This window comes from Brevundimonas sp. GW821-FHT02A10, assembly GCF_059422025.1.
In genome coordinates this window covers 385,622-494,438 of record NZ_JBWKWC010000002.1, presented here as the reverse complement: position 1 = coordinate 494,438, position 108,817 = coordinate 385,622, and the positions used below count along the sequence as shown (strand labels likewise).

The following is a 108,817-nucleotide window of genomic DNA, read 5'->3' as shown; positions in this document are numbered from 1 at the left end:
TGCCCGGCGGCGTCCCCGGCCCGAACACCGTCTGGTCCCTGACCAACGGCTCGACCCTGACGCCCGCGACCCCGGTCACCCTGACCTGGGACAACGGCCAGGGCCTGCGCTTCGTCCGCGTCGTCTCGATCGACGACCAGTATATGTTCGCGGTCAAGGACACGGTCACCAATCTGGGAACCCAGGCCGTGACCCTCGCTCCCTATGGCCGGGTCGAGCGCCAGGGCGTGCCCCCGGCGCTGGGCAAGACCCAGATTCTGCACGAGGGCGCCATCGGCACCTTCAGCACCGACGGCGGCAAGGGCTATTCGACCGAACAGCTCAAGTACAAGGCCTGGGAGAAGAAGCCGCTCGAGGAACGTGATTCAAAGGGCGGCTGGCTCGGCATCACCGACAAATACTGGATGGCGGCCCTGATCCCGGCCCAGACCGAGACGGTCAAGGCCCAGTTCAAGGTCGAGGACGCGACCCACGTCGACATCCACATCGCCCAGATGCTGGGCGCTTCGCACACCATCCAGCCGGGCCAGACCATCGTCGAGCAGCAGCACCTGTTCGCCGGGGCCAAGCGCAACGAGATCCTCGCCGGCTATGAGAAGTCGCTGGGCCTGCCCCGCTTCATCTACGCCATCGACTGGGGCTTCCTGTTCTTCCTGACGCGCCCGATCTTCCTGCTGGTCGAGTTCTTCTACGGCCTGGTCCACAATTTCGGCGTGGCCATCCTGCTGCTGACGCTGACGATCAAGCTCATCATGTTCCCGCTGGCGAACAAGAGCTACGAGAGCCTGTCGAAGATGCGCAAGCTCCAGCCCAAGATGGAGGCCATCAAGGCGGCGCATAAGGACGATCCGGCGGCCCAGCAGCGCGAGACCATGGCGCTATACCAGTCCGAAAAGATCAATCCGCTGGCGGGCTGCCTGCCCATCATCGTCCAGATTCCGGTCTTCTACGCCCTGTACAAGGTGCTCTACGTCACCATCGAGATGCGGCACGCGCCCTTCTTCGGCTGGATCCGCGACCTGTCGGACCGCGACCCGACCAACATCTGGAACCTGTTCGGCCTGATCCCGTGGGACCCGGCGACGGCGCCCCTGATCGGCCAGTTCATCTCGCCCCACCTCGGCGGCGGCTTCAGCCTGGCGCTCAGCGTCCTGGCCATCCTCTATGGCCTGACCATGTGGTTGCAGCAGGCCATGAACCCGCCCGCGCCCGATCCGGTCCAGCGCCAGATCTTCATGTTCATGCCGCTGATCTTCACCTTCATCATGGCCAATTTCCCGGCCGGCCTGCTGGTGTACTGGGCGTGGAACAACATCCTCTCGATCGTGCAGCAGTATTTCATCATGCACCGCTTCAAGGCCGAGAACCCGATCGACACCTTCTTCGCCAAGCTCAAGAAGGCGACCTGAGTTGGAATACGACGACGAAGAGATCGAGGCCGCGCGGGTTCTGTTCCAGCGCCCGGCGACCTTCGTCATGGGGGCGGCCAAGATCGAGCAGTTGCCCGAGCCGAACCTGCCCGAGATCGCCTTCGCCGGCCGCTCGAACGTGGGCAAGTCCAGCCTGATCAACGGGCTGGTGGGGATGCACAAGCTGGCCCGCGCCTCCAACGAGCCGGGCCGGACGCGTGAGGTCAATTTCTTCGACCTGGACGGCCAGCTGCGTCTGGTCGACCTGCCCGGCTACGGCTGGGCCAAGGCGTCGAAGACGACGGTCAAGAAATTCCAGGATCTGGGCCGCGACTATCTGCGCGGCCGGGTGACGCTGAAGCGTGTCTATCTGCTGATCGACAGCCGCCACGGGCTGAAGTCGGTGGACACCGAGGCGCTCGACGCCCTGGACCTCGCCGCCGTCAGCTACCAGATCGTCCTCACCAAGGCCGACAAGCTCAAGAAGGGCGAGGGCGAGGCCATGCGGGAGAAGACCCTCAAGGCCATCGCCAAACGCCCGGCCGCCTTCCCCGACGTGGCCCTGACCTCGGCGGAGAAGGAGTTGGGTATGCCCGAGCTGCGCGCCGAGATCATGCGCACGACCGGAACCGCACCCTAGCTCGAGCCCCTTCGGGCGGCGCTAACGCTCGCCGCGCGGCAGCTCGCTGCTTGAGCGCAACGGGGCGCTAGTGTGCGGCCTCTGCATCCGGAACGTCCGGACCATATTCGGCGAAGCGGACCCAGCGGCTGAACTGGCCTTGCATGACCCCGTCGACCCCCTCGGCGAAGGCGCCCAGGCCCGGGCCGCGCACCACGTAGGTCATCACCATTTCCCAGCCACCGGCGACGCCGGACCAGCCGAGGCTCCATTGGGCCGTCGTCGCGTTGCCCTTGAGCGGTCCGAGGGGCGCGTCGAGCAGGACTCCCGTCTCGGGATCGGCCGCTACGACCCGTCCGTGCTCGAAGGTCTTGCCGTCCGCCAGCGCCTCGCAGAAGCAGGCGCCGACTTCCAGCGGCAGGGTCAGGTTGCGGGCGTCGCCGCTGTAGGTGTGGGCTGAATCCCACCACTGACCGACGTCGCCTATCGCTCCGTAGATGTCCTCGGGTGTCGTCTCCAGAGCCATGGAATAGCGCAGGACGAAGTGGTCGGCGTCCTTCTCGATAACCTCGGCCGGGGCGGCGGTGGCGAATGCGGACAGGGCCAGCACGGCGACGGTGGCGAAGGCGGCGGCTTTCACGGACATGGTGGTTCCTCCCCGGATGGGCCTGCGACACGACGCGCCGCCCGGCGGTGCTCGTCAAGCCCGGGATCGATGTTACAACCGTCCCAAACCCTGGAGGCGCCCATGCCTGATACCGCCCATCCCGAAGGCCCCGGCGTCTGGACCCTGCTTCAGGATCACGGCAGCCACGCCCTGTGGCAGCAGGATGAGGGCGATGCGGGCGGACAAATGATCAGCCGCTTCTGGGTGATCAATCCGCCCGAGCAGCTGATGTTTGACACCTTCGACGAGGCCGAGGCGATGTTCGAACAGCTCGGCGAGTTCGAGGACTGAGGTTCAGGCGGCCGCGAAGGTCAGGGGTGCGCCCCAGAACTGGCTGACCAGTTCGGACTGAGGCCCGGGCGTCCCGCTGGTCAGGAAGTCGCGGCGGGCTGACGATCCCAGTTCATATTCCGGGTGTTGGGCGAAGTAGCGCTCAAGCGCGTCGGCGACGGCGGTCGGCTGATGGATCAGGCCAGTGCTCGGCGGCAGGGCCTGGGCGAACAGGTCGGCGATGATCTCATAGTGGGTGCAGCCCAGGATGGCCGTGTCCGGATGGCGGCCGATGCGGCGGCGCAGGGCGTCGACATGCTCCTGAACCACCACCTTCAGCTCCTCGGTGGTGGCGCCCAGTTCGATCAATCCGGCCAGACCCGGGCAGGGCTCGGAGAAGACCGCCAGGTCCTCGCGCCGCTTGTCGATCTCGATCTCATAGACCCGGCTCAGCGCGGTCGCCGCGGTCGAGAAAACGCCGAGGATGTCGATGGCCTCGATCTTGTCGTCCCTGGCGGACTTGTCAGATTCGTAGGTCCAGGGCAGGCCGGTCGCGGCCTCGATGGTCGGGACGATGATGCCCAGGACGTTCACCGGCCGGCCGTAATGCGCCTTCAGTCCCGGAATCCAGGTTTGCTGCAGGCGACGCAGGGCGACCGCCGAAGCGGTGTTGCAAGCCAGAACGACCACGCTGGCGCCTGCGTCGAACAGGGTCGTGCAGCCCTCGCGGGTCAGTTCGACGATCTCCTCGCCGGTCTTGCCGCCGATCGCGCCACGCGCCTGATCGGCGAAATAAACGAAGTCCCGCTCCGGGAACCGGGCCACGAGTTCACGGTGGACCGTCAGTCCGCCCACGCCGGAGTCAAATACGCCTATCGCCATGCGCCGGGCTTTAGCCGGGATCGCGGGCGCTGGGAATGCGCGACATGGCCCTGACGTCCAACAGCTCCGTGATCGGGCGACCCAGGTTACACGACCTTCAGGTGACCGACGCGGTTCTTGCGCCTAAGGTTCAAAATCATGTCCCTATCCGACCGGAGATTTTCATGCACAGACGCCAGCTTCTCATCGCGGGCGGCAGCCTGATGGCCCTCTCGGCCTGCGCTTCCGTGCCCGGCACGGCCGACAGCATGGCCGGCGAATACGCCGCCGGCTCCAACCCGACGACCGTCGCCGAAGAGGCCCGCATCGCCCGCGCCGTCATGCCCCAGACCGCGCCGAGGGCCGAGCTGCTGCAGCCCTGGACCGGCCCCTATGACGGCGTGCCGCCGTGGGACAAGGTGACGCCCGCCAAGCTGCGTGAGGCCCTGCTGGAAGGGATTGAGCTGAACCGCGCCGACGTCGCCGCCATCGCCGACAATCCCGAGGCGCCGACCTTCGCCAACACCCTGGTGGCCATGGAACTGATGGGCGCGCCGCTGGACCGCGTCTCGAACATCTACAGCGTCATGACGGGCAACATCGGCGGCGACGCCTATGACGCCCTCGACACCGAGATGTCGCCGATCCTGTCGGCCTTCTTCGACGAAATCAGCTTCAACGACAAACTGTTCCAGCGCGTGAAGGCCGTCGCCGACACCGCCGACGCCATGGGGCTGAACGCCCAGCAGAAGCGTCTGGCCGTGCGCAGCCGCGACGGCTTCATCCGTTCGGGCGCCAATCTGGACGCCGCCGGCAAGACCGAGCTGGGCCGGATCAACACCGCCCTGTCCGGCGCCTTCACCAGCTTCGGCCAGAAGGTCGTCGCCGACGAGAACGCCTGGACGGTGATCCCGACCGAGGCGGGGGTCGCGGGGCTCCCCGCGTCCAACAAGGCTGCCGCCGCCGCCGCCGCGCGCGCCAAGTCGGTCCCGGGCTGGATCATCATGAACACCCGTTCCAGCGTCGATCCCTTCCTGACCTTCGCCGACAGCCGTCCGATGCGTGAGACGGTCTGGAAGAAGTTCGTGAACCGCGGCGACAACGGCGACGCCAACGACACCAATGCGACCATCGCCACTATCGTCGCCCTGCGCGACCAGCGCGCCAAGCTGCTGGGCTACAGGAACCACGCCGAACTGCGCATGCAGGACACCATGGCCAAGACCCCGGCGGCCGCGCAGTCGCTGATGGACCGCGTCTGGGCCCCGGCCAAGGAGCGGGTCGTGGAAGAGGTCGCCGACATGAAGGCGATCGCCGGTTACGACATCGAGCCCTGGGACTACCTCTACTTCGCCGAGAAGGTCCGCAAGGCCAAGTACGACCTCGATCAGAACGAGCTGAAGCCCTACTTCGAGCTCAACGCGGTCCGCGCCGGCTCCTTCTACATGGCGGAGCGGCTGTACGGCTTCCAGTTCAAGAAACTGCCGGCCGGATCCGTGCCGGTGTTCGAGGAAAACGTCGTCACCTACGAGGTCCACGACAAGGCCACCGGCCGCCTCCTGGGCCTCTACTACACCGACGACTACGCCCGTCCGGGCAAGCGTTCCGGCGCCTGGATGACCACCTACCGGTCGTTCTCGCAGCTCGACGGCTCCAAGGTCATCCTGGCCTCGAACAACAACAACTTCACCAAGCCGGAACCAGGCCAGCCCGTCCTGCTCTCGCTCGACGACGCCGAGACCATGTTCCACGAGTTCGGCCACGCCCTGCACTATTTCAGCTCGGTGGTGACCTATCCCTCGTTCGGCAACACGCCGCGCGACTTCGTGGAATATCCGTCCCAGGTGCATGAGCACTGGGTCCTGACCCGCCCGATCCTCGACGGCTTCATGAAGCATGTGGAGACGGGCCAGCCCATGCCCCAGGCCCTGGTCGACAAGATCGACGCCTCGGAGACCTTCAACCAGGGCTATGCGACGGTCAGCTATCTGTCCTCGGCCATCGTCGACATGGACCTGCACACGCAAGCCACGCCGCCGACCGACATCGACGCCTTCGAGAAGGCTTCGCTGGCGCGCATCGGCATGCCGAAGGAGATCGTGATGCGGCACCGCCTGCCGCAGTTCAATCACCTCTTCACCTCGGATGCCTATTCGGCGGGCTATTACAGCTACCTCTGGTCGGAGACGATGGACGCCGACACCTGGGCCTATTTCGAGGAGTCGGGCGACGTCTTCAATCCGGACATCTCGGGCCGGTTCAAGTCGATCATGCTGGCGCCGGGCAACACGACCGACCGCGCCGACGCGTATCGTCAGTTCCGGGGCCGCGACGTCGATGTCTCGGCCCTGCTGAAGGTGCGCGGTTTCCCCGTCAGCTAGGCGCGGGTTCCGCAACACGACAAAGGGCCGGCGAGGCGACTCGCCGGCCCTTTTCATTTCGGGCGCCAATATGCCCGGTCAGGCGGGGTCTCAGAGGGTGACCGCACGGCGGCTGGCGGCGGCGGCATACTGTGCGCGGGCGTCGGCCGGCATCTGGGCCAGGACCTCGGCGCGGAAGGCGGCGGTGCACTGGGCGCCGCCGGAAATGCGGCTGCCCGTCTGGGCGGTGCGGCACAGGGCGCGGGCGCCGGCCGCGATGCGCGCATCCAGGGTGGCGACGCCGGCGGGCGTGGACAGGTCCAGATCGCCGAAGGAGACGCGGGCGTTCGCGGCGGAACTCTGGGCGGAGGCTGCCCCGGCGCCGATGGCGAGGGCGGCGGTGAGGGCGCAGGCAAGAAGGGTTTTCATGACGGGCGTTCCTGAGAGGCGTCGCTCGTGTCGGCGACGGACCGACCTTCTGCGCCCCATCCGGAGCGGATCGCGGACCCTTCGAGGGCGGCTGTGTGGCCAAGCTTTAAATCGAGGTCATGACATTGAAGTCATGACCTTTTTGTCAGATTTCGAAAGCCGTCCGCAAACGGAAAACGGCGGCCCCGAAGGACCGCCGTCTTGTCGTTTTGAACTGCCGTTCAAGCTGTTGTTTCAGGTGACCTTCTTGGCCACGGTGAAGCCCAGCACCAGGAAGACGGCGAAGACGATCAGAGCCAGAACCGCCAGGAATTTGGCGATGCCCGCTGCGGCGCCGGCGATGCCGCCGAAACCGAGCAGACCCGCCACGATGGCGATGACGGCGAAGATGAGAGCCCATTTCAACATGACGTGTTTCCCTTGCAGGTCTTTTCCTTGCAGGTCTGGGAAACGGGACAGAATGTCGCGGGTTCCTGCCGTCACCCGCTGTTTCTCAACCCCGCCGCCACCCCGTTGATGGCCAGCAGAATGCCTTCGCGCACCAGAGGATCGTCATCGCCCGCCCGCCGCCGCCGGATCAGCTCGATCTGGACGTGGTTCAGCGGCTCGACATAGGGCATGCGCAGGCGGATCAGCCGGTCGAGCTCGGGCTGTCCGCCCAGAAGATCGGACTGGCCGGTGATGCTCAGGACGGCGTCCTTCGTCCTGTCCCACTCGTCCTTGATCGCGCCATAGATAGTCGCGCCGAGGTTGGCGTCGGGGACCAGTCGTGCATAGCGGCGGGCGATGGTCATGTCGGCCTTGGCCATGATCATCTCCATGTTCTGGATCAGGGTGCGGAAGAAGGGCCACTCCTTCCCCATCGCCTGCAGCTCGGCCATGTCCATGCCCTGTACCGCGCTGCCGAAGCCGAACCAGCCCGGCAGCATCACCCGTGACTGCGACCAGCTGAACACCCACGGGATCGCCCGCAGGTCCTCGATCGCGGTCGATGCCGTCCGCGAGGCCGGGCGCGAACCGATCTTCAGCTCGGCCAGTTCGGCGATGGGGGTGGCGGCGCGGAAATAGTCGACGAAGCCCGGGGTCTCATAAACCAGCGACCGGTAGGCGGTCATTGAGGCCTGGGACAGCTTCGACGCCGTCGGTCCGTGGCGCGCGGTCAGTTCATCATCCGGCGGCGGCGCCAGCGAGGCGATCAGCACCCCGGCGGTAAGGGCGTCCAGGTTGCGGCGCGCCACATCGGGCTCGCCGTATTTGTTGGCGATGACCTCGCCCTGTTCGGTGATGCGGATGCGGCCGTGGACCGTACCCTGAGGCTGGCTGACGACCCCGGCGAAGCTCGACCCACCGCCGCGTCCGACCGCCCCGCCCCGGCCGTGGAACAGCTGCAGCTTCAGCCCCGCTGCATCGGTGACATCCAGCAAGGCCCGCGACGCCTCGTGCAGCTCCCAGGTCGAGGTCAGGTAGGAGCCGTCCTTGTTGGAGTCGGAATAGCCGATCATGACCTCCTGAACCCCGCGCGCCTTCGCCACGGCCAGCGCCGAGGGCTCCTTGAGCAGGCGCGACAGGGTGGGCTTGGCGGCCCTCAGGTCGTCGATGGTCTCGAACAGGGGCGCCGCCTGGATCGGGCAGGCGCCGGGATCCTCAGGCCGGTAGAGGCCGACCTCCTTGAGCAGCAGATAGACCTCCAGAAGGTCCGAGGCCGCGTCGGTCTTGGAGACGATATGGGTGCGGATCGCCTGGGGCCCGTAGACGGACAACGCCTTCGCCGCCGCCTCCAGAATGGCCCGCTCCTTCAGCGTCTCGTCCGTATAGGCGGAGTAGGGGCTGAACAGCAGCCGGCCCGAGGCCAGTTCGGCGGACAGCAGGGCGATGCGCCCTTCCTCGTCCAGCGCGGAATAGTCGGTCTCGACCCCCGCCACCTTGAACAGGTCGGCGACCACCCGTTCGTGCACGTCGGAGTTCTGGCGCAGGTCCAGAGTCGCCATATGGAAGCCGAAGATGTCCACCGCCGTGATCAGCTGCGTCAGGCTGTCGTCGGCGAACACCTGGCCGTGGTTAGCCACCAGACTGTCGCGCAACACCGCCAGCTCGGCGCGGAAGGCGTCGGGGCCGGGATAGGGATCGGCGTCGAACCGGGCGGCGCGCGGGGCCGGGGTCCCGGTGATGCTCTGGTGGGTCGCCGCCAGCCGGGCGTAGATCTCGGTCAGGGCCCGGCGATAGGGTTCGTCGGCGCGGTGCGGACTGTCGTCCTCCGACGCCCCCGACAGGGCCGCCATCTCGGGCGAGACATGGGCGAGGCTGCCCGACAGGCTGAGCTCGGCCCCCAGCGCATTCACCTCTTCGAGGTAGTAGCGCAGCACCGCCCGCGACGCGGTCGCCAGCGCCGCCGTCAGGGTCTTGCCGTCGACATTGGGATTGCCGTCCCGGTCGCCGCCGACCCAGGCGCCGATGCGGATGAAGGGATTGAGGTCGGGCGCATCCAGCGCCTTGCGCCACTCCTGCAACTGCTCCGGCGCGACCCTCAGGAAGATGCGGTCAAGGAAGGAGACGACGGTGTCGATCTCATCCTGCACCACCAGGCCGGTGGTCCGCACCAGCCGGGTCGCCCACAGGATCACCGTCTGACGCCGCAGCCCGCGATCCAGCACGTCCGGCGCGCAGCTCAGATCGTCCTTGTCGCAGGCGTCCAGCAGGTCCGACACGGATGCGATCCGGTCGATGACGCTCTTGCGCCGCACCTCCGACGGGTGAGCCGTCAGAACCGGAGAGATCAGGCCGTCGTTCAGCAGATCACGCGCATCGGCCGCCGTCTTGCCCGCTGCCGCCAGTCGGGCCATGGCCCCTTCCAGCGTATCGGGCCGCGCCCCTTCCGCCGTCTGGGTCCGCGCCCGGCGCTTGCCGGCCCGGTCCTCGGCGACATTGGCCAGCAGGGAGAAGACCGCGAAGCCGTGCGCCAGCCCCACCGCCTGTTCCAGCGACAGTTCCGACAGCAACCGTTCCAGCCGCCCGGCCGGATGAGAGCCCGGGTCGCGATGATAGGCGACCGAGGCCTGCCGCACCGCCTCGATCCGGTCGTAGAGCTCCTGCCCGCCCTCATCGCGAATGACCTCGCCGAGCACCGCGCCGAGTTTGCGAACCTCCTCGCGCAGACGGTCGTCGGCGACAGGAGCGGAGGAAGTCGGCATGGGCGTGTCTCTGGGGCAGGGGAGGCTGCAGGTGGAAGCGGGACCGTATCAGGGGTTTCCCGTCTGACCATCCCGCAACCCTAACGCTGAAACGGATTGTGCGGTCCATGACGATGTTTGAAGCGTCGTCGATCCGTGCTGACATGCCTTGGCTCTGGAGGGGGATCATGATTTCACGTGTGGTGGTTCTGTCCGCCCTGCTGGGTGCCCTGTGCGGCTGCGCGTCGATGACGGAGGAGGCGCGGGTTCAGGGCATGGCTCGCGATGCCCTGTCCGACTACGCCAGCCGCTTCCGGCAGGTGGACACCGGGATCGGGGTTCCCGGGCTGACCTATTTCGGGCAGGCGCGATGGAGCCAGATGCCGGGGCTCTGCGTCGCGGACGTCATGCTCGTCGTCCCACGTCGCGCGAAAAACGGGGGCGGGGTGCATTCCATCCTGTTGTCAAAGATCTACGGCGCCGTCGGTGGGCTGCGGCGGGCCGATGTGTCGGACATGACGGAAGCGGAAGTCGCGCGCGAGGAGGCGGCCTGCGCCGCCGTCACCGACGTCATGCCGTTCTTCCATGCCGAAGATGAGGACACCGCGTTCGTTGGCGCCTTGGCTTTTCAGGCCCTGAACGTTCCCGACCGTGGCTTGACCTCGGTCCGATGGTGCGAGGACAAGCAGGAGAACTGTCTTATCCTTCAGTCAGGCCAGGGCGCAGTCCATACGACCAGGGTGATCTTTCAGGAGGGACCGCCCGTCTCGATCGCCACCGTCGAGGACGAGGTCACCTATCCGGTGGACTGAGCTTCGGCCCTCCCGCCTTGTCTTCGCCGCCCTTTTCCGCCATAAGCCGCCGCTTCCGACGCAATTGAACCTGCGTCTCCACCTGCACGTCCCCATCTTCGCGATGGACGAGGCAGGCGAGAAACCTCTGCCGACGTGATCGTCGCCAGAGGCCGTTTCGCTATGGGGGCCGGTTCAGGCGTGGAAATCACGGCTCCCGCCAATCCCGGCGAGGCTGACGAGGTAGTGAATGTTCGAGGCTCTGAACGAGCGGCTGACAGGCGTTTTCGACCGGATCACCGGCCGCGGCGCCCTGTCCGAAAAGGATGTCGCCGAGGCGATGCGCGAAGTGCGCGTGGCCCTGCTGGAGGCCGACGTCGCCCTGCCGGTGGTCAAGGACTTCATCGCCTTCGCCACCGAACGCGCCACGGGCGAAGAGGTCATCCGTTCGGTCAAGCCGGCCGACCAGGTGGTCAAGATCGTCTATGACGGCCTGATCGAGATGCTGGGCGGCGAGGAGCCGGTCGGCCTCAACACCAACGCCACGCCCCCCGCCGTCATCCTGATGGCCGGCCTGCAGGGCTCCGGCAAGACCACGACCTCCGCCAAGCTGGCGCTGCGACTGACCAAGTTCGATCGCAAGAAGGTCATGATGGCCTCGCTGGACACCCGTCGCCCGGCGGCGATGGAACAGCTGGCCACCCTCGGCAAACAGATCGAGGTCGCCACCCTGCCGATCGTGGCGGGCGAGAGCGCCGTCCAGATCACCAAACGAGCCCTGACGTCGGCGAAGCTTCAGGGCTTCGATGTCCTGATCCTCGATACCGCCGGCCGCATCACCCTCGACGAGGGTCTGATGGCCGAGGTCGCCGAGGTCGCGGCCATCGCCAATCCCGTCGAGACCCTGCTGGTCGCCGACAGCCTGACCGGTCAGGACGCCGTCCGCACCGCCAAGGCCTTCCACGAACGCCTGCCCCTGACGGGTCTGGTCCTGACCCGCGCCGACGGCGACGGCCGCGGCGGCGCCATGCTGTCGATGCGCGCCGTCACCGGCCTGCCGATCAAATACATGGGCTCGGGCGAGAAGGTCGACGCGCTCGACGTCTTCGACGCCCGTCGCGTCGCCGGCCGCATCCTGGGTCAGGGCGACATCGTCGCCTTGGTCGAAAAGGCGTCGCAGGAACTCGACCAGTCCAAGGCCGAGGCCATGGCCCGCAAACTGGCCAAGGGCCAGTTCGACCTGAACGACCTCGCCGCCCAGTTCCAGCAGATGAAGAAGATGGGCGGTCTTCAGGGCATCATGGGCATGCTGCCCGGCGTGGCCAAGATGAAGAACCAGATGGCCGACGCCAACATCGACGACAAGTCGATCGCGCGTCAGGAAGCCATCATCTCCTCCATGACCAAGGCCGAGCGCAAAAAGCCCGACCTGCTCAACGCCAGCCGCAAGAAGCGCGTCGCCGCCGGCGCCGGCGTTGAGGTCCAGGACATCAACCGCCTGCTCAAACAGCACCGCCAGATGGCCGACATGGTCAAGTCGATGGCCAAGGGCGGCCCGCGCAAGATGCAGCAGATGGCCGCCATGCTGGGCGGTCTCGGCGGCGGCGCTGGCGGCGGCATGCCCGGGATGGGCGGCCCCGATCTCAACCGTTTGAAGGCCATGGGCGGGGGCAAGATGCCCGAACCCTCGGCCGACGAAATGAAAGCCATCCAGGACCGCCTCGCGGGTCTGGGCGGCGGACAACTTCCGGGAGGCCTGCCCGGCCTGCCGGGCTTCCCACCCAAGAAATAAGACTACAGATTAAAGAAAGAGACTGAAAATGCTGAAGATTCGTCTGGCCCGCGGTGGCGCCAAGAAGCGCCCCTACTACTACATCGTCGTCGCTGACTCGCACGCTCCCCGGGACGGCAAGTTCCTGGAACGCGTCGGCACCTACAACCCGATGCTGCCCAAGGACGGCGCCACGCCGCGCGTCACCCTGAAGGCCGACCGCGTCTCGGAATGGCTCGGCAAGGGCGCCCAGCCGACCGACCGCGTCGCGCGCTTCATCTCGCAGAGCACCGACGAAGCCCTGGTCGGCAAGGTCAAGTGGACCCAGTCGAACAACCCGAACAAGGGCACCCCGGGCAAGAAGGCCCAGGAACGTTCGGCCGAACGCGCCCAGCGCGAAGCCGACCGCGCCGAGGCCGAAGCCGCCGCCAAGATCGAGGCTGCTGAAGCCGCCGTCCGCGCCAAGGAAGAAGCCGCCGCCGCCGCCGAAGCCGCCAAGAACGCTCCGGCCGTCGAAGAAGCTCCGGCTGAAGAAGCCGCTGCTGAAGCGCCTGCCGCTGACACCGACGGCTCCGCCGAAGTCAGCGTCGAAGAGGCTCCGGCCGAAGGCGCCGCTGAAGAAGACAAGACCGAAGCCTAAGGCTTCTTGCCCGCGTCTCCGGTTCACGCCGGAACGAGGGTGGCGGAGGGCAGTGTTCGAGCGATCGAACACTGCCTTTCTGCTATCTGGCGACACACGGATCGAACGGAGCGGCCACGATGGCGCAGAACGACGGCAAACTCATCCTCGTCGGCCACGTCGCCGGCGGCTTCGGGGTGCGCGGCGAGGTCAAGATCACGGCCTATACCGCAGACCCCCTGGCCCTGACGGCCTATGGTCCCCTGCTGCGCGCCGACGGCTCCCACGCCCTGACCGTCACCTCGGCCCGCCCGTCCAAGGACGGCATCGTCGGGCGGGTGAAGGAGGTCGACACCAAGGAGCAGGCCGACGCCCTGCGGAATCTGAAACTCTTCGTCCCGCGCGACCGCTTCCCCGAACCGGACGAGGACGAATTCTACCTCGCCGACCTCGTGGGTCTGGAAGCCCGCGATCCGGAAGGCGTCGTCCTCGGCACCGTCCGCGCGGTGCAGAATTTCGGCGCCGACGACATGCTGGAGATCAGCCCGGCGGCGGGCGGCCAGACCTGGTATCTGCCCTTCACGAAAGAGGCGACGCCCGAGCTGCATATCGCCGACGGCTGGCTGCTGGCCGTCCGTCCGGTCGAGACCGGCGAACGCGAGCCGGACTGACTTGCGGTCAAGCTGACCGCTCCCGACATAGGGGCTCGCCACGAGAGGGAGCCCCATGGCCGATCTGTCCGCCTTTGCAATCACGAACCAGTACCCGGCGAAGGACCCGACGGTCCTGCAGTACTACGGCCTGCCGACGCCCAACGGCGTGAAAGTCTCCATCATGCTGGAGGAGATCGGCATCCCCTATGAGGTCCATCTGGTGGACATCATGAAGAACGAGAGCTGGACGCCCGATTATCTGTCGCTCAATCCGAACGGCAAGATCCCGGCCATCCTCGATCCCGACGGCCCCGGCGGCAAGCCGCTGGCCCTGTGGGAATCCGGCGCCATCCTCATCTATCTGGCCGAGAAGACCGGCCGGTTCCTGCCCACCGATCCGGCCCTGCGTTACCAGACCATCCAGTGGCTGATGTGGCAGATGGGCGGCCTGGGCCCGATGTTCGGCCAGCTCGGCTTCTTCCACAAGTTCGCGGGCAAGGACTATGAGGACAAGCGTCCGCGCGACCGCTACGCCGCCGAGTCGAAGCGCCTGCTGGGCGTGCTGGAAGGCCGCCTTGAAGGCCGCGACTGGATCATGGGCGACGACTACACCATCGCCGACATCTCCATGATCGGCTGGGTCCGCAACCTGATCGGCTTCTATGAGGCCGGCGAGATCGTCGACTACGCCAGCCTGAAGAACGTCCCCGCCTGGCTGGAACGGGCGCTGGCCCGTCCCGCCGTGCAGCGCGGGATCAACATCCCCTCGCGGGGCTGATCACCACCACATGGCCGGGGTGGCATTCCGCCTCGGCCATGGCGTGCCGCAGGGCGGTCCGTCGGTCGGTGAAGACGCCGCTGAACAGCCGGTCGCTGGACTGCAGCCGCCAACGCGGGCCGTCGGGAATGACCTCGATCACGGCGGGCGGCGTCTGAAGGGCGAGGGCCATCAGTGGGGCCTCTCGTTGTTCAGGGCGTCGGCCTGTTTCTGCAGCGACCTCGCGATCCGCTCGGCTGCCCGACGGCTGCGGAAGGGGCGGGTGCAGGCGCCGTTCAGAACCACGCTCCAGCCACCCGCCCGGGCCACGACCTCATAGTGACGCGGCTTCACGGCGCGCGGCCGGGTCTCGGAAATGACCCCCGACATCATCTGGCGGCCCTCCGGCTGACCGGCTCGGCTGACGCTGATCCAGAGCGTGGCGCGGCCCCAAAGGCGGCGCCCAGAACGGTCAGGGCCGCTCGCCAGCTGCTCCATGGGGAAGGCTCCGGCGAGGTGGATTTCTTGCGCGACATGGGAAGATGTCCTTTCGCGCGGATATCACTCCCGACCCCCGTAAGCGCGCCATTGCGAAAGCGGCCCGGCGCATAAGGCGGGCGTAATGAAAAAGGCCCCGCGGACGAACCGCGGGGCCTCTGTCGGTCACGCCGTGCCGGCGGACTATTCGATCTCGACGGTTTCCGCGTCGGGCACGTGCTTCTTGATCGACTCGATCGCCCGCTTGGCGCCCGACTTGTCGGAATAGCCCTCGGTCGAGAAGATGACCTCGGAGTTGAACTTGAACCGGACGCGGAACTCGCCGGCCTTGTCCTTGTAGACTTCGAACTTGTGCGCCACGGGGCGTCTCCCTGATTTCACGGCCCTGTCGGGCCTTGCCAAGCTGGAGCGGGTCAGCCCCGAGCGTCAATCGCGAACTGTCAGCCGCCGGACACAGGCGCGTGAGTTACAATTGGCTAGAGGATGTACCGGCTCAGGTCGGCGTTCTTCGCCAGGTCGCCGACCTTCTCGCGTACCTGATCCCCGTCGAAGGTGAGGGTCTGGCCGGACAGGTCCGAGGCCTTGAACGACGTCTCTTCCAGCACCCGTTCGATCACCGTGACCAGACGCCGCGCGCCGATGTTCTCGACCTGGCCGTTGGCCGCCACCGCCGCATCGGCCATGGCCTCGATGGCGTCGGGGGTGAAGTTGAGCGTCACCTCTTCGGTCGCCAGCAGGGCCTGGTTCTGACGGATCAGATTGGCCTCTGGCTCTGTCAGGATGCGCACGAAATCGTCGCGCGTCAGGGCCTTCAGCTCGACCCGGATCGGCAGCCGCCCCTGTAACTCGGGCAGCAGGTCCGAGGGCTTGGCGACATGGAAGGCGCCCGAGGCGATGAACAGCACATGGTCGGTCTTCACCGGCCCGTATTTGGTCGAGACGGTGGTGCCCTCGATCAGGGGCAGAAGGTCGCGCTGCACGCCTTCGCGGCTGACGTCGGCGCCGCCGCGATCCTGACGGCCCGCCACCTTGTCGATCTCGTCGAGGAAGACGATCCCCTCCTGTTCAGCCAGGGTGACGGCGTCGCGGGTCAGGCTGTCCTGATCCAGCAGCTTGTCGCTCTCCTCGGTGATCAGGGGTGTCAGGGCCTCCTTCACCGTGGTGTGGACCGATTTCGTCCGCGGCCCGCCCATCTTGCCGAGCATCTCGGACAGATTGATCATCCCGATGCCGCCTGCGCCCCCGGAGTCCGGAAAGCCCATGCCCTGCATCGGCGAGGCCGTGTCGGCAAGATCGAGGGTGATCTCCTTGTCGTCCATCTCGCCGGCGCGGAGCTTCTTGCGGAAGCTGTCGCGCGTCGCCGGGCCCGAGCCGGGACCGACCAGGGCGTCGAGAATCCGCTCCTCGGCCGCCGCCTCGGCCTTGGCGCGTACGCCCGCGCGGCGCGTGTCGCGCACCATGATCAGGGCCGCCTCGACCAGGTCGCGCATGATCTGGTCGACGTCGCGGCCGACATAGCCGACCTCGGTGAATTTGGTCGCCTCGACCTTCAGGAAGGGGCTGCCTGCCAGCCGGGCCAGACGCCGGGCGATCTCGGTCTTGCCGACCCCGGTCGGGCCGATCATCAGGATGTTCTTGGGCGTCACCTCGTCGCGCAGGTCGGCGGGCACGCGCTTGCGCCGCCAGCGGTTGCGCAGGGCCACGGCGACGGCGCGCTTGGCGTCGTGCTGTCCGACGATGAAGCGGTCGAGTTCGGAAACGATTTCGCGGGGGGACAGATCGGTCATGCCGCTCAGATAGGGCGTCGGTTCAGCTTGCGGGAGGGGGCGCCGGAGTCGCGGGCGGCGTCGCAGGGGCGACAGGGGCGGGGATCAGCTGCGCCAGAACGATGGCCCAGCCTCCCGCCTGCTTCTGCCAGAGGTGCACATACCAGCCGTGACGGTCCTGGCCGTCGCGGGTCCAGTCGGCCGTGCCATAGGTCCAGGCCATGTCTCCGGCGTCGGACCATCCTCCGTTGTCAGGCGGACCGAAGATGAAGGTCTCGGGCCAGGCGTCCAGCGCCTCGGCGAAGGCCGCGCGGCCGATGGCGGGCGGACGGGGCGCGACATAGAGGCGGGCGTTGTCGGCGAGGAAAAACAGATGCGCGCGCTTCTGATCCTTCCTGGCGCCGCGGGCCAGGAAGGATTCCAGCATCGCGACGTTGAGCATGGCGCGGCCAGCCGGTTCCGTGCCCTCCGTCATCGTGGGCAGGATGGCCGGCTCGGTGTCGGGGCCCGGGACATCGGCGGCCGTCGCGCCCGAACCGCCGTCATAGACCCACTTCCACGAGCCGTCGGCCTGCTTCTTCCAGATCGTGAAATAGTGACCCGTGCGGCGGCCGCCGACCTCGACCCCTCCAGTGGTGAAGCCCAGATCGCCTGACATCGAGATTCCGGCCCAGTTGGGCCACCAGACCAGCGACGGCGCCGCCGGATCGAAGACGGCGTTCGGATCGAGGATCTCATGAGCGAGCTTCGGCCCCTCGCCACTGATCATCACCGCCTCGGGCGCGGACCATTTGAGGAAGGAGGCGTCGACGCCGGTGGCCAGTCCGTCCGCCGCGAAGGCCCGCTCGGCGGCGATGACAGGGGCGGGATCAGCGGTCTGCGCAAGGGCAGGCGCAGCGAGCGCGACGGCGGCAAGGAAGGCAAATGTTCGGATCATGCGCGGTCTCCAGACCCGCATTGATCCTTGGTCGGGGCTCCCCGACCAGTGAATTCCGCGACAGGTTCTAGAGCAGGGCCGCGAAGATCAGGGCGACGACGATCACGTCGAAGGCGCGGAAGGCGGAGCTGACAGCGAGGGACATGGGCGCGGACCGCAGGATCGGGACAGATGTCCGTCCTCACTGCAAACCGCGCGCCAGATTGGGGTTCCGCGCCTCAGATGTCGGTGCGCTTGGTCGTCCCGACCGGCGGGCGGCGATCCTTCCCGCCCGCATATTCCGCGCCGAGGTAGGCGGAGCGGGCCTTGTCCATGACCGGCGGGCCGCCCTTGATGCCGTTTCTCTGGCCGCCCTGGCCCAGCATCTGGGCGGCGAAGCCGGCCGCGGCGGCCTGGGCTTCGGTCATCGCCGCTTTTGAGGCGGCAGGGCCTGCCGGGTCATGGTGAACGGCCTTGCCGACCGGGACCAGATCGCGCGAGGCGCTTTCCTTCTTCGCCCGCCGGTCGGCCGAGCGGCGCTCCTGTCCGCGTCGGTCCTCGTTGCTGGTCCGGGTGACGGCGGGGGTCACCGCGCCGCCCCCGACGCCGCTGACCGGCCCGACAGGAGGGACGCGGCTGCTCATTCGCCCTTGGCACCCTTGGACGCCTTCGGAGGCGTGGAGATACGTTCGATCTGGGCGCGCATCTCGTCCATCTGGCGGCGCATCTCGGCCAGGGGGTCGTTGGCGGCTTCCGGAGCGGCCTCGGACGCGGCTTCCGGCGCCGCCTTCGGCGCTTCCGGCTCGGCCCGCGCGCCATAGGCGCCGCTGAAGGCCGGGAACATCTTCATGGCGTTCTGGAAGATGGCCATGTTCTGCTTGACCGCCTCCTCCATCAGGTTGCCGGTCGGGCCGCCGGAGAAGGCCTTGGCCACCTGGGCGCGGTACTGCTCCTGCTGGCGCGAGAAGTTCTCGAGCGACATCTCCAGGTACGAGGGCAGGACGCCCTGCATCTGGCCGCCGTAGAAACCGATCAGCTGGCGCAGGAACTGGACGGGCAGCAGGGCCTCGCCGCGGCTCTCTTCCTCGAAGATGATCTGGGTGAGGATCTGACGCGTCAGCTCCTCATTGGTCTTGGCGTCGAACACCACAAACTCGACCCCGTCCCGGACCATCTTGGCCAGGTCCTCGAGCGTCACATAGGCGCTGGTTGAGGTGTTGTAGAGACGGCGGTTCGCATATTTTTTGATGACGACCACGTCGCCTGCCCTGGTCTTCCCCGACTGGGGTTTATCGTCGGCCACGCCAATCAACTCCCTTTATCTTTTCGTCAGTATCCCGCAGTGCGAAGACGGACGCCAGTGCAATATTTGGCGCTGCACAAGACCGGAATACTCAGGCCTGACAGTCGGTTAGGCCATCTGGGGTGCGAGGACGACGCCCAGCAGCACCGCGACCCAGTGCACACCGGCCCCGGCGACGACGAAGCCGTGCCAGATCGCACGGCGGTATTTCAGGCGGGGGCTGATGAAGACGAAGACCCCGGCGGTATAGATCAGCCCGCCCAGCACCAGCAGGCCCAGGGCGACCGGATGCACTGTCTCCAGCATCGGCTTGAGGGCCAGGACCGCCAGCCAGCCGAACAGGACATAGACCCCGCTCCAGAAGGCGTCGGAGATGCGGGGCGCGACCAGCTTGGTCGCGACACCGGCGCCGGCGATCAGCCAGACCGCCAGGGTGAATCCGATCGACCACATCCCCTCGAACCTCTGGGTCGTGAAGGGGGTGTAGGAGCCGGCGATCATCAGGAAGATGGCCGCCTCGTCCATCCGCCGCAGCACGGGCCGGGCGGCGCAGGGATTGGTCCAGTTGTAGATGGTCGAGACCGACAGCATGGCGATCAGACAGACGGCGTAGACAGCCGTGGCGATGATCGTTCCCGGCCCGCCGTAGATCGCCGCGAGACCCGCCAGAACGATGCCGCCGACGCCGGCCAGAGACAGGCCCGTCACATGGACCCAGAGGTCCGCCAGACGCTCGGCGCGCGTCTGGTAGTGGTCGATCATGTCCAGCGCGTCAGGCGTGCAGACATGGGTAAACACGGATCGCAAACGCATCTTCATGGCCCCATCAAGCCCACGACCGTTCGGTTCGTTCCCTCCATCTGGACGCGACACGATGACCATCCGCTGAATCCGGCGTATGGGGCGTGACGAAAGCCCCGGGATGCGGCAGAAACGCCACGCAATATTTCCGCAGTGAGTGAATAAACATGGCCTCCGCTGTTTCCGACGTCGTCATCGTCTCCGCCGCCCGCACCCCCGTCGGGTCCTTCCTCGGCGGCCTGTCGAGCCTGCCGGCCTCGAAGCTGGGCGAGATCGCCATCAAGGCGGCGCTGGAGCGGGCGGCCGTCTCGGGCGCCGAGGTCGACGAGGTCATCCTCGGCCATGTGCTTCAGGCCGCCGCCGGTCAGGGCCCGGCCCGTCAGGCCTCGATGGGCGCGGGCGTGCCGAAGGAGACCCCGGCCTGGAGCCTGAACCAGATCTGCGGCTCGGGCCTGCGCGCTGTCGCCATCGGCGCCCAGCAGATCGCCCTCGGCGATGCGAAGATCATCGTCGCCGGCGGTCAGGAGAGCATGAGCCAGGCGCCGCACGCCCAGCACCTGCGCACCGGCCAGAAGATGGGCGACATCGCCCTGGTCGACACCATGATCAAGGACGGCCTGTGGGACGCCTTCAACGGCTATCACATGGGCCAGACAGCCGAGAACATCGCCGCCGAGGCCCACATCAGCCGCCTCGCGCAGGACGAGTTCGCCGTCGCCTCCCAGAACAAGGCCGAGGCGGCCCAGAAGGCCGGCCGGTTCGCCGAAGAGATCGTCCCGGTCGTGATCCCGGGCCGCAAGGGCGACACCGTCGTCGATCAGGACGAGTACATCCGCCACGGCGCGACGCTGGAGGCCATGGAGAAGCTGAAGCCCGCCTTCACCAAGGATGGGACCGTCACCGCCGCCAACGCCTCGGGCCTGAACGACGGCGCCGCCGCCCTGGTGCTGATGTCGGCCGAGGATGCGAAGGCGCGGGGCCTCGAGCCTCTGGCCCGTATCGCGTCCTGGGCTACGGCCGGCGTCGATCCGGCGGTCATGGGCACGGGTCCGATCCCCGCCTCGAAGAAGGCGCTGGAGAAGGCCGGCTGGACCGTCGCCGACCTCGATCTGGTCGAGTCCAACGAGGCCTTCGCGGCCCAAAGCCTGTGCGTGCTCAAGGAGCTCGGCCTCGATGCGTCGAAGGTCAACGTCAACGGCGGCGCCATCGCCATCGGCCACCCGATCGGGGCTTCCGGCGCCCGCATCCTGACCACCCTGCTGTTTGAGATGAAACGCTCGGGCGCCAGGAAGGGCCTCGCCACCCTCTGCATCGGCGGCGGCATGGGCGTGGCCATGTGCGTGGAACGCGCCTGATCCCTGAGATCCGTCCTCCTCGCGGGGACGGATCGCCGGGCCTCAGAAGTCGAGGTCGGCGTAGTGCGGGGCGGGGGCCAGGCCCTGGAACCGGTCCGCCAGCAGGGGCCGGAAGCAGGGGCGGGACTTGAGCCGCACGTACCAGGTCTTGAGCAGCGGATAGGACTTCCAGGCCACCTCGCCGAAGTAGTCCAGCACCGAAACGTGGGCGGCGGCGACCAGATCGGCCTGGCTCATGCGGCGGCCGGCCAGCCAGTCGCGCTCGCCCAGCAGACCTTCCAGCATGACCAGATGCTCGCGCAGGGCCGCGCGGCCTTCGCGCAGACCCTGCGCCTCGGGCGGGCCGAGGCGGAGCAGGGGCTTCTCCATCCGCTCGTGCAGCAGGATGGCGTTGACCTCGTCGGTGAAGCGGCGGTCGAACCATGTAGTCAGGCGGCGGACTTCGGCGCGCTCGCCTGCGTCGGCGGGCATCAGGAGCGGCGTCTTCTGCTGGTCCTCGACCCAGCCCATGATGGCGTTGGCCTCGCACAGGGTGAGCGGCCGGCCCTGATGGGTGGTCTGCAGCACCGGGGGCATGCCGGACGGATTGAGGTCGCGCACCGGGCAATCGGCCTCCCACGGGCGCACCGCGGTCTCCTCGACTTCGATCCGGGCCTCGCCCAGCGCCAGCCGGGCTGAACGCGAGCCGGGGTCGAAGGGGAAATGGAACAGTACGGCCGTCATGCGCGACTCCATGCCCCCCTCGCTCTTAACGGGCCGTTTACCGCGCCCGGTTCAGCCGCCCTCTATGACCAAGGTCCGGTGTGCGGGACGGTCTGGCCGCCCTCGACCGGCGTCTCAACCTCCGGCCGCTCCGGAGGTTCCACCGGGCGGATTCCGGCCGGGTCGGCGTGGATCAGGATGTCGCTGTCGGGCAGGTCGGCGCGGATGCGGGCCTCGGCGGCCTCGACGATGGCGTGGGCGGCTTCCAGCGTCAGGCCGGGGTCCATGTCGACGTGCATCTGGACCATCAGGGTCGAACCGGCCATGCGGGTGCGCAGGGCATGGACGCCGGTGATGCGCGGATCGGCGAGGACGGCGGCGGTCACTGCCTGCTGTTCGGCCTCGCCCGCCGACCGGTCGAGCAGATGGTCCGAGGCGTCCTTGAGCAGGCCGAAGGCGCCCCAGAACAGCCAGATCGCGACCACCAGACCGGCGGCGGCGTCGAGGCCCGGTGCATTCAACCAGGTCCCGGAGACGACGCCGATCAGGACCACGACATTGGCGGCGAGGTCGGCGGCGTAGTGGCTGCGGTCGCCGGCGACGGCGAGGGACCCGGTCTCCTTCAGCGCCCTGCCCTGGAGCCAGACGAGGCCCGCCGTCAGGGCGATGGAGACGATCATGACGGCGATGGCCCAGCCTCCGGCGCCGACCGGGCGCGGGTCCACGATCCGCTGCAGGGCCTCCCAGCCGATGAAGACGGCGGAGGCGAAGATCAGACCGGCCTGGACCAGGGCGGCCATGGCCTCGCCCTTGCCGTGGCCGTAGCGGTGCTCCTCGTCGGGCGGGGCTGCGGCCCAGCGCACGGCGTAGAAGGTGGCGAGCGACGCGATCAGGTCCAGCGTCGAGTCAGTCAGGGAGGCCAGAATGGACACCGATCCCGAGGCGCCGAGGGCGAAGGCCTTGAGCGCGATCAGGGCGATGGCGACCCCGACCGAGAGGCGGGTGATCCGGCGCGTGATCGCCGCCTTGTCCACAGTTGACTGGAGCGTTTCGCCGGACGGGTCGGTCATCCCGCCTTGTCGCCGATCAGACGGCGCAAATCCAGAGCGGGCTTATGTTTCAGCAAGCTTGGCCTTATTGCCCCGGTCACGAAATGGCCGCATGGTGAGCGCTGCATTCATCCACAGGCAGGACGTGGATCGCGTATGGCGTCGGTTGGGGAAGCGACAGGTCAGGCGGCGGGCCGATGGATCGGTCGCAGCGAGGCCCTGGAGCGGCTGGGGGTCAAGACCCAGACGCTGTACGCCTATGTCAGCCGCGGCCGGATCGCCGCCCGGCCCGACCCCGACAACCCGCGCCGCAGCCAGTACGACGCCGGGGACATCGCCCGACTGAGCGCGCCGCTGGCGCCCGGCGAGACGCCGCCGCCCTTCGTGCCCTTCGAGCATGCCCCGGCGCGGGGCGAGGCTCTCATCCGGTCGTCCCTGAGCCTGGTGTCCGACGGGCGGCTCTTCTACCGCGGCCAGGACGCCATCACCCTGTCGCAGACGGCGACCGTGGAGGATGCGGCCCGGCTGCTGTGGGACGCGCGCGAGCACAACCCGTTCGCGGGACTCGGTCCCCGGCTGGACAGCGCCGGCGGGGTCACGGCCCGGACCCGGCTGTTCGCCTCCCTGGCCCGCCGCGCCGAGGAGGACGCCTCCACGGCCGGCAAGACGCCCGAGCAGGTCAAGGCCCAGGCCGCCTCGGTGCTCAATGAGGTGGTCGACGCCATCGCCGGGCCCGGGCCGCGCCTGTTCTTCCACCAGCGGCTGGGCCGGGGCTGGAAGGTGCTGGAGCGCGACAGCGTCATCATCCGGCAGGCCCTGGTCCTGATCATGGACCACGCCATGAACCCGGCCGTCATCGCCACCCGGGCGGCGGCGGGCGGCGGGGCCTCTCCGGCGGGGGCGGCCCTTGCGGGTCTGGCCACCTTCACCGCCTCGCCCAAGGCCTTCGAACTGGCCCGGACCATCGCCTGGGTCATCGAGGCCCGGCGCGATCCGCGCGGCGCGGCCGAGCGGCGTATGGCGACCGATGGTCGCGTCCCCGGCTTCGGCGACGCCGCCTGGCCCGAGGGCGATCCCCGCGCCGAGGCCCTGCTGGCGGCCGCCCAGCTGCCCGCCGATCTGGCCGCCATCGTCCGCGAAGGCGAGGCGGCATCGGGCGTAAAGGCCAATGTGGGTCTGGCCCTGGCCCTGGTCGCGCGCCGTCTGGACCTGCCCCGCGACGGCGCCTCGGACATGCTGCTGATCGGCCGTCTGGTCGGGCTTCTGGGTCATGCGCTGGATCAGGCCACGGACGGCTCGCCTATCGCCGCCCGACTGCGCTATGTGGGTCCCAGACCCGGCGCCTGATCAGGCTCTCCCACCGGGACCATGGGGATACATATGGCGGACTGGATTGCGGCGATCATCCTTGGGCTCGTGGAGGGACTGACCGAGTTCCTGCCCGTCTCCTCGACCGGCCACCTCTTGCTGACCCAGCACCTGCTGGGCCTGACCGACCTGCGCTGGAACGCCTTCGTGGTGCTGATCCAGCTGGGGGCGATCCTGGCGGTGGTGGCGCTGTACTTCCAGCGGCTGTGGGGCGTGCTGATCCGGCTGCCTACCGACCCGGCGGCGCGGCGCTTCGCCATCAGCGTGCTGATCGCCTTCATTCCCTCGGCCATCGCCGGCCTGTTCCTGCACGACTTCATCACCAAGGTCCTGTTCGAGGACCTGCGCACGATCTGCTGGGCCCTGATCATCGGCGGGGTGATCCTGCTGGTGCTGGAGCGCTGGGCGCCCAAGCCGCACACCGGCGACGCCATGGCCCTGACCTGGCGCCAGTCCTTCCTGATCGGCCTGTTCCAGTGTCTGGCGCTTGTTCCCGGCGTGTCCCGCTCGGGCGCGACCATCTCGGGCGGTCTGGTGCTGGGACTGGAGAAGCCGGCGGCGGCGGAGTTCTCCTTCTTCCTGGCCATTCCGACCATGGTCGCGGCCTTCGGTCTGGACCTGCTCAAGTCCAAGGACTCGATCGATCTTCACTTCGCCTGGATCATCGCCATCGGCTTCGTGGTGTCCTTCGTCAGCGGCCTGATCGTGATCAAATGGATGCTGAGCTTCGTGTCGAAACACGGCTTCGCCCCCTTCGCCTGGTGGCGGATCGCCATCGGCGCGACCGGCCTGTTCCTGCTGACCATGGGGATGGTGGTCTAAGGGGTTTTGCACTCGAAAAAAGGTGGGTGCAAAAAGTGCAAGGCTGAAGGTCGGGTAGCAGGTTTCGCGCCCAGGGCGCGGAGTCTGAACGGCTTTTTTCGAGGCTGAACATTGCACTCGGTTTGCACTCGAGTGCAAAGCCGTGCGCCCGGGCGGGTGTCTGGGTTTGTGATGTCAAAGACCGGCGGACGCCCAGTGTAAGGTCGCGCGAAGGCGTGCGCGGTCGATTGGGGCTGTGAGCCCGCAAGGCGTTAGTTTCGAGCAGGTTTTCCGGCATGGGCATGCTGGCCTGAGAGGCCTGTCCGACCCCTCATCCGTCGCGCTTCGCGCGCCACCTTCTCCCGCAAGGGGAGAAGGACTTTAAGCGGTGACCAGGGTCTCGGCGGCCGGGGCTTCGGCGAACTGGCCGCCCTTGCGGTAGCGCCAGAGGTAGGCCGGGGCGATGGCTTCCAGGCCGGTAGGCTCGATGCCCAGGGCGGCGAGGCCTTCGGCGCCGGGGGCGACGAGGTTGTCGCTCTCCAGCGAGACGACCTGATCCCTGGTGAGGACGGGCGTGATCCCGAAGCCGGCGGTGATCTGGGCCAGCGAACCGATGATCCGGGCGATGCCGAAGGGCAGGGGGATCAGGGCGCGTTCGCGCTTGGTCTCGCGCACGATATATTTGAACACATCACCGAGGGTCCAGACGGCCGGGCCGCCCAGTTCGAAGGTGCGGCCGGCGGCGTCGGCGCGGGTCGTGGCGCGGGCGATGGCCTCGGCGACATCGCCGACATAGACGGGCTGCAGCTTCGTCTCACCGCCGCCGATCAGGGGCAGGGCGGGGGCCATGACGGCCAGGGAGGCGAAGCGGTTCAGGAAGCCGTCGCCGGCGCCGAAGACGATCGACGGGCGAATGATGACGGCGCCGGGCAGGACGCCGCGCACGGCGGCCTCGCCCTTCGCCTTGGTGCGGGCGTAGTCGCTGGCGCTGTTCGCATCGGCGCCGATGGCCGAAACCTGGACCAGACGGGTGACGCCGGCGGCGACGCAGGCCTCGGCGACGTTTTTGGCGCCCTCGACGTGCAGGGCCTCGAAGGTGCGTTTGCCGCTCTCGTGCAGGACCCCGACCAGATTGACCGCCGCGCTGGCGCCCTTGAGGGCCGCCGCCACGTCCGCGGGCGAGGTGATGTCGCAGCGCACCGGCTGGATCTGGCCCACGTCGCCGAGCGGGCGCAGGTCATAGGAGATGTTGGGGGCGCGCACGGCGACCCGCACCCGCCAGCCGGCTTTCGCCAGGGCGCGGACGGTCTGGGCGCCGACGAAGCCGGAGCCTCCGAACACAGTGACCAGACCCGGGCTGAACGCGGACATGGGAAGCTCCAATCGAAATCTCAGACTGGCGGGATAGACCAGGTCTCGCTGCATCGCAACGCGCCGGACAAAGGGTTTGAACGCGATGTGCAAAACTTGTCGCAAAAGCATATTGACCCGCCCGCCCGGCTCCCGTAGAGGTCCGCGCCTTCCCGACGGAAACGCCTTCGCGGCGCGGACGTAAGGGGGCCCAGGTGGCGGAATTGGTAGACGCGCTGGCTTCAGGTGCCAGTGATCGAAAGGTCGTGGAGGTTCGAGTCCTCTCCTGGGCACCAATTCTCGAAACGGCGTCGCATCGACAGATGCGGCGCCGTTTTTGATTCAGGCCCGACTTCAGGCATCGACGTAGCGCTGAAGGATGCCGGGGCTCAGGGCGTTGATCTTCGCCGCCTCGGCCTTGGTGACGAAGAACAGGACCGAAGCCTGGCCGTTGTCGGCGGCCCAGAAGCGCGAGGCGCCCTTCGCCGCAGCTTCCAGATCCCTGAAAAAGGCCCCCACCGCCTCGGGATCGGCCCAGTCGTTGTCGACCCGCGCCTTCAGGGTGCGGGCCTGGCCCATCACTGTGTATCGGATCACGGCGGTTTCGGCGTCGGGGCTGAAATCATCCGACAGGTCGGTGACCAGACCGGGCTGCCCCGTGATGCGGACGATCTGCTGGAACGCCCGGGCGTAGTCGCCGGCCTGTTCGAGACACTCCATGTCGAAATTCCAGCCCCGCTCGCAGAAGGCGCGGCCCCAAGGTTCGGCCTCCACCTCGCTGCCGTACATGAAGAGCAGCAGATTCCAGGGATCGGCTTCGTAGTCTTCACGCGCCCAGGACTGAAGAAGCTCCTCGATCGTCCGCCCGGGCGCCAGGACCAGCCCGGCGTCGGCCAGGGCCGCGATCTGGTCCTCGAGGCCAACGGCTTCGGCGAGTGGCTCGACGGCCCGCGAGGGCGCCGGTCGCGGAGCCGGGGCCAGGCTTCGGTCGTCCGGCGCATTCCAGTCCTTCCAGGCGCTCCGGACAAAGAAGGCGGCCACGCCCGCGAAGACCAGCACCAGCACCCAGCCGCCCGGATCCGTCACCTTGGCCGCGATGGACAGGGCCAAGCCGCCGATGAACAGCGCGCCCGCGCCGTACAGCACCGCCATGATACGGTTCATGCGACTTGTCCCCCTAAACTCCGGATGAAGGGTTGCGACGGCCTGTGCGGCGGGTCAAGCAAAGCTGCGGGGCAGACGTGGCGGCTTCGGCATCGCCAGTGTAAGGAACCCCGCATGACCGTTTATTTCCATGAAGGCGACCTGCCCGACGACCTCGACCTCGGCCCCTCGGTGGCGGTCGATTCGGAGACGATGGGCCTGCGCTATCACCGCGATCCGCTGTGCGTGGTCCAGCTGTCGGCCGGGGACGGCGACGCCCATGTCGTGCGCCTGCGTCGCCCCGCCTATGATTGTCCGAACCTGAAGGCCCTGATGGCCGACCGGGGCGTGCTCAAGATCTTCCACTTCGGCCGTTTCGACATCGCCATGATGCAGCTCTATCTCGGCGTCGAGACGGGGCCGGTCTATTGCACGAAAATCGCCTCCAAGCTGGCCCGCACCTATACGGACCGGCATGGCCTCAAGGACGTCACCCGCGAACTGGCGGGCGTGGATCTGTCCAAGGCCCAGCAGTCGTCCGACTGGGGCGCCGATGTCCTGACCCAGGCCCAGCTCGACTATGCGGCCTCGGACGTCCTCTATCTGCACGCGGTCAAGGACAAGCTGGACATGATGCTGGCCCGCGAAGGCCGCGCCGAACTGGCGAAGGCCTGTTTCGACTTCCTACCGACCCGGTCGCGCCTCGATCTCGAGGGCTGGGAAGAGATGGACATCTTCGCCCATGCCTGAGGGGACGCCCCCGGATCAGGTGGCCGTCGAGGCGCGGCGCGCCGAGGACGAGGCGCGTCTGGCCCAGGCCGCGGCCAAATGGCGCGCGCGCTCGCGTCGGGTTCAGCTGTATCGCCGGCTCCTGCCGATCCTGATCGTGATCCTGGCCGGCGGCGCCTTTACCTGGACGGTGTTCCGCACGGTGATCTCGGGCGTCGAGCGCAAGGCCGCCCAGAGCCGCGAGGTCCGGCTCGACAACCCCATGTTCCATGGCCAGGACGCGCAGGGCCGCTCGTTCCTGATTGGCGCCGCGGGCGCGGTGCGCGACCCGAACACCGGCCATTTCCGCCTGAACGGCCCGGTGCTGAGGCTCAATCTCGGCGGCCGCAAGGTGACCCAGATGACCGCCGACGCGGGCATTTATGACGAGGTCAAGCGCACCGTCATCATCGGCCCGAATGTGAAAATCACCGACGGCGGTTCGGGCTTCACCCTGGTCACGCCGGAGGCCGTGGTCGATACGGCGACCGGCGTCGTGACCGGGGACAAGGGTGTTCAGGGGAACGGGCCTCTTGGAACCATTTCCGCTTCGTCCTATGCCATCTATGATCAGGGCGAGCGGGTGACCTTCAACGGCTCCGGCGAAAACAAGGTTCGCGGGACCCTCATGCCCTCCCGGTCGGCTGGATGACACGATGACCAAGACGAAAATCACCTGGATCGCCGGCGCGATCGCCGCGGCCGGTCTGGCCCTCGCCTCCCAGGCGGTCCATGCCCAGGCCGCCAGAGGCAATTCAGCCGACGCGCCGATCAGCTACGGGGCGGACGGGATCAGCCGCACGCCGGAGGGTTTGAGCCTGCGCGGCCGGGCCGAACTGACCCAGGGCGGCAACCGGATGCGCGCCGATACGGTCACGGCGACGACGCCGAACAACCAGCTGACCCGCGTCGAGGCGACCGGCAATGTCTATTATGTCACCCCGACCGAGACGATCCGCGCTGACCACGCCATCTATACGGTGTCGAACGACACCATCGTCCTGACCGGCGACGTGATCCTGACCCAGGGCAAGAGCGTCATGACCGGTTCGCGCCTGACCTATAATGTGCGCACCCAGTCGGCCGAAATGGGCGGCGGCCGCATCCAGGGCGTCTTCTATCCGCAAGGATCGAACTGAGCCTTCGGCTCCGTTCCGACTGAAAGGCCCGGTTTGGCGCGCAAGGAACTCTCCGCTCTCAACGTCAACGATCCCGCCTCCGGGATCGCGCAGACGCTCGCCCCCGAGGCGGAGCCGACGCGCGGCCTGAGGGTCAAGAACATCGCCCGGGCCTTCGGCGCGCGGCAGGTGGTGCGCGACGTCTCCCTGACAGTGCAGCGTGGCGAGGTCGCGGGCCTGCTGGGCCCCAACGGCGCCGGCAAGACCACCTGCTTCTATATGATCACCGGCCTGATCCCGGCCGACAGCGGTTCGATCTGGCTGGACGGCGAGGACATCACCAAACAGCCGATGTACCAGCGCGCACGGATGGGGCTGGGCTATCTGGCGCAGGAAGCCTCGATCTTCCGCGGCATGACGGTCGAGCAGAACATCAAGGCCGTGGTCGAGCTGCGCGAGAGCGGCAAGGGCATTGAGGTCGAGACGACCCGGCTGCTGGAAGAGCTACATATCGACCATCTGCGTCACGCCCCGGCCTCGGGCCTGTCGGGCGGCGAGCGGCGCCGGGTCGAGATCGCGCGGTCGCTGGCGGGCCGTCCGTCCTTCATGCTGCTGGACGAACCTTTCGCCGGCATCGACCCCCTGGCCATCGCCGACATCCGTCAGGTGATCCGCTATCTGGCGGGCGAGGGCATCGGGGTGCTGATCACCGACCACAACGTCCGCGAGACCCTGGACATCATCGACCGCGCCTCGATCATGTCGGGCGGCGAGGTCCTGTTCGAAGGCACCGCCGACCAGGTGATCCACGATCCGGAAGTACGCCGCGTCTATCTGGGCGACCTGTACGGCTGATCCTTCAGGATCCTCTGCGGCCGAACGGTCGTGAGGGGGCGACGCCGGGATCCCAGGCGGGGTTGGACCATCCCTGTGGCTGGGCCGGGAAGGGCGCGGGCTCCGGAACCGACGGGCTGGTGACCGGGCCGGGGCCGAAATCGAAAACAGGCTTGTAGGGAACGTCTGGATCGCCGCGTTTGGCCTCGGCGATCAGGGCGTCCCAACGGTCCTCGTCGAAACGGTCGGGACCGGAGGCGGTCGCATCGGGATCCTTCGGGTCCGGACCGAAGCGGTTGGGGCCTCTCTGGCCGGGCCAGACCGTCATGACGAACAGGACGAAACTGCAGATCGAGGCGACGATGGCGATCAGCCCGACCTGGCCGAAGCCGGCCGCCAGGGCCTGCTCGACCGGACCGTAACCGGCGGCGCCCGCTTCCAGACCCCCGGCCCGTGCGGTTCGGACCATGCTTCCCATGGCGCTGAAGGTCGCGAACTGGGTGGCGATATTGGGCAGCAGCAGGGCTATCCAGAAGGCCGAGAAGCCCGCGTCGTGCAGCCTGCGGGCCAGAAGCGCATAGTTGGGCAGGGCGAAGGCCAGCATACCGATCAGGGCCACCGCCAGCCAGCCGAACAGGCCGAGCACGCCGTTCAGCCCCTTCGACAGGGAGGTCGCGGCCAGGACGACGCAGGTCAGATAGAAGACCGCCTGCAGCGTCATGAACAGCCAGTATTCGGTCCGGCTCGCCCGACCCTTGAAGTCGGCGTAGCGCTGGAGCGGGCGGAACATCAGCATGGTTGGAGGGACCTGTGACGGGGGTTCTCCACGCCATCCTGCCGTCGAACGATGAAATCCGGAGAAACGGACACGGTAAACAGCACGGCGTTCGCGCGTTCGCGCGCCGTTAACCCCTTGCCTGCATTCTGGCCCCAGCAAGTTCCGGGCCAGACGCCCGAATGGGGAGACGAACGGCGGTGGTCGGTCAGAGGCTGGAGATCAGACAGGGGCAGGGGCTCGTCATCACGCCCCAGCTGCAGCAGGCGATCAAGCTGCTGCAACTGTCGAACCAGGAGCTGGACGAATACGTCGAGACCGAGCTCGAGAAGAACCCGCTGCTGCAGCGCGACGAAACCGAGGCCGGGCCGGCGCGCGAGAGCGGCGACGAGATCCCCGCGGCCGCGTCCTCCGCCGACACCTCTGAATTGAGCTTCTCCGACGCCGGGGTCTCCGAGCGCAGCGCGACGGTCGATGCGGGCGACAATGACGTCTATGGCGATGCGACGCCGGGCGAACGCACCGTCGACCGCCTGTCGGACGAGGCGGCCCAGCCGGGACTGTCGGACTGGTCGAACGCGGGCAAGGGCGGATCGGCCTTCTCCGACGGCGAGGCCGGCGAGCGGCCGGACCAGCGCGCCGCGACCCTGTGGGAGCATCTGCAGGCCCAGGCCTCGTCCGCCGGTTTCGACGCCACCGACCACGCCATCGCGCTGAGCCTGATCGATGCGGTTGACGAGGGCGGCTATCTGCGTGGCGAACTGGCCGAGATCGCCGACCGTCTGGGTTGCGGCCTGGAGCGGGTCGAGGCGGTCCTGACCGTCTGCCACGGGTTCGAGCCGACCGGGATCATGGCCCGTTCGGTGCCGGAGTGCCTGAAGCTGCAGCTGATCGAGCGCAACCGCTTCGATCCGGCCATGGCCGCCCTGCTCGACAATCTGGAACTGCTGGCGCGGCGCGACCTGCAAGGGTTGCGTCAGGCCTGCGGTGTCGATTCCGAAGACCTGTCCGAGATGATCTCGGAGCTCAAGGCCCTGACGCCGCGTCCGGGCGCGGGCTTCGGCGGCGAGACGGCCCAGACGGTGATCCCCGACGTCCATGTCCGCCCCGATCCGGCCGGCGGCTGGAAGGTTGAGCTGAACACCGACACCCTGCCCAAGCTGCTGGTCGACAAACGCTATCACGCCTCGGTCTCGGCCGGGGCCCGCACCGAGACGGAGAAGGCCTTCGTCGCCGACTGCGCGGCCCAGGCCAACTGGCTGGTCAAGTCGCTGGACCAGCGGGCCAAGACCATTCTGAAGGTCGCCTCGGAGATCGTGCGCCAGCAGGACGCCTTCCTCGCCTTCGGCGTCGAATTCCTGCGGCCGCTCAATCTGAAGACCGTCGCCGACGCGATCAGCATGCATGAATCGACGGTCAGCCGGGTCACCTCGAACAAATATGTCTCGACCCCGCGCGGCGTGTTCGAGCTGAAATTCTTCTTCACCGCCTCCATCGCCTCCACCGGCGACGGCGCCGCCCACTCGGCCGAGGCCGTCCGGCACCGGATCAAATCCATGATCGACCACGAGGCACGGGAGGGCGACGTTTTGTCCGACGACCGCATCGTGGAGCTGCTGAACGAGGCCGGCATCGACATCGCCCGCCGCACGGTCGCCAAGTATCGGGAAGCCTTGAGGATTCCGTCCTCGGTCCAGCGTCGCCGGATGCTCAAGTTCGCCTGACGGGCGTCTGAAAACCCGACCACAAAACGGTGATCCCGATTGACACCAAAATCAGTCGGGAGCGTTCTACTGGCATGCAAGTCCAAGTCAGCGGCAAGCAAGTGGATGTCGGCGAAGCGTTAGGCTCGCGCATCTCCCAGGAACTCGAAGAGGGAGTCGGTAAATACTTCGAACGCGGCGGTCAGGACGCCGAGGTCGTGGTTTCCAAGGATGGCTATGGGTTCAAGGTGGACTGTTGGGTCCGCCTCGCGTCCGGCCAGTCTCTGGTGACCACCGGTCACGGCGGGGACGCGCATTCGGCCTTCACCGACAGTCTCGACAAGCTTGAGAAGCGGGTCCGCCGCTACAAGCGCCGTCTCAAGGACCACCATATCGGGCCCAAGGGCCTGTCGCCCGAAAAGACCGAAATGGCCGCGGCCTCGGTCGCCCGCTCGATCGTGCTGCGCAATCCGGATTCCGTCGAGGATGAGGTGTTCGGTGATACGGGAACCTCGGACGAACCGCCGCCCGTCGGCATGGTCATCGCCGAGACCGAGGCCGAAATCCGCACCATCACGGTCGGACGCGCGGTGCTGGAGCTCGACATGACCGGCTATCCGGTCGTGCTGTTCCGCAATGCGGCCCATGGCGGTCTGTCGGTGGTCTATCGCCGGCCGGACGGCAATGTGGGCTGGATCGACCCCGAACGGACCTCTCCCGGCCTGAACGGTGGATCGAACGGCAAGGCCAACGGGGCCAAGACCAATGGGCACGCTTCCGTAAGCCCTTAGTGTTAGCTGTCAGTTGAAGGCTTTCCTTGATGCGGCGGAGCGGCTAAAGCCCGCCCGCCCCATCGGGGACGAGAGAGTATCGAGTCGGGGATAGTCATGGACATCGGTGAATTGCTGGCGGAGGACGGAATCGTCCTGCGCAGCGGTGCGTCGTCGAAACGGCAGGCCCTTCAGGTCGTCGCCGAAACCGCCGCCTCGGCCATGGGCCTGGATGCGGCCCGCGTCATGGACGCGCTGCTGGAGCGTGAAGCTCTGGGCTCGACCGGCCTCGGCTCGGGCGTCGCGGTTCCGCACGCCCGGATTGAAGGCCTGCAACGCGTGTTCGGCGTCTTCGTGCGTCTGGATACGCCGGTCGCCTATGGATCGGTCGACGATCGTCCGGTCGATCTGATGTTCGCCCTGTTCGCCCCGCCGCGCGACGGCGCCGACCACCTGCGCGCCTTGGCCGCGGTGTCGCGCGCCGTGCGTTCGCCGGAACTGCGCGAAAGCCTGCGTCAGGCCCGCACCGTCGACGCCGCCCACGCCCTGTTCGTCACCGACCACGCGCCCGCCACCGCCGCCTGAGGCGGCAAGGCGAAATGGCCGCCTGAGGCGTCAGGCCGCACGGGGCTGCGTCAGGCCCTTGCCGATGTTAGAACTCCGTTCCGCACGGAGATCGTCATGGCGAAGCTTGTCTATGGGTTGAACCAGTCGCTCGACGGCTATGTGGACCATGACCGGTTCGCGCCCGATCCCGTGGTGTTCCGGCATTTCATCGAGCACATGCGCGGGATGGCGGCCAGCCTCTACGGCCGCAAGATCTACGACCTCATGCGCTACTGGGAAGAGGACCAGCCCGACTGGGGCGCTGACGAGCGCGCCTATGCGGCGGCCTGGCGGGACACGCCGAAATGGGTGGCGTCGCGCACGCTGACGACCGTGGGGCCGAACGCCACCCTGATCGAGGGTGACCTCGGAACGGCAGTCCGGGATCTGAAGGAACGGCTGGACGGCGAAATCGAGGTCGCGGGACCCGATCTGGCGGGACAGCTGACCGCCATGGGGCTCATCAACGAATACCAGATCTATGTGCACCCGGTGGTTCTGGGCGAGGGACGGCCGTTCTTCACAGGGCCTGTGCCGGCGCTGGATCTGGTGGCCAGCGATCATGTGGGCGGAGACGTGGTCCGGTTGACCTATGCGCCCGCCTGAAGGGGCGCCGGAAAGGGCGATGGGGCTGCGTCAACCCGGATAACCGCAGCCCCGCCCCGAGCCCGCGCTGACTGGGGAGCCATGCGCGGGGTGGAGTGTGTCCGCCGAAAACGTCAGGCGGAAGCATCCCGTAAAGAGACGGCGGCTCGCTGCGCTCAAGCAGCGAGCCGCCGCGCGGCGAGCGTTAGCGCGCCCCTCTTAGATATAGCGACGCAGCGAGCGGGTCAGTTCGCTGGTGCCGTTCTTCTTGACCTGGGGCTGGTAGGCGACGCGGGCGTGTTCGCCGCAATAGACGCCTTCCGAGGCGCGACGGCCGCAGAAGCTGAACTCACGCGACGACGGGTCGCCGATCGGCCATTTGCACATATGGGCGCCGAGCGTCAGGACGGTGGCGGTGCCGGGCTGTTCGACGACGACGGGCAGCGGGGTCGGCGGGACCGGGGCGGTCGGGCGCGGCTGGACGGCCTCGATACGGCGCGGGGCCGAAGGCTGGCCGTAGTCCTGCTTGGGCGGGGTCGTCCGGGTCTTGGCCGGACGGAAGGCGGTCGTGGTGGTGCGCGCCGGCTGCGACGGGGTCGCGCGGCCCGACAGGCCCAGACGGTGCACCTTGCCGATCACGGCGTTGCGGGTGACGCCGCCGCCCAGTTGTTTGGCGATCTGGCTGGCCGACTGGCCTTCCAGCCAGAGCTTCTTCAGCGCGCCAACGCGGTCTTCGGTCCAGCCTGCGGTCATCTCGCCCTCCGGGGGGATCAGGATTCAATATGTAGTGGCGAACCCTTCCTCCAGGGCCCGCGACCTACCACCAATCGTAAACGAGCGGTTAACAGACGCAAGATGTGCGAATCAGTCCGTCCACAGAAACCAGATGTTGAATCATCGTTATCTGGGGCTAACGGCCTTGCGGCCTGCTTGAGCCCGGGGCTCGCGGAGCGCCCGCTCGCTCGCTGAAAATCATCGACGGAGTGCGGGCGACAGGTTGCGAAGCGCCGCCGTCAGGCGCATTTCCCGCTCCATGACCGATCTCGCCTCTACCCGCCCGTCCGGGCTGCCTACGCCGCGCCGTTACAATGGGGTCAACTGGGTGGGGGTGCAGACGCTCTACCTGCGCGAGGTCCGGCGGTTCTGGAAGGTCGGGACCCAGACGGTGGCGGCGCCGGTGGTGACGACGCTTCTGTACATGCTGGTCTTCGTGGTGGCCCTGAAGGGGTCACGGCCGCCGATCGACGGCACGCCCTTCGCCGAGTTCGTGGCCCCGGGCCTGATCATGATGGCGATCCTGAGCAACGCCTTCGCCAACGCCTCGTCCAGCCTGATCCAGGCCAAGATCATGGGCACTTCGACCGACTTCCTGACCCCGCCGCTGAGCCCGCTGGAGCTGACGATCGGCTTTTCCATGGGGGCCGCGACGCGCGGCATCGCCGTGGGTCTGGTGACGGCGGTCTGCGTCCTGCCGTTCGCGAAGCTGGGCGTCGCCAATCTTGCGACCATCCTCTATTTCGGCCTGATCGCCTCACTGCTGATGGGGATGGTCGGGGTGCTGGCGGGCCTGTGGTCCGAGAAGTTCGACCAGCTGGCGGCGGTCCAGAATTTCGTGGTCATGCCGATGACCTTCCTGTCGGGCGCCTTCTATCTGGTGCAGAACCTGCCCGGGCCGTTCGCGACCATCAGCCACTTCAACCCCTTCTTCTATCTGATCGACGGCTTCCGTTCGGGCTTCATCGGTCACGCCGAGGGCAGTCTGATGATCGGGGCGGTGATGACCGCGGTCCTGACCGTGGTCATGGCCTTCGCCTGCTGGCTCGTGTTCCGTTCGGGCTGGCGTCTGAAGAGCTAGACGAGGCTTTTCCACGCGATCGCATGCACCTCGTCCCGGCCCGGGACGGCGGCGAGCGGGGGTGTCGAAAACAGGTCGGCGATGGCCGGATCGCGCACGTTCAGGCCGCCGGTGAAGGCCCCGAAGGCCGGCAGGATGATGCGGCTGCCGTCGGTGATGAAGCAGGGCTTACGCACGCCCCGGCCATAGGCGGCGACGCGGGCGGCGGGATGCAGGTGGCCCGCAACCTCGCCCGGCTGATCGCCTGCTTGCGGCTCGTGCACCAGCCGCAAGGCGCCGAGGTTCAGGGTCTCGATGACCGAGCCGGGCAGGCGATCGAGATCCGCGCCCAGGGCCTCACGGTCGTGATTGCCCTCCAGCCACAGCCAGTCGCGGCCGAAGGCCAGCCGCTCCAGCGTCTCGCGGTCGCTGTCGGCCATGCGCGGGATGGAGCGGCGGTCGTGGAAGCTGTCGCCCAGCAGGACGACGCGGCCGGGGTTCACCTCGGCGATCTCGGCCTCCAGCCGGGCGAGGGTGGCGGCTGAGTCATAGGGCGGCAGCATCTGGCCGCGCACGGCGAAGGCCGAACCCTTCTCCAGATGCAGGTCGGCGACGATCAGGACGTCGTGCTCGACTACATGCATGGCGCCCGAACAGCGCAGCACGCAGCGCTCGCCGGCGATCCGCACCGCCAGCCCGCCGCATCCGCTCCGCCTCGGCGCCAGAACCATCCGCCACTCCTCAACTCTTGCCGCCGCCGTCACGCCGCACCCTGAAGTTCGGGCGGGGCGTCGTCCATGACCTCGGCGATCAGGGCCTCGGCGGATTCCTTCAGGATCATGTCGGCTGCATCGCCGCCCCCGACCCGCTCGCGGCCGATGACCACCAGAACCGGAACGGAGAAGGGCGACGGACGCTCCAGCGCCTTGGTGCGGATCTGGCCCGAGATGCGGGTCAGCAACTGGCCCAGTCGCGCCACATCCAGCAGGCCCGCAGCGGCGTCGGCCCGCGCGGTGCGCAGCAGCAGATGGTCGGGCTGGTGGCGGCGCAGGACGTCGTAGATCAGGTCGGTCGAGAAGGTCACCTGCCGCCCGGTCTTCTCCTGCCCCGGCTGGCGGCGCTCGATCAGGCCGGAAATGAGGGCGCAGTTGCGGAAGGTGCGCTTCATCATGAAGCTCTCCTCCAGCCAGCTCTCCAGATCGTCGCCCAGCATGTCGGGCTGGAACAGGTCGTCGTAGTCGAGCGTCCCGCCGTCGACCGTCGAGGTCATCGGTTTGATCGACCAGATGGCGATCGAATAGTCGGTGCAGACGAAGCCGAGGGGGCCGACGCCGGCCCGGTCCAGCCGCCGCGTCAGCAGCATGGCCAGGGTGTTGTGGGCGAGGCCGCCCTCGAACGGATAGGCGACCATGAAGTGGCGATTGCCGCGCTGGAAGGTCTCGATCAGCATCTGGTCCGCCGTCGGGATGGCGGATTTCGCCTCCTGCAGCTCAAGCCATTCCTGCACGTCCGGGGGCAGGACGCGCCAGTGGTCGCGGTTCTGGATCAGATTGCGGACCCGGTCGGCGAGGGAGGTCGACATCGGGAATTTCGACCCGCCCCAGGAGGGGATCTTCGGGTCCTTGTCCTGGGCGTGGGTGACGAGGGCGTCGGTGCCGCTGATGCCCTGGAAGGCCCAGATCTGGCCGGCGAACAGGAAGGTGTCGCCGGGCGTCAGCTGTTCGAAATACCACTCCTCGGCCTCGCCGACCTTGCGGCCGCCGACCAGCTGTTTGGTGGCCCCGGCGCCGCGCCGCGAGGCCACGCGGACGTTCAGGGTTCCCGCCGCGACGATGGCGCCGACGTTCATGCGGTGGCGCTGGGCGGTGTCGGCGTTGCGGACCTTCCAGCGGCCCTCGCGGTCCTTCACGATCCGGGCGAAGCGGTCGTAGGACCGCAGGGCGTAGCCGCCCGTGGCGACGAAATCGACGACCTCCTCGAACTGCTCATAGGGCAGGTCGGCATAGGGGCCGCAGGTGGTGATCTCGGCGTGGAGGTCGTCCAGCCGGAAGGGCTCGGAACAGGCCAGGCCCATGATGTGCTGTGCCAGGGTGTCGAGGGTGCCGATATGGTGCGGCTCCCAGTCGAAGGCGTTCTCGGCGACGGCTTCGCGCGCGGCCTGACACTCCAGCATCTCGAAGCGGCTGGCGGGCACCATCAGGGCGCGCGAGGGCTCGTCCAGCCGGTGGTTGGCGCGGCCGATGCGCTGGACCAGCCGCGAGGCCCCCTTGGGCGCGGCCAGCTGGATGACCAGATCGACGTCGCCCCAGTCGATGCCGAGGTCCAGCGTCGAGGTGCAGACCACGGCGCGCAGATCGCCCCGCGCCATCGCCGCCTCGACCTTGCGCCTCTGCTCTGCGGCGAGAGAACCGTGGTGCAGGCCGATGGGCAGGTTGTCGTCGTTGATCTCCCACAGCTGCTGGAAGACGAACTCCGACTGCCAGCGGGTGTTGACGAAGATCAGGGTCATGCCCGACCGCTTGATGGCCTCGTAGACCTCGGGGATGGCGTGCTGGCCGGTGTGCCCGGCCCAGGGGACATGGCCCTCGGACACTAGCACATCGACGACCGGCGGCGCGCCCGGATCGCCTTTGACCAGGGTGACGTCCTGCAGGTCGCCTTCGGGGACGTGCGGCCTCAGCCAGTCGCGGATCAGGTCGGGATCGTCGATGGTCGCGCTCAGGGCCACGCGCCGCATGCCGGGGGCGAACTGCTGAAGCCGTGCGATCCCGAGGGCCAGCAGGTCGCCGCGCTTGCCGCTCCAGATGGCGTGGACCTCGTCGAGGACGATGCATTTGAGGTCGGCGAAGTATGCGCGCGCTCCATCCCAGGCGCAGAACAGGGCCAGCTGTTCCGGCGTGGTCAGCAGGATGTCGGGCGGGAAGTCGCGCTGGCGCTGCTTCTTGGACTGTTTGGTGTCGCCGGTGCGGCTCTCGACATGGATGTTCAGCCCGATCTCGCGGATGGGCGTCATCAGATTGCGCTCGACGTCGGTGGTCAGGGCCTTGAGCGGCGAGATGTAGATGGTGTGGATGCCCGACCCGGGGCCGATGGCCGGACGCGGGCCGCGCTCGGCCAGCTCGATCAGGCTGGGCAGGAAGCCCGCCAGGGTCTTGCCGCCGCCGGTCGGGGCGACGAGGAGCGCGTGCTGTCCGGCGACGCCCGCCGCGATCATCTCGGCCTGATGTCGGCGCAGGCTCCAGCCACGCTTCGCGAACCAGTCGGCGAACAGGGGCGGCAATGTCGCGGAAGGCGGCGTCACCCGGGACCTATAGCATGTTCCCGTTCCGTTTCACCTGCGATTAGTGCGGCTTGTCCGGAGACTTGGCCTCGATCCAGGCGATGCGGCGGTCCATGTCGGCGACGACTTCCTGAAGACGGGCCTTCTCGGAGGCCATGTCGACAGGCGTGCCGTCCTCGTAGTTGATCTGGGCGCCCTTCTCGATCAGGTCGAGGCGGAACAGGGCGGTGACCCGCTGGGCCTTGAAGCGTTCGAGTTCGGCATCGTTGTCCTGGGCGCTCATTTCGCGGCCGTCACCACGATTTCGACCAGGTATTCCGGCGCGGCCAGCTTCGCTTCCGAAGTGGCGCGGGCGGGCGGGTTGGCCTGATCGACCCAGGCGTCCCAGACGCTGTTCATGGCGGCGAAGTCGGCGATATCGGCCAGCCAGATAGTCGCCATCAGGATCTTCGACTTGTCCGAACCCGCCAGGCCCAGCAGGCGCTCGATCTCGAACAGACAGGTCTTCGTCTGGGCCACGACGTCGTCGCCGGGCTCCCCGACCTGACCGGCGAGGTAGATGGTGTCGCCGTGGATCACGGCTTCGCTCATGCGGGCGCCGGGTTCGAGACGGGTGATCATGGCGGAGCTCCTGAAGGTTTGGCCCGCCTGTAACGCACTATGGCCGTTGCAGGAACCGGATGGCGGTCATGACGTGGGCGCGAACGCCGACGGGGAGGACGCTTTCGTCGACGTCGAAGCCGGGCGAGTGGTTGGGGGCGGCGGTGGACGGGTCCTCGCCGATTTTCGTGCCGCCGAGGTGGTAGAAGACGCCCGGGATCTGGCCCTGGAAGTAGGAGAAGTCCTCCGCGACCGTGGTCGGGGGGCTGGCCGGATTGACGTTGCCGGCGCCGGCCGCCTCTTCCAGAACCGGGGCCAGCCAGGTCGACAGGGCCGGGTCATTATAGGTCAGGGCGGCGTTCTGACGGATCGAGAAGTCGGCGGTCGCGCCATAGATGCCGGCCACATGGTCGACAGCGGCCTCGGCCCGCTTCACCAGATCGTCGCGGGAGGCGATGTCGAAGGTGCGCAGGGTGCCCGACAGCACCGACTGGTCCGGGATGATGTTGTAGCGGACCCCGGCGTTGATGGTGCTGATGGTGAAGACCGTCGGGTGGACGGTCGGGTCGATGGTCCGTGCGGTCAGGGTGTTGATGGTCTCGATCACCTGGCTGGTCGCCGCGATCACGTCGACGCCGCGCCAGGGCCAGGCGCCGTGGGTCTGTTTGCCGTGCAGGGTGATGTCGATGCGGTCGGAGGCGGCCATGAAGCCCTGCGGCCGGTAGAAGAGGGTGCCGGTCTTTCCGGGCACGACGTGGATGCCGAAGATGGCCTCGACCTTGGGATTGTCGAGCGCGCCTTCCTTGATCATCAGGGCCGCGCCGCCCAGCGGTTCGCCGGGAGGGGCGCCTTCCTCGGCGGGCTGGAAGATGAAGACGACGGTGCCCGGAATGCGGTCCTTCATCTTCGACAGGACCTCGGCGGCGCCCAGAAGCATGGCCATATGGGCGTCGTGGCCGCAGGCGTGGGCGACCGGCACGGTCTGACCCATATAGGTCCCGGTGGCGGTTGAGGCGAAGGGCTCGCCAGTCGCTTCCTGAACCGGCAGGGCGTCCATGTCCGAACGCAGGGCGACGACGTGATCGCCCGGGAGGCCGCCGCGCAGGACGGCGATCACGCCCGTCTTGCCGACGCCGGTGCGGACCTCCAGACCCATGGCTCGCAGGTGTTCGGCGACATAGGCCGCCGTATTGACCTCGGCGAAGCCCAGTTCGGGGTTCTGGTGCAGGTGGCGGCGCCACTCGATGACTTCGGGATTGATCTGCGCCACGGCCGCCGCGACGTCGGCGGCGAGCATATCCGGCGCTGCGCTCTGTCCAGCTGTTTGGGCCTGACCCGCCCCCGCTCCAAGGGCCAGCGCCGAGGTCATCACGAGGGTGAGCAGGCGCGATTTCAGGCGGGTCATGAGCTTCTCCGGGAGGGACGGCCGATCATGAAGCTTCGGCGACGGATCGCGCAAGGCGCTTGCGTCGATCTCGCGAGTCAGCGATCTCCGGAGGATGGCCGACAAACCCATCCAGACAGCCAAAACCCAGTGGAAGGACGTCGTCCTCGTCTGCAAGAAATGCTCGAAGAAGCTGGACGGCGGCTTCGGGCCCGATGGCGACGTATCCCTGAAGAAGGCGCTGAAGCGCTATCTGAAGCCGCCCAAGAGCGCGAAGGCCGGCAAGGGGCGCAAGGCCGAGCTGACGGTCAAGCATACCGACTGTTTCGACGTCTGCCCGAAGAATGCGGTCATCGCCGTCAACGCCGCCAATCCCAAGGCCCTGCTGATCGTGCCCGCCGGGGCCGACCTGCTGGAGGTCAAGGCGCGGCTGGGGCTGCATGACGGGCGGCGGACGCGGCCCAGTCTGACATTGATCGGCGACTGACCATGTCGATGCCGCCCCGGTCCCCGGCCTTCATCATGCTGTGCGCGGTCAGCCTTATCGCCTCGGCCGGGAACATGGCGCTGCAGGCGGTGTTGCCGGCGATCGGGCGGCAGTTTCATCTGGCGGATACGCTGGTGGTCGGGGTGTTCGCCATCTCCGCCCTGATGTGGACCCTGACGTCGCCGGTCTGGGCGCGGTTGTCCGACCGGCTGGGCAGGAAGCGCGTCATCCTGATCGGCATGGCCGGGTTCAGCGCCTCGATGGCCGGGTTTGGTCTGGCCGCCACCTCGGGACTGGAGCACTGGCTGGGGCCGGTCGCGGCCTTCGTCCTGATGGCGGTGGGGCGGACCATCTACGGCGTCTTCGGCTCGGCCGCGCCGATCGCCTCACAGGCCTATGTCGCCGACCGCACGGCGCCGGAGGAGCGGACCCAGGCCATGTCGCTGCTGGCCTCGGCGCAAGGTCTGGGCACGGTGATCGGGCCGACCCTGGCGCCCCTGTTGATCCTGCCGGTGGTAGGACTGGCCGGGCCGATGTATGTCTTCGCCGCCGTCGCCGCAGTGGCCTTCGTCTGGGTGCTGCGCAAACTGCCGAGCGGGGGCGTGACACGGGTCCCGTCGCCGACGGGCCAGCCGGATCATGACGGCAGGGGCCTGTGGAAGGACCCCCGGGTGCGGGACTTCCTGATCTACGGCCTGCTGGTGACGGGCGCGCAGGCGATCAATATCTCGGTGCTGGGTTTCCACGTCATCGACGAGATGGCGAAGACCGGCCTGTCGACGCTGCAGGCCCAGCCCTTCATCGCCACGGCCATGTTCGCCGGGGCCGCGGCGACCCTGATGGTGCAGTGGGGGTTGATCCCCCTGCTGAGGCTGCAGCCGCGCGCCCTGATGCGCTGGGGGGCGGGAATGGCGCTGGCGGGCAATCTGCTGAGCATCTTCGCGCCCGGCTTCTACGGTGTCGTCGTCGGCTATGCGGTGGTGTCGATGGGCGTCGGCTTCGCCCGGCCGGGCTTCACGGCGGGGGCCTCGCTGGCGGTCGGGCCGGCCGAGCAGGGGGCGGTCGCGGGGCTGATGATGTCGATCGCAGGCATCAGCTATCTGGTCCCGCCGGTGGTGGGGGTGGCGCTCTATCAGTTGGCCGGGTTCGGGCCGTTCGCGGCCAATGCAGCCCTGCTGGTCCTGGCCTTCCTGATCTGCCTGGGCAGCGCGGCGCTGAGGGCGGCGGCCGTCTCGACCGGGGTTGGGGCGGAGGTGGCGTCGGAACCCCCCGCCTCCCAGCCGGGGCCGGAAGGCAATCGCTGACCGCGACATCCGACCCGTCTTCCTTCCGCCCGCCTGTCGTGCCACAGACCGGAAATGGACAGTTCGACACGCATCGAAAACCGCATCGGGGTGCAGGCCACCTCGGACACGATCTGGAGCCTGGTCGGCGATCTGGCGACGTGGAGTCAGTGGAATCCGATCGAGACGGGCGCCGAAGGCCGCATCGGCTATGGCGGCTCCATCAGCCTGACCGAGGCTATTCCGGGCATGCCCGAGCGGCAGGTGGTCGGCAAGGTCGGCGACTGGCGTCCCTATGCCCAGCTGATCTGGCACGAGCGGCGCGGCTGGCAGTTCAACGCCATGCGCTATTTCGAGATCGAGGAGCTGGTGCCCGGCAACTGTATCGTCGCCAACGGTGTCTGGCTCAGCGGCTTCCGTGGCGAGTTCTTCCACGACAAGCACCGCAAGGCGATCAAGGACGCCTACGTCCAGGTCGGCGAAGCCCTGAAGGCGGCGGCCGAGGCGATCGAGGCGGCCTGATCGCCGCCTGAGCCCTAGTGGCTCTTCGCCATCGTGTCCTGGATGTTGATGATCGCCGGACCGAGGATCACGACGAACAGCACCGGCAGGAAGAACAGGATCATCGGCACGGTCAGCTTGGCCGGCAGGGCGGCGGCTTTCTTCTCGGCGGCGGCCATGCGCAGGTCGCGGTTTTCCTTGGCCATGGTGCGCAATGCGGCGGCCAGCGGCGTGCCGTATTGCTCGGCCTGGACCATGGAGGTGGTGACCGCCTTGACCCCGGCGTGGTTGGTCCGTTTGGCCAGACCCTCATAGGCCTGACGCCGCTCGGGCAGGTAGCTGAGCTCGGCCGAGAGCAGGGACAATTCCTCGGCCAGTTCGATGGAGGTGCCGCCGATCTCCTGCGAGACCTTCTGGATGGCGCCCTCGATCGACATGCCGGATTCCACGCAGATCAGCAGCAGGTCGAGTGCGTCGGGGAAGGCCTGCATGATCGACTGCTGGCGCTTGGCGATCATGTTGGAGAGATAGATGTTCGGCGCATAGAAGCCGATCACCGCCGCCGCCATTGTCGCCGTGACCCGCGCCATCAGCGGCAGGCCGAAATCGTTGAAGACGAACAGATAGAAGGCGACGAAGGCGAAGAAGATGAAGGGCGAGGCGAAGCGGAAGAAGTAGAAGCGGTTGAGTGGCTTGGGGCCCCGGTAGCCGGCCTGGGCCAGTTTCTCGATGACCTGGGGGTCTTCCAGCATCTTGGCCAGGTTCAGCTTCTCGACCACATCCTTGTGGAAGCCGGCGTCGGTGTGGCGCAGGCCGCCCTCCTTGGCCAGGGCCTGACGCGAACGGCGCTTCAGCTCGTCGCGGCGCACGGCGACGGCGTTCATCCGGTTTTCCAGCCTGGCCCCGCCACCGACGGACGAGAGCAGGGTGAACAGGGTGGCGAAGGCCAGCACCCCCACGAGGATGGAGAGCAGGTTCTGCGGGCTGGTGAGGAAGGCGACCATGATCTTTCCCGCCTAGAACTTGAACGCGATCATCTTCTTCATCACGAAGACGCCGGCGGACATCCAGAGTCCCGCGCCCAGCAGCATCACCTGACCGCGCGGGTCGGTGAACAGCAGCATCATGTAGGCGGGGGTGGTGATGAAGACGAGGCCCATGACCACGGGGGGCAGGGCGCCGATGATGCCTGCGGAGGCCATGGCTTCCGAGGACAGGGCCTTGATCTTTTCGGCCATCATCCGGCGGGCGCGGAGCACGGTGGTCAGGTTGGACAGGGCCTCGGCCAGGTTGCCGCCCGTCTTCTGCTGGATGGCGATGACGATGGCGAAGAAGCGCAGCTCCGCCGTCGGCATGCGCTCGAACATCTTCTCCAGCGCCTGGGGCAGGGTCAGGCCGACCCCCATGCCCTCGACCAGGATCTGGAACTCCGGGCCCAGGGGCGCCGGGCTCTCGCGGGCGATGATCTTGAAGCATTCATGGACCGGCAGGCCCGATTTGATGCCGCGCACGATGACGTCGACGGCGTTGGCGAATTCCATCGAGAATTTCTTCATCCGGCGCTTGCCGATGAAGCCCACGACCCAGCGCGGCAGGCCGGCGCCGAAGATGACGGCGGCGCCCAGGGCGATGAAGATGTTGGCGCCCAGCAGCAGGGGCAGCAGCAGGCCGAAGACGCCGAGGCAGCCGCTGACGATCCAGAAGGTGCGGATGTTCATCGTCAGGCCGGCGTGCTTCAGCTTGGCCGCCATGGTCATGCGGGCCTTGCGTTCCTTGCGGTCGGCTTCCTTGAGCTGATCGACGATCTGTTTGCGGCGCGCCTCGGGCGTGTTGTTCGCGGCGGCGGCGGCCAGCTTCTTGGCATTGGCCGGATTGCGCTGACCGAGCCCCTGCGCGCGCTTGAGGGCGGCGGTCGAGGAATCGTCGCCGCCGACGAGCGCCCAGCCGAGACCGCCGATGGTCACGAAGGCGAGGATGGCGGCGAGAATGGGCAGCATGGCGTGAACTCTACTCCGCCGCGTCGAGGGCTTCGGCCAGCTCGCGTTCCAGGCCGTAGTAACGGGCGCGGTCCCAGAAGCGCGGGCGGGCGATGCCGGTGGAGCGGTGACGGCCGACGACCTTGCCGTGCTCGTCCTCGCCGGTGATTTCGTAGACGAAGAGGTCCTGGGTGACGATGACGTCGCCTTCCAGACCGACCACCTCGGTGATGTGGGTGATGCGGCGCGAGCCGTCGCGCAGGCGGGCGGCCTGGATGATGACGTCGACCGAGCCGGTGATCATTTCGCGGATGGTCTTCGAAGGCAGGCCGTAGCCGCCCATGGTGATCATCGACTCCATCCGGGCGAGAGCCTCGCGCGGGGAGTTGGCGTGCAGGGTGCCCATCGAGCCGTCGTGGCCGGTGTTCATGGCCTGCAACAGGTCGAAGGCCTCGGGACCGCGGACCTCGCCGACGATGATGCGTTCGGGGCGCATCCGCAGACAGTTCTTGATCAGGTCGCGCATGTGGATGGCGCCCTGGCCTTCCAGGTTCGGCGGCCGGGTTTCCAGGCGGACCACGTGCGGCTGCTGCAGCTGCAGCTCGGCGGCGTCCTCGCAGGTGATGACGCGTTCGGTCGGGTCGATGAAGGCGGTCAGGGTGTTGAGCAGGGTCGTCTTGCCCGAACCCGTACCGCCGGAGATGACGACGTTACAGCGGCAGGCGCCGATGACGCCCAGGACGCGGGCCCCTTCCGGGCTGATGGAGGCGTACTCCACCAGGTTCTTCATCGTCAGCTTGTCTTTCTTGAACTTCCGGATCGTCAGGGTCGCGCCGTCGATGGCCAGTGGCGGGGCGATGACGTTGACGCGGGAGCCGTCGGGCAGGCGGGCGTCGCAGATCGGGGAGCTTTCGTCGACGCGACGGCCGACCTGGGACACGATCCGCTGGCAGATGTTCATCAGCTGGGTGTTGTCGCGGAAGCGGACATTGGTCAGCTGGACCTTGCCGTTGACCTCGATGAAGACCCGGCCGGCGCCATTGACCATGATGTCCGCGATGTCGTCGCGCATCAGCAGCGGCTCGAGCGGGCCATAGCCGAGGACGTCGTTGACGATGTCCTGGACCAGATGCTCCTGCTCGGCGACCGACATGGAGACGTTCTTGATCGCCACCAGTTCGGCGACGATGTCGCGGATCTCTTCCGACGCCGCCTTGGTGTCCAGCTGGGCCAACTGGGACAGGTCGATGGTGTTCATCAACGCATTGAAGATGGTGGTCTTCGTGGCGTGGTAATAGTCGCTCTGCTCGCGCACGATCTCGGCGACCGGCTGGGCCTTCTTCAGCTGTTCGAAGCCGGCCGTGGCGCGCGGGCCGGGGCCGCCCGCGGTCTTGGGCGCCGGAGCGGGCGCGGCGGGCCTGGGGCGCGCGGCCAGGGCGTCGAGCCGGTCTGGACCGGACGGGGCGGGCGCAGCCGCCTGGGCGAAACCAGCCGCCGCCGGAGCGGTCTCATCAGCGCTGAAGGCAAAGGCCTGGGTCTGGACGCCCTGCTGCGGCTGGCCGGACTGGCCGCCGAACGCGGGCGCGGCCTCCATGGCCGGCTGGGCCATGGGTTGCAACGGCGCCGTGGGTGAGGGCTGGCCTGTGCGTTTACCGAACACGGCGGATCAGCGCTTCTTGAACATGCCGGCGAAGAGCGACTTGCTCTCCGGCTTGCCCGAGGCGGCGGTCGCGGCGGGAGCGGCCTTGCCCCTGGGGCCGGCGATCTGGGGCAGTTCGCGGCGCGAGACGATCTGGGCCAGGGTCTGGAAGGCCTCGGCGGCCTTGGACTTGGCGCCCGAGTCGATGATCATCTGGCCGTTGTTGGCGGCGGCGCCGAACAGCTTGGCGTCGAAGGGGATGATCAGGCTGGGGTGGACGCCGAGCGCGGCGCCGAAGTCCTTGGCCGGGATCTCCGGACGACCGGGAACGCCGACCTGATTGAGGACGAGACGCGGCGGGGCGTCGTTCGGGCGGCCCGACTTGATCAGATCGATCATGTTCTTGGCGTTGCGCAGGGAGGCGAGGTCGGGGGTGGCCACGACCACCACTTCGTCGGCCGAAATCAGCGTCTTGCGCATCCAGCCGGACCAGAGGTGCGGCAGGTCCAGCACCACGAAGGGGGCGGTGGAGCGGATGCGGCTGGTCACTTCCTCGAAGGCGTCGGGCGAGATGTCCCAGTCGACATCGAGGGTGGCGGGGGCGGCGAACAGCGACAGCTTGTCGGTGACGCGGGCCATCATCCGGTCCATCAGGGTGGCGTCCAGACGGTCGGGCTGGCCGAGCGCGTCGGCGACGCCGTTCAACGGGTCCTGGTTGAAGTCCAGGCCGGCCGTGCCGAAAGGCAGGTCGTAGTCGACGATGACGGTGTTGGCGCCGATCCGCTCGGACATCGCATAGGCGGTGTTGTGAGCGACCGAGGAGGCGCCGGCGCCGCCGCGCGCGCCGACGAAGGCGATCGAACGGCCGACGAAGGGCTGGGCCGGGTCGGCGAACAGGCCGCCGATGGCCGCGATCAGTTGCAGCGGCTGGACCGGGGCGACCAGATATTCCGACACGCCGCGACGCATCAGCTCGCGGAACAGGATGATGTCGTTGGTGGCGCCGATGACGACGACCTTGGTGCCCGCGTCACAGACCTCCGCCAGCATATCGACCTGCTGGAGCAGGGTGTGCGGATCCGCCAGGCATTCGACGATGATCAGCGGCGGCGTGGGCTCGTGGTGATAGGCCTCGACCGCGGCGGGAACGCCGCCGACGCGGATCTGGGTTGTGGCGCGCGACAGGCGGCGGTCCTGACCGGCGCGCTCGGCGGCGGCCAGGGTGTCCTGACGCTCGGCGAAGACGTGGATGGCGATGCGCGGCACCGACACCTCGGCCGCATGGGGCGCGCCCATCGAGGCCGGCGTCAGGGCCGAGGCGGCGCCGGCCAGCATCTCGCCGACCGGATTGAAGTTTGAGGCGGCGACCGGCATCTGGCCGCTGACCGCAGCGGGCGCAGGCGCCGGAGCGCCGGCGGCGGGCGCGGTGAACTGCAGCGGTTCGCGCACGTCGGGACCGCCCGCTTGAGGCGCGAACTCGGCGTCGAGATCGAATTCGTCCTCGAAGGCTTCGTAGCTCCGGGGGGCGAAGGCGTTACTCATGATCGGATCAATTCACCGCCTGAGAGATCCGCCGGTTCGCGACGAGCTCTTCCTGTGGGGCCGCGGTGGCTTCGCCTTTGCGGTAGTTGTCATAGACGACGGCGCGTCGTCCGGTATCGACGGGGGTCATGCCGCGCGGCGTGACGATGTCGCGCGGATTGTCGATCTGGGCCGCCAGGTTGGCGTTCACGGCGCAGCCGAAATTCGATGCGCTTTCATTGGCCTCGGTCCGGGTCATGCTGCCCCAGTAGGTTCCGCACCGGGGCACCACGGCGCGCACGGTCTCGAAGCCGACGACGACGGGGGCGCGGGGATCGGGCGCCTCATAACCCACGACCTGAATCACCTGTCCGGGCGCGGCCATGGTCTCCAGGGCGGCCTTCACACGATAGGCGAATTCGGCCGAGACCGGATCGCCGCCCGAGGGCGCCTCGATGCGCAGCACGGAGCCGCCCTGCACGCCGAACCGGCCGGAAAGGGCGGCGAGGGCGTTCTGCTGGGCGCCCGACAGGCCGGTCTCGTGCACCGCCAGGGCGATGCGGTCGATGTCCGGCTCGACCTGAAGCGTGAAGCGCGACGTCGGGGTCAGCGGGGTCGGGCCCAGGCCGCCGGCCGGATCGCCCATGCAGGCGGCGAGGGCGAGCGGCAGGGCCAGGGCGAGGCCCAGCTTCGGCAAGGACAGGGTGCGAAGGAAGGTGCTCTTCATCGGACGGCTCACTCGATCACATAGCCGACGGGCCCCTGCCAGCCCGCGCCGCCGACCGTGGTCGGGGCAGGCGTGCCGTAGGCCTGGTTCAATTGGCCGAACAGGGTGGATTGCAGGTCGCCGGCGAAGCGCAGGCCGTCGGCCGGGGTCTGCATTCGGCCGGGCGAGGTCGGGCTGACGATATAGGGCTCGGCGATGATCACCAGTTCGGTTTCGCCGGAGGTATAGTCGCGCGAGCGGAAAAGGGCGCCGAGCACCGGGAGGCCGCCGGCGCCGGGCAGGGAATCGATCGTCTGGCGCGAGCTTTCCTTTAGCAGGCCGGCGATCATCATCGCGCCCCCGGAGGGCATTTCGACGGTGCTCTCGACGCGACGGACCTGCAGGCCCTGCAGGGTGACGGAAGAGACCGTGCCCGCGCCGAGGGTGAAGCCACCCTCGTTGGTCAGTTCCGAGACCTCGGCCGAGACCTGCATCGAAATGCGGCCCCCGGACAGGACGACGGGACGGAAGGACAGGCGCACGCCGTAGGGCTTGTATTCGATGGTGACGTTGCCGTCCTTGTCGCGGCCGGTCGGGACCGGGAACTCACCGCCGGCCAGGAAGCTGGCGCCCTCGCCGTTGACCGAGGTCAGGTTGGGCTCGGCCAGGGTGCGGATCAGGCCGGCGCGCTCGAAGGCGCCCAGGGCCCCGGTGACGCCCTCGCCCGTGCCGTCGGAATAGTTGATGACGCCGCCGCCGAGGAGGCTGCCGTTGACGCCGAAGGTCGCCGCCTGGGTGAAGCCGAGGCCGTCCGCCGCATTGGCGATGATGGCCTTCAGATTGACGCCCAGTTGCTTGACCGCATTGCGCTGGACCTCGACCACCCGGATCTTGAGAGTGACCTGGTCGGAACCGGCCACGGTCATCATGTTGATGACCTTTTCCGGGGCCGAGACGAAGGCGCGGGCCAGCTGGACGATGCGGTCGGCCTCGCTGGGCGTGGTGACCATCCCCGTCAAGACGATGCTGTCGTTGAGCGCCTCGGCATGGGCCTGGGAGCCCGGAGCGACGCGGTCGATGGTGTCCTGCAGCGCATAGACGCCCGCATCGACGCGGATGCGCAGTGACAGGATGGTGCGGCCGGCGGCGTCGAGGAAGACGGCGTCGGTCTGGCCCGGAGCCACGCCAATGATGGTGTAGCGCCGCGAGCTGTGGGTCAGGGCCTCGGCGACGGTCGGGTTGGAGACGATGGCGTCATGGGCGTCGGTCGGCAGGTCGATGGCCATCGACGAGCCGCGCGGCAGGTTGATCAGGCGCGGCGCCGAGCCGACCTGGACCGAGGACCGGCCGTCCGCATCGGAGGCGAGCGCCGCGACCGGCGCGGCGAGCGGCGCCAGGCCGGTCAGGCCGGCCGAAGCCAGGACCGCCAGAAGGCGGGCGGGGCGTTTGATGGGGTGCATGAGACGCTTCATTGGACCACGATCACTTCGGGAGCGCCGCCGCGGAAGACGCGGATGGCGGCGGACTGACGCGGGGCCTGGACGCGGCCCGACGGTCCGGCGGTGTCGGCGTAGGAACGCAGGACCAGCGACAGCTCGCCCTCGGACTTGGAGAGAGCCAGGGCTTCGGCGTCGGCGGGGCCGACCTCCAGCGTGGCCGTGGCGCCGACCACCGACTGTTCGTCGTCGCCGGCGCGGGTGGTCTGGTCGATGGCCAGAACCTTGATGTTGCGCATCACCGTCGAGGAGGTGAATTTGGAGCCCTGGCTGTTGTCGATGCCGGCGGTCGCGGCGGCCTTGGTCATCAGGACGTCGACCCGGTCGCCGGGCAGGATGAAGCCGCCGGCGGCGGTCTCCACCGTTACGCGGATGGCCATGGCGCGCATGCCGGGCTCGAGATAGGCGGCCAGATAGCCGCTGTCGCCGGCGCGGACGATCTTGCGTCCGACGATGGGCTCTCCGGCCAGAATGGGTTCACGCACCACCGAGCCGACATAGTCCGCCTTGGCGCCGCCGGTGGCGGCGTCGTTGGCGGCGCGGGCGACCGCGGCGATGGCGTTGCCGGATTTGGCGGCGGCTGCGGGCGCCCCTTCAAGGGTTCCGGCGGCGGCCTTGGCCTCATCGGCGGTCGGCGGAGCGGGGATGGGGGTCGTGCCGTCGGTGATGAAGGCCGGATTGACCTCGTCGACCGGCCAGTCCTTCCACGCCATGTCGCCGTCTTCCAGACGCTTTCCGGGCTGGAGGTCGCGGGCGGCGACCAGGACCCTGGCCATGGGGCGGACGGCTTCGGCGGGAGCGGCGGTGGCCACGGCGACCGGCTTGCCCGACGAGCCCATGGCGCGCACCACGAAGGCGAGGCCGATGGCGGCCGCGGCGGCGACGCAGATGACGGCGATACGGGCGGGCTTCATCGACGGTCTCCGGCACAGTCGGGCAAACGGAATCGGTCCCCACCGACGACGCGCCATTAAGGAGAATGAACGCCACGTGTTAACGAGCGCCTAAATGCCGGGTTTTGTCTGGAGGGCGGCGTTCGCGGCCCCGGGACGCCTTCCGGCGCGGCCTAGTGTCCGGCGACGAAGGCCGTGAACAGGGCGCTGGAAGGGAAGGCCAGCAGGGCGCCGATGGCGATGGCGACGCCGTAGGGAATGTCGCCCCTGGGCTCCAGCAGGCTGTCGATCCATTGCGGTGCGCCGAAGATGAAGGGCCGCAGCTGGCTGCGGGCGAAGAGCAGCAGCAGGCAGAAGACCCCGCCCGCGACGCCGGTCCACAGCACGAACGCCGCCGATCCGGTCAGGCCCATCCACAGGCAGGCGGCGGCCATCAGCTTGGCGTCTCCGCCGCCGATGACCCGCATCGCGAACAGGCCCATGCCGACGAGAAGCGCGACGAAGGCGACCCCGACGTGAGCGACCACGGTCATGGGGGACAGGCCCACCATGAAGGCGGCCGGGAAGAAGCCGAGGATCAGCAGACCGGAGATCCAGTTGGGGATCTTCATCGTCGTCAGATCACTCAGCGCCGCGGCGATCGCCAGGCAGGGAAGAACGCTGAGCAGCAGCAGGGTCACGGTTTCCATGGGGACCAGTATGCGGACATCACGTTAAGGCCGGGTTTCGGCTCCGCCGGGAAAGGCGGCGCCTGACAAGCAAAGGGCCGGGACGTTTCCGTCCCGGCCCCCGCCGATTTCAAGACTTGAGGTCCGAGCCTTACGCGGCGGCCGGGGCCTTGCCGTTCATGCCGTCGGTCACGGCCTGGAACTTGGTCGAGATCGTGGTGCCGAGCGTGGTGACGGCCGAGATGATGACGACGGCGATCAGAGCGGCGATGAGGCCGTACTCGATGGCGGTGGCGCCCGACTCGTCCTGAACGAACTTCGAAATGAACTTGGTCATGATGATATCCCTTTGAAAAGCGGTTTTGCGAGCAACAATGGCTGGGGGGAGACCGGTTGCCCGCTTGACCCCCAAACACACGAGGATGATGCGCTGAAGCAGTTAAGACTGCGTCGTTGGGAGTGGTTACTGCGGCGTTTACTGTAAAAAACTTTCGCGAGGCCGGAACCAAACAGCGCGTGACGGCATCGCGCAAAAGCAAAGGGCCGGGACGTTTCCGTCCCGGCCCCCGCCGATTTCAAGACTTGAGGTCCGTGCCTTACGCGGCGGCCGGGGCCTTGCCGTTCATGCCGTCGGTCACGGCCTGGAACTTGGTCGAGATCGTGGTGCCGAGGGTGGTGACGGCCGTGATGATGACGACGGCGATCAGCGCGGCGATGAGGCCGTACTCGATAGCGGTCGCACCCGACTCGTCCTGGACGAATTTCGAAATGAACTTGGTCATGGTCTTTTCCTTTCAGTAGCGAGCTGGGGTCGCCTGTCCGCCGTGGGACCATCGGTTTCGCCCGCTGGATCCCCCATTCACCTGATCAATGTAGGGTGGCTGGGTTAAACGCAAGTAAAACGAAATATCACTTCAGGTAGAAAGACATGGTTACCGCTTGTTTACTTAAAATCTGAGGTTTCGAACCGGCCTGTGTTTTCAGACTTTATTGAGGTTTCGGAGGCATGGTCGCGCTCGGTCTCGCGCGCCCGGTTTCGTGCGTGGGCCTTGCGCGCAGGATATATCGCCATGATCGTCACTCCCCGCCGTCTTGCTTCCGTCGTCGCCGTCGCGGTCCTCGCGGTCGCCGGATCGGCCCAAGTCTCGCAGGCATGGGCCCAGTCCGCGCCGATGAACCTGGCCGTCGACACCATGCAGCGGGTTTCGGTGCGCGGTTCGATCAGTTCGGTGATCGTGGCCAATCCCCAGATCGCCGATGCGACGGTGGTGGACGCCAATACCCTGTTCGTCACCGGCAAGGGCTATGGCACGACCCAGGTCACCGCCGTGGACGCCATCGGCCGCGTGCTGTTCCAGAACCAGATCGTCGTCACCGGCGGCCAGTCGGGCTCGGTCCGCGTCTGGCGGGGCGCCCAGGTCACGGAGATGGCCTGCGCCTCGTCCTGCTCGCCCAGCATCCGCTCGACCAGCGACGGCGCCTCGGCGACCCCGACGCCCTGAACCTGATGAAGCGCCCGATGAAGCGTCTGCGTCGCCTCCGCTCGCTCTCTGAAGGCCGCCGTTCGCGCGACGGGTCTTCGGCGGTCGAATTCGCGATGGTCGCCCTGCCGTTCTTCTTCATGCTGTTCGCCATCATGGAGATCGGGCTGATCTTCGTGACGGACTCCATTCTCGAGAACGCCACCGTCGAAACGGGGCGTCTGATCCGCACCGGTCAGGCGGCGAACTCCAAGCTGACGGCCGATCAGTTCAAGACGGCCCTGTGCTCGAGGATGAGCATCTTCAGCAACGACTGCGCGTCTCGCGCCAACGTCGATGTGCGCGAGATCACCCAGTTCCGCGCCGCCAATCCGCCGGATCCGCTGGCCAACGGCAAGACTTTCGACAGCTCCGGCCTGGTTTATGTCACCGGCCAGCCCGGCAGTCTGATGCTGATCCGCGTCTGGTACGCCCAGCCGCTGGTCACGCCCTTCATGGCCCAGTCGCTGTCGAAGCTTAAGGACAGCGGCGCGACCATGCTGACGGCGACGGCCACCTTCCGCAACGAGCCCTATAACCAATGACCGGGAAGCGTTCATCCAGCCCGAAGCGTGAGCGCCCGGCCGGCTTCCTGATGCGTCTGGCCGGCGACCGGCGGGGCGTTTCGGCCGTCGAATTCGCCCTGATCGCGCCTCTGATGATCGCCTTCTATTTCGGTCTGGCCGAGTTCTGTCAGGGCTATATGTCCCAGAAGCGGCTGCAGCACAGCGCATCGGCGGTGGCGGATCTGGTGGCCCAGACGGATGTCGTCACCATGGACGAACTGGACGACGTCCTGGCGATCGGCGCCCTGGTCATGAAGCCCTTCTCCGCCACCACCCTGACTGCGCGCGTCTCGAGCGTGACGCGGGACTCCAAGGGCGTGGCCAGGGTCGACTGGAGCCGGGGCAGCGGGATCGCCCCCTATACGCCCCAGGATATCGTGACCGTGCCGACCGACATGATCGCCAACGGCGAGAGCGCGGTGATGGCCGAGACCACCTACGACTATTCCTCGCCGGTCAAATATCTGATGCCGTCGGTGACCAAATTCTCGAGCGTCTTCTACGAACGCCCGCGTCGCGTCGACAAGGTCGGCTGCAGCAACTGCCCTACGAAGTGAGGGTGCGCCCCGTCAGCGCCTGCCTGAGGGCGCTGATCTTGGCCCCGGTTTCCTGAAACTCGGCCTCCGGGTCGCTGTCGGCGACGATGCCGGCGCCCGCCTGGGTGCGGAAGGTCCAGCGCTCTCCCGCGCGCGTGAACGACGCCGTGCGGATCAGCACCGAGGCGGTCAGGTCCTCATTCTCGTCGATCACAAACAGGGAGCCGCACCAGGCGCCCCGCGGCGGCTCGAGCGAGGCGATGACCTTCATGGCCTGGTGCTTGGGCGCCCCGGTGATCGAGCCCGGCGGGAAGGTGGCTTCCAGCACCTGGGCCGGACCGATGCCGGGCGCGAGGGTCCCGCTGACGGTCGAGACCAGATGGTGGACGGTGGGGTGGCTCTCGATCTCGAACAGCTTTTCAACGACGACCGAGCCGGGACGGCAGACCCGCGCCAGATCGTTGCGCATCAGGTCGACGATCATCAGGTTTTCGGCCCGGTCCTTGGCGCTGGCGCGCAGTTCGGCGGCGTTGAGGGCGTCGGCCGCGAGGTCGGGATGGCGTGGTCGGGTGCCCTTGATCGGGCGGGTCTCGATCCGGCCGGTCGCCCTGTCGAGGGCGAGGAAGAGCTCGGGGGAGTTGGACACCAGGGCCCGGTCGCCGATCCGCCAGAAGGCGCCGTAGGGAGCCATCCGGCGTTTTTCGTCGTCGAGGGTCAGCCTCAGGAAGACGTCGAAGGGGTCGGCTTCCGCGCCCAGCGCTCCGCTCCAGCCCCGGGCGATATTGGCCTGAAACAGGTCTCCGGCGGCGATCCGGGAGACGACTTCGGCGACCGCCTCGCGATAGGCCTGAGGCGGCGCGTCCGGGGTCAGGGCGGTGGCGGGCGCTTCCGGCCGGGCAGGTGTCACGGCCGCGCCGATCCAGGCTTCGGCGGTGTCGCAGGCGACCTCGGCGTCGGCGGCGTCGGCTCCCCAGCCGACCAGGGTCAGGCTTTGGGCGTCATGATCGAACACCGCCATGGCCGGATAGCGGGCCAGGATCAGGTCGGGCCACACGGTCTCGCGCGGCCCGGTCGCGGCCCGGGCGCCGGCGTCATAGGCGGCCAGTCCGATGACGCCGCCGCCGCGCCAGTCGGGCAAGTCGAGCGGGGCGAACAGCGCGCCGGACGCCTGCTCGAAGACCGTCAGACGATCGGGGTCGACCGCGACGACCGAGCGGCTGCCCGGGACGGTCGGATCGGAGAGCAGGCACAAGGCCCCGTCGCGGTTCGCGATCCCGGCGGCGACGGTCAGGGGAGGGACCCAGGGCAGGCTGCGGCGCGCCTGGACCGGACGCACCGGTTCCGTCATGCGGTCAGCCGCTCCGCGATGCGCTCGCGGCGGGTGGCGTCGACGCCCAAAGCCTGTTCCAGATAGGCGTCGAGCGAGCCGTGGCGGTCGTCGATGGCCTTGAAGGCCGCGTCCAGATAGGCGGCTTCCACACCCATGAAGGCCACCACGGCGTCGGGGGCGGCGAGGCGGCCGGTGAATTTCTGCATCTGCAGGGCGATGTCCGGCGCGCGGGCCTCAAGATCCACGGCCACGTTGGTCAGCAGATAGTCCTCCAGCAGGTCGTCGCGGCTGACGCCCAGCAGGTGGTGGGTCAGGGCGGCCAGCATGCCGGTGCGGTCCTTGCCCGCGGCGCAATGGATCAGGACCGGGCGATCGCTTTCGGCCAGGACCCCGAAATACTGGCTGAAGATTTCCAGATGCGAGGGGGCGAAGGGCATTTCGCCGTAGAGGGCGGTCATGAAGCGGCGGCCGGAATCCGGGGTCAGGTCGGCCGATTTCAGGAAGGTGATGTGCGGCGCCTCTCCGACGGCGTCGAGGTCGTTCTCGATCACCCGGCCGTCGAAACCGGCATAGCGGCGTGAGGGCTGTTTTGAACGCTCGATCGGACGGCGCAGGTCGACGATGGTCCCGAAGCCGTATTCGCCCAGTACGACCAGATCGGCGTCGCTGATGCGCGCCTGATGGGCCGACCGGATCAGCCGGCCCGACTTGATGCGGCCGCCGCCGGCCACGGCGTAGTCGCCGTAGTCGCGGAGGTTGTCGAGGGTCTCGAGGCGGCGCAGACGATCGGTGCTCATGCCCGCTCTATAGGGCCGGTCAGCGGTCGCGCACCAGCCCGGCCATGGCGTCCAGATAGGAGAGGAAGGCGGTGCGGCCCGCCTCGGTCATCTTCGCCTGGGTCAGGGGCTTGCGGCCCTGGAAGCTTTTCTCGACCGCGACGAAGCCCGCCTCTTCCAGCTTTCTGAGGTGGACGGAGAGGTTGCCGTCGGTGGTCTGCAGTCGGGCCTTCAGGGTGTTGAAGTCGGCGCTGTCCACGCCTGACAGCACGGCCATGATGCCCAGACGCACCCGTCCGTGGATGACGTCGTCGATCCGGCCGATGTCGAAATCGTCGGCCATCAGGCTGCCGGGCTCCGGGCGGCGCGCATCAGCAGGAAGCCGGGCACGGCCATCAGGACGAACAGGGCCAGGGCGTAGGCCAGATAGAGGGCCGGGGAGTTCGTCATGAAGCCCAGAACCGGCGCGGCGACGAAGGAGCCGATGCAGAGCCATAGCAGTCGCTGCGACCGGAACATCGCCGCACAGACGCCCCAGCCGAGGCCGTAGAAGACCATGATCAGCGAGGGCAGCAGCCACAGCAGGACCGAACCCGCCTCGCCGAGCCGCCAACTCACCGCCGCCATGGAGGCGATGCCGGCGAAGATGCCCGCGCCCACGCAGGACCAGGCCGCGCGGGCCGCGCGGTTGGCGGCGGTCTTCACCCCGGTCGGCGGGCACCAGAAGATCTTGTCGAGGACGACGAGCGTCAGGAAGACCGCCGTGGCGGCCAGCCAGATCCAGTTGCTCTGCCGCACCGAAAAGGGCGCCAGCTCCATGATCGCCGCCCACTGGCTCAGGCTGGCGAGGCCGTAGACGATCCCGGCGGCCATCAGGATGCGGCCGCCGCCCAGCGGGGCGTTCGCGCCTTCCTCGGCGAGGCCGCGCAGGAAGGCGAGGTCGGCGGCCCCGCCGCTGGTTTGGTTGTCGGTGTCGTCGGTCATGTTCTGATCTTCTCTAGAGCGATTCAGGCCTTGCGACACATCGCGAGGCACAGGCCGGGAATGAGGACGAAGGCGATGAGACCGCAGGTGTAGGCGAGATACGCCGGGGCGGTTCCCAGCAGGGAGATCACCACGCCCGCGCTGACGAAGGCGCCCAGCGACGGAGCGATCATCCAGCCGCGGCCGCCGCGCGTCGCCGCCGTCATCCAGGCGAGGCCGTAGATCATCAGGCCGACCGGCGAGGTCCAGTACATGAGGGTGAAGTCGTGGCGGATGACGCTCAGGCCCAACAGGGCCAGGGCGATCAGGATCTGGGCGCCGATGGCCATGCGCGACCAAAGGGCGACGCGGCGGACATTGGCGCCGCCACCGGCGCGCAGCCGGGCCAGGACGGTGAAAAAGACGGCGAGGGCGATGGGCCAACTCAGCGACAGGGTCGCCGGATGCAGGTGCAGCAGGCCGCTGTAAACTCCGAACTGGAACAGGTTGGCGGCGGCGAAGACCGAGCCCGCGAGGACCATGACGCGCCCGGCGCAGACGGCCAGTGTCGGCTCGGCGGCGGCGGGCGACGGATCTGAATAGACGGTGGCGGTCACGGGCTTGTTCCCCTCGGTTGATGACGCAGGGGTACGTCATTCACTTTGGGATGTAAAGTGCTTTTCAAGAGCCTCTTGGAGACACCCTGCGGCGCAGGTTACTCTGGCCTATGCGACCGACCTTTCACCGCATCGCCTATGAGGCGCTCGACGTCTGCAACGCGGTCGAGATGGCCACGCTGGAAGCGGCGGTCGCGGCGACGGATCTGCCTCCTCACGCGCGGGTGCTGGACATCGGCAGCGGCAACGGGGCGGTCGCGATCGCCCTGGCCGAGGTGTTCGGATTCGAAGTGACCTCGGTCGAGCTGGATCCGGCCATGGCCGAACTGGCCCGGTCGCGGATCGAGGCCTCGGAAGCCTCCTGCCAGATCATCCTGCACGAGGCGCGCTCCGACGTGGTGCTGGAGGCCGGCGGGCCATTCGACCTGATCGTGGCCCTGGGGACGACCGAGCCGATCGGCGGCGGGGTGCGTGACCCGCGCGGCATGCTGAAAGGCCTTGGGCGACGCCTGACGTCCGGCGGCTGGCTGCTGTGGGGCGATCTGGTCTGGATCACCGAGCCGTCGCAACCGCTGAGGCAGATCGTCGAGCTCAACAACACCTATGCCGACCACGCGGGCTGGCAGGCGGCGGCGGAGGCGGCGGGGCTGGAGGTGGTCTCGGCCGAGGTGTCTTCGCCCGAGCTCTGGAACCGCTACCGGATGACCATGATGGCGGCGGTCGAGGCCTGGCTGGACACTCATCCCGACCACCCGGCGGCCGCCTCGATCCGGAGCCGGGCGCATCAGTTGAAGCTGATGTTCGACTTCGGCGAGGGGGCGCTGGGTTTCGGCCTGTATCTGCTGAGAGCGCCGGCGTCCTGACGGGCCCGCGTTCAGGCAGCGAGGGCCCGCGGACCGAGCGTTAGCGCCTCTTATCTGAACGGCGGCTCGTCGAAGGCGCGCAGCTTGCGGGAGTGCAGGCGCGAGCCTTCCTGACGCAGGATGTCGATGGCCTGGATGCCGATCTGAAGGTGTTCCGAGATGGAGCCCTCATAGAAGCGGTTGGCCTGACCCGGCAGTTTGATCTCGCCGTGCAGCGGCTTGTCCGAGACGCACAGCAGGGTCCCGTAGGGGACGCGGAAGCGATACCCCTGCGCCGCGATGGTCGCGGATTCCATGTCGATGGCCACGGCGCGCGACTGGTTGAAGCGGAGCGCCGACTTGGAATAGCGCAGCTCCCAGTTCCGGTCGTCGGTGGTGACCACCGTGCCGGTGCGCAGGCGCCGCTTGACCTCTTCGCCCGGCGCGCCGGAGACGATCTTGGCGGCGTCATAGAGGGCGCGCTGGACCTCGGCGATCGAGGGGATCGGGATGTCCGGCGGCAGGACGGCGTCCAGCACATGGTCCTCGCGCAGATAGGCGTGGGCCAGAACATAGTCGCCGATGGTCTGGGTCGGGCGCAGGCCGCCGCAGTGGCCGATCATCAACCAGGCGTGCGGCCGCGTGACGGCCAGGTGGTCGCAGATGGTCTTGGCGTTCGACGGCCCGACGCCGATGTTGACCAGGGTGATGCCCGTCGCGCCCGGCGCTGTCAGGTGATAGGCGGGCATCTGGTGCTTCTTCCAGGCGGCGTCCATGACGGCGGCCTCTGGATCGGCGGTGTCGCGCGTGATGACCATCCCGCCGGCGCAGGACAGGGTCTCATAGGGGCTGTCCGGATCGCGCAACTGCTGGCAGGCCCAGCGCACGAAATCATCGACGTAGCGGTTGTAGTTGGTGAACAGGACATAGGACTGAACGTCCTCGACCGGGGTTCCGGTGTAGTGGCGCAGCCGGGCCAAGGAGAAATCGGTGCGCAGGCCGTCGAACTGCGACAGGGGGAAGTCCTCGTCCGGATCGAACAGGCCGTCGGAGATCTCGTCGCCGATATGGGCCAGATCCGTGGTCGGGAAATAGCGGGCGATGGCCGCCGTCTGCGACGGGTTGAGCACCACGTCGGACCCGTCCAGCACATAGGGGAAGGGGATTTCCTGCTCCGACGGTTCGACCTCGAAGGTCGCGCCATAGTCCTGCTCCAGCAGGGTCAGCTGTTCCAGCAGATAGGACCGGAACAGGTCTGGCCGGGTGATCGTGGTGGCGTAGACGCCCTGACGCGACATCCGGGCGTAGGCGCGGATGGGCAGGTCGACCGGGCGGTCGCCGAACCAGCTGATCTTCAGCGAGGGATAGGAGAAGAGGCCCCTGGCGCGGGCCTCGGCGTCCGCCCGTTCGCCGGTGGCGAGGAAGTGGCGAACCGCGCCGCGCAGGCTGGCGACGGATTGGGTGTAGAGGGTTTCGAGGCGGTCCAGAGCCGCCTGTGCTGTCATCGTTTCTGTCATGGCCTCCTCTAACGGAAGAAGATGACCTTGGCGAGACGGCCACGCGAAGCGTGGCCTTTCTTGTTTGTTGGCGGCTTCGCCGCCGCGCTAACGCTTGGTCCGCGGGGCCTCTCTGCTTGAGCGCAGGAGTCTCTTCCCCACGCAGTGGGGAGGGGGACCGCGAAGCGGTGGAGGGGCTTATCCCTGTGACGCCACCAGCGCCCGGATCCGCTCCGCATCCACGTCATTCACCGGGTTGTAGACGACCATCGCCAGCTCGGGGCGGCCCTCGACGGCGAAGGTGGAGAACTCCAGCTCAAGCACGCCCAGTTCGGGGTGGTGCAGCCGTTTGAAACCCTCGCCGTGGGCGACGATGTCGACCTCCTTCCACAGGGTCTCGAACTCCGGGCTCTGGCGTGACAGCTCCTCGACCAGACGGTCGATCTCCGCGCCCGCCCCGGCCCGTGCGGCGTCCGCGCGGAAGGCGGCGACCACGAAGCGGGCGACCTTCCACCAGTCCTCCTGCGCCGCCTTGACGCGGGAGTCCGAGAAGATCAGCCGCAGGACGTTGCGGCGCTCGGGCGGCAGTTTCGAATAGTCGGTCAGGACGGCGGCCGCCGCGGCGTTCCAGCCGACGACGTCCCAGGTGGCGTTCTTCACGATGGCCGGGCTGTGGGTCATGACGTCCAGCACCCGCTGCAGGCGCGGGGTGACTCCGTCGACGGCCCGATAACGGATCTCGGGCGGACGACCCAGGCCGAGGATGAATAGATGCTCGCGCTCGTGCTCGGTCAGCATCAGGCCGATCGCGATCCGGTTCAGGACATCGGCGGAGGGCGCGCCACCCCGACCCTGTTCGAGCCAGGTGTACCAGGTGGGGCTGATGTTGGCGCGCTGGGCGACCTCCTCGCGGCGCAGGCCCGGCGTGCGACGGCGACCGGCCGGGAAGCCGAGGGCGGCAGGGTCCATCCGGGCGCGGCGGCCCCTGAGATAGTCTCCGAGACGGTTGGGAGCTTCAGCGGTCATATGGCGATCCGGGTGGTCATTATACCGGGATAATGTCACTACTTTAACAGGATTAAATCTGCGCCCAGAAGGCTCGTCGAGCAAGACGGAGAGTTTCTCATGCGTGTTTTCCTGACCGGTGCGACCGGCTTCATCGGGTCCCGGATCGTGCCCGAGCTCATCGGGGCGGGCCATACAGTGCTGGGTCTGACGCGCTCGGACGCCGGCGCTGCAGCCCTGACCGCCGCCGGGGCCGAAGCGCACCGCGGCGACATCGAGGATCTGGACAGCCTGCGCGCCGGCGCTGAGGGCGCCGACGCCGTGATCCACACCGCCTTCGACCACGACTTCTCCAACTTCGTCGCCAACTGCGAGAAGGACCGGCGCGTGATCGAGACCCTGGGCGAGGTGCTCAAGGGCTCCGACCGGCCGCTGCTGATCACCTCGGGCGTCGGCATGGGCGCCGGTGAGCACGGGCAGCCGGCAACGGAGGACCGCTTCGACCGCTCGCATCCCAACCCTCGCATCGCCTCGGAAGAGGCCGGGGAGGTGCTGAAGGCCGCAGGCGTCGACGTGCGTGTGATCCGTCTCCCGCAGGTCCACGACACGGTCAAACAGGGGCTGATCACACCTCTGGTCGAGATCACCCGCCAGAAGGGGGTCTCAGCCTATGTCGGAGACGGCGCCAATCGCTGGTCGGCGGCACACGTGTCTGACGTCGCCGAACTGTACCGGCTGGCGCTGGACAAGGGCGCGAAGAATGCCCGCTACAACGCCGTCGCCGAGGAGGGCGTTACCGCTCGTGCGATTGCCGAGGCTCTGGGCGCGGGTCTGAACCTGCCGGTCGTCAGCCTGACGCCAGAGGAGGCCCCGGCCCATTTCGGCTGGATGGCCATGTTCGCGGGCGTCGACATGACCGCCTCCAGCGTCCTGACCCGCGAGGCGCTCGGCTGGAACCCGACCGGACCGGGCCTGATCGAGGACCTGACGGCGATGGACTACAGCGTCGTGTCCCGACTCTAGCCCAGCTCGCGATGGAAGAAGGCGCTGACGTCATCCAGCACCGGCGCCTTCTTCCTGAACAGGGGTGAGAAGGTCGCGATCAGGTCGGCGTGGTTGAGGCCCGGATAGAGTTTGGCCTCGCTGCGTCCGCCGACGGCGTGCATCCGGTCGTTGAGGATGATGGTGTCCTCATCGTGGACCACGGTGTCGTCCGTGCCGTGGCCGAGCCACAGCGGCGGGGCGTCGGCGCGGACGAAGGTGACCGGCTGGGTCAGGGTCGGATCGGGCGCGCGTCCGAAGGCGTTGATCGAGGCGGGGACGTCGAACGGCAGAAACTCATAGGGTCCCGCCAGGCCGGCGGCGGCCCTGATCAGGTCGGGCTGGTCGACGGCGGCCATGTAGCGCCGGTCGAGCGTGATCATCATCGCCAGATGGGCGCCCGCCGAATGACCCGCGACGCCGAGCCGGGCGGGATCGCCGCCGTACTGGCCACAGACCTCGGCCACCTTCGCCGTGGCCTGGGCGGCGTCCTCGATGAAGGCCGGGAAGACGACCTGGGGCACCACGCGATAGTCGGGCAGGGCGACGAGAAAGCCCTTGGCCGCCAAGGCCTGGGCCGCCCAGCCGTAGAGGGTGCGGGAGCCTGAATCCCACCCACCGCCGTAGAAGAAGACGATGACCGGCAGGGTCGGCTCGCCGTGTTTCCACGATGGGCCGTAGAGATCGAACTTCTGACGCGGATCGTCGCCGTAGCTCAGGTCGCGCGCCACTCGCCCAACACCCCGGTCGCGCGGACCGAGGGTGTTGAGCATGCCCAGAGGCGAACAGGCGGCAACGAAGGAGCCGAGGCCGGCGGCGAGAATGCCTCTGCGGGTCATGGAGTCTCTTTGGGCATGTCCATCGAATCGCAGCTACGCACGGCGGCGCGCTTCGGCTCAAGCGGGATCGAAATTATCCCGCGTGCTGGATCAGGGCGCCGCAGTCGGCATCCTTGGCCAGACCCGGATCGACGAAGGCGAACAGGGCCGCGACCGGCGCGACCACGGCGCCGAGGATGGCCGTCAGACCGCCCTGACCCACCACAGCGACCGGATCGACCGCGACATGAGGCGCGGTCAGCGGGCCACGCACATAGATCGGCGTCCACAGGCGCAGCAGACGCGGCTTCTTGGAGTCGCCGTCGATCTTCAGGTTCAGGGTCTCCTGACCGAGGTCAATGGTCCCCGACCCCTTGGCAAGGACCACATCGGTGTCGATGACGAAGGTCTGGGCCCGGGCCACGCCGTTCGAGACGTTGAAGTCGGCGACCGCGCAGCGGATATCGCTCTTGGACTGGTCGCCGCTGAGCAGCTTGAGCAGGCCCGCCGAGGCGTTGATGCCCAGAAGTTCGGCGAAGGCGGCGCGCATCTCGCCGTGCGGCACGATCAGGGTCGCCGACCCCTTCGACGCCGCGGCGAAGCGGTGGATCGAGTTCCCGGGACCTTCGAGCTTCACCCGGCCGAGCGCCCGGCCGGTGATCGGCGGCGAGCCGTTGGTGATCGGTATGATCGATTCCAGCGGATAGCCGGCGAGGCGGAAGTCGATGGCGCTGTAGGGCATGTCGCGGGTGGCGTTGATCTTCGCCGTGCCGTTCAGCTCGCCGCGGTTGAAGTTGAACGACACCGGGTCGAGGTTGAGAATGCCCGCCTCCAGCTTCGCGCCCAGATTGACCGCGCGGATGTCGAGGTCGTTGGCTTTCACCGTCGCCGCCCGATAGGTCAGGGTCCCGTCCATCGACCGCAGCCGGTCAACCTGCAGGGTGGCGTCGGGCAGCAGCTTCCCGGGCGCGCCGGAGCTGACGGTGGTGGTGTTGGTGCCCGCGGCATTGGTCTGGGTCTTCGCGCCCAGGATGGCCGTCAGGTCGTTGATGTCGAGGTTGCGCGAGGCCAGTTGGGCGTCGACGCGCAACCGCCCCTTGGCCTCGACCTTCACGTCGCCGCTCAGGTCCGAGGCGCCGACGCGGCCGGAGAAGTCGTTGAAGGTCCAGGTGCTGTCATCCCGCTTCAGCGCGCCCGAAAGGCGATAGGGCGGGGTGTTGGGCAGGGTGATGCCGGTCAGCAGATAGAGGTCGTTCAGGTCCTGACCCTGAAGGCTGAGCGTCGACTGGAATTGGCCCAGGTCGAACGGCCGGGTGATCGACCCGTCCGCCACCAGTCGCGAGCGCGCGCCCGAGAGGTTGGCGGTGAAATGATAGGGCTTGTTGCGGCGGATGTTGATGAAGGGGCCGCCCTCGATCCTGAGCGTCAGGGGCGAGCGGTTCAGACTGCCCTTGCCGTCCAGAACGAAGCCCGTGTCGCCCTCGTTGGCCGTCTCGCGCGCATTGACCGAGGCGTCCAGCGTCAGGCCCCGCTTCTGCTCGTCGAGCACAATATGGCCGCCGGAAATGATCAGCTGCTGGATCACCGGCAGCTTCATGCCTTCGCCGGTGTCGGGTTTGGGCTTGCCGAAGGTCCAGCTGTTCTTGCCGTCCCTGGTCGCGATCAGCACGACCTCCGGACGGGTGAAGGAGAGAAGCGGCATCTCGATCTGGCCGGCCAGCAGTTTGCGCAGCCGCACCGAGGCCTCGATGCGCTCGATATCGGCGGTGTCCTTTTCCCTGGCCCATGTCGGGCCGCCGACCTTGAGGTCACGGACGATAACCGACGGGGTCCAGCTGAACAGCTTCACGTCCAGATCGCCCTGAAGCGCGATCTCGCGCTCGTATTTGACCGAGGCCCACCGGCCGATCGGGCCGCGCAGCATGTTCCAGTCGAACAGCAGCAGGAAGATCACGATCGCCGCGACGATCAAAAGAACCACGCCGCCGACGATTTTTTCTGTCGGCCCCGGGCGGCGGAAGGACCGGTAGACGGGGTCATTGTCCTTGATCCAGTCGCGCCATTGCGCCGCCCTCGCTCCGGCGGGAACCAGGGCGTGCTGCTGGAAACCGTTCCAGTTCAGGCTGTTTTTCAAGTCGTTGGGCAAATCGTCGATCCGGGGCGAACCGCATCAACGCATCAAGGCCGGGAATGGCGCCATCGGGGGAGCGGATTGATCGGCCGATGGCTCTGAAATGATCCGCTTGAAGACTATTTGTCGTACTTTGGTATTGTCGTTGTCGCATTATCTTTACAAACGCGACGAAGCGCGCATTATTCTCCGAACCCTGACGTAATTCAGGCCTTGGGAGGAGCCCGCCATGAACCGTTTCGCCACCTTCGCCGTCGCCGCCGCGACCCTTCTCGGCGCCGCCGCGCCTGCTTTCGCCGGGGGTTCGACCCAGACGAGCGGTCGGATCAACGTCACCGTCTGCGAACGCGACGCCCTGACCCAGGCCGCCTTCCGTCGCAACTACGGCGGCCAGCCGAATTTCGTCACCGCCGATCAGGTCCTGTCCGCCCGCGCCTCGGGCGAGCGCTGGGCTGAAACGCGCTGCATGACCGCCGGCGAGCACCAGCGCCTGACTCAAGCCATGACCCCGCGGACCAACCGCGCCGCGACGCCCCGTCCCGCGCTGTAAGGCCCGGCCACAAGGCCAAAAAAGAAAGGGCGCTGCCTCACGGCAGCGCCCTTTTTCGTGTCGGGGCTCGCCCCGGGCCTAGTGAGCGGCGGGCGTCAGGTATTTGTCCAGCCAGCCGAACACCTCGTTGTGCCATTGCAGGCTGTTGGCAGGCTTGAGCACCCAGTGGTTCTCGTTGGGGAAGACGATCAGGCGGCTGTCGATGCCGCGACGCTGAAGCGCCGTGAAGGTCGACAGGCCCTGGGCGGTCGGGATGCGGAAGTCGCGGTCGCCCTGGACCACCAGCATCGGCGTCTTCCACTGATCGACGTGGTTGGCCGGGTTGAACTTCTGATAGCCCTCGGGGTGATCCCACGGCGTGCCGCCGTATTCCCACTCGGTGAACCACAGCTCCTCGGTCGAATAGCCCATGCCGAAGGTGTCGAAGACGCCGTCGTGATTGACCAGGCACTTGAATTCGTTCGGCCAGTTGCCGGCGATCCAGTTGATCATATAGCCGCCGTACGAGGCGCCCAGGGCGCAGGCGTTGGAGCCGTCGAGGAAACCGTACTTCTGCTGTGCGGCCGCCCAGCCCTTCTGCAGGTCCTCGAACGGACGGTCGCCCCAGTGCTGGCTGATCGCGTCGGTGAAGGCCTGGCCGTAGCCGGTCGAGCCGTGGAAATCGATCATGACGACGGCATAGCCGGCGCCCGCATAGGTCTCGGGGTTCCAGCGGTAGGACCAGCCGTTGCCGAACGAGCCCTGCGGCCCGCCGTGGATCAGGAAGGCGACAGGGTATTTCTGGCCCTCGACATAGCCGGCGGGCTTGATGACATAGCCGTGGACCTCTTCGCCGTTCCAGCCGGCGAAGGTGAACTGCTCGGCGGCGCCGAAGACCTTCTCGTCCAGCGACGGGTTCACATGGGTCAGGCGGCGCGGCATTTCGCGGCCGCGGAAGGTCTTGGCGTAGAGATCGCCCGGCTCGGTCAGGCTGTCCTGCTGGAAGATGAAGCCCGAGGGGGTCTGGACGAAGGCTGCGACGTGGCCGGGGCCGGTGATCGGCACGACCTGGCCCGAGCGCACGTTGATCGAGAACAGACGCGTCTGACCGACGTCACCGGCGGTGGTGTAAAGCGTCGCGCCGTCCTTCGACCACTGCAGGCCGTCGGCGGAGCGGTCCCAGTCGGCGGCCAGCTGGCGGGTCTGGCCGGTGGCGACGTCACGCAGGAAGATCGAATATTTGTCGGCCTCGAAGCCCGGGCGGGCCATGGCGCGATAGGCCAGCGTCTTGCCGTCCGGCGAGAAGACCGCGCCGGTGTCCCAGGCCTTGTTGCCCTCGGTCAGGTTGGTAAAGTTGCCGTCGCCGGTGGTCAGGCCGTGGGTCTGATAGAGGTCGAAATTCGTGCTCCACGGCTCGGAATGACCGGCGTGGCGGGCCGAGAAGACGATGGCCGAACCGTCGGGGGTGAAGGTGTATTCGCTCTCGTCGCCGAAGGGCTTGGAGGGGGTGTCACCGTCGAAGCCCTTGGTCACCCAGACGGCGTCGCCGCCGCCGGTGGGGACGACGAACAGATGGTTCTGGGTGCCGTCGGCCCAGGTGTCCCAGTGGCGCACGAACATCCGGTCATAGACCTGACCCGTCGACTTCTTCTCGGCGTTGGCCTTGAAGCGGTCGACCGAGCACTGCAGGTCGGCGCAGTCGCCGAACACGGCCAGGGACACCGCGATCTTCGAGGCGTCGGGGCTCAGGCGATAGGCGTTGACGTCCAGCGGCAGGCGGGTGACCTGGGTGGCGCCCGTCCCGTCGGCGGCGGCGCTCCACACCTGGCTGGTCCCGGACTTGGAGGACAGGAAATACAGGCGGCCGTCCGAGCCCCAGCGGGCCGAGTTGGCGCCGTCGTCGGAGATGGCCAGGCGGCGGGCCTCGCCGTCGGTCTGCAGGTCCTTGATCCACAGGCTGCCCGAACGCTTGTTGGCGGCGATGTCCGTCGCAGTGACCGCATAGACCAGCCAGCGGCCGTCGGCCGAGACCTGCGGATCGCCGATCCGGTTCAGCCCGATCATGTCGTTGTAGGTGAAGGCGTCGCTGGGGGCCGCAGCCGCGGCGGCGGGAACGGCGGCGGGCGCCTCGGCCATGGCCATCGAGGCCGTCGTCAGGGCGAGAGCGGCGCAGGCGCCGGAGAGCAGGGAGCGATAACGCATCGAGCGTGTCCTTGAGAACTGATGCGGCAGGCGTAGCACCGTCGCCCCCGGCGCGAAAGTTGCCTGTTATGAACTGTCTGCAGTGGTTCGCGTAGGTCTGTGCGCGTGTAACCATCGCACGTCGAGAGCGCCGGATTGGATACAGCGGGCATGAGATATCTAGTGGATACCTGCGCCCTGATCTGGTGGTTTAACGATAGCCCGCGACTCTCAAAAAAGGCTGCCAGCGCTCTCAACGCGAAGGGAAGTCATCTCTCAATCAGTCCGATTTCGGCATACGAAATGGCGCTGAAATTCGGCATGGGAAAACTAGATTGCGCCGAGAACTTACTCGAGGGTCTCGATTATGCTCTGCGAGGAAGTGACATGGTGGAGCGCTTGGCCCCCCTGTTTGAGGTTCCAATTATTACGGCGGATACTCGTCACGCCGCCGAGATAAAAAGTAAGCATCGGGATCCCTTTGATCGGATCATTGCCGCCCAGGCCATTCGGAACCAACTCACCATCATAACGTCCGACCACTTCTTCAAAGAGATAGGCGTCCCGGTGCTCTGGTAGCTTGCTCCCGCGCCCCGATCCGGCGACAACCGGCGCGCATGGATTCCTCCGTTCCCGCTACAGCTGACTCCCATATCTGCGATGTGCTGATCGCCGAGCGCGCGCCGCGTCTGACGCGGTCCTGGGCTTGGCCGATCGTGCGTCCGGCCCTCTACAAGCTTCTGAACTACAAGGCCGCGCGGCGGATGGCCGAGGGGGTCAAGGGACTCTCGGGCCAGGGCGCGTTCGACTATATGTCCGACCTGCTGGACCTGAAGGTCTCGACCCTGAACCTGGAGCGGATTCCGGCGAACGGGCGCTGCATCATCGTTTGCAATCACCCCACCGGCATCGCCGACGGGGTCGCCGTCTATGATGCGATCAAACAGCGCCGGTCCGACGCCATCTTCTTCGCCAACGCCGACGCCCTGCGCGTCTCGCCCCGGCTGGGCGAGATCGTCATTCCGGTCGAATGGGTGGTCGAGAAGCGGACCCGCGAGAAGACCCGCGCCACTCTCGACGCTGCGAAACAGGCCTTCGAAGGCGAGCGCTGCGTGGTCATGTTCCCGGCAGGCCGTCTGGCCCGTGTCGGCAAGGACGGCTCGGTGACCGATCCGGAGTGGGCCGCGACGGCCGCGTCCATGGCGCGCAAATACGGGGCGCCGGTGATTCCGATCCATGTGGCGGGCCCGACCTCGACCCTGTTCCACCTGTTCGACAAGGTCTCGCAGGAGCTGCGCGACATCACCCTGTTCCACGAGCTGCTCAACAAGCGCAAGAAGGCCTTCCAGCTGAAGGTCGGCCTGCCGATCCCGCCGACCCGGCTCGACATCGATGCGACGAAGGCGACCTACGCCCTGAAGGCCTTCACCGAACGGGTCCTGCCCAGCCAGCCGGACGCGGAGTTCGCGTGAGCGCTTCCCATACGATCAGCCTCGCCGACGCCGAGGCCACGGCGGCGCTCGGCGCCCGTATCGCGCCCCTGCTGCAGCCGGGCGACGCCGTCCTGCTGTACGGGCCGCTCGGCATGGGCAAGTCGACCCTGGCGCGCGGCCTGATCCGCGCCCTGACCGGACCGCACGAGGACGTGCCGTCGCCGACCTTCACCCTGGTCCAGTTCTATGAGACCACGCCGCCGGTGGCCCATTTCGACCTCTACCGCCTGACCCGCGCGGATGAGGCCTTCGAGATCGGTCTGGACGAGGCGCTCGACGACGGGGTCGCCATCGTCGAATGGCCAGAACGGCTGGGCGAGGACGTCAGCTGGCTGATCGGCGACAACCGCCTGTGCATCACCCTTTCTGAAGAGGGCGACGATCCCGAAACCGCCGGTCGTCTTGCGACCGTTCTTGCCGCAGGATCGTGGGAAACGAGAATCGACCATGTCTTCGCCTGACCGTGAGCTTCAGCGTCTCGACTTCCTCAAGGCCGCCGGCCTTGGGGACGCCGCGCGTGCCCCCCTGCCGGGCGACGCCTCGACGCGGCGCTATGAGCGGCTGACCGCGACGGACGGGAGCTCCCTGATGCTGATGGACCAGGTCGCAGCGGCCGAGAGCCCGCCCTGCGATCCGGCGTGGACACCCGAGGAGCGCAAGGCGCGCGGCTGGAACGCCGTCGCCCGCCTGTCCGCCGGTCGGGTCGAGGCCTTCGCGGCGGTGGCCGACCATCTGCGCGGTCTGGGCCTGTCGGCGCCCGCCATGCCGGCGCTCGATGCGCCCGAGGGGCTGGCTGTGCTGGAGGATTTCGGCGACGCCCTGTTCGCCCGGGTCATCGAGGCCGGCGAGGACGAGACGCCGCTCTATCTGGCCGCCATCGAGGCTCTGGCCCGTCTGCACGAGGCTGGAAATCCGCCCGAGGTGCTGTCGGGCCCTGGCGGCGACTGGCCGCTGCTGACCTATGACGCCACCGCGCTTCAGGGCGGGGCCGACCTGTTCGTCGAATGGCTGCCGAAGCTGGATCCGGCCCTGTCGTTCGACGAGACGGCCCTCAAGGAATGGGCCGAGGCCTGGGCGCCGATCACGGCGGCGGGGGAGGCGGGCGCCTCCGTCATGGCCCACCGCGACTATCACGCCGAAAACCTTATCTGGCTGCCGGAACGCGACGGCGCCGCCCGGGTCGGGATGATCGACTTCCAGGATGCGGTCCGAGCCCACCCCTCGTGGGATCTGCATTCCCTGCTTCAGGACGCGCGGCGCGACGTCTCACCGGCGCTGGAGACGCTCGCGCTCGACCGCTATTTCGCCCTGCGGCCCGGGCTGGATCGGGTCGAGTTCATGAAGGCCTATGCCGGTCTGGCGGCCCTGAACGAGGCGCGCATTCTCGGCATCTTCGCCCGGCTGATCGTGCGCGATCACAAGCCGAAATACGCCGCCTTCATGCCGCGCATGTGGGCCCATCTGAACGCCAATCTGAAACAGCCCGGTCTGGAGACGGTCGCGGCCTGGTTCGATAAATACGTCCCGACGGAGAGCCGCAAATGAGCGTCGTTCCGAAGACCGCCATGGTGCTGGCCGCCGGACTCGGCACCCGGATGCGGCCCCTGACCGACGACCGGCCCAAGGCCTTGGTCGAGGTCGGCGGCAAGGCCCTGATCGACCATACGCTGGCGCGTCTGGCCGAGGCGGGGGTGGAGCGGGCCGTGGTCAACGCCCACGCCTTCGCCGATCGGCTGATCGCCCATCTGGGCGGCTATCATGGCCCGCTGGAGATCGTCATCTCCGACGAACGCCAGCATGCCCTGCCGCTGGAGACCGGCGGCGGGATCAAGGCGGCGGCGGCGCATCTGGGCGAGGCGCCCATTCTCGTGGCCAATATCGACAGTGTCTGGATCGAGGATCAGGAACCGCCGGCCAGGGCGATCCGCGACCTCTGCGCCGGCTTCGATCCCGAGCGGATGAGCTGCCGGCTCCTGCTGGCGCATATGGCGCGCACGACCGGCTTCGACGGCGCCGGCGATTTCATGCAGACGGACGACGGCAGGCTGACCGCACGGCGCACGGCTGGCGCGGCCAGCGCCCCGCTCAACTATATGGGCGTCCACATCGTCGATCCGCGTCCGATCTTTGCGTATCCGGAGACCGAGTTCGGCCTGTTCCCGGCAGGCGGCGGCCTGTGGGGCGGCTGGGAGGCGGAGGGACGGCTGTACGGCCTCGTCATGGAGGGCGACTGGATGCATGTCGGCGATCCCGAGGCCCGCGACGTCGCCGAGGCGCGCCTTTCGCGGGACCGATGACAGGTCGGTTCGATCCGTTCGCTGGAAGGGGCCCACGCTGGCTGACCATCCCGGCCCATCGACCCTTTCTTGAGGATCTGGCGGCCGGGGTGCTGGACTGGCTGGGCGACGCCCCGCCCGAGACCCTCAGCGACGCCGTCATCCTGTTGCCCAACCGGCGCGCGGCCCGGGCCTTCGGCGCGGCCCTGTCCCGGCTCAGCGGCGACAAGCCGATCCTGCTGCCGCAGGTCCGGCCACTTGGTGATCTGGAGGAGGACGAGCCTCCCTTCGCGCCCGGTGAGATCGGTCTCGACCTGCCGCCTGCCATGGCCCCCCTGACGCGCCGGTTCGAGATGGCGCGGATGATCGCCGAGGACCTGAAGGACGAGTTCGAGGACACCCTGACGCCGCTGCGGGCGCTGGAGCTGGCCGACGCCTTCGCCGGCTTCCTCGATTCCTGCCAGATCGAGGAGATCGCGGACCTGTCGGCGATCGGCGGGCTGGTTCAGGCTGATCTGGCCGAGCACTGGCAGGTGTCGGCGAAGTTTCTGGGTCTGGCGGTTCAGGCCTGGCCCGACCGGCTGGCGCGGCTCGGGCTGATGGACCCGGCCGAACGGCGCGCGAAACTGCTACGGCTTCTGGCCCGGCGCTGGGACGAGGCTCCGCCGACCGGGCCGGTCATCGCCGCCGGTTCGACCGGCTCTGCCCCGGCCGCCGCCGCGGTGCTGAAGGCGGTGGCGAAGGCGCCGAAGGGCTGTGTGGTCATTCCCGGCCTCGACATGGACCTCGACCCTGCCGTCTGGGCGACGCTCGGCGATGAGGAACAGCATCCGCAGAACGCGCTGTGGCGGCTGCTCGATTTCGCGGAGGTGGAGCGCGAAGCCGTCCGTCCGTGGTTCCAGCCGCCGACGCCCGCGCCCGTGCAGGCGCGCGGTCTGGCACGGGCGCGGCTGGTCAACGAGGCCCTGCGCCCGGCCCGCGCGACCAGCGACTGGCGCGACGAAATCCGGCGCATCCGCGAGGCCGCGGCGCCGGTGCAGGGCGCCGATCCCATCGCCTTGGGGCTGGAAAACCTCGGCGTCATGACCCTGCGCGCCGAGGAGGATGCGGCGGCGACCCTCGCCCTGATGATGCGCGAGACGCTGGAGGTTCCCGGCAAGACCTGCGCCCTCGTCACCCCCGACCTCGATCTGGGCCGTCGGGTTGCGGCGCGGCTGGAGCGGTGGGGAATCGTCCCGGACTCCTCATCCGGCGCACCCTTGTCGCGGATGCCTGCCGGCGTCCTGATCGACCTCGCCGCCCGCTGGATCGCCGATCCGCTTAAGCCCCAGACCCTCCTCGCCCTGCTCAAACATCCGCTGGTCCGGATCGAGATGGAGGAGGCGGCGAGCGCCGTCCGCGCCTTCGAGAAATACGCCCTGCGCGGTCCGCGCAGCCGCCGCTGGACCGATCTGCAGCGCAATCTGCAACGCGCCGCCGAGCCGCGCGAAGGGCAGGCGCCGCCGTCGGAACATCGGCTCAAGCGGCTGGGGCAGGCGCGCGAACTTTGCGACCGGCTTGAGGCCTTATCGGCCGAGGCCGTCGCCGCCTTCGCGCCCGCCGCCTCGCTGGAGGCCGCCGCCGTCGCCCTGACGCGACTGGTCGAGGCCCTGGCCGGTCAGAACGCCTGGGCGGGTCCCGACGGCGAGAGCGCGGCCTCGGTCCTGTCCGGTTTGATCGAAGGCGGGGCGGCGCTGGGCGCGGTCCGGCCCACCGAACTGGCCGAACTGATCCAGAGCCTGCTGGCCGACGCTACGGTCCGGACCGGGGGCGCGACCCATCCGTCCCTCCGCATCCTCGGCGCCATCGAGGCGCGGCTGGTGCGGGCCGACCGGATGATCCTCGCCGGGCTGGAGGAGGGCGTCTGGCCGGGACCCGCGCCGACCGATCCCTTCCTGTCGCGGCCGATGCGGAAAGCCCTGGGCCTGCCGCCGCCTGAGCGGCGTCTGGGTCAGACGGCGCAGGACTTCGTCCAGGCCGCCTGCGCCGATGAGGCCGTTCTGGTCCACGTCGACCGGCGCGGCGGCCAGCCGGCGGTCAAGTCGCGCTGGCTGTGGCGGCTGGAGATGCTGACGCGGGGCGCCAATAGCGATGCCACGCCTGTGGTGCTGGAACGGCCCGTGGCCGCCGCCGGGATCGCGCGGGCGCTGGACGCTCCCCCGCCCGGTCCCGCCCGCTACGCCCGCCGTCCCGCCCCGACGCCGCCCGTCGATCGCCGCCCGCGCGAGATGCCGGTGACCGGCGTCGAACGCTGGGTCCGCGACCCTTATGCCGTCTATGCCCAACGCATCCTCGGCCTGAGGAAGCTCGACCGGCCGGGCGCCGACGCCGAGGCCATGGCGCGCGGCAACGCCATCCATGCCGCCATCGAGCGTATCGTCGTGACCTGGCCCGAGGCCCTGCCGTCGGACTGCGCCGTTCAGATCGAAAGCTTCATCCGCGAGGCCATGATCGAGGCCGGGTTCGAGGACCACGCCATGGCCCGCGAGGCGCCGCTGGCGCGGAACTGCGCCCTCTGGCTGGCCGACTGGGAACGCGAGCGACGCGCGCGCGGCGCGACACTGCTGATCGAACAGTCGGGGCGGGTCAGCTTCCCCGCGCCCGGCGGCGACTTCGTCCTGACCGCCCGCGCCGACCGGATCGAGCTGGATGCGACGGGCGCCGCCGTCATCGACTTCAAGACCGGCGGCACGCCCAGCGTGAAACAGGTAGCCCAGGGCTATTCGCCCCAGCTGACCCTGACCGCCGCCATCCTGGCCGGCGGCGGTTTCGCCGAGGCCCCGCCGACGGAGGCGACCGAGTTGCTCTATGTCCGGGTCACGGGCCGCAAGGTTCCGGGCGTGGTGGTCGAGGCCTCGAAGACCTCGAAGAACCAGCCTCTGGAGGCCGCGGCCCTCGCCGACGAAGCGTTCGAAAAACTGAAGGAATGGGTCGCTCATTTCGATGAGGAGACGACGCCCTACGCCTCCTGGCTGGCGCCCCAGTTCATGGGGACCTTCGGCGGCAACTACGACCATCTGGCCCGCGTCTGGGAATGGCACGTGGTTGGCGGCGAGGAAGGGGAGGCGTCGGAATGACGGATCTGCTCCAGGAAGCCCGCGCCCATCAGGTCACGGCCGCCGATCCCGACCTGTCGGTTTTCGTCACCGCCAACGCCGGCTCGGGCAAGACCACCACCCTGGTTGACCGGGTGGCGCGGCTGCTGTTGCGTCAGGTCGAGCCGGGCGAGATTCTGTGCGTCACCTACACCAAGGCCGCCGCCGCCGAGATGCAGGCGCGGCTGTTCGAGAAGCTCGGCGCCTGGGCCGTCGCCGACGATCGCCGGCTGAGTGAGGAGCTGGCCAAGCTGGACGGCCGCGATCCGGCGGCCCTGACGGGCGCCAACCTGTCCGATGCGCGCCGCCTGTTCGCCCGTGCGCTGGAGACGCCGGGCGGACTGAAGATCCAGACCATCCACGCCTTCTGCGAAAAGCTGCTCAAACGCTTCCCGCTCGAGGCCGGGGTCTCGCCCGGCTTCCGAGTGCTGGAGAATGAGGCGGCCATCGCCCTGTCGCACGAGGCGCGCGAGGATCTGGCGCGCGAGGCGCTCAAGGACCCCGAAGGCCGTCTGGGCCAGGCCTATGCCCATTTCGCGGTCGAACTGGACTGGGGCTCCTTCCACGACCTGCTGGGCAAGATCGAGGCCGAGCGTGGGGCCCTGACCGACTATGTGGCGCGCTGGCTGGCGGGCGCAGCGCCCGGGCCGCACGCCCTGACCGGCGCCGATCCGGAACGGACGCCCGACGACATCGAAGGCGATTTCCTCGACTGGATCGACGGTTCGGAGTGGGAGCGGGTCGCAGACGGCATGGCCACGGGCTCGGCCAACGACCAGAAGGTGGCGGCCGCGATGGACGCCGTCTCTCCGGCCAACTGGTCGGTCGCGGCCATGGCGCCCGTCTTCCTGACCACGGCGGGCGAGCCGCGAAAGAGCATGGGCACGAAGTCGGCGCCGCCCTGGGCCGTCGAGTTCCTGGTCGATCTGCAGCTCAAATATCTGTCTGTGCGCGATAGCCTCCGCGCCGCCCGGGTGGCGGACGACACGGTCAGGGCCCTGACCCTGGCCCAGGCCCATGCGGCCCTCTACGAGATCGCCAAGCGACGGCGCGGCGCGCTCGACTTCTCCGATCTGGTGGTGAAGACGGTCGAGCTCCTGACGAAGAAGGCCAATGCCGCCTGGGTGCTGTTCAAGCTGGACGGCGGCATCGAACACGTCCTGATCGACGAGGCCCAGGACACGGCGCCCGACCAGTGGGACATCTTCAAGGCCCTGACCGAGGAGTTCTTCGTCGGCGCCGGGGCCGACCGTCGCGGGGCCGTCCCGGAGAACGCTCCCGCACGCAGCGTCTTCGTCGTCGGCGACCAGAAGCAGTCGATCTATTCCTTCCAGGGTGCCCGGCCCGAGCGGCTGCTGATCGAGGCCCAGGCCTATGAGCGCCAGATCCGCGACGCGGGCGGCCAGTTCCGGCAGGTCCCGCTGGAAACCTCCTTCCGCTCGACAGAGGATGTGCTGGCCTTCGTGGATGCGGCTTTCGTCGGACCCGAGCGGACCCGGGCGTTGGCGGGCGAGACCGGCGACATCACCGTCCACAGCGCCGCCCGTGTCGGGCAGCGCGGCGCGGTCGACCTCTGGCCCCTGTTCGAGGATCCGGCGGCCGAGGATCGCCCCGCCTGGAACGCCCCGGTCGACAAGGAGGGCAGCTTCAGCGGTCGCAAACGTCTGGCGCAAGCGTTGGCGCGTGAGGTGAAGCGTCAGGTTGAGACCGGCGCCGCCGTCCATGATCGCGGCGCGACGTTGAGGCCGGCGAAGTACGGCGATTTCCTCGTCCTCGTCCGCCGCCGCGATGCGACCTTCGAGGAGATCATCAGGGCGCTCAAGACCGAGGGCGTGCCTGTGGCGGGCGCCGACCGGCTGAAGCTGTCCAGCCATATCGTCTTCGACGACCTGATCGCCCTGGCCCGGTTCGCCCTCTATCCGGAGGATGATCTGTCGCTGGCCGAAATCCTGCGCAGCCCCTTGTGTGACGTGACCGATTTCGGCGACGCTCACAGCCTCTATCCGCTGGCGGAGGCCCGAGGGCGGGAAGGACGCGGGCTGTGGAGCGAGCTGAAGCGGCGGGCGCATGAGCATCCGCAGTGGACGCGGGCGCGCGACCTCCTGCAGGCGGCGTTCGACGACCGGGATCGCGACCCCTTCGCCTTCTTCTCCGGTGTGCTCAACCGCATCGACGAGACGGGTCAGTCGGGCCGCGCCCGCATTCTGGCCCGGCTGGGGCGCGAGGCCGAGGAGGCGATCGACGAGACCCTGGCCCAGGTCCTGAACGCCGAACAGCGCGGCGGGACGGATCTGGAGACCTGCCTGTCCCTGCTCGAGGCGGCGGACGTCGAGGTCAAGCGCGAGATGGAAGGGGCGAGGAACGAGGTCCGCGTCATGACCGTCCACGGCGCCAAGGGGCTGGAGGCGCCGGTAGTCATCCTGCCGGACACCACCTCCCGATCCAAGCCGCAGGGGCCGACCCTGATGCCGGCCCTGTTCGACCAGAACCGGCCTGAACTCGGCGAAGGCTGGCTGATGTGTCCGGGCCGGGCGGGCGACGACTGCGAGGCCTCGGCCCGGGCGCGGCAGGCGCGCATCGACCGCACCGACGCCGAGGCCCTGCGCCTGCTCTATGTCGCCCTGACCCGGGCGCGCGACCGGCTGATCGTCATGGGCCGCGCTTTGAAGCGGCCGGACGTCGGCTATGAGGACAAGAGCTGGTGGAGCGTGATCGCCGAGACGGTCCAGAGGCTGGGCGAGACGCAAGCTGGCTCGGTGCGGGATATCGGTGACGGCGTCCTGCGCTACGGCGTGGACCCGGAGACGGTTCCGCTGACGGCGACCGAACAGGCTGTGACCGCCGTGGTCCCCGACTGGGCGCGAACCGCACCCCCGCCCGAGCCCGGCGCCCGGCTGGCGGCGCCGTCCAAGATGGACGAGGTCCTGCGCATCCCCGCGCCCTCGCCTCTGGCGGAGACGGGCGGCCTCGGCCGGTTCCGGCGCGGCGACCTGATCCACAGGCTGCTGGAGCGTCTGCCAGAGATCGCGCCCGCCGACCGCCCCGACGCCGCCGTGCGGATGCTGGCGCGCGAGCGGGGCGTGGATGACGCGCAGCGGGCCGAGATGATCGCCGCCGCCTTCGGGGTTCTGGACGATGCCCGCTTCGCACCGGTCTTCGGCCCCGGCTCGCGGGCCGAGGTCGCCCTGACCGGATCCGCGCCGGGTCTGAACGGCGTCTCCATCTCGGGCCGGATCGACCGGCTGGTGATCACGCCCGAGCGGGTGCTGGTCGTCGACTACAAGTCCAACCGCCCGGCCCCCGACGCCATCGAGAGCGCCGACCCGGCCTATGTGCTGCAGCTGGCGGTCTATGCGGCTGTGCTGAAGCGGCTCTATCCGGAACGCGCGGTCGAGGCGGCTCTCGTCTGGACCGATGGGCCGAAGCTGATGCCGGTCCCCGCAGAGATGATGGAGGCAGCGCTGGCGGGCGCGAACCCCCGTTGAACTCTGCGGGAATCACCCCACATCTGCACCAACGGTCACTCCCGACCACCACATCAACCCCGCGCTCAAGCAGCGAGCGACCGCGTCGCAAGCGATAGCGCCCCAAGGAGCCATGCAATGGCGACGGTAAAAGTCACCGACGAAAGCTTCGACGCCGACGTCCTGAAATCCTCGACCCCTGTCCTCGTGGACTTCTGGGCGGAGTGGTGCGGCCCCTGCAAACAGATCGGCCCGGCTCTGGAACAGATCGCCGACGAGCTGAACGGTCAGGTGACCATCGCCAAGGTCAACATCGACGACAGCCCGATGACCCCGTCCAAGCTGGGCGTGAAGGGCATCCCGACCCTGATGCTGTTCCGCGACGGCCAGCTGTCCTCGCTGAAGGTCGGCGCCATGCCCAAGGGCAAGATCGTCGAATGGCTAGCCGAAAGCGGCATCAAGGCCTCGACCGCCGCCTGATTTCTGACGGCTGATTGATTTCGAGCGCCCGGCGGTCATGCGACCGCCGGGCGTTTTCGTTATTTCGGCCAGGTTTCCGGCGCGGCGCCCAGAACCTCTCCGGCCAGATACAGCGAGCCGCAGATCACGATACGGCCGGCGCCGAGTCTCAGCGCCCGGTCCAGCGCCGCCGCGACGGAGGGTGCGGCCTGTGCGCCCAGTCCGTGGCCACGCGAGACGGCGGCCAGGGCCTCGGGATCCGCCGCCGCGCCGTCGAAGGCGACGGTGAAGACGTGGGCGCCGGAATCCTTCAGGGCCTCGAAGAAGCCGGCGGAATCCTTGTTGGCCAGCATGCCGACGATCAGGGCGAGCGGCATCGGCGCCTTGGCTTCGCGCAGGGCGATCGCGGCGGCCAGAGCTCGCGCGGCATGGGGGTTGTGCCCGCCGTCCAGCCACAGCTCGGCGCCCGCCGCCCGGGCCTTCTCGCCATAGGGGCCGGTGGTGAGCCGCTGCATGCGTGCGGGCCAGACGGCCGTGCGCAGGCCCTCGGCGATGGCGGCTTCCGGAAGGTCGAGTTCGAGGGCGGCGGCCACGGCCAGCCCCGCGTTGTCGATTTGATGCCCCCCGACGAGGGTCGGGGCGGGCAGGTCGAGGAACCGCTCCTGATCCTGATAGACCATGCCGCCGCGCTCGCCCCAGGCGTCGAAATCCACCCCCATGACGGTCAGGGGAGAGGGCTGTCCGTTCACGGACGATCCCGCCACGGCCTCGATCACCGCCATGGCCTCTTCCGACTGGCGGGCGACGATCCCGCGCGCGCCGGCCTTGAGGATACCGGCCTTCTCGGCGGCGATGCCGGTGAGCGATGTCCCAAGGAACTCGGCGTGATCCATGTCGACCGGGGTGATCACGCTCAGCAGCGGGCGTTCGATGACATTGGTGGCGTCCAGGGTCCCGCCCAGACCGACCTCGATGACGGCCAGGTCCGCCGGGGTCTCGGACATGGCCACAAAGGCTGCGGCCGTGGTGCTCTCGAACACGGTCGCCTCGACGCCGCGGACGGCCTCGATGCGGTCGAGAATGGGATTGAGCTGGGCGTCCTCGATCAGCTGTCCAGCCAGCCGGATGCGTTCGTTGAAGCGGACCAGGTGAGGGGAGGTGTAGGCGTGGACCCGGAGGCCCGCCGCCTCGGCCATGGCGCGGATGAAGGCGACGGTCGAACCCTTGCCGTTGGTGCCGGCGACATGGACGACGGGGGGCAGGCGCAGCTGGGGATTGCCGAGGACCGCGCAAAGGGTCCGCATCCGGTCCAGCGAGAGATCGATCTTCTGCGGGTGGCGCAGGCGCAGGCGTTCGGAAATCGGGTCCATGGCCTACCCTAGCGCAATCACGCCCGGGTCGCCCACGGCTGAAGGCGAGGATTTAGCCCAGGATGAGCTTGAAAACGCCGACCCAGACGGCGACCGAGCCGAGCGCGGCCGCGCCAAAGGCGATCAGGGGCGAAGTCAGGGCGATGCGCGGACGGCGCTTCGCGGCGACCGCCGGAGCGGCCTCGAACCCGACATGCAGTTTTTCGGCGGATGCCCGCATCAGACAGAACTCCCAACACAGGGTCATCCTGGGGTCACGACATTGAGATATTCGTAAAGGGCGTGGTTAAGCCCGCCATGCTTCACATTAAGGTTTTGAGCCCATCCGGAACTGTTTCACGCGGCATTCCAAAAATGGGACAGCAAGGCTGAAAATTCCTGTTTTTTCAGAGGCTTTGCTGTGCGAGAACTGTGCTCCAATTGTAACATACCCTCGTTCTTTTCGTTGCTCGCGGGATTCGTCTTGCACTGCACCATCGGGCGCGGCTTAACATGTCGGTAACTGGTTTTGGCGCGTGAGGGGTTAGAGAGGGGCATGTTCGACACCGTGTCGTCCGATCTGCGTCCCACCTCCCGTTCGGCCGCTTCGGCGCCGGGCGCTGCCCCCGTCATCACTGCCCGCCGCCGTCTGTCGATGATGCTCAAGCGCCTGTTCGACGTCTTCTGCGCCCTTACGGCCCTGATCGTCCTGGCCCCGGCCCTGCTCGCCATCGCTGCCGCCGTCGCCCTGGAGTCGCCGGGTCCGATCCTGTTCCGCCAGCGCCGCACCGGCCAGGGCGGCAAGGTGTTCCGGATCATGAAGTTCCGCACCATGACGGTGACCGAGGACGGCGACGTCATCAGACACGCCAGCCGGAACGACAAGCGCGTCACCCGCATCGGCGGCTTCCTGCGTGAAACCAGCCTCGATGAGCTGCCGCAGCTGTTCAACATCGTCACCGGCGACATGTCGGTGGTCGGGCCGCGTCCGCACGCCCTGGCCCACGACGCCCACTACGGCGCCCTCCTGCCGCGCTACGCCGACCGTTTCGCGGTGCGCCCCGGCCTGACCGGCTTCGCCCAGGTCCAGGGCCTGCGCGGCGAGATCCACGATCTGGACTGTATGGCGCGCCGCATCGACGCCGACTGCCAGTACGCCGCCAGCTGGTCCTTCCGCAGCGACCTGATGCTGATCGTCCGCACCGTCCCCATGCTGGTGAAGCGCGTCAACGCCTACTGAGGCGCTTCGCCGGACGGTTCCGGCGATGATTTCGCGACCCCGATTTTTTCCGCTCCGGGCTCTACAGCCAAGTTGAACGTTGCTGGCCGCCTTCCCAATTGAACGTCTCCTTCCCGGAGACCTCCCATGACCGATAACGCTTCCCCCGTCTGGTTCATCACCGGCTGTTCGACCGGCTTCGGCCGCGAACTGGCCGTCGCCCTGATCGACAAGGGTTATCGGGTGGTCGCCACGGCCCGCAATCCTGACGATCTGACCGATCTGGTTACGGCGGGCGGTGACAATGTTCTGGCCCTGAAGCTGGATGTCACCGACGCCGGTCAGGCCGAGGCGGCGGTCAAGGCGGCTTCAGCCCGGTTCGGCCGTATCGACGTCCTCGTGAACAACGCCGGCATCGGTTATTTCGCCGCCATCGAGGAGGCGGAGGAGGCCGAGGTCCGCCGCATGTTCGAGATTAACGTCTGGGGCCTGATCCGCATGACCCAGCTGGTCCTGCCGGGCATGCGGGCCCAGCGTTCCGGCACGGTGGTCAACATCTCCTCCATGGGCGGCCTGCGCGGCTTCCCGGCGGTCGGCCACTACAACGGCACCAAATTCGCGGTCGAAGGCCTGTCGGAAGCCCTGTCGGCCGAAGTCGCGCCTCTGGGGATCAAGGTCCTGATCGTCGAGCCCTCGGGCTTCCGCACCGACTGGGCCGGCCGTTCGGCCAATGAGTCCAGCATCACCATCGACGACTACGCCGAGACCGCCGGCGCCCGCCGCGCCGCCATTCGCGGCTATTCCGGCAGCCAGCCGGGCGATCCCAAGCGCGCCGTCGCCGCCATCATCCAGGCGGTCGAGGCCGACAACCCGCCGCTGCGCCTGCTGCTGGGCAAGACGGCGCTGGCCATGGGGCGCCAGAAGATTCAGCTGATGAAGACCGACTTCGACGCCTGGGCCGAGGTCACCGAGGGCGCCGACTTCCCCGAAGGCGAGGGCTGAGCCCCGACCCGGCGCCCCGACCTGGGCCCCGGGCAAGACCTGACGCCGGGAACCCGTCGCTGTCCCGTTCGCTCCTGTCGCTCAACGTCACACGCGGACGGCAGGAGCGGACCATGAGCATTCTCGGCAAGATTCTCGGCGGCATCTTCCACAAGAAGGATGCGCCCTCCACCGCCGCGCCGGTCCCGGGCCAGGTCGCGCCACCGACACCCGCCCCATCGGCCATTCCGCCGATCGACGCCTCCGTCGCCAGCGCGCCCCAACCCGCGGCGACCCCCGGGCCGGTCGATGTGGCCGGCATCCTCGACTTCAAGAACAGCGTGCGCGACGAAAAGCTGAACTGGCGCACCTCGATCGTGGATCTGATGAAGCTGCTGGGGCTGGAAAGCTCGCTGGCCGAGCGCAAGGAGCTGGCCGATGAGCTGGGCTACACCGGCGACAAGTCGGATTCTGCCAGCATGAACATCTGGCTGCACAAACAGGTGATCCAGAAGATCGTCGACAACGGCGGGCAGCTGCCGCGCGATCTGACCCCGTAAGGTCCGAAAGCGTACGGTTCCGGGAACGGGAATGCGCTCCGTGGGGTTGCAATGGGCTGACCCCAAGGAGGCCCGTGCATGAACGCCGCCGACACCGCCGCCAAGGCGGAAGCCACCGACCATCTGCTCAAGGCCGTGATCGCGCTCCTGACGGTGCGAGATCCGGAGTTCCTGAACCATCTCAACCAGATCTTCGCCCTGGCCGACATTCACGACAGCAAGATCAGCCGTATGAGGCCCGAAGCCTGGGCCGAGGTGCGGCGAGAGATCCAGATTGTCCACGCCTTCGTGCAGGGCGAGGACGAGACGATCGGCGCCGCCCAGTCCGAGATCAAAATCGCGCATTGACCCCCGCTCGTGTTCGCGATCCGTGCCGATCGCGGTAAGACGGTCGCATGAGCGATGTGGACGTTGATTCCGGCGAGCCCCCCTGGGAGGAAGACCTTCCCGAGCGGGACGAAAACACCGACGACATGTTCGGTGCGCCGGCGCCTGCGCCCGCCGCCGCGCCGGCTCCCCTTCCGCCGCCCGTCCCGGTCAGCACCCCTGCGCCCGTCGAGGGCGAGGGTGAGGCCTATACGGTTCTGGCCCGCAAATACCGGCCGCGCACCTTCGAGGACCTGATTGGCCAGGAGGCCATGGTCCGGACCCTGACCAACGCCTTCGCCACGGGCCGGATCGCCCACGCCTTCATGCTCACCGGCGTTCGCGGGGTCGGCAAGACCACGACCGCCCGCCTGCTGGCCCGGGCCCTGAACAACCAGACCGAGGTCATCGACCGCCCGTCGCTGGAACTCAGCGCGAATGGCGTCCACGACGCCGCTATCATGGCCGGCCAGCATATGGACGTCATGGAGATGGATGCGGCGTCCCATACGGGCGTCAACGACATCCGCGATATCCTCGAGAGCGTCCGCTACGGCCCGGTCGAGGCCCGGTACAAGGTCTATGTGCTCGACGAAGTGCACATGCTGTCCAACCAGGCCTTCAACGCCCTGCTGAAGACGCTGGAAGAGCCGCCGCCGCACGCCAAATTCATCTTCGCCACCACCGAGATCCGCAAGGTGCCGGTGACCATCCTCAGCCGCTGCCAGCGCTTCGACCTGCGCCGCGTCGAGCCCGAGGTTCTGGTCGAGCACCTGTCGCGCATCGCCGGCAAGGAGGGGATGAAGGTCGAGGACGACGCCCTGGCCCTGATCGCCCGCGCCGCCGAGGGCTCGGTCCGCGACGGTCTGTCGCTGCTGGATCAGGCTCTGGTCCAGGGCGAGCGCGGCGAGACGGTCAAGACCGAGATCGTGCGCGACATGCTGGGTCTGGCCGATCGGTCCCAGACCATCGCCCTGTTTGAACAGATCATGGGCGGCCGCACGCCCGAGGCGCTGGAGACCTTCCGGACGCTGTACGGCTACGGCGCTGACCCCATTCAGGTGACCAACGACCTGCTGGAGCACTGCCACGCCGCCTCGGTGGCCAAGATGCTGGGTCCGAACGCAACCCGCCTACCGGCCGATCAGGCCAAGACCCTGGCGGCCATGGGCGCCGCCATCTCGGCCGGGACCCTGTCGCGCACCTGGCAGATGCTGCTCAAGGGGCTGGAGGAGGTGCGCCGCGCGCCGAGCCCGGCCGATGCGGTCGAGATGATCATCGTGCGTCTGGCCTATGCCGCCGATCTTCCGGCGCCCGAGGATGCGCTCAAGAAGCTGCAGAACGGCGAGCCGCTCACTCCCGGATCGGGGGGCGGCGCCGGTGGCGGTCCGTCGCGCGGCGGCGGCGGAGGCGGCGGGGCTTCGGCCGCGCTGGCGCCTCGCCCGGCGGCTCAGCCCGCCATGCCGGACCCCCAGACTTTCGAGGCCACCGTCGAGCTGATCGGCCAGAGGCGCGAGATCGGGCTTCAGCTGGACGTGCAGCGCTACGTCAAGCCTGTGTCGTTCAAGCCCGGCGCCATTGTCTATGAAAGCGTCGAGGGCGCGCCGCTGGACCTGGCCCGGCGTCTGGCCTCGCGTCTGCGCGAATGGACCGGCCGCACCTGGCTGATCGCCGCCAATGGTCAGGGCGGCGGCGAGACCCTGATCGAGCAGGAGAAGCGCGGTCGCGCCCAACTGCGCGCCGAGGTCGAGGCCGACCCGTTCGTCACCTCGATCATGGCCGCCTTCCCGGGCACGGTCATCGCCAGCATCGTCGAGGCCCCCAAGGTCGCCTTGCCCTCGATCCCGGACGAAGCCGGCGACGAGGACGACGACGACTGAACCCCAAACGACAAGGGCGGCGAGGCCAAAGCCCCGCCGCCCTGAAGCGTCAGCGTTGCGGCACGATCAGATGATCTTCGCGGCCGTGTCGAAGTCGAGGCGCGGCGAGCGCGGGAACAGGTTCTCGTCAGTGCCGTAGCCCAGGTTGATAACGAAGGACGGGACCCAGCTGCTGTCGGCCAGGAACTCGGCCTTCACGCCGGCGGCGTCGAAGCCGATCATCGGGCCGACGTCGAGGCCGAGCGCCCGCGCCGCGATCATGAAATAGCCGGCCTGCAGCGAGCTGTTGAGCACGCCCGGTCCCTTGCGGGCCTCGGTGTCGCCGAACCAGTCCTTTGCGCCAGGATTGTGCGGGAACAGCAGAGGCATGTGTTCGTGGAAGTCGTTGTCGAAGGCGACCACGACATTGACGGGCGCCGACAGGGTCTTGGGACGGTTGGCTTCCGACATGAAGGGCGCCAGGCGCGCCTTGGCCTCGGGCGAGGTGATGAACAGGAAGCGGGCCGGGGTGCTGTTGGCCGCCGTCGGGCCGTACTTGGTCAGCTCATAGAGTTTCTGCAGCTGCTCGGTCGAGACCGGGCGGTCGCTGAAGGCGTTGCGCGTGCGGGCTTCGGTGAACAGCTGGGCGAGCGCGGTCTCATCGAGCGCGGCGTCGCGGGTGGAGGCGTCATAGGCCATTGGAAGGCGTCCTGATTTAAACAGCAACAATCGTGGTTGCAAAATAGGCGTCCTTGACCGCACTGCAAGCAAGGATTTGGCAATTCTGGGTTTCGCTGGGCGAACGCCGCCGATTTGGCAAGAGCGGCGCCTCAGGTTTCTCCCCCTCTGTCGCCAAGGGCGGCTTCGTCCTATCTAGGGGCCATGAAAGACCTCAACGCCCTGATGCAACAGGCCCAGCAAATGCAGCAGAAGCTGCAGGACGCCCAGGCCAAAATGACTGAAACCACCTCCGAAGGGACGTCCGGCGGCGGCCTCGTCACCATCGCCCTGAAAGGCCCCGGCGAGATCACCTCGGTGAAGATCGACGACAGCCTGCTGGTTCCCGGCGAGGGCGAGATCCTTGCCGACCTGATCGTCGCTGCCCACGCCGACGCCAAGCGCAAGCTGGATGAGATCAACGGCGAACTGATGCGTCAGGCCGCCGGACCCCTGGCCGGAATGAACATCCCCGGCATGCCGAAGCTGTTCTGATTGGCCGCCTCCGCCGGACCCGAGATCGAACGCCTGATCGCCCTGCTGGCCAAGCTGCCGGGGCTGGGCCCGCGCTCGGCTCGGCGCGCGGCGCTCCAATTGCTCAAGCGGCGCGAACAGCTGCTGCTGCCGCTCGCCGCCGCCATGGCCGAGACGGCGGAAAAGGTCGTGTCCTGCTCGGTCTGCGGCACGCCGGATACGCGTGATCCCTGCTCGATCTGCTCGGACCCCAATCGCGACAACGGCCTGATCTGTGTGGTTGAGGAGGCCGGCGCCCTGTGGGCCATGGAGCGGTCGGGAGCCTTCCGCGGCAAATACCATGTGCTGGGCGGCCTTCTGTCGGCGCTCGACGGGATTGGGCCTGACGCCCTGCGCGTCGCCGAACTGGTCGGCCGGGCGAAGGCGGGCAACGAGACCGGCTCTGCGACCGGGGAGGGCGGTGTCCGTGAAGTCGTTCTGGCCCTGCCCGCCACGGTCGACGGCCAGACCACGGCCCACTATCTCGCCGAACGGCTGACCGGCAGCGGGGTGGAGGTGACCTCTCTGGCGCGCGGCGTCCCGGTCGGCGGCGACCTCGACTGGCTCGACGACGGCACCATCGTCCAGGCGCTTCGGGCGCGACGGCCGGCCTAGGTTTGTCTCGGGTTCTTTTCGCCGGCCCCGACTCCGTCTAGGAACGGAGCATGAACATGCTGATCCCGATCCTTGCCTTGCTCGCCCTTGCTCTGGGCGCTGCGTTTCTGTGGGCCTTCATGGGCTGGCAGAAGGCGAAGGCGGCGCTGGATACGGCCGAGAACCGCATCGAGCTGATCGAAGAGAGCCGCGTCACCCTGGCCGATCTGATGAAGGCCCAGGCGGCCCAGTCGGCCCAGGCGGTGGCCGACCAGATGGTCACCCGCGCCACCGAGACCTTCCAGGCCCAGGACCGGTTCGCCCGCGAGCGGATTGAGGCGCAGTTGAAGCCGGTTTCGGAACAGCTGACCAAGTTCGAGGAGCATGTGACCGCTCTGGAGAAGACCCGGAACGAAGAGACCGGCGGGCTGAAGGAACAGCTGTCGCTGCTGATGACCGCCTCCACCGCCACCCGCGACGAAGCGCGGCGTCTGACCGAGGCCCTGCGCGGCAATACCGGCCGGCGCGGCCGCTGGGGCGAACAGACCTGCCGCAATGTGCTGGAGGCCGCCGGCATGGCGGGCCGGTTCGACTTCACGGAACAGACGTCCGAGATGAATGACGAAGGCCGTCAGTCGCGCCCGGACTTCATCGTCAAACTGCCCGGCGGCGGCATGTTCGTCATCGACGCCAAGGTGTCGCTGGCCTTCGCCGACGCCTCGGATGGCGACGAGGAGGCCCAGGCTCGCGCCGCCTCACTGCGCACCGCAACCAGCATGAAGACCCACGTGCGCCAGCTGTCGTCCAAGGCCTATCAGGACCAGTTCAAGCCCAGCCCGGACTTCGTGGCCATGTTCGTGCCCGGCGACGCTTTCCTCTCGGCCGCGCTGGATCATGAGCCGGACCTGATGACCCAGGCGATGGAATCGCGCGTGGTCATCGTCACCCCCACCACCCTGTTCGCCCTGTGCAAGGCCGTGGCCTATGGCTGGCGCGCCGAGGAGCAGTCGCGCAACGCCGACGAGGTCGCCCGTCTGGGCAAGGAGCTCTACAAGCGGCTCTCGGCCATGGGCGGTCACGCCGCTTCGGTCGGCAAGGCGCTGGACGCAGCGGTCGGCCGCTACAACCAGTTCGTCGGTTCGCTTGAAAGCCAGGTCATGGTTCAGGCCCGCCGCTTCGAGGACCTGCAGGTCGACCATGAAGGCAAGGATCTGCCCGAGCTGACCGCCATCGACCAGTCGCCGCGCAGCATCAGCCGCCCCGAGCTGATCGCCTCCGACGAGGACCGCAAGCTGATCTGATCAGTCGGTGACAAGGTCGCTTGACTTCATTTGGCGGCCTTGTAAAAGACCCTTGTCACAAAGACCGGGATGCTTTCCATGGCCAGCGTCAAGCGCACGCTCATTCTTCAGTCCGTCATCGGCGCCGTGGCGCTGCTGATCACGGTCTTTATCGCCGCCGTCGTGGTCGGTTTTCTGGACGCCAAAGGGGCGGGCATAGGCGCGAATCCGGCCACGTTCTGGATCATGGCCATCTTTGCGGTAGCCGCGATGTTGGGCGGTTTCGTCGTCGGGGCCCGTTGGATGCAGTCCATCGATGAAGCAGCGCGCGAAGCGCACAAATCCGCCTGGTACTGGGGCGGGTCCGCCGGCATGTCTGTGGGCGGGGTGGTGGTGATCCTGGCCTGTCTGGAGCAGGCGGCGACGGTCTCGATCCCGTCCTTCCTGCCCGGCCGCACCGACCCGGCCGCCTATGCCGCCACGGGCGCCTTCGCCATGCTGCTGATCATGCTGGCGGGCTATGCCGTTGTCTGGGCCTGGTGGTGGCTGTCGCGGTCGCGGGGCTGAGATGAACAATCGCCTCAAGGTCCTGCGCGCCGAGCGAAACTGGAGCCAGGCCGATCTGGCCGAGCACCTCGGTGTCTCGCGCCAGACTGTCAATGCGCTGGAGACCGGTCGCTACGACCCCTCCCTGCCGCTCGCCTTCAAGATCGCACGGGTCTTCGACCAGCCTATCGAATCCATCTTTTCGGAGTGAGACCATGACCCTTCGCCACCCGCCGAAGACCGTTCCCGTCGCTCGACTGGCGAAGCTGGCTGCCGGAACCGCCCTCGGCCTGGCCCTCGTGGCCGCCCTGCTGGCGCCCTTTGCCGGCCGCGCCCATGCTGAGATCGCCGCGGCGCCCGTCGCCGTCGCCGCCGAGCCCGCGGCCGATGCCGGTCCCGCTCTCTGGGTCGTCAAGGACGCGGATTCGACCATCTATCTGTTCGGCACCGTCCATGTGCTGCGTCCGAACACCCAATGGGAATCGCCGAAGGTGACGGCGGCCTTCGACAGCGCCTCGGACATCTGGTTCGAGATTTCCAATCCCGATGACGTCGCAGCCATCGTACCCCTGATCCAGCAATACGGCGTCTCGCCCGCCACCCCCCTGTCCAGCCTGCTGACCCCCGAGGAGATGACTCAACTGGACGCGGCGGCCCGGGTCCTGGGCGTCACGGGCCCCCAGATGGATATCTTCCGACCTTGGTACGCCGGCCTGACCCTGTCGCTCGCACCGCTCAAGAAAGCCGGCTACGACCCGGCTTCAGGCGTCGAACTCACGCTCAAGACCCGGGCCGAGGCGGCAGGCAAACCCATCCACGGCTTCGAGACCATCGAGAAGCAGGTGCTGATCCTCGCCAACCTGCCGCAGGACATCCAGCTGGAGTTCCTGCGCTCGACCCTCAAGGACTATGACGATGCGACCACCGAGCTGGATGCCATGGTCGAGGCCTGGGCGTCGGGCGATGTGGCGGCGCTGGACCGGGTCACCAATCAGGACATGAAGGCCGAGGCGCCGGATATCTACAAGGCGTTGCTGACCGACCGGAACGCGGGCTTCGCCAACCAGATCCAGACCCTGCTGGCGGGTTCGGGCACGGCTTTCGTGGCGGTGGGGGCGGCCCATCTGGCGGGTGACGACAGCGTCCAGAGCATGCTGGAAGCGCGCGGCGTCGAGGTCGAACGGGAGTAGGGCGGGCCAGAAGGCGCCCGGCTCAGAACCAGATGTCGAACCGGTGCAGGATGGCGTTGGCGACCGCGAAGATGAAAAGCCAGCCGACGATGGACACCGGCATGGCGAACACCATCCCTCTCGCCGCGCGACCGTCCATGCTGTTCGCCTCCCCTTGCCGGTGGGTCCCGGTGCGCCGGTTGGTTCCGACCTTCAAAGGCATAGCTTGGCCGTGGCCATCGCGCCTCATAACTTTGGTTCGAATCCCGCGAACGTCGCTCGAAACGCGGGGCGGCGGTTGACGCACCCGCGAATTCCGCGACACGGTTCCCGGGTCCTGTCGGCCTGTGTCCGGGACGCTCCGGGGATTGCCAGATGACCGAGACCGACACACGTCACGCCCAGAGATTCCCGGTTTTGGACCCGGCTGCCATGGAGACCGCCCGGCGCTTCGCCAGCGGTCCGCTCCGGCGGTTCGAGCCCGGCGAGATCGTGTTCGCGCTCGGCGAGATGGGCAGCCCCGTCTGGCTGGTTCTCGAAGGCGCGATCGATGTGGTGCGCCGCGACGGTCTCGGTCATGAGCAGGCGATCGTGTCCCATCACCCGGGCCAGTTCTCGGGCGAGGTCAGCCAGCTGGCCGGGCGGGCCTCCCTTGCCGAGGGTAGGGCGGGCGTCGGCGGCTGCACCGCTGCCCCCATAGACGCCGCCCATCTGCGCGCCCTGATGATCGGCTCGGCCGAGGTCGGCGAGGTCGTCATGCGCGCCCTGATCCTGCGCCGGGTCGGACTGATCGAGGGCGGTGTGGCGGGGTCTATCCTCGTCGGCCATCCCGGCGACGCGAACCTTCGCAGCCTGCAGGGCTTCCTGACCCGCAACGGTTATCCCAACACCCTGCTGGACGCCAACAGCGACGCCGAGGGCCGCGCCGTGGTCGAACGGCTGGGGGTGCACCCGGACGAGCTGCCGCTGATGGTCTGTCCCAACGGCACGGTGCTGAAGCGCCCTACCGAGGCCGAAGCGGCGCTGTGCCTGGGCATGACGCCGGAGCTGGATCCGGAGAAGGTCTATGACGTGACCGTGGTCGGGGCGGGACCGGCCGGTCTGGCCACCGCCGTCTATGCCGCCTCCGAAGGCCTGTCGGTTCTGGTGCTGGACCAGCGCGCCATCGGCGGTCAGGCGGGCGCCTCGTCGCGGATCGAGAACTACCTCGGCTTCCCGACCGGCATCTCGGGTCAGGCGCTCGCCGGTCGCGCCTACAATCAGGCCCTGAAGTTCGGCGCCGAACTGGCCATCCCGCTGGAGGTCGCGCGGCTCGACTGCGCGGCGGAGGGCGCGGACCTGCCGCACCGGCTGGAGCTGTCCAACGGCGAAACCGTCCAGACCCGTACCGTGGTCGTGGCCACCGGCGCCCGCTATCGCCGCCCCGGAATCGAGAACCTCAGCCCCTTCGAGGGCTCGGGCGTCTCCTACTGGGCCTCGCCGGTCGAGGCGCGGCTGTGCGCGGGTGAGGAGGTGGCGCTGGTCGGCGGCGGCAATTCGGCGGGGCAGGCCGTGGTCTTCCTGGCCTCGAAGGTGAAGGCTCTGAACCTTGTGATCCGCGGTCCGGGGCTGGAGGCCTCGATGTCCAGATATCTGATCGACCGGATCGCGGCCCTGCCCAATGTGCGTATCCATACCCACACCGAGATCACGGCTCTGGAGGGGGATCAGGACGCCGGCCTGACCGGGGCCGTCTTCCGCGACCGGCGTTCGGGCGAGACCCATGTCTGCCCCATGCGGCACCTGTTCCTGTTTGTCGGGGCCGATCCGAACGCGGACTGGCTGGAGGCCTGCGTCGGCCTGGACGACAAGGGTTTCGTCGAGACCGGAGCTGTTCCTGCCTGGCCGTTGCAGACGAACCGGCCGGGCATCTTCGCCATCGGCGACGTCCGTGCGGGATCGACCAAGCGGGTCGCAGCCGCGGTGGGCGAGGGCGCTGCCGTGGTCAGTCAGATCCACCAGTATCTGGCGTCGCTGGAGAGCTGATCTTGAAGGGGAAGGCTGGAGCGGGCGGCGGGAATCGAACCCGCACGAAAAGCTTGGGAAGCTTTCAGGCTACCACTACATCACGCCCGCGGAAGCGAGGCGCAAACTAGCGATTACCGCGCCGGGCTCAAGCGCCAATATCGTGGCATAGGGCCAGAAGGGCGAGGTCCCGGTCGGTGACCACGCGACCCTCGATCGCCACGCCGAAGACACCTTCGCCGCTGGCCGCCCATGAGACGCCCCGGTTGCGCCGCCCGCCGGGCTCTTCCTCCGCGACCGCGAAGGCCAGACCTGTGCCGCGCACCGTTCCGCACACAGCCTGATCGGCCCGGCCGTAACCCAGGCCGGAAGGCAGGTAGACGATCCGCGCGCCGTCCACCTGGACGTTCGGATCGGCCAGCGCTTCCCGTACGGCGGCCCGGGCAGAGCGGTAGGGAAAGGAGCGAGACCAGATCTCGCTGGCGATGAAGGCAAAGGCGATGAGGCAGGTCAGGGCGATCCCGCCGGTCATCCGGCGGGTGTCGGGGTCGGTCACGGTCGACAGGATCGCGCGAAGGGACATGCCCCCTTGTCGCAGGCCGTCCCTAAGATTCAGTAGGTCTCGGCCTCAGTAGGCGAAGTCGCGGTAGATGCGGCTGACGTCGCCCTGCCATTCGCCGTGGTAGAGGGCCAGAAGACGGTCCGCTGGGGTCAGGCCCGAATCCGCGATCTCTTCCAGCTCGGCGAGGTAGCCGCGCTCGTCGACCATGCCGCCGGAGAGCTTGTTTCGCGCCTTGAGGCCGGCTGAGGCGATGGCGACCATGTCGACGGCGATGTCGCGCACCGAGCGGCCCGCGACCTCGGCCTTGAGGCCCAGACGGGTCACGTCGCGACGCAGGCGCTCGTGGTCGGCGATGTCCCAGTCCTTGCACAGGTCCCAGGCGGCGGCGAGCGAAGGGGCGTCGTAGAAGATGCCGGTCCAGAGCGCGGGCAGGGCGCAGATGCGGCTCCACGGTCCGCCGTCGGCGCCGCGCATTTCCAGATAGGACTTGAGCCGCACCTCGGGGAAGAGGGTGGTCAGGTGGTCGTTCCAGTCCTTGATCGTCGGCAACTCGCCGGGCAGGGCCGGAAGCTGACCCTTCAGGAAGTCGCGGAACGACTGGCCCGAGGCGTCGATATATTTGCCGTCGCGCTTGGCGAAATACATCGGGGTGTCGAGCGCATAGTCGGCGTAACGCTCGAAGCCGAAGCCGTCCTGGAAGACGAAGTCGATCATCCCGGTGCGGTCGGGATCGGTATCGGTCCACACATTGGCGCGCGCCGACAGGAAGCCCGACGGCCTGCCCTCGATGAAGGGCGAACAGGCGAACAGGGCCGTGGCGATCGGCTGCAGCGCCAGCGAGGTGCGGAACTTGGCCACCATGTCGGCTTCGTCGGAGAAGTCGAGGTTGGCCTGGATGGTGCAGGTGCGCAGCATCATGTCGAGGCCGAGCTTGCCCTTCTTCGGCATATAGGCGCGCATGATGTCATAGCGGCCTTTGGGCATGACCGGCACGTCCTCGCGGGTCCACAGCGGATCGAAGCCGGCGCCGAGGAAGCCGAGGTTGATCTGGTCGGCGACCTGCTTGACCTCCATCAGGTGCTGGCCGGTCTCGTTGCAGATGTCGTGCATGGTCAGCAGCGGGGCGCCCGACAGTTCGAACTGGCCGCCCGGCTCCAGCGACACCGAAGCGGAGAAGCCCTCGGCGTTCTTGCGTTCCAGGGCGATCAGATGGCCGCCTTCCTCGACAGGGCTCCAGCCGAAGCGCTGCAGGCCGGTCAGCATGGCGTGGATGCCGCCGGGACCTTCATAGGCCGGACGGCGCAGGGTCGAGCGGTCAAACCCGAACTTCTCGTGCTCGGCGCCCACGCGCCACTGGTCTTTCGGCTTGGCGCCGTCGGCCATGACGGCGATCAGCTGGTCTTTGGTCAGCGGCTCGGAAGCAGACATGCATATCCCCTCGACGCCCCGGATCGCGCGGCGCCTGTCGCGGCTAGATGGGCGGGAATACGGCCATGCTCAAGAGGGACCGGCAAGATGTTGGTCCGCTTCTGAAAAAAGCACTGACAGACTGCCAAATCCTGCCATTTCCCAACCCCTTGAAACGAGCGGGCAGTCTAACCCGACGGGAAGCGGCGTCGGGTCGAAAGCCGTTTTCGAGGTTGAAACGCCCTGCCGACGGGATTCGGTATGCGAGGTCGATTTTTGAGGCCTGTTGCAGGCCGCCCGTGACGCTGCTTTGGTTTGGCGGTCCGGAATGTCAGTCGGTTTGGCAGGGAGGCGAGGTCATGGGACGCGAGGCGGTGACGACGGCGACCTACGACGGGCGCACCGAGGAGGCGAAGGCGCTTCTGGAGAGCCAGGGCGTCCTGCTCCGCGCGCCCTTCTCCCTGACGATTCCGCGCGACGGCATTTCCGGGCTAGCGGTCGAAGGCGAGTCCCTGACCGGACAGGGGCCGCGCGGGCCTTTCGAACTGGCGCTCGGCGCTGTCGAGGCGGGGAAGTGGAAGGCGGCCCTGGAGAAGCCCCTGCCGACCCTCAAAGACAAGCTGGGTCTGAAGCCGAGCGTCACGGTCTGGACGGCGGGCGATGTCAGTGGGCCTGAGCTGGCCGAGGCTCTGGCGGATGCCGGGCGCGCCGAGATCGGGTCAGCCGCCCTGCTTATCGTTCACGCCACCGACGCCGCCGCGCTGACGCAGGCGCTGGAGGCTTCGTCGGGATCGGTCGCTCCCGTCTGGATCATCCACGGCAAGGGCAAGGCCGCGACCTTCGGCGAGGCGCCGGTGAGGGCGCTGATGCGCGAACGCGGCTTCATCGACACCAAGGTCAGCGCGGTTTCGGACAGCCTGTCTGCGACGCGATATACGAAGCGCTGAGAACGAAGCCCGCCAACTCTGGAGCTGGCGGGCCGGTTTTCAGCTTACCAGTAGCCGCCCGGGCAATCGCCGACCGCCTCCAGCGTGTAGTACGGCGAGGTCGTGCCATGGACCGGTGTGCTCACGACATTGCCGCTCGAACATCCGTCCACATACCAGCCGACCTGGGTCGTGAGCGTCGCGTCGCTGTAGAACGTCCGATAATACATAAGACCGGGCGCCCTCGCCGAGGCGGCGGCGCCGAAGGTGGACGCGATCAAGGCAGCGCCCAAAACGACGTGTTTCATCTTCATTCTGGTCTCTCCGGAGGAGCGGATCTCCCGCAGAGAGTATCGCCATGATTGTGATGTGAAGGCAACCTGGAATTGAATCGGGCGAAGCGCTAACGCTCCCAGTCGCCGACGGCGGCCTGCCACAGGGTCATGGCGGCGATGGCGGCGGTGTCGGCGCGCAGGATGCGTGGGCCGAGCGAGACGGCGGTGGTGAAGGGCAGGGACCGCAACCGCTCGCCTTCCTCGGGAGAGAAACCGCCCTCAGGACCGATCAATATGGCCCACGGTCCCGGACCCGCCGCCGTGAGGGCGGGGATGGCAGGCGCGCCGCCGGTCTCGTCGCAGAACATCAGCTTCCGCGACGGATCCCACCCGTCGAGAATGGCCTCCAGCTTCATCGGATCGTCGACCGAGGGCACGTCCAGCCGCCCGGTCTGTTCGGCGGCCTCTTCGGCGATGGCGTCGAGCCGGTCGAGGCGGACCCTGTCGACATTGGTGCGCCGGGTGACTGTCAGCCGCACGCGGGCGGCGCCGAGTTCGGCGGCCTTCTCCACGATGGTCTCGACCCGGGCCTTCTTGACCATGGCCACGATCAGCTCGAGGTCAGGGGTGACCGTTTGCGCCCGCGTCAGCGCCTCGCATTTCAGGACCACGCCGCGCTTGTGCGTCTCCGCGACGCTGGCCCGCCACTCGCCGTCGCGGCCGTTGAAGATCAGCAGTTCATCGCCCGGGGACAGGCGCATGACGTTGGTCAGATAGCGCGACTGGTCGAGCGTCGGGGCGACGGCGGCGTTGGCGGCGAGGTCGGAGGTGACGTGGAGGCGGATCATGTCGCGCTTATTAGCCGCCTCAGCCGATGCTCACCACCATGCCGGTGACGAGGATCACGCCGAGCCCGGCCGCGATGCTGGTGGTCCAGCCCGTGCCTTTCGAGCGCGACCAGCCGCTGAGGCCGAGGCTGATCAGCAGCGCATAGAGGCCCAGGACGAAACCGATCGACATGACGACCTGGGCGAACCCGGCCGAACCCATGCGACCCGCCGGGCCGTCCGGATGCAGGGCCGCCACCGTGGCGGTCGAGCCGACCACGGCGACGATAAAGGCGACCGAGGAGGTGACCGAGAACCCGATGGCCAGCGACCCCGTCCGGCCTTTCACGTTCAGCGCCAGCAGTGTCCCCAGAAACGTCGCAGCGAACCCGCCGAGAAAGGCGCTGAGGCCCCCGGTCTGGGCGGCGATGGCGGAGAGATAGACGGGCGAAAGGGGTTCCATGGGTCGAGGTTAGCGCTATTGCACCGCTTGTCATCCCCGTCTCGGGTCTTCGCTCCGCTGCGCCCGGGAGGACAAGGCTACAGCGCTGCCTTTGTCATCCCCGACGAGCGCAGCGAGATCGGGGACGGGAGAGCCATACAACTTGACCACTCCCGGACAACCCGCAAGGGTTGCGCCGGGAGGATGCGTGATGCCCCGAACCTTCTATGTCTACATCCTCGCCAGCGGCCCATGCGGCTGGCTCTACGTTGGAATGACCAACGACCTGATCCGGCGAGTGGGTGAGCATAAGGAAGGCGTGGTTCCGGGCTACACGGCCGAACGCGAGATCCAACAGTTGGTCTGGTACGAGACGCACCAATATGTCGATCAGGCCATCCTGCGCGAGAAGCGCATCAAACGCTGGCTGCGGGAGTGGAAGTTCGCGTTGGTCGAGAAGGACAACCCGCGCTGGCTTGACCTGTACGGCGAGGCGAAGGTCAGGCTGGGGCCCGGTTCAGCAAGCTGACCGGGCCTTGGATGTGTAAAGCGTGCCCGTCCCCGATCTCGCTGCGCTCGTCGGGGATGACAAAAGCACATACGCCCTAAAGCGACCTTGCGATCAGAACCTTCATGATCTCGTTCGTCCCGCCGTAGATACGCTGGACGCGCGCGTCCTTGTAGAGCTGGGCGATCGGGTATTCGTTCATATAGCCATAGCCGCCGTGGAGCTGGAGCATCTCGTCGATGACCTCGCCCTGGATGTCGGTGACCCAGTATTTGGCCATGGAGGCGGTCGTGGCGTCGAGCTGGCCCTTGAGGTGCAGGCCGATGCAGTGGTCGACGAAGACCCGGGCCACGGTCAGCTTGGTCTTGACCTCGGCCAGTTTGAACTGGGTGTTCTGGAACTCGAGGATCGACTTGCCGAAGGCCTTGCGGCCCTTGACGTATTCCAGGGTCTGTTCGAGGCCGCGCTCGGCGGCGGCGACGCCCTGGACGGCGATGTTCAGACGTTCCTGCGGCAGCTGCTGCATCAGCTGGATGAAGCCCTGGCCCTCGACCCCGCCAATGATGTTGTCGGCCGGGACCTTCACATCGTTGAAGAAGAGCTCGGAGGTGTCATTGCCCTCCATGCCGATCTTGTGGAGGTTGCGGCCGCGCTCGAAACCTTCCGCGCCGTCCGTCTCGACCACGATCAGGGACGTGCCCTTCGAGCCCTGCGACGGGTCGGTCTTGGCGACGACGATGATCAGATTGGCCAGCTGGCCGTTGGTGATGAAGGTCTTGGAGCCGTTCACGACATAGCCGTTGCCGGACTTGATGGCGGTGGTCTTGACCCCTTGCAGGTCGGACCCGGCGCCCGGCTCGGTCATGGCGATGGCGCCGACCAGTTCGCCGGTCTGCAGACGCGGCAGCCAGCGCTTCTTCTGCTCCTCGGTGCCGTAGTGCCAGATGTAGGGGGCGACGATGGCGTTGTGCAGCGAGATGCCGAAATGGTCCGCGCCCTTCCAGCCCAGCTGACGCATCAGCACGACCTCGTGGCGATAGTCGCCGCCGAAGCCGCCGTCTTCCTCGGGCATCGCGAGGGTAAGAAGTCCCGCGTCCCCGGCGTCGTTCCACAGCTGGCGCGGGACGGAGCTGTCGGCGATCCACTGCTGGACCTTCTCCGGCGGCGCATGCTCGTCGATCCACTTGCCGACACTGTCCGAGAAGAGGGTGATTTCCTCTTCCAGCATGAAGTCGGGGGAGGGGGTGGTGATGACGTTCATGGCGTTTCCAGCGGGCAAGGCCCCGGTCGCTGTCGCCAGAGCTCGATAATATGATTGAGGCGACCCCGGCTTCGCCGGGATCGCCTCGGGATCAGTTACGCACTCAGATCAGAACGCTTCGGCCGGCATGGCCATCAGCACGTCCGCGCCGGTCTTCATCTTGGTCAGATGGGCGGCGGCGTCGGGCAGGATGCGCTCGACGAAGTAGCGGCCGGTCTGGAGCTTGGTGACATAGAACGGGTCGGTGTCGCCGGCGTCGATCTTGGCCTGGGCGGCCTTGGCCATCTGGGCCCAGAGGTAGGCCAGGGCGGTGATGCCGAACAGGTTCAGATAGTCGGTCGAGGCGGCGGCGGCGTTGTCCGGATTGGCCAGGCCGTTCTGCATCAGCCACATGGTGCCGTCCTGCAGCTTGGCCTTGGCGTCGGCGAGGCCGTCGACGAAGGGCTTCACCGCGTTGTCGGCGCCGTTCTCGGCGACGAAGGCGTCGATGTCGGCGAACCAGCTCATGATGGCGCGGCCACCCTGCGACGGCAGCTTGCGGCCGACGAGGTCGAGCGCCTGAATGCCGTTGGTGCCCTCATAGATCATGGTGATCCGCGCATCGCGCAGATACTGGCTGGCCGTGAACTCCTCGGTATAGCCCGAGCCGCCGTGGACCTGCATCGACAGCGAGGCGACGTGGAAGCCCTTGTCGGTCAGATAGGCCTTCAGGACGGGCGTCAGCAGGCCCATGTAATCCTTGGCCTTCTGGGCGGTGGCTTCATCGGCGGATTCCTGCAGGTCGGCCTGCAGCGCGGTCCACAGGATGAAGGCCTGGCCGCCTTCGACGAAGGCGCGGGCTTCCAGCAGCATGCGGCGCACGTCGGGGTGGACCATGATCGAGTCGGCCGGGCCGTTCGGGTTCTGCGGGCCGGTCAGGGCGCGGCCCTGCAGGCGGTCCTTGGCGAAGGCCACGGCGCCCTGATAGGCGGCGGCGCCGATGGCCAGGCCCTGCAGGCCGGTGCCGAGGCGGGCCTCGTTCATGACGACAAACATGTTGTTCATGCCGCGGCCCTCTTCGCCGATCAGCCAGCCGGTCGCCTCGTCATAGTCCATGACGCAGGTGGCGTTGCCGTGGATGCCCATCTTGTGCTCGAGGCCGCCGCAGCGGACGCCGTTGCGCTCGCCCAGCGAGCCGTCCTCGTTGACGAAGATCTTGGGCACGAGGAACAGCGACAGGCCCTTGATCCCGGCCGGGGCGCCTTCGACGCGGGCCAGAACCGTGTGGATGATGTTGTCGGCGAAGTCGTGCTCGCCGGCCGAGATCCAGATCTTCTGGCCGGTGATCTTGTAGGTGCCGTCCCCTTGCGGCACGGCCTTGGTGCGCACCATGCCCAGGTCGGTGCCGCACTGGGGCTCCGTCAGGTTCATCGTGCCGCCCCACTCGCCGGTGGTCATCTTGGGCAGGTATTTGGCCTTCAGCTCTTCCGAGGCGTTGGCGTGGATGCCCGCATGGGCGCCGGCCGTCAGGCCCGGATACATCGAGAAGGCCGCCGAGGCGCCGGCGGTGAACTGGCCGAAGGCCATGCCGACAACAGCGGGCATGCCCTGGCCGCCGTAGGCCGGGTCGGCCGACAGGGCGGGCCAGCCGGCCTCGACCATCGCCTTATAGGCTTCCTTCCAGCCCTTCGGACCGGTGACGACGCCGTCGTTCCAGTGGCAGCCTTCCTTGTCGCCCGGGTTGTTGATCGGAGCGATGACCTCCTCGGCGAACTTGCCGCCTTCCTCGAGGATCTGCTGAACCAGATCCGAGGAGATGTCCTCGAAACCGTTCTGGTTCGTATAGCGATCGATCTCCAGGACCTCGTTCAGGATGAACATGAGGTCGCGGACAGGCGCCTTGTAAGCCATGGATTACACTCTTGCTTTGAAGGGGTGACGCGCGGGGTGGCCCGCGAAGTCGGAGTGGTGGTGGTCGTGGTCGATCCGCGCCGAGACGATCGACTCGTATTCCTCGGCGCCCGGCAGAAGGTCGGGGCGGATGTTCTTCAGCCGCTCTTCCATGGCCGCGCAGGCGGCCTCGGCCATTTCGATGGCGCCGTCCAGATCCTCGCGCTGCTGCTTGAGGGCCTCGATCTGGGCCCGGTGGCGACGCAGGGCGATGGCCATCTGGTGGATGTTGCCGTCGTTGCGGTCGTATAGATCCAGCATGTCCTGGATCTCCTGAAGGGTGAAGCCGATGCGGCGCCCCCTCAGGATCAGCTTGAGCCGGGCGCGGTCGCGGGCGTCATAGACGCGGGTCTGGCCCTTGCGCGCAGGGGTCAACAGGCCCTTGTCTTCATAGAAGCGCAAGGCGCGCGCCGTGGCCCCGAACTCGCGGCACAGCTGGCGAATGGAATAGGTGCGATGATCGTCGGCGGTCGACATGGGAAGCGTCATAACTTGACGCGCACGTAAAGGGAAGGTTTTTCGCTTCGATGGCGCGAAAGCACGTCAATGGCGCAGGCGTATCAAAACGCGACTTGCCGCAGAAGACCTGCGTCTCCTGCGGCAAACCGTTTGTCTGGCGCCGGAAATGGGCGCGCGACTGGGATCAGGTGAAATTCTGTTCGGACCGTTGCCGGTCCGTCGGGGTCAGCGCGCCCAACGACCCAGCAGAACCGGGATCGTGATCGCCAGCAGGAAGACGTTGACCAGGGCCAGGCTGATATCCAGGCCGAAGGCGTGGACGCCCAGCATGATGGTCTCCAGCACGACCAGACCGGCGGCGGCGACCACCAGGATCGGGCGACCGATCTTCCACGAGGCCAGCGGGGCCAGGACGCCGAGCGCCAGAACGATCTCTGCGAGACCCAGGCCGCGCACGAAGGCGGGGCTGACCAGGGCCGGCCAGTTCATCAGGGCGACGAGGTTGGTCATCGGCTCGGTGATCTTGGCGTAGCCGGCGGCGATGAAGAACATCGCGATCCAGCCCTGCAGGGTCCAGAGCGCGAGGTTGCGCCAGGTGGCGACGGTGCGTTCGCGAGCGGTCAGCGGGCGCGAGACGGAGGCGGGCGTGAAGGTAGCGGCCATAGCGGGACCTGAGGGAGAGAGGGGTATTCGGGGAGGAAACGGGGGGGAGGAAGCGTACGCGAAAGCGAACTGGTAATCTGCAACAGTCGCGATATCGGATCGCCGCCCTGCTTGCGCAAGAGGTATATGGCGCAGATACCGAAAAATGTCATCAGCCGTAGACATCAACTGATGACTTAGCCGATCAACGTGTGTTTCAGGCGACAGATCGGCGGCCAGAGACGCGGTCTCGATCCGGTCGTACGCTTACTGAACAGGCGGCCTCATCGACCCTCTCCGGGGCCGAACCGTGACAGTATGCATAAGGATTCGTAATGTAGGCTTTACGCCGCCGTACGGTCCTGTCCGGATGTCTTGCCGGATTGGGGGCGGATATGGTGACGCTCAGGGCGTTGTGAAGCCCCACGCCTGACGAGCCGTCTCCAGCCGGTCGAGTTTCGCCTCGAACGCCGACCAGTCGTCGCCCATGGCGATGTCGGCCCACAGGGTCTCGACCTCGTCGATCAGCATCTCTTCCGGTTCGGCCGTGGCGAACATCGGATGCTCCAGCCGCTCGGGCCGGTCCGGCTCATGCTCGAACAGGGCGAAGCGGAAGGCGTCGAAGGCCTCGCCCTGATAGAGGCCGGCGCGCGGTCCGGCGAGCGCCCGGGCCGAGGAGCTGAAGCCGGTGAACCAGTCGAAGAAGAGCGGCTCCCAGCGCAGGCCGGCGCCCGGCGCCTGACCGCCCTCGCGCAGCAGGGCCAGGGTCGTGTCGGTCAGTCTTTGGTCCGCCGCCTCGCCCAGCGACCTGACCCCCAGCCGCATCAGGAAGGCGGCGCGCAGCTCGCGGATATAGGCGGGACCGAAGCCGTTCAGCACATCCGTCAACGGCCCCGCATCGGCGACCAGCTTCAGACAGCCGGCCAGCTGGGTCAGGTTCCAGAACACGGCCTCGGGCTGACGGGCGAAAGCATAGAGACCCGTCTGATCGAAATAGGCGGCGGTGAAGCCAGGCTGGTACGACGGCAGGAAACGCCAGGGGCCGTAGTCGAAGCTCTCGCCCGTGACGTTTAGATTGTCGGTGTTGAGCACCCCGTGGACGAAGCCTGCAGCGATCCAGCGCGCCGTCAGCCGGGCCGAGGCCTCGACGATGGCGGCCAGCAGGCCGGGCGCGTCCCCTTGCGCGACCTCGGGGTGGTAGAGGGCGCGGACATGCTCGACCAGCTGTTCGATCAGGTCGGCGCGCTGGAAGTAGGCGGCGCGCTGGAAGGTGCCGAAGCGGACGTGGCTGTGCTGAAGCCGGACCAGTACGGCCGAGCGGGTGGGGGACGGTTCGTCGCCGCGCTCCAGCGCCTCTCCGGTCTCGATCAGGCTGAGCGCCTTCGACGTCGGCACGCCGAGGCTCTCCAGCATCGTCGCCGCCAGCACCTCGCGCACCCCGCCCTTGAGCGTCAACCGCCCGTCGCCGGCGCGCGACCACGGGGTCGTGCCGGAACCCTTGGTGCCCAGGTCGAGGAGGCGGTCCCGGTCGTCCCTCAGCTGCCCCGCCAGAAAGCCGCGCCCATCCCCGAGGTCGGGGTTGTAGGTGCGGAACTGATGACCGTGATAGCGCATGGCCAGTGGCCCGGGCTGACCCGCGAGGGGCTGGAACCGGCCGAAGGCCGCGATCCATTCGGTGTCCGACAGCCCCTCCAGCCCGACCGAAGTCGCGGCCCGGTCGTTGCGATAGCGCAGCCGGGTCTCGGGAAAGTCTGCCGCCGCGACCGCATCCGCGAACTCCTCGCCCAGATCGAAGAAGCGCGGTTCGGGGCGATAGGCGGAGGTCAGGGGCATGGGGTGCAGATGGACGCTGTCGGTTTGGGGCGCAATGGCGAAGCGACTGCGCGGGCTCGACATCATTGGATGCGGACGACCTCAAGTCCTCTCTGGCCGAGCAGGCGCTGGACGCTGTCGGCCCCCGCGAGGTGAAGGGCGCCGACCGCTACGAAGGTCGTGCCTGAACCCTCGAGCATCCCGGCGATTTCGCTGACCCAGCGGCGGTTTCGATCGACGATCACAGTCTCATAGAGGGTGGAGCTGCGGGCCTTCATCGGCTCCAGTGTGATGTCGGCGATCCTGTCGACATCGCCTCGCGTCCAGGCCTCCGCGAGCTGGCCCAATTCGGTGGGCGCCTGATCGAAGCTGTCCAGCGTGTTCCGAAGGAAGGCGAGTTGTCCGTCCTCCGGAAAGCCGGAAAGCATGCGGATCTGATCGGCCGGGGTCTCCAGCCCGCGAATGGCCAGCGAGGCTCTCGCGGCCTCAGCCCGCAGAGACACGTCGACACCCGAGGCTGCGTCGAAGCCGCCACGCGCCGGAATGGCGCCGGAGAGCATCACGCCGGCAAGCCAGGGTCGCATCGGCTCCATTTGCGCGGCCGATGCGCCGAGGGTTTCGGCGGCGTGGTCCAGGCGTTGGAATTCATCCGCTGTGAGGAGGCTCGACAGCGGTTGCTGTGGCGACATTCCGTACTGCTGGATCAGCGGTACGACGGCCGCCTGGTCGTCAGGGTCGGCCACTTCCAGAACAAGGGACCGGGCCTCCGCCAGGGCCGCGGACACCGGTGCGGTTTTCCAGTCCGTGTCCGGCCGCAGGAAGTGAATCGTGCCGAACAGATAGACAGTCGAATCTGCATCGCGGAGCACCCAGAGCGCAGGTTTGGGTGCGGAGGGCCGGGAGGTCTGGGCTGTCGCCGCGCCTGGAAGAAGGCATGTGAGGCCAAGGACGGCGCCGACAAGGGCGACACGCAGGGTGGAGAGAAGGCGCATGGGATTGAGCTCCAGGCAGGAGGGATCGCGCGCGAGCCGCACTCGCACGAGAGGACAAAATTGGCGGATCGGGGCGCGGCCGCGGCGAGGCGGGTCGACGTCAGCCCCAGTCAGGCGAGGTTTGGATCAGGCCGCCTGGCGCCGTACGGACAGACAGTAGCCGATCGTGACGAGCATGCCGGCGATCACCGCCGCGCATCCGCCCGCCAGAGCGACAGGGACGGGCGCGAACGCCCAGAGCGCGGCGTAGACAAGACCGCTCAGCACCATCGACCAGCCGCCGAGGCGGTGGACCCGGCGCGCGGTCTCCGCAGGAACCCAGGCCTTCGGCATTCGATTTCCGACCCACACCAGCATCAGCCCGGTCGCCGCCATGATGATGCGGGTCACCGTTTCCCCGTCGATGAGGTCTGCGTTCCGCGCTGCCGTCGAGGCCAGGGCCACAGCGATGAGCCCGCCGGCAATGGCCAGACTCTTGACGATGTCCTTGTTCATTTCCCGGAATCCTTGACCGCCGGCGTTGCGACGCCCGGCTCGAAAGAGTTGACGAAGCCGAGGAGCGCGTCTTCGAGCACCGAGAGCTTCAGATGATAGATGACCGCCTTGCCGACCTTTTCGGCATGGACAAGATCGGCTTCCTTCAGCACCGCGAAGTGGGCCGACATCGTGGGCTTGGAGACGTCGAACGGATCGCTGATGTCACCGGCGCTCATCGGCCCGGCGCGCAGCAGTTGCAGCACGCGGCGACGCGTCGGATCCGACAGGGCTTTGAAGACCGAGCTCATGATGTGACGTTTAGCTAAACATCTAATTGTTGTCAACGGGCGGGAGACGTCGATTGGCGTCATGCGTCGGAGACGGTAAGCTGCCCCCAGAGATCAGGCCCGCCGCGCGGGTCAGGCCGGCGCCGCTCCGCTTCAGTTTGGCAGGGCGGAAGCATCCGGTCCGGCGCCCGTCGGTAACCTGGCGCCACGGAACAGACCCCTTCGCAGGAGGCCCCCGTGGCGCGCAGATTCACACTGGATTTCCTCAAGACCGAGACCGCCTCGGGCGTGGCCCTCGGCCTTGCCGCCGTCGCGGCCCTGATCGTCGCCAACTCGCCCTGGGCCGGTGACTATTTCCACTGGCTGAAGAGCTATCACGTCCTCCAGATCGGTCCGCTGCGTCTCGAGGAGACGATCTCCAACTGGATCAAGGAAGGTCTGATGGCGATCTTCTTCCTCGTGGTGGGGCTGGAGATCAAATACGAGATCCTCAAGGGTGAGCTCAGCGATCCGAAGAAGCTGGCGACCCCGGTCATCGCGGCGCTGGGCGGGATGGTCGCGCCCGCCCTGGTCTATCTGGCCGTCGCGGGTCTTCTCGGCGGACCGCACAACGGCTGGCCCGTGCCGCTGGCCACCGATATCGCATTTGCGCTCGCCGTCTTCGCCCTGGTCGGCAAGGGGCTGCCGCCCTCGCTGCGCGTTTTCCTCCTGACTTTGGCCATCGTCGACGACCTCGGCGCCATCGCCCTGATCGCGGCCCTGTTCAGCTCGGGGGTCCAGTTGATCCCGCTGCTGGGCGTGCTGGCGTTGCTCGTGACCGGGGCCATCTGGTCCGGGGGCCGCCGCATCCCCGCCCCCTTCTGGGTCATGGGGTTCGCCGCCGTCTGGTGGCTGACGGTCGAGGCCGGGATCAGCACCTCCCTGACCGCCGTGGCCTTCGCCGTCATCGTGCCGATCAAGCCGCGCCGCGAGGATCGTCAGAGCCCACTGAAGGAGGCGATGCACGACCTGCACCCCTATGTCTCCTGGCTGGTCCTGCCCCTGTTCGCCTTCGCCAAGGCGGGCGTCTCCTTTGCGGGCCTGTCGCTGGAGCAGGCGGCGGCGCCCCTGGTGCTGGGCGTGGCGCTCGGCCTGTTCGTCGGCAAGCAGATCGGGGTCTTCGGCGCGGCCTGGCTGGCGGCGAAGCTGAAGCTCGGCGCCCGGCCCACCGATGCGACCTGGCTTCAGGTCTATGGCGTCAGCCTGCTGTGCGGCGTCGGTTTCACCATGAGCCTGTTCATCGGCGCCCTCGCCTTTCCCGGCGCGGTTGATTCCGCGGAACAGGTCGAGGTCAAGCTGGGGGTGCTGGGCGGGTCGCTGCTCTCGGCTTTGGTCGGCGCGCTCGTACTGTCGGTCGCCAACTTTACGTCGCGCAAGGTTTTGTCCGAAACCGACGGCGATACTGCATAAGGCGATCTGTATATTGACCTAGCGTCATGGATATTTGTCGCTTTTGCGTCACACGACGCTGACATGCGAGATGAAATTCGCCTGAAAGGCGGCGCGGCGGGGGCACAGCTTCTTGTTGCTTTACCCGGCTTGGACTAGGCCAAGGGTTCAAGACTCCATCGTCCCACAAAGAGGGCGAGGATCGGGAACAGGAAACGCCGCGACTGTCCCCAATGTGGGCTGTCGGGCCATTGAGCCGGGAGCCGTCCATGCGTCTTACGCAAATTCTTCGCACCACCACGTCCGCCGCCGTCGTCGGCGCCGCCGTCTTCGGCTTCGCCGGGATCGCCTCCGCCCAGGATCAGGACGGTCCGGCGGCCTCGGTCGACGACATCATCGTCACCGCCCAGAAGCGTGAACAGAGCCTGCAGGATGTGCCGATCGTGGTCACGTCGCTGAACCAGGAAGCCCTGAACAACGCGGGCGTGAAGGACATCAAGGATCTGCAGATCCTGACGCCCGGCATGACCGTGACCTCGACCACCTCGGAAGCCTCGACCACGGTCCGTATCCGCGGCGTCGGCACCGTCGGCGACAACCCCGGTCTGGAAAGCTCGGTCGGCGTCGTGATCGACGGCGTCTATCGCTCGCGCAACGGCGTCGGCTTCGGCGACCTGGGCGAGCTGGAGCGCATCGAGGTCCTGAAGGGCCCGCAAGGCACCCTGTTCGGCAAGAACACCTCGGCCGGCGTCGTCAACATCATCACCGAGGCCCCGTCCTTCACCCCGGGCTTCAACGGCGAACTGACCGCCGGCAACTTCAACGCCCTGGGCGTCTCGGCCTCGGTCACCGGTCCGATCAACGACCAGGTCGCCTTCCGCCTGTACGCCGCCAAGCGCACGCGTGACGGCTTCAACCCGGTCGATACCGGCGATGGCCCGCGCACCCAGACCGACGATCAGAACCAGGACTTCTGGACCGCCCGCGGCCAGCTGCTGATCCTGCCCAACGACAACGCCTCGATCCGCATCATCGCCGACTACTCCAAGCGCGATGAATACTGCTGCACGGGCACCCAGGTCCGCACCGGCCAGACCTATCCCTTCATCGACGGCCTCTCGACCGGCACCGGCCAACGCCCGCCGAACGCGACCTTCTCGGGCCTGCCCTTCTCGCGCACCGGCTACGCCAACCGCGGCACCGAACAGGAAATCACCGACCGCGGCATCTCGGCGGAAGGCAATTTCGACCTGACCGGTCTGGGCGGGGCCACCCTGACCACCGTCACCTCGTGGCGTCAGTGGGACTCGGTCAATGGCCAGGACATCGACTACACCGGCGCGGACATCCTGTACCGCAACCCGGACGGCGACTACGGCTACCGGGTCGGCAACATC

Annotated in this window: 115 protein-coding genes and 2 tRNA genes (2 of these 117 cut by a window edge); 56 read left to right on the top strand and 61 right to left on the bottom strand. The window is 67.8% G+C overall.

All coding sequences use genetic code 11. From position 1 onward, the window contains the following. Positions 1-1,409, top strand: the 3' portion of a protein-coding gene (yidC, locus tag AC07U0_RS08895) for a membrane protein insertase YidC (RefSeq protein WP_494719665.1). It extends 421 nt beyond the left edge of the window; only the last 1,409 of its 1,830 coding nucleotides appear in the window; its start codon lies off the left edge, out of view; the stop codon is at positions 1,407-1,409. 1 nt (position 1,410) lies between these two features. Then, on the top strand, positions 1,411-2,049 hold the full coding sequence (yihA, locus tag AC07U0_RS08890) for a ribosome biogenesis GTP-binding protein YihA/YsxC (RefSeq protein ID WP_494719664.1): 639 nt from the start codon (positions 1,411-1,413) through the stop codon (positions 2,047-2,049). Between the two features lie 67 nt (positions 2,050-2,116). On the opposite strand, the gene AC07U0_RS08885 is transcribed toward yihA, so the two are convergent. After that, positions 2,117-2,674, bottom strand: a complete 558-nt coding sequence (locus AC07U0_RS08885) for a hypothetical protein (protein WP_494719663.1) — start codon at positions 2,672-2,674, stop codon at positions 2,117-2,119. A gap of 102 nt (positions 2,675-2,776) precedes the next feature. Here AC07U0_RS08885 and AC07U0_RS08880 point away from each other — a divergent pair, with 102 nt between their 5' ends. Beyond that, positions 2,777-2,986: a hypothetical protein gene (locus tag AC07U0_RS08880; protein ID WP_494719662.1), complete on the top strand. Its 210-nt coding sequence runs from the start codon at positions 2,777-2,779 to the stop codon at positions 2,984-2,986. A 3-nt stretch (positions 2,987-2,989) separates the two neighbouring features. Here the strand turns inward: AC07U0_RS08880 and AC07U0_RS08875 are convergent, their stop codons facing one another. After that, complete coding sequence (locus tag AC07U0_RS08875) at positions 2,990-3,847, bottom strand: glutamate racemase (protein WP_494719661.1); 858 nt, start codon at positions 3,845-3,847, stop codon at positions 2,990-2,992. A 164-nt stretch (positions 3,848-4,011) separates the two neighbouring features. On the opposite strand from AC07U0_RS08875, the gene AC07U0_RS08870 reads away from it, so the two are divergent. Continuing rightward, positions 4,012-6,207, top strand: coding sequence for a M3 family metallopeptidase (locus AC07U0_RS08870; RefSeq protein ID WP_494719660.1), 2,196 nt, complete (start codon positions 4,012-4,014; stop codon positions 6,205-6,207). Positions 6,208-6,297: 90 nt separating this feature from the next. Here AC07U0_RS08870 and AC07U0_RS08865 read toward each other — a convergent pair whose 3' ends face one another. The 3 genes from AC07U0_RS08865 to ppc form a co-directional block, all read right to left on the bottom strand. Continuing rightward, positions 6,298-6,615 (bottom strand): UrcA family protein, encoded by a 318-nt coding sequence (locus AC07U0_RS08865; RefSeq protein WP_494719659.1) that lies wholly within the window; start codon positions 6,613-6,615, stop codon positions 6,298-6,300. 234 nt (positions 6,616-6,849) lie between these two features. Beyond that, on the bottom strand, positions 6,850-7,023 hold the full coding sequence (locus AC07U0_RS08860) for a DUF1328 family protein (protein ID WP_207870306.1): 174 nt from the start codon (positions 7,021-7,023) through the stop codon (positions 6,850-6,852). A gap of 71 nt (positions 7,024-7,094) precedes the next feature. Beyond that, the gene (gene ppc, locus AC07U0_RS08855) at positions 7,095-9,803 is read right to left on the bottom strand and encodes a phosphoenolpyruvate carboxylase (protein ID WP_494719658.1); all 2,709 of its coding nucleotides are present in this window, start codon (positions 9,801-9,803) and stop codon (positions 7,095-7,097) included. A 107-nt stretch (positions 9,804-9,910) separates the two neighbouring features. On the opposite strand from ppc, the gene AC07U0_RS08850 reads away from it, so the two are divergent. The 5 genes from AC07U0_RS08850 to AC07U0_RS08830 all read left to right on the top strand — a co-directional run bounded on the left by AC07U0_RS08850 (position 9,911) and on the right by AC07U0_RS08830 (position 14,394). Continuing rightward, a complete protein-coding gene (locus tag AC07U0_RS08850; protein ID WP_494719657.1) occupies positions 9,911-10,594 on the top strand; it encodes a hypothetical protein in 684 nt (227 codons plus the stop codon). A 229-nt stretch (positions 10,595-10,823) separates the two neighbouring features. Beyond that, on the top strand, positions 10,824-12,365 hold the full coding sequence (gene ffh / locus AC07U0_RS08845; protein ID WP_494719656.1) for a signal recognition particle protein: 1,542 nt from the start codon (positions 10,824-10,826) through the stop codon (positions 12,363-12,365). 28 nt (positions 12,366-12,393) lie between these two features. After that, positions 12,394-12,984, top strand: coding sequence for a 30S ribosomal protein S16 (gene rpsP, locus AC07U0_RS08840; protein ID WP_494719655.1), 591 nt, complete (start codon positions 12,394-12,396; stop codon positions 12,982-12,984). A 119-nt stretch (positions 12,985-13,103) separates the two neighbouring features. After that, entirely contained in the window at positions 13,104-13,634 is a 531-nt protein-coding gene (gene rimM / locus AC07U0_RS08835) for a ribosome maturation factor RimM (RefSeq protein WP_494719654.1), read from the top strand. A 55-nt stretch (positions 13,635-13,689) separates the two neighbouring features. Beyond that, positions 13,690-14,394: a glutathione S-transferase N-terminal domain-containing protein gene (locus tag AC07U0_RS08830; protein ID WP_494719653.1), complete on the top strand. Its 705-nt coding sequence runs from the start codon at positions 13,690-13,692 to the stop codon at positions 14,392-14,394. Here AC07U0_RS08830 and AC07U0_RS08825 read toward each other — a convergent pair. From AC07U0_RS08825 to trhA, 8 genes are all read right to left on the bottom strand, one after another. Continuing rightward, positions 14,372-14,566: a hypothetical protein gene (locus AC07U0_RS08825; protein ID WP_494719652.1), complete on the bottom strand. Its 195-nt coding sequence runs from the start codon at positions 14,564-14,566 to the stop codon at positions 14,372-14,374. The two genes, AC07U0_RS08830 and AC07U0_RS08825, sit on opposite strands and share 23 nt — an antisense overlap. Continuing rightward, entirely contained in the window at positions 14,566-14,766 is a 201-nt protein-coding gene (locus AC07U0_RS08820; RefSeq protein WP_494719651.1) for a hypothetical protein, read from the bottom strand. Before AC07U0_RS08820 ends, AC07U0_RS08825 begins: the two co-directional genes overlap by 1 nt. 288 nt (positions 14,767-15,054) lie before the next feature. Further along, complete coding sequence (locus AC07U0_RS08815) at positions 15,055-15,231, bottom strand: YegP family protein (RefSeq protein ID WP_492948558.1); 177 nt, start codon at positions 15,229-15,231, stop codon at positions 15,055-15,057. 116 nt (positions 15,232-15,347) lie between these two features. Then, complete coding sequence (gene hslU, locus AC07U0_RS08810) at positions 15,348-16,658, bottom strand: ATP-dependent protease ATPase subunit HslU (protein WP_494719650.1); 1,311 nt, start codon at positions 16,656-16,658, stop codon at positions 15,348-15,350. 22 nt (positions 16,659-16,680) lie between these two features. Beyond that, a complete protein-coding gene (locus AC07U0_RS08805) occupies positions 16,681-17,574 on the bottom strand; it encodes a DUF4440 domain-containing protein (protein ID WP_494719649.1) in 894 nt (297 codons plus the stop codon). Positions 17,575-17,792: 218 nt separating this feature from the next. Continuing rightward, positions 17,793-18,197, bottom strand: a complete 405-nt coding sequence (locus AC07U0_RS08800) for a hypothetical protein (RefSeq protein WP_494719648.1) — start codon at positions 18,195-18,197, stop codon at positions 17,793-17,795. Next, entirely contained in the window at positions 18,194-18,856 is a 663-nt protein-coding gene (gene phaR / locus AC07U0_RS08795) for a polyhydroxyalkanoate synthesis repressor PhaR (RefSeq protein ID WP_494719647.1), read from the bottom strand. The genes AC07U0_RS08800 and phaR overlap by 4 nt, the downstream gene beginning before the upstream one ends. A gap of 108 nt (positions 18,857-18,964) precedes the next feature. After that, positions 18,965-19,669, bottom strand: a complete 705-nt coding sequence (gene trhA / locus AC07U0_RS08790) for a PAQR family membrane homeostasis protein TrhA (protein WP_494719646.1) — start codon at positions 19,667-19,669, stop codon at positions 18,965-18,967. A 155-nt stretch (positions 19,670-19,824) separates the two neighbouring features. Here trhA and AC07U0_RS08785 point away from each other — a divergent pair, with 155 nt between their 5' ends. After that, on the top strand, positions 19,825-21,012 hold the full coding sequence (locus AC07U0_RS08785; RefSeq protein WP_494719645.1) for an acetyl-CoA C-acetyltransferase: 1,188 nt from the start codon (positions 19,825-19,827) through the stop codon (positions 21,010-21,012). 42 nt (positions 21,013-21,054) lie between these two features. Here AC07U0_RS08785 and fzlA read toward each other — a convergent pair whose 3' ends face one another. Further along, on the bottom strand, positions 21,055-21,735 hold the full coding sequence (gene fzlA, locus AC07U0_RS08780) for an FtsZ-binding protein FzlA (RefSeq protein WP_494719644.1): 681 nt from the start codon (positions 21,733-21,735) through the stop codon (positions 21,055-21,057). A 62-nt stretch (positions 21,736-21,797) separates the two neighbouring features. After that, positions 21,798-22,784 carry a cation diffusion facilitator family transporter gene (locus AC07U0_RS08775; protein ID WP_494719643.1) on the bottom strand — a complete coding sequence of 329 codons (987 nt, stop codon included), beginning with the start codon at positions 22,782-22,784 and terminating at the stop codon, positions 21,798-21,800. A 135-nt stretch (positions 22,785-22,919) separates the two neighbouring features. On the opposite strand from AC07U0_RS08775, the gene AC07U0_RS08770 reads away from it, so the two are divergent. Continuing rightward, positions 22,920-24,110 carry a citrate/2-methylcitrate synthase gene (locus tag AC07U0_RS08770; protein WP_494719642.1) on the top strand — a complete coding sequence of 397 codons (1,191 nt, stop codon included), beginning with the start codon at positions 22,920-22,922 and terminating at the stop codon, positions 24,108-24,110. Positions 24,111-24,143: 33 nt separating this feature from the next. Then, entirely contained in the window at positions 24,144-24,953 is an 810-nt protein-coding gene (locus tag AC07U0_RS08765; RefSeq protein ID WP_494719641.1) for an undecaprenyl-diphosphate phosphatase, read from the top strand. Between the two features lie 360 nt (positions 24,954-25,313). On the opposite strand, the gene AC07U0_RS08760 is transcribed toward AC07U0_RS08765, so the two are convergent. Then, on the bottom strand, positions 25,314-26,303 hold the full coding sequence (locus AC07U0_RS08760; protein ID WP_494719640.1) for a complex I NDUFA9 subunit family protein: 990 nt from the start codon (positions 26,301-26,303) through the stop codon (positions 25,314-25,316). Positions 26,304-26,491: 188 nt separating this feature from the next. On the opposite strand from AC07U0_RS08760, the gene AC07U0_RS08755 reads away from it, so the two are divergent. Then, positions 26,492-26,578: transfer RNA gene (locus tag AC07U0_RS08755), tRNA-Leu, on the top strand. A 58-nt stretch (positions 26,579-26,636) separates the two neighbouring features. On the opposite strand, the gene AC07U0_RS08750 is transcribed toward AC07U0_RS08755, so the two are convergent. Beyond that, the gene (locus AC07U0_RS08750) at positions 26,637-27,446 is read right to left on the bottom strand and encodes a hypothetical protein (protein WP_494719639.1); all 810 of its coding nucleotides are present in this window, start codon (positions 27,444-27,446) and stop codon (positions 26,637-26,639) included. Positions 27,447-27,560: 114 nt separating this feature from the next. On the opposite strand from AC07U0_RS08750, the gene AC07U0_RS08745 reads away from it, so the two are divergent. Genes AC07U0_RS08745 through lptB form a run of 4 tightly spaced genes read left to right on the top strand, consistent with a single transcriptional unit; the run spans position 27,561 to position 30,166 of the window. After that, a complete protein-coding gene (locus tag AC07U0_RS08745; protein WP_494719638.1) occupies positions 27,561-28,175 on the top strand; it encodes a ribonuclease D in 615 nt (204 codons plus the stop codon). Then, positions 28,168-28,845 (top strand): LPS export ABC transporter periplasmic protein LptC, encoded by a 678-nt coding sequence (gene lptC, locus AC07U0_RS08740; RefSeq protein ID WP_494719637.1) that lies wholly within the window; start codon positions 28,168-28,170, stop codon positions 28,843-28,845. The genes AC07U0_RS08745 and lptC overlap by 8 nt, the downstream gene beginning before the upstream one ends. Before the next feature lie 4 nt (positions 28,846-28,849). Further along, positions 28,850-29,332, top strand: coding sequence for an LptA/OstA family protein (locus tag AC07U0_RS08735; protein WP_494719636.1), 483 nt, complete (start codon positions 28,850-28,852; stop codon positions 29,330-29,332). Between the two features lie 33 nt (positions 29,333-29,365). Beyond that, positions 29,366-30,166: an LPS export ABC transporter ATP-binding protein gene (gene lptB, locus AC07U0_RS08730; RefSeq protein ID WP_494719635.1), complete on the top strand. Its 801-nt coding sequence runs from the start codon at positions 29,366-29,368 to the stop codon at positions 30,164-30,166. A gap of 4 nt (positions 30,167-30,170) precedes the next feature. Here the strand turns inward: lptB and AC07U0_RS08725 are convergent, their stop codons facing one another. After that, the gene (locus tag AC07U0_RS08725) at positions 30,171-30,941 is read right to left on the bottom strand and encodes a DUF805 domain-containing protein (RefSeq protein ID WP_494719634.1); all 771 of its coding nucleotides are present in this window, start codon (positions 30,939-30,941) and stop codon (positions 30,171-30,173) included. 161 nt (positions 30,942-31,102) lie between these two features. On the opposite strand from AC07U0_RS08725, the gene rpoN reads away from it, so the two are divergent. The 4 genes from rpoN to AC07U0_RS08705 all read left to right on the top strand — a co-directional run bounded on the left by rpoN (position 31,103) and on the right by AC07U0_RS08705 (position 34,605). Continuing rightward, entirely contained in the window at positions 31,103-32,644 is a 1,542-nt protein-coding gene (rpoN, locus tag AC07U0_RS08720; RefSeq protein WP_494719633.1) for an RNA polymerase factor sigma-54, read from the top strand. 74 nt (positions 32,645-32,718) lie between these two features. Beyond that, positions 32,719-33,414, top strand: a complete 696-nt coding sequence (gene hpf / locus AC07U0_RS08715) for a ribosome hibernation-promoting factor, HPF/YfiA family (protein ID WP_494719632.1) — start codon at positions 32,719-32,721, stop codon at positions 33,412-33,414. 96 nt (positions 33,415-33,510) lie between these two features. Next, positions 33,511-33,978: a PTS sugar transporter subunit IIA gene (locus tag AC07U0_RS08710; protein ID WP_494719631.1), complete on the top strand. Its 468-nt coding sequence runs from the start codon at positions 33,511-33,513 to the stop codon at positions 33,976-33,978. A 96-nt stretch (positions 33,979-34,074) separates the two neighbouring features. Continuing rightward, a complete protein-coding gene (locus AC07U0_RS08705; RefSeq protein WP_494719630.1) occupies positions 34,075-34,605 on the top strand; it encodes a dihydrofolate reductase family protein in 531 nt (176 codons plus the stop codon). 198 nt (positions 34,606-34,803) lie between these two features. On the opposite strand, the gene gcrA is transcribed toward AC07U0_RS08705, so the two are convergent. After that, positions 34,804-35,337, bottom strand: coding sequence for a cell cycle sigma 70 cofactor GcrA (gcrA, locus tag AC07U0_RS08700; protein ID WP_492948580.1), 534 nt, complete (start codon positions 35,335-35,337; stop codon positions 34,804-34,806). A 280-nt stretch (positions 35,338-35,617) separates the two neighbouring features. Here gcrA and AC07U0_RS08695 point away from each other — a divergent pair, with 280 nt between their 5' ends. Further along, positions 35,618-36,439 (top strand): ABC transporter permease, encoded by an 822-nt coding sequence (locus AC07U0_RS08695; protein WP_494719629.1) that lies wholly within the window; start codon positions 35,618-35,620, stop codon positions 36,437-36,439. Here the strand turns inward: AC07U0_RS08695 and pdeM are convergent. From pdeM to AC07U0_RS08670, 5 genes are read right to left on the bottom strand one after another with little or no spacing between them, the layout of a single operon-like run. Then, positions 36,436-37,149, bottom strand: coding sequence for a ligase-associated DNA damage response endonuclease PdeM (gene pdeM, locus AC07U0_RS08690; RefSeq protein WP_494719628.1), 714 nt, complete (start codon positions 37,147-37,149; stop codon positions 36,436-36,438). The genes AC07U0_RS08695 and pdeM overlap by 4 nt on opposite strands. Before the next feature lie 29 nt (positions 37,150-37,178). Continuing rightward, positions 37,179-39,719, bottom strand: a complete 2,541-nt coding sequence (locus tag AC07U0_RS08685; RefSeq protein WP_494719627.1) for a ligase-associated DNA damage response DEXH box helicase — start codon at positions 39,717-39,719, stop codon at positions 37,179-37,181. Positions 39,720-39,759: 40 nt separating this feature from the next. Continuing rightward, positions 39,760-39,981, bottom strand: a complete 222-nt coding sequence (locus AC07U0_RS08680; RefSeq protein ID WP_494719626.1) for a hypothetical protein — start codon at positions 39,979-39,981, stop codon at positions 39,760-39,762. Continuing rightward, positions 39,978-40,319, bottom strand: a complete 342-nt coding sequence (locus AC07U0_RS08675) for a RidA family protein (RefSeq protein ID WP_494719625.1) — start codon at positions 40,317-40,319, stop codon at positions 39,978-39,980. Before AC07U0_RS08675 ends, AC07U0_RS08680 begins: the two co-directional genes overlap by 4 nt. A 37-nt stretch (positions 40,320-40,356) precedes the next feature. Further along, positions 40,357-41,703 (bottom strand): amidohydrolase, encoded by a 1,347-nt coding sequence (locus AC07U0_RS08670; protein WP_494719624.1) that lies wholly within the window; start codon positions 41,701-41,703, stop codon positions 40,357-40,359. Between the two features lie 94 nt (positions 41,704-41,797). On the opposite strand from AC07U0_RS08670, the gene AC07U0_RS08665 reads away from it, so the two are divergent. The 3 genes from AC07U0_RS08665 to AC07U0_RS08655 are packed head-to-tail and all read left to right on the top strand — an operon-like array spanning position 41,798 to position 43,974. Continuing rightward, entirely contained in the window at positions 41,798-42,169 is a 372-nt protein-coding gene (locus AC07U0_RS08665) for a hypothetical protein (RefSeq protein ID WP_494719623.1), read from the top strand. Between the two features lie 2 nt (positions 42,170-42,171). Beyond that, the gene (locus AC07U0_RS08660; protein WP_494719622.1) at positions 42,172-43,473 is read left to right on the top strand and encodes an MFS transporter; all 1,302 of its coding nucleotides are present in this window, start codon (positions 42,172-42,174) and stop codon (positions 43,471-43,473) included. A gap of 54 nt (positions 43,474-43,527) precedes the next feature. Beyond that, positions 43,528-43,974 carry an SRPBCC family protein gene (locus AC07U0_RS08655; RefSeq protein WP_494719621.1) on the top strand — a complete coding sequence of 149 codons (447 nt, stop codon included), beginning with the start codon at positions 43,528-43,530 and terminating at the stop codon, positions 43,972-43,974. Between the two features lie 14 nt (positions 43,975-43,988). Here the strand turns inward: AC07U0_RS08655 and AC07U0_RS08650 are convergent, their stop codons facing one another. The 10 genes from AC07U0_RS08650 to AC07U0_RS08605 all read right to left on the bottom strand — a co-directional run bounded on the left by AC07U0_RS08650 (position 43,989) and on the right by AC07U0_RS08605 (position 53,634). Continuing rightward, positions 43,989-44,957 (bottom strand): type II secretion system F family protein, encoded by a 969-nt coding sequence (locus AC07U0_RS08650; protein WP_494719620.1) that lies wholly within the window; start codon positions 44,955-44,957, stop codon positions 43,989-43,991. A 12-nt stretch (positions 44,958-44,969) separates the two neighbouring features. Then, complete coding sequence (locus tag AC07U0_RS08645) at positions 44,970-45,950, bottom strand: type II secretion system F family protein (RefSeq protein ID WP_494719619.1); 981 nt, start codon at positions 45,948-45,950, stop codon at positions 44,970-44,972. Between the two features lie 10 nt (positions 45,951-45,960). Further along, positions 45,961-47,538: a TadA family conjugal transfer-associated ATPase gene (locus AC07U0_RS08640; RefSeq protein WP_494719618.1), complete on the bottom strand. Its 1,578-nt coding sequence runs from the start codon at positions 47,536-47,538 to the stop codon at positions 45,961-45,963. A 57-nt stretch (positions 47,539-47,595) separates the two neighbouring features. After that, entirely contained in the window at positions 47,596-49,110 is a 1,515-nt protein-coding gene (locus AC07U0_RS08635) for a CpaE/TadZ family protein (protein ID WP_494719617.1), read from the bottom strand. Between the two features lie 7 nt (positions 49,111-49,117). Next, the gene (locus tag AC07U0_RS08630) at positions 49,118-49,816 is read right to left on the bottom strand and encodes a CpaD family pilus assembly protein (protein WP_494719616.1); all 699 of its coding nucleotides are present in this window, start codon (positions 49,814-49,816) and stop codon (positions 49,118-49,120) included. 8 nt (positions 49,817-49,824) lie between these two features. Further along, a complete protein-coding gene (locus tag AC07U0_RS08625; RefSeq protein WP_494719615.1) occupies positions 49,825-51,255 on the bottom strand; it encodes a type II and III secretion system protein family protein in 1,431 nt (476 codons plus the stop codon). A gap of 8 nt (positions 51,256-51,263) precedes the next feature. Continuing rightward, complete coding sequence (cpaB, locus tag AC07U0_RS08620) at positions 51,264-52,205, bottom strand: Flp pilus assembly protein CpaB (protein WP_494719614.1); 942 nt, start codon at positions 52,203-52,205, stop codon at positions 51,264-51,266. Positions 52,206-52,357: 152 nt separating this feature from the next. Next, entirely contained in the window at positions 52,358-52,873 is a 516-nt protein-coding gene (locus tag AC07U0_RS08615; protein WP_494719613.1) for an A24 family peptidase, read from the bottom strand. Between the two features lie 130 nt (positions 52,874-53,003). Further along, positions 53,004-53,189: a Flp family type IVb pilin gene (locus tag AC07U0_RS08610; RefSeq protein ID WP_494719612.1), complete on the bottom strand. Its 186-nt coding sequence runs from the start codon at positions 53,187-53,189 to the stop codon at positions 53,004-53,006. A gap of 259 nt (positions 53,190-53,448) precedes the next feature. After that, positions 53,449-53,634: a Flp family type IVb pilin gene (locus AC07U0_RS08605; protein WP_494719611.1), complete on the bottom strand. Its 186-nt coding sequence runs from the start codon at positions 53,632-53,634 to the stop codon at positions 53,449-53,451. A gap of 288 nt (positions 53,635-53,922) precedes the next feature. Between AC07U0_RS08605 and AC07U0_RS08600 the strand changes: the two genes are divergently transcribed. From AC07U0_RS08600 to AC07U0_RS08590, 3 genes are read left to right on the top strand one after another with little or no spacing between them, the layout of a single operon-like run. Next, on the top strand, positions 53,923-54,354 hold the full coding sequence (locus tag AC07U0_RS08600; protein WP_494719610.1) for a pilus assembly protein N-terminal domain-containing protein: 432 nt from the start codon (positions 53,923-53,925) through the stop codon (positions 54,352-54,354). 17 nt (positions 54,355-54,371) lie between these two features. After that, on the top strand, positions 54,372-54,917 hold the full coding sequence (locus tag AC07U0_RS08595) for a TadE/TadG family type IV pilus assembly protein (RefSeq protein ID WP_494719609.1): 546 nt from the start codon (positions 54,372-54,374) through the stop codon (positions 54,915-54,917). Further along, positions 54,914-55,495, top strand: a complete 582-nt coding sequence (locus AC07U0_RS08590; protein WP_494719608.1) for a TadE/TadG family type IV pilus assembly protein — start codon at positions 54,914-54,916, stop codon at positions 55,493-55,495. The genes AC07U0_RS08595 and AC07U0_RS08590 overlap by 4 nt, the downstream gene beginning before the upstream one ends. Here AC07U0_RS08590 and AC07U0_RS08585 read toward each other — a convergent pair. The 5 genes from AC07U0_RS08585 to AC07U0_RS08565 are packed head-to-tail and all read right to left on the bottom strand — an operon-like array spanning position 55,485 to position 59,160. Next, positions 55,485-56,822 carry an anthranilate synthase component I family protein gene (locus AC07U0_RS08585; protein ID WP_494719607.1) on the bottom strand — a complete coding sequence of 446 codons (1,338 nt, stop codon included), beginning with the start codon at positions 56,820-56,822 and terminating at the stop codon, positions 55,485-55,487. The genes AC07U0_RS08590 and AC07U0_RS08585 overlap by 11 nt on opposite strands. Continuing rightward, a complete protein-coding gene (locus tag AC07U0_RS08580; RefSeq protein ID WP_494719606.1) occupies positions 56,819-57,601 on the bottom strand; it encodes a tyrosine-protein phosphatase in 783 nt (260 codons plus the stop codon). Before AC07U0_RS08580 ends, AC07U0_RS08585 begins: the two co-directional genes overlap by 4 nt. Before the next feature lie 19 nt (positions 57,602-57,620). Next, positions 57,621-57,923, bottom strand: coding sequence for a winged helix-turn-helix domain-containing protein (locus tag AC07U0_RS08575; RefSeq protein WP_494719605.1), 303 nt, complete (start codon positions 57,921-57,923; stop codon positions 57,621-57,623). Continuing rightward, positions 57,923-58,564 carry a hypothetical protein gene (locus AC07U0_RS08570; RefSeq protein ID WP_494719604.1) on the bottom strand — a complete coding sequence of 214 codons (642 nt, stop codon included), beginning with the start codon at positions 58,562-58,564 and terminating at the stop codon, positions 57,923-57,925. Before AC07U0_RS08570 ends, AC07U0_RS08575 begins: the two co-directional genes overlap by 1 nt. A gap of 23 nt (positions 58,565-58,587) precedes the next feature. After that, positions 58,588-59,160: a hypothetical protein gene (locus AC07U0_RS08565; RefSeq protein ID WP_494719603.1), complete on the bottom strand. Its 573-nt coding sequence runs from the start codon at positions 59,158-59,160 to the stop codon at positions 58,588-58,590. Positions 59,161-59,270: 110 nt separating this feature from the next. On the opposite strand from AC07U0_RS08565, the gene AC07U0_RS08560 reads away from it, so the two are divergent. Further along, complete coding sequence (locus AC07U0_RS08560) at positions 59,271-60,023, top strand: SAM-dependent methyltransferase (RefSeq protein ID WP_494719602.1); 753 nt, start codon at positions 59,271-59,273, stop codon at positions 60,021-60,023. Between the two features lie 50 nt (positions 60,024-60,073). Here AC07U0_RS08560 and AC07U0_RS08555 read toward each other — a convergent pair whose 3' ends face one another. Continuing rightward, a complete protein-coding gene (locus tag AC07U0_RS08555) occupies positions 60,074-61,519 on the bottom strand; it encodes an AMP nucleosidase (protein ID WP_494719601.1) in 1,446 nt (481 codons plus the stop codon). A gap of 177 nt (positions 61,520-61,696) precedes the next feature. Beyond that, positions 61,697-62,524, bottom strand: a complete 828-nt coding sequence (locus tag AC07U0_RS08550; RefSeq protein ID WP_494719600.1) for a helix-turn-helix transcriptional regulator — start codon at positions 62,522-62,524, stop codon at positions 61,697-61,699. Positions 62,525-62,623: 99 nt separating this feature from the next. Between AC07U0_RS08550 and AC07U0_RS08545 the strand changes: the two genes are divergently transcribed. Then, positions 62,624-63,526 carry an SDR family oxidoreductase gene (locus tag AC07U0_RS08545; protein WP_494719599.1) on the top strand — a complete coding sequence of 301 codons (903 nt, stop codon included), beginning with the start codon at positions 62,624-62,626 and terminating at the stop codon, positions 63,524-63,526. Here the strand turns inward: AC07U0_RS08545 and AC07U0_RS08540 are convergent. Both AC07U0_RS08540 and AC07U0_RS08535 read right to left on the bottom strand, forming a co-directional pair. Next, a complete protein-coding gene (locus AC07U0_RS08540) occupies positions 63,523-64,383 on the bottom strand; it encodes an alpha/beta hydrolase (protein ID WP_494719598.1) in 861 nt (286 codons plus the stop codon). The two genes, AC07U0_RS08545 and AC07U0_RS08540, sit on opposite strands and share 4 nt — an antisense overlap. Before the next feature lie 73 nt (positions 64,384-64,456). Next, positions 64,457-66,508, bottom strand: a complete 2,052-nt coding sequence (locus AC07U0_RS08535) for an AsmA family protein (protein WP_494719597.1) — start codon at positions 66,506-66,508, stop codon at positions 64,457-64,459. 214 nt (positions 66,509-66,722) lie between these two features. On the opposite strand from AC07U0_RS08535, the gene AC07U0_RS08530 reads away from it, so the two are divergent. Continuing rightward, the gene (locus AC07U0_RS08530; protein ID WP_494719596.1) at positions 66,723-67,043 is read left to right on the top strand and encodes a hypothetical protein; all 321 of its coding nucleotides are present in this window, start codon (positions 66,723-66,725) and stop codon (positions 67,041-67,043) included. Between the two features lie 78 nt (positions 67,044-67,121). On the opposite strand, the gene AC07U0_RS08525 is transcribed toward AC07U0_RS08530, so the two are convergent. Then, positions 67,122-69,224, bottom strand: a complete 2,103-nt coding sequence (locus AC07U0_RS08525; protein WP_494719595.1) for a S9 family peptidase — start codon at positions 69,222-69,224, stop codon at positions 67,122-67,124. A 150-nt stretch (positions 69,225-69,374) separates the two neighbouring features. On the opposite strand from AC07U0_RS08525, the gene AC07U0_RS08520 reads away from it, so the two are divergent. From AC07U0_RS08520 to trxA, 8 genes are all read left to right on the top strand, one after another. After that, positions 69,375-69,782 (top strand): type II toxin-antitoxin system VapC family toxin, encoded by a 408-nt coding sequence (locus AC07U0_RS08520; RefSeq protein WP_494719594.1) that lies wholly within the window; start codon positions 69,375-69,377, stop codon positions 69,780-69,782. A 38-nt stretch (positions 69,783-69,820) separates the two neighbouring features. Further along, complete coding sequence (locus AC07U0_RS08515; protein ID WP_494719593.1) at positions 69,821-70,675, top strand: GNAT family N-acetyltransferase; 855 nt, start codon at positions 69,821-69,823, stop codon at positions 70,673-70,675. Further along, on the top strand, positions 70,672-71,157 hold the full coding sequence (tsaE, locus tag AC07U0_RS08510; protein WP_494719592.1) for a tRNA (adenosine(37)-N6)-threonylcarbamoyltransferase complex ATPase subunit type 1 TsaE: 486 nt from the start codon (positions 70,672-70,674) through the stop codon (positions 71,155-71,157). The genes AC07U0_RS08515 and tsaE overlap by 4 nt, the downstream gene beginning before the upstream one ends. After that, positions 71,144-72,241, top strand: a complete 1,098-nt coding sequence (gene amgK, locus AC07U0_RS08505; RefSeq protein ID WP_494719591.1) for an N-acetylmuramate/N-acetylglucosamine kinase AmgK — start codon at positions 71,144-71,146, stop codon at positions 72,239-72,241. Before tsaE ends, amgK begins: the two co-directional genes overlap by 14 nt. Next, positions 72,238-72,993, top strand: coding sequence for a nucleotidyltransferase family protein (locus tag AC07U0_RS08500; protein ID WP_494719590.1), 756 nt, complete (start codon positions 72,238-72,240; stop codon positions 72,991-72,993). The genes amgK and AC07U0_RS08500 overlap by 4 nt, the downstream gene beginning before the upstream one ends. Next, a complete protein-coding gene (gene addB, locus AC07U0_RS08495) occupies positions 72,990-76,088 on the top strand; it encodes a double-strand break repair protein AddB (RefSeq protein WP_494719589.1) in 3,099 nt (1,032 codons plus the stop codon). Before AC07U0_RS08500 ends, addB begins: the two co-directional genes overlap by 4 nt. Then, positions 76,085-79,591, top strand: a complete 3,507-nt coding sequence (gene addA / locus AC07U0_RS08490) for a double-strand break repair helicase AddA (protein ID WP_494719588.1) — start codon at positions 76,085-76,087, stop codon at positions 79,589-79,591. The genes addB and addA overlap by 4 nt, the downstream gene beginning before the upstream one ends. Positions 79,592-79,708: 117 nt before the next feature. After that, on the top strand, positions 79,709-80,050 hold the full coding sequence (gene trxA / locus AC07U0_RS08485) for a thioredoxin (protein WP_207870453.1): 342 nt from the start codon (positions 79,709-79,711) through the stop codon (positions 80,048-80,050). A 59-nt stretch (positions 80,051-80,109) separates the two neighbouring features. Here trxA and AC07U0_RS08480 read toward each other — a convergent pair whose 3' ends face one another. Next, positions 80,110-81,399 carry a bifunctional folylpolyglutamate synthase/dihydrofolate synthase gene (locus AC07U0_RS08480; protein WP_494719587.1) on the bottom strand — a complete coding sequence of 430 codons (1,290 nt, stop codon included), beginning with the start codon at positions 81,397-81,399 and terminating at the stop codon, positions 80,110-80,112. Positions 81,400-81,451: 52 nt separating this feature from the next. Next, complete coding sequence (locus AC07U0_RS08475; protein WP_494719586.1) at positions 81,452-81,619, bottom strand: hypothetical protein; 168 nt, start codon at positions 81,617-81,619, stop codon at positions 81,452-81,454. A gap of 315 nt (positions 81,620-81,934) precedes the next feature. Here AC07U0_RS08475 and AC07U0_RS08470 point away from each other — a divergent pair, with 315 nt between their 5' ends. The 5 genes from AC07U0_RS08470 (at position 81,935) to AC07U0_RS08450 (ending at position 86,384) form a co-directional block, all read left to right on the top strand. Then, complete coding sequence (locus tag AC07U0_RS08470; protein ID WP_494719585.1) at positions 81,935-82,618, top strand: sugar transferase; 684 nt, start codon at positions 81,935-81,937, stop codon at positions 82,616-82,618. 126 nt (positions 82,619-82,744) lie between these two features. Next, positions 82,745-83,599, top strand: a complete 855-nt coding sequence (locus tag AC07U0_RS08465; RefSeq protein ID WP_494719584.1) for an oxidoreductase — start codon at positions 82,745-82,747, stop codon at positions 83,597-83,599. A gap of 113 nt (positions 83,600-83,712) precedes the next feature. After that, a complete protein-coding gene (locus AC07U0_RS08460; RefSeq protein ID WP_494719583.1) occupies positions 83,713-84,138 on the top strand; it encodes a DUF3597 domain-containing protein in 426 nt (141 codons plus the stop codon). Between the two features lie 78 nt (positions 84,139-84,216). Next, positions 84,217-84,486: a hypothetical protein gene (locus tag AC07U0_RS08455; protein ID WP_492948626.1), complete on the top strand. Its 270-nt coding sequence runs from the start codon at positions 84,217-84,219 to the stop codon at positions 84,484-84,486. A 47-nt stretch (positions 84,487-84,533) separates the two neighbouring features. Further along, entirely contained in the window at positions 84,534-86,384 is a 1,851-nt protein-coding gene (locus AC07U0_RS08450) for a DNA polymerase III subunit gamma/tau (RefSeq protein WP_494719582.1), read from the top strand. A gap of 66 nt (positions 86,385-86,450) precedes the next feature. Here the strand turns inward: AC07U0_RS08450 and AC07U0_RS08445 are convergent, their stop codons facing one another. Continuing rightward, complete coding sequence (locus AC07U0_RS08445) at positions 86,451-87,062, bottom strand: malonic semialdehyde reductase (protein WP_494719581.1); 612 nt, start codon at positions 87,060-87,062, stop codon at positions 86,451-86,453. A gap of 183 nt (positions 87,063-87,245) precedes the next feature. On the opposite strand from AC07U0_RS08445, the gene AC07U0_RS08440 reads away from it, so the two are divergent. From AC07U0_RS08440 to AC07U0_RS08410, 7 genes are all read left to right on the top strand, one after another. Further along, positions 87,246-87,575 carry a YbaB/EbfC family nucleoid-associated protein gene (locus AC07U0_RS08440; RefSeq protein WP_494719580.1) on the top strand — a complete coding sequence of 110 codons (330 nt, stop codon included), beginning with the start codon at positions 87,246-87,248 and terminating at the stop codon, positions 87,573-87,575. Further along, the gene (recR, locus tag AC07U0_RS08435) at positions 87,576-88,208 is read left to right on the top strand and encodes a recombination mediator RecR (protein WP_494719579.1); all 633 of its coding nucleotides are present in this window, start codon (positions 87,576-87,578) and stop codon (positions 88,206-88,208) included. Between the two features lie 50 nt (positions 88,209-88,258). Beyond that, complete coding sequence (locus AC07U0_RS08430; protein WP_494719578.1) at positions 88,259-89,488, top strand: DNA recombination protein RmuC; 1,230 nt, start codon at positions 88,259-88,261, stop codon at positions 89,486-89,488. A gap of 78 nt (positions 89,489-89,566) precedes the next feature. Further along, positions 89,567-90,034, top strand: coding sequence for a hypothetical protein (locus AC07U0_RS08425; RefSeq protein ID WP_494719577.1), 468 nt, complete (start codon positions 89,567-89,569; stop codon positions 90,032-90,034). Position 90,035: 1 nt separating this feature from the next. Further along, positions 90,036-90,224 (top strand): helix-turn-helix transcriptional regulator, encoded by a 189-nt coding sequence (locus tag AC07U0_RS08420; protein WP_492034916.1) that lies wholly within the window; start codon positions 90,036-90,038, stop codon positions 90,222-90,224. A 4-nt stretch (positions 90,225-90,228) separates the two neighbouring features. After that, the gene (locus AC07U0_RS08415; RefSeq protein ID WP_494719576.1) at positions 90,229-91,203 is read left to right on the top strand and encodes a TraB/GumN family protein; all 975 of its coding nucleotides are present in this window, start codon (positions 90,229-90,231) and stop codon (positions 91,201-91,203) included. 354 nt (positions 91,204-91,557) lie between these two features. Next, the gene (locus tag AC07U0_RS08410) at positions 91,558-93,207 is read left to right on the top strand and encodes an FAD-dependent oxidoreductase (protein ID WP_494719575.1); all 1,650 of its coding nucleotides are present in this window, start codon (positions 91,558-91,560) and stop codon (positions 93,205-93,207) included. Between the two features lie 16 nt (positions 93,208-93,223). On the opposite strand, the gene AC07U0_RS08405 is transcribed toward AC07U0_RS08410, so the two are convergent. The 3 genes from AC07U0_RS08405 to AC07U0_RS08395 all read right to left on the bottom strand — a co-directional run bounded on the left by AC07U0_RS08405 (position 93,224) and on the right by AC07U0_RS08395 (position 95,176). Continuing rightward, positions 93,224-93,297: transfer RNA gene (locus AC07U0_RS08405), tRNA-Gly, on the bottom strand. 37 nt (positions 93,298-93,334) lie between these two features. After that, positions 93,335-93,769 (bottom strand): hypothetical protein, encoded by a 435-nt coding sequence (locus tag AC07U0_RS08400; protein WP_494719574.1) that lies wholly within the window; start codon positions 93,767-93,769, stop codon positions 93,335-93,337. 45 nt (positions 93,770-93,814) lie between these two features. Further along, complete coding sequence (locus AC07U0_RS08395; protein WP_494719573.1) at positions 93,815-95,176, bottom strand: glutamate--cysteine ligase; 1,362 nt, start codon at positions 95,174-95,176, stop codon at positions 93,815-93,817. Positions 95,177-95,514: 338 nt separating this feature from the next. Between AC07U0_RS08395 and AC07U0_RS08390 the strand changes: the two genes are divergently transcribed. Then, the gene (locus tag AC07U0_RS08390) at positions 95,515-96,102 is read left to right on the top strand and encodes a hypothetical protein (protein ID WP_494719572.1); all 588 of its coding nucleotides are present in this window, start codon (positions 95,515-95,517) and stop codon (positions 96,100-96,102) included. A 44-nt stretch (positions 96,103-96,146) separates the two neighbouring features. Here the strand turns inward: AC07U0_RS08390 and AC07U0_RS08385 are convergent, their stop codons facing one another. The 3 genes from AC07U0_RS08385 to AC07U0_RS08375 all read right to left on the bottom strand — a co-directional run bounded on the left by AC07U0_RS08385 (position 96,147) and on the right by AC07U0_RS08375 (position 97,646). Next, positions 96,147-96,395 (bottom strand): hypothetical protein, encoded by a 249-nt coding sequence (locus AC07U0_RS08385; protein WP_494719571.1) that lies wholly within the window; start codon positions 96,393-96,395, stop codon positions 96,147-96,149. Between the two features lie 89 nt (positions 96,396-96,484). Then, positions 96,485-97,204, bottom strand: a complete 720-nt coding sequence (locus tag AC07U0_RS08380) for a 16S rRNA (uracil(1498)-N(3))-methyltransferase (protein ID WP_494719570.1) — start codon at positions 97,202-97,204, stop codon at positions 96,485-96,487. Positions 97,205-97,223: 19 nt separating this feature from the next. Then, positions 97,224-97,646, bottom strand: coding sequence for a hypothetical protein (locus AC07U0_RS08375; RefSeq protein WP_494719569.1), 423 nt, complete (start codon positions 97,644-97,646; stop codon positions 97,224-97,226). 190 nt (positions 97,647-97,836) lie between these two features. Here AC07U0_RS08375 and AC07U0_RS08370 point away from each other — a divergent pair, with 190 nt between their 5' ends. Continuing rightward, the gene (locus AC07U0_RS08370; RefSeq protein ID WP_494719568.1) at positions 97,837-98,154 is read left to right on the top strand and encodes a GIY-YIG nuclease family protein; all 318 of its coding nucleotides are present in this window, start codon (positions 97,837-97,839) and stop codon (positions 98,152-98,154) included. A gap of 76 nt (positions 98,155-98,230) precedes the next feature. Here the strand turns inward: AC07U0_RS08370 and AC07U0_RS08365 are convergent, their stop codons facing one another. From AC07U0_RS08365 to AC07U0_RS08355, 3 genes are all read right to left on the bottom strand, one after another. Further along, positions 98,231-99,394 carry an acyl-CoA dehydrogenase family protein gene (locus AC07U0_RS08365; RefSeq protein ID WP_494719567.1) on the bottom strand — a complete coding sequence of 388 codons (1,164 nt, stop codon included), beginning with the start codon at positions 99,392-99,394 and terminating at the stop codon, positions 98,231-98,233. 108 nt (positions 99,395-99,502) lie between these two features. Next, positions 99,503-101,284 carry an acyl-CoA dehydrogenase C-terminal domain-containing protein gene (locus AC07U0_RS08360; protein WP_494719566.1) on the bottom strand — a complete coding sequence of 594 codons (1,782 nt, stop codon included), beginning with the start codon at positions 101,282-101,284 and terminating at the stop codon, positions 99,503-99,505. Positions 101,285-101,287: 3 nt separating this feature from the next. Continuing rightward, the gene (locus tag AC07U0_RS08355) at positions 101,288-101,800 is read right to left on the bottom strand and encodes a MerR family transcriptional regulator (RefSeq protein WP_207870485.1); all 513 of its coding nucleotides are present in this window, start codon (positions 101,798-101,800) and stop codon (positions 101,288-101,290) included. A 50-nt stretch (positions 101,801-101,850) separates the two neighbouring features. Here AC07U0_RS08355 and AC07U0_RS08350 point away from each other — a divergent pair, with 50 nt between their 5' ends. Beyond that, on the top strand, positions 101,851-102,045 hold the full coding sequence (locus AC07U0_RS08350; protein WP_494719565.1) for a DUF2256 domain-containing protein: 195 nt from the start codon (positions 101,851-101,853) through the stop codon (positions 102,043-102,045). Here AC07U0_RS08350 and AC07U0_RS08345 read toward each other — a convergent pair. The 5 genes from AC07U0_RS08345 to AC07U0_RS08325 form a co-directional block, all read right to left on the bottom strand. Beyond that, positions 102,008-102,445 carry a DoxX family protein gene (locus tag AC07U0_RS08345; RefSeq protein WP_494719564.1) on the bottom strand — a complete coding sequence of 146 codons (438 nt, stop codon included), beginning with the start codon at positions 102,443-102,445 and terminating at the stop codon, positions 102,008-102,010. The two genes, AC07U0_RS08350 and AC07U0_RS08345, sit on opposite strands and share 38 nt — an antisense overlap. 384 nt (positions 102,446-102,829) lie before the next feature. Beyond that, positions 102,830-104,257 carry a protein adenylyltransferase SelO family protein gene (locus tag AC07U0_RS08340; protein ID WP_494719783.1) on the bottom strand — a complete coding sequence of 476 codons (1,428 nt, stop codon included), beginning with the start codon at positions 104,255-104,257 and terminating at the stop codon, positions 102,830-102,832. Positions 104,258-104,319: 62 nt separating this feature from the next. Continuing rightward, a complete protein-coding gene (locus tag AC07U0_RS08335) occupies positions 104,320-105,228 on the bottom strand; it encodes a TraB/GumN family protein (RefSeq protein ID WP_494719563.1) in 909 nt (302 codons plus the stop codon). A 126-nt stretch (positions 105,229-105,354) separates the two neighbouring features. Next, positions 105,355-105,723 carry an SdpI family protein gene (locus tag AC07U0_RS08330; RefSeq protein WP_494719562.1) on the bottom strand — a complete coding sequence of 123 codons (369 nt, stop codon included), beginning with the start codon at positions 105,721-105,723 and terminating at the stop codon, positions 105,355-105,357. After that, positions 105,720-106,076, bottom strand: coding sequence for an autorepressor SdpR family transcription factor (locus tag AC07U0_RS08325; RefSeq protein WP_494719561.1), 357 nt, complete (start codon positions 106,074-106,076; stop codon positions 105,720-105,722). The genes AC07U0_RS08330 and AC07U0_RS08325 overlap by 4 nt, the downstream gene beginning before the upstream one ends. Before the next feature lie 153 nt (positions 106,077-106,229). On the opposite strand from AC07U0_RS08325, the gene nhaA reads away from it, so the two are divergent. Together nhaA and AC07U0_RS08315 are read left to right on the top strand one after the other, a co-directional pair. Then, positions 106,230-107,441 (top strand): Na+/H+ antiporter NhaA, encoded by a 1,212-nt coding sequence (nhaA, locus tag AC07U0_RS08320; RefSeq protein ID WP_494719560.1) that lies wholly within the window; start codon positions 106,230-106,232, stop codon positions 107,439-107,441. A 248-nt stretch (positions 107,442-107,689) separates the two neighbouring features. Then, a protein-coding gene (locus tag AC07U0_RS08315) for a TonB-dependent receptor (RefSeq protein WP_494719559.1) crosses the window boundary here: on the top strand, positions 107,690-108,817 show its 5' end (the start). 1,485 nt of this gene lie beyond the right edge of the window; 1,128 of the gene's 2,613 nt are visible here — the first part of the coding sequence; it begins with the start codon at positions 107,690-107,692; the stop codon falls past the right edge of the window.

Bases quoted from the DNA above. Each gene is read 5' to 3' on its own strand.
- AC07U0_RS08865 (WP_494719659.1), bottom strand. From the start codon at position 6,615: ATGAAAACCCTTCTTGCCTGCGCCCTCACCGCCGCCCTCGCCATCGGC.
- AC07U0_RS08735 (WP_494719636.1), top strand. From the start codon at position 28,850: ATGACCAAGACGAAAATCACCTGGATCGCCGGCGCGATCGCCGCGGCC.
- AC07U0_RS08425 (WP_494719577.1), top strand. From the start codon at position 89,567: ATGGCCAGCGTCAAGCGCACGCTCATTCTTCAGTCCGTCATCGGCGCC.
- AC07U0_RS08375 (WP_494719569.1), bottom strand. From the start codon at position 97,646: ATGGAACCCCTTTCGCCCGTCTATCTCTCCGCCATCGCCGCCCAGACC.
- AC07U0_RS08760 (WP_494719640.1), bottom strand. From the start codon at position 26,303: ATGTCCGCGTTCAGCCCGGGTCTGGTCACTGTGTTCGGAGGCTCCGGC.
- trxA (WP_207870453.1), top strand. From the start codon at position 79,709: ATGGCGACGGTAAAAGTCACCGACGAAAGCTTCGACGCCGACGTCCTG.
- AC07U0_RS08615 (WP_494719613.1), bottom strand. From the start codon at position 52,873: ATGGAAACCGTGACCCTGCTGCTGCTCAGCGTTCTTCCCTGCCTGGCG.
- AC07U0_RS08800 (WP_494719648.1), bottom strand. From the start codon at position 18,197: ATGAGCAGCCGCGTCCCTCCTGTCGGGCCGGTCAGCGGCGTCGGGGGC.
- AC07U0_RS08365 (WP_494719567.1), bottom strand. From the start codon at position 99,394: ATGAACGTCATCACCACCCCCTCCCCCGACTTCATGCTGGAAGAGGAA.
- AC07U0_RS08745 (WP_494719638.1), top strand. From the start codon at position 27,561: ATGACCGTTTATTTCCATGAAGGCGACCTGCCCGACGACCTCGACCTC.
- AC07U0_RS08380 (WP_494719570.1), bottom strand. From the start codon at position 97,204: ATGATCCGCCTCCACGTCACCTCCGACCTCGCCGCCAACGCCGCCGTC.
- AC07U0_RS08540 (WP_494719598.1), bottom strand. From the start codon at position 64,383: ATGACCCGCAGAGGCATTCTCGCCGCCGGCCTCGGCTCCTTCGTTGCC.
- addB (WP_494719589.1), top strand. From the start codon at position 72,990: ATGACAGGTCGGTTCGATCCGTTCGCTGGAAGGGGCCCACGCTGGCTG.
- hslU (WP_494719650.1), bottom strand. From the start codon at position 16,658: ATGACCGATCTGTCCCCCCGCGAAATCGTTTCCGAACTCGACCGCTTC.
- AC07U0_RS08860 (WP_207870306.1), bottom strand. From the start codon at position 7,023: ATGTTGAAATGGGCTCTCATCTTCGCCGTCATCGCCATCGTGGCGGGT.
- AC07U0_RS08475 (WP_494719586.1), bottom strand. From the start codon at position 81,619: ATGCGGGCATCCGCCGAAAAACTGCATGTCGGGTTCGAGGCCGCTCCG.
- AC07U0_RS08820 (WP_494719651.1), bottom strand. From the start codon at position 14,766: ATGATGTCGGGGGTCATTTCCGAGACCCGGCCGCGCGCCGTGAAGCCG.
- hpf (WP_494719632.1), top strand. From the start codon at position 32,719: ATGCAAGTCCAAGTCAGCGGCAAGCAAGTGGATGTCGGCGAAGCGTTA.
- AC07U0_RS08595 (WP_494719609.1), top strand. From the start codon at position 54,372: ATGAAGCGTCTGCGTCGCCTCCGCTCGCTCTCTGAAGGCCGCCGTTCG.
- AC07U0_RS08455 (WP_492948626.1), top strand. From the start codon at position 84,217: ATGAACGCCGCCGACACCGCCGCCAAGGCGGAAGCCACCGACCATCTG.
- AC07U0_RS08875 (WP_494719661.1), bottom strand. From the start codon at position 3,847: ATGGCGATAGGCGTATTTGACTCCGGCGTGGGCGGACTGACGGTCCAC.
- AC07U0_RS08870 (WP_494719660.1), top strand. From the start codon at position 4,012: ATGCACAGACGCCAGCTTCTCATCGCGGGCGGCAGCCTGATGGCCCTC.
- AC07U0_RS08590 (WP_494719608.1), top strand. From the start codon at position 54,914: ATGACCGGGAAGCGTTCATCCAGCCCGAAGCGTGAGCGCCCGGCCGGC.
- AC07U0_RS08765 (WP_494719641.1), top strand. From the start codon at position 24,144: ATGGCGGACTGGATTGCGGCGATCATCCTTGGGCTCGTGGAGGGACTG.
- amgK (WP_494719591.1), top strand. From the start codon at position 71,144: ATGTCTTCGCCTGACCGTGAGCTTCAGCGTCTCGACTTCCTCAAGGCC.
- AC07U0_RS08675 (WP_494719625.1), bottom strand. From the start codon at position 40,319: ATGATCACCCGTCTCGAACCCGGCGCCCGCATGAGCGAAGCCGTGATC.
- trhA (WP_494719646.1), bottom strand. From the start codon at position 19,669: ATGCGTTTGCGATCCGTGTTTACCCATGTCTGCACGCCTGACGCGCTG.
- AC07U0_RS08880 (WP_494719662.1), top strand. From the start codon at position 2,777: ATGCCTGATACCGCCCATCCCGAAGGCCCCGGCGTCTGGACCCTGCTT.
- AC07U0_RS08545 (WP_494719599.1), top strand. From the start codon at position 62,624: ATGCGTGTTTTCCTGACCGGTGCGACCGGCTTCATCGGGTCCCGGATC.
- AC07U0_RS08610 (WP_494719612.1), bottom strand. From the start codon at position 53,189: ATGACCAAGTTCATTTCGAAGTTCGTTCAGGACGAGTCGGGCGCCACC.
- AC07U0_RS08655 (WP_494719621.1), top strand. From the start codon at position 43,528: ATGGACAGTTCGACACGCATCGAAAACCGCATCGGGGTGCAGGCCACC.
- AC07U0_RS08440 (WP_494719580.1), top strand. From the start codon at position 87,246: ATGAAAGACCTCAACGCCCTGATGCAACAGGCCCAGCAAATGCAGCAG.
- AC07U0_RS08400 (WP_494719574.1), bottom strand. From the start codon at position 93,769: ATGTCCCTTCGCGCGATCCTGTCGACCGTGACCGACCCCGACACCCGC.
- AC07U0_RS08665 (WP_494719623.1), top strand. From the start codon at position 41,798: ATGGCCGACAAACCCATCCAGACAGCCAAAACCCAGTGGAAGGACGTC.
- AC07U0_RS08570 (WP_494719604.1), bottom strand. From the start codon at position 58,564: ATGACCGACGACACCGACAACCAAACCAGCGGCGGGGCCGCCGACCTC.
- AC07U0_RS08825 (WP_494719652.1), bottom strand. From the start codon at position 14,566: ATGGCCCTCGCCCTTCAGACGCCGCCCGCCGTGATCGAGGTCATTCCC.
- pdeM (WP_494719628.1), bottom strand. From the start codon at position 37,149: ATGGTTCTGGCGCCGAGGCGGAGCGGATGCGGCGGGCTGGCGGTGCGG.
- AC07U0_RS08770 (WP_494719642.1), top strand. From the start codon at position 22,920: ATGGCGTCGGTTGGGGAAGCGACAGGTCAGGCGGCGGGCCGATGGATC.
- ffh (WP_494719656.1), top strand. From the start codon at position 10,824: ATGTTCGAGGCTCTGAACGAGCGGCTGACAGGCGTTTTCGACCGGATC.
- AC07U0_RS08680 (WP_494719626.1), bottom strand. From the start codon at position 39,981: ATGAGCGCCCAGGACAACGATGCCGAACTCGAACGCTTCAAGGCCCAG.
- AC07U0_RS08580 (WP_494719606.1), bottom strand. From the start codon at position 57,601: ATGAGCACCGATCGTCTGCGCCGCCTCGAGACCCTCGACAACCTCCGC.
- gcrA (WP_492948580.1), bottom strand. From the start codon at position 35,337: ATGACCGCAGGCTGGACCGAAGACCGCGTTGGCGCGCTGAAGAAGCTC.
- rimM (WP_494719654.1), top strand. From the start codon at position 13,104: ATGGCGCAGAACGACGGCAAACTCATCCTCGTCGGCCACGTCGCCGGC.
- fzlA (WP_494719644.1), bottom strand. From the start codon at position 21,735: ATGACGGCCGTACTGTTCCATTTCCCCTTCGACCCCGGCTCGCGTTCA.
- AC07U0_RS08525 (WP_494719595.1), bottom strand. From the start codon at position 69,224: ATGCGTTATCGCTCCCTGCTCTCCGGCGCCTGCGCCGCTCTCGCCCTG.
- AC07U0_RS08625 (WP_494719615.1), bottom strand. From the start codon at position 51,255: ATGCACCCCATCAAACGCCCCGCCCGCCTTCTGGCGGTCCTGGCTTCG.
- AC07U0_RS08805 (WP_494719649.1), bottom strand. From the start codon at position 17,574: ATGATCCGAACATTTGCCTTCCTTGCCGCCGTCGCGCTCGCTGCGCCT.
- AC07U0_RS08725 (WP_494719634.1), bottom strand. From the start codon at position 30,941: ATGCTGATGTTCCGCCCGCTCCAGCGCTACGCCGACTTCAAGGGTCGG.
- lptC (WP_494719637.1), top strand. From the start codon at position 28,168: ATGCCTGAGGGGACGCCCCCGGATCAGGTGGCCGTCGAGGCGCGGCGC.
- AC07U0_RS08560 (WP_494719602.1), top strand. From the start codon at position 59,271: ATGCGACCGACCTTTCACCGCATCGCCTATGAGGCGCTCGACGTCTGC.
- AC07U0_RS08775 (WP_494719643.1), bottom strand. From the start codon at position 22,784: ATGACCGACCCGTCCGGCGAAACGCTCCAGTCAACTGTGGACAAGGCG.
- AC07U0_RS08415 (WP_494719576.1), top strand. From the start codon at position 90,229: ATGACCCTTCGCCACCCGCCGAAGACCGTTCCCGTCGCTCGACTGGCG.
- AC07U0_RS08335 (WP_494719563.1), bottom strand. From the start codon at position 105,228: ATGCGCCTTCTCTCCACCCTGCGTGTCGCCCTTGTCGGCGCCGTCCTT.
- AC07U0_RS08390 (WP_494719572.1), top strand. From the start codon at position 95,515: ATGGGACGCGAGGCGGTGACGACGGCGACCTACGACGGGCGCACCGAG.
- AC07U0_RS08470 (WP_494719585.1), top strand. From the start codon at position 81,935: ATGTTCGACACCGTGTCGTCCGATCTGCGTCCCACCTCCCGTTCGGCC.
- AC07U0_RS08555 (WP_494719601.1), bottom strand. From the start codon at position 61,519: ATGACAGAAACGATGACAGCACAGGCGGCTCTGGACCGCCTCGAAACC.
- AC07U0_RS08430 (WP_494719578.1), top strand. From the start codon at position 88,259: ATGAACATGCTGATCCCGATCCTTGCCTTGCTCGCCCTTGCTCTGGGC.
- AC07U0_RS08360 (WP_494719566.1), bottom strand. From the start codon at position 101,284: ATGGCTTACAAGGCGCCTGTCCGCGACCTCATGTTCATCCTGAACGAG.
- AC07U0_RS08635 (WP_494719617.1), bottom strand. From the start codon at position 49,110: ATGAGTAACGCCTTCGCCCCCCGGAGCTACGAAGCCTTCGAGGACGAA.
- AC07U0_RS08550 (WP_494719600.1), bottom strand. From the start codon at position 62,524: ATGACCGCTGAAGCTCCCAACCGTCTCGGAGACTATCTCAGGGGCCGC.
- AC07U0_RS08830 (WP_494719653.1), top strand. From the start codon at position 13,690: ATGGCCGATCTGTCCGCCTTTGCAATCACGAACCAGTACCCGGCGAAG.
- AC07U0_RS08460 (WP_494719583.1), top strand. From the start codon at position 83,713: ATGAGCATTCTCGGCAAGATTCTCGGCGGCATCTTCCACAAGAAGGAT.
- AC07U0_RS08705 (WP_494719630.1), top strand. From the start codon at position 34,075: ATGGCGAAGCTTGTCTATGGGTTGAACCAGTCGCTCGACGGCTATGTG.
- AC07U0_RS08395 (WP_494719573.1), bottom strand. From the start codon at position 95,176: ATGTCTGCTTCCGAGCCGCTGACCAAAGACCAGCTGATCGCCGTCATG.
- rpoN (WP_494719633.1), top strand. From the start codon at position 31,103: ATGGGGAGACGAACGGCGGTGGTCGGTCAGAGGCTGGAGATCAGACAG.
- AC07U0_RS08660 (WP_494719622.1), top strand. From the start codon at position 42,172: ATGTCGATGCCGCCCCGGTCCCCGGCCTTCATCATGCTGTGCGCGGTC.
- AC07U0_RS08515 (WP_494719593.1), top strand. From the start codon at position 69,821: ATGGATTCCTCCGTTCCCGCTACAGCTGACTCCCATATCTGCGATGTG.
- AC07U0_RS08640 (WP_494719618.1), bottom strand. From the start codon at position 47,538: ATGGCCCAGCCGGCCATGGAGGCCGCGCCCGCGTTCGGCGGCCAGTCC.
- AC07U0_RS08650 (WP_494719620.1), bottom strand. From the start codon at position 44,957: ATGGTCGCCTTCCTCACCAGCCCGCAGAACCTGCTCTCCATCCTCGTG.
- cpaB (WP_494719614.1), bottom strand. From the start codon at position 52,205: ATGAAGCCCGCCCGTATCGCCGTCATCTGCGTCGCCGCCGCGGCCGCC.
- AC07U0_RS08585 (WP_494719607.1), bottom strand. From the start codon at position 56,822: ATGACGGAACCGGTGCGTCCGGTCCAGGCGCGCCGCAGCCTGCCCTGG.
- AC07U0_RS08345 (WP_494719564.1), bottom strand. From the start codon at position 102,445: ATGGCCGCTACCTTCACGCCCGCCTCCGTCTCGCGCCCGCTGACCGCT.
- AC07U0_RS08600 (WP_494719610.1), top strand. From the start codon at position 53,923: ATGATCGTCACTCCCCGCCGTCTTGCTTCCGTCGTCGCCGTCGCGGTC.
- AC07U0_RS08355 (WP_207870485.1), bottom strand. From the start codon at position 101,800: ATGTCGACCGCCGACGATCATCGCACCTATTCCATTCGCCAGCTGTGC.
- AC07U0_RS08530 (WP_494719596.1), top strand. From the start codon at position 66,723: ATGAACCGTTTCGCCACCTTCGCCGTCGCCGCCGCGACCCTTCTCGGC.
- AC07U0_RS08645 (WP_494719619.1), bottom strand. From the start codon at position 45,950: ATGCTGCCCATTCTCGCCGCCATCCTCGCCTTCGTGACCATCGGCGGT.
- AC07U0_RS08520 (WP_494719594.1), top strand. From the start codon at position 69,375: ATGAGATATCTAGTGGATACCTGCGCCCTGATCTGGTGGTTTAACGAT.
- rpsP (WP_494719655.1), top strand. From the start codon at position 12,394: ATGCTGAAGATTCGTCTGGCCCGCGGTGGCGCCAAGAAGCGCCCCTAC.
- AC07U0_RS08670 (WP_494719624.1), bottom strand. From the start codon at position 41,703: ATGACCCGCCTGAAATCGCGCCTGCTCACCCTCGTGATGACCTCGGCG.
- ppc (WP_494719658.1), bottom strand. From the start codon at position 9,803: ATGCCGACTTCCTCCGCTCCTGTCGCCGACGACCGTCTGCGCGAGGAG.
- AC07U0_RS08850 (WP_494719657.1), top strand. From the start codon at position 9,911: ATGACGATGTTTGAAGCGTCGTCGATCCGTGCTGACATGCCTTGGCTC.
- AC07U0_RS08420 (WP_492034916.1), top strand. From the start codon at position 90,036: ATGAACAATCGCCTCAAGGTCCTGCGCGCCGAGCGAAACTGGAGCCAG.
- AC07U0_RS08450 (WP_494719582.1), top strand. From the start codon at position 84,534: ATGAGCGATGTGGACGTTGATTCCGGCGAGCCCCCCTGGGAGGAAGAC.
- AC07U0_RS08480 (WP_494719587.1), bottom strand. From the start codon at position 81,399: ATGGACCCGATTTCCGAACGCCTGCGCCTGCGCCACCCGCAGAAGATC.
- AC07U0_RS08330 (WP_494719562.1), bottom strand. From the start codon at position 105,723: ATGAACAAGGACATCGTCAAGAGTCTGGCCATTGCCGGCGGGCTCATC.
- AC07U0_RS08385 (WP_494719571.1), bottom strand. From the start codon at position 96,395: ATGAAGATGAAACACGTCGTTTTGGGCGCTGCCTTGATCGCGTCCACC.
- AC07U0_RS08340 (WP_494719783.1), bottom strand. From the start codon at position 104,257: ATGCCCCTGACCTCCGCCTATCGCCCCGAACCGCGCTTCTTCGATCTG.
- AC07U0_RS08370 (WP_494719568.1), top strand. From the start codon at position 97,837: ATGCCCCGAACCTTCTATGTCTACATCCTCGCCAGCGGCCCATGCGGC.
- AC07U0_RS08605 (WP_494719611.1), bottom strand. From the start codon at position 53,634: ATGACCAAGTTCATTTCGAAATTCGTCCAGGACGAGTCGGGTGCGACC.
- AC07U0_RS08500 (WP_494719590.1), top strand. From the start codon at position 72,238: ATGAGCGTCGTTCCGAAGACCGCCATGGTGCTGGCCGCCGGACTCGGC.
- AC07U0_RS08710 (WP_494719631.1), top strand. From the start codon at position 33,511: ATGGACATCGGTGAATTGCTGGCGGAGGACGGAATCGTCCTGCGCAGC.
- AC07U0_RS08445 (WP_494719581.1), bottom strand. From the start codon at position 87,062: ATGGCCTATGACGCCTCCACCCGCGACGCCGCGCTCGATGAGACCGCG.
- addA (WP_494719588.1), top strand. From the start codon at position 76,085: ATGACGGATCTGCTCCAGGAAGCCCGCGCCCATCAGGTCACGGCCGCC.
- AC07U0_RS08785 (WP_494719645.1), top strand. From the start codon at position 19,825: ATGGCCTCCGCTGTTTCCGACGTCGTCATCGTCTCCGCCGCCCGCACC.
- AC07U0_RS08575 (WP_494719605.1), bottom strand. From the start codon at position 57,923: ATGGCCGACGATTTCGACATCGGCCGGATCGACGACGTCATCCACGGA.
- AC07U0_RS08630 (WP_494719616.1), bottom strand. From the start codon at position 49,816: ATGAAGAGCACCTTCCTTCGCACCCTGTCCTTGCCGAAGCTGGGCCTC.
- AC07U0_RS08325 (WP_494719561.1), bottom strand. From the start codon at position 106,076: ATGACGCCAATCGACGTCTCCCGCCCGTTGACAACAATTAGATGTTTA.
- AC07U0_RS08350 (WP_494719565.1), top strand. From the start codon at position 101,851: ATGGCGCGAAAGCACGTCAATGGCGCAGGCGTATCAAAACGCGACTTG.
- AC07U0_RS08885 (WP_494719663.1), bottom strand. From the start codon at position 2,674: ATGTCCGTGAAAGCCGCCGCCTTCGCCACCGTCGCCGTGCTGGCCCTG.
- AC07U0_RS08465 (WP_494719584.1), top strand. From the start codon at position 82,745: ATGACCGATAACGCTTCCCCCGTCTGGTTCATCACCGGCTGTTCGACC.
- AC07U0_RS08750 (WP_494719639.1), bottom strand. From the start codon at position 27,446: ATGAACCGTATCATGGCGGTGCTGTACGGCGCGGGCGCGCTGTTCATC.
- AC07U0_RS08695 (WP_494719629.1), top strand. From the start codon at position 35,618: ATGACCGATCTCGCCTCTACCCGCCCGTCCGGGCTGCCTACGCCGCGC.
- AC07U0_RS08410 (WP_494719575.1), top strand. From the start codon at position 91,558: ATGACCGAGACCGACACACGTCACGCCCAGAGATTCCCGGTTTTGGAC.